Consider the following 113677-nt stretch of genomic DNA (forward strand, 5'->3'; position numbering starts at 1 on the left):
GCGACGAGCTGCCGCTCAAAAGGTGAGAACAGACAGCTTCACGCAAGGCCCGTCATCTAGTGTCCACACCATAGGCAATACGGGGATTTTGATATGAGTCTTTACGGAACGATGCGGACCGGGGTGTCGGGAATGAACGCCCAGGCGAACCTCCTGGGGACCGTATCCGACAACATCGCCAATTCGAGCACGGTCGGCTACAAGAAGTCGTCGACGCAGTTTTCATCGATGATCCTGCCGTCGTCGAACGGCTCCTACAATTCGGGCGGCGTGAACACCACGGTTCGCTACTCGATCAACGATCAGGGATCGTTCTCCTACACGACCTCCTCGACCGATCTTGCCATCAATGGCGAGGGCTTCTTCATCGTCAAGGGCAGCGATGGCGCAGACTACCTGACGCGCGCCGGCAATTTCGAGATCCAGGACAACGGCTCGCTGCAGAACGCGGCCGGCTTCACGCTGATGGGCTATCCCTATTCCTCGACCGAAGATCCGACGATCGTCATCAACGGCTTCGAAGGCCTGACCGAGATCAACGTCGCCGCCGGCGGACTGAAGTCCACCCCCTCGAGCGCAGGCTCCGTCTCCGGCAACCTGCCGGGCAATGAAGCGGTTGGCTACACGAAGAAATCCTCGCTCGTCGCCTATGACTCGCAGGGCAATTCCAGAACCCTCGACCTCGTCTACACCAAGGCCTCGGAAAACTCCTGGACGCTCGACATCCAGTATAACGGCATCTCGGTGACCGGCCAGGTGCCATCCGGATCGACGACGGCGGCCGTTACCGGCAATCTCTATGCCGCGGCTGCCACGGGGGCGACCTATTCCACCAAGTCGGTTGCCTATGACAGCGCGGGCGCTGCCCATACGCTGAACTACAACTACACCAAGACGGCAGCCGGCTGGGACCTGGAAGTGCTTGACGGTACGACGTCGATCGGCACCTCGTCGCTCACCTTCGACGCCGCCGGCGTGCTGACCAGCGCCGCCACCATGACGACGACGGCAAACGGCCTGCTCGGTGCGCTCACCGTCAGCCTGAGCGGTCTGGCGAGCGGCACCGGTGTCTCCTCCGTCATCGGCTCCTCCAACGGCAACGGCACCGGCTACGAGCTTTCGTTCAACAGCACCGGCCAGTTGCTGAGCCCGACCACCGTAACCACGACGAGCCAGTCGATCGCCGGCGCAACGCTGAGTGGGCTCACCATCGATGTGGCAAACATTTCGCAGAAGGGCGCCGACTACTCGATCACCGGCAATATCAACGGCCAGGGCGCAAGCTCGGTCGACAAGATCGAGATCGGCAAGGATGGCATCGTCTCCATTCTCTACAAGAACGGGCAGTCCATTCCCTCATACCGCATTGCCATGGCCATGGTGCAGAGCCCCAACAACCTCAATCCGGCGGCCGGCAATGTCTACACGCAGAGCAATGATTCCGGCGTGATCGTCATGGGCTATGCCGGCAGCAGCGGCTACGGCGAGATCCTGTCGGGGGCACTGGAAGATTCCAACGTCGATATCGGCGAGGAACTGACCGAGATGATCCAGGCCCAGCGTAACTACACGGCCAATTCCAAGGTCTTCCAGACCGGTTCCGAACTTCTGGAAACGCTGGTCAACCTCAAGAGGTAATCGCGCGTAACGTCTGAAAAAGGTTAGTCACATGTCGCTTTCCACCGCATTGTCCACCGCGCAGTCGATCTTCAACAACACCGGGACGCAAACCTCGGTGACGTCGACGAACATTTCCAATGCGCAGAACGCCAATTATGTCCGGCGCTCTGCAGTCTTGGTTACTGCCGGCAATGGCGCGCTCGTGGCCGGCACCGAGCGGTCGCAGAACCAGACGCTGCTGCGCCAGACCATCGCAAGCACCTCGCTTGCGAGCGGTCAGTCGACGCTGCTGTCGGGCCTGGAGGAAATTCGCGGCCTGCTCGGCAATAACGACTATGACACCTCGCCGAGCGCCAGGCTTTCCAAGCTTCTGTCCAACCTCGATGCCTATTCGGCAAAGCCGAACGAGGCAACGCTTGCCTCGACGGCCGTCTCGTCCGCCCAGGATGTGGCCGACACGCTGAACAATGCCTCCAAGGAAGTACAGGCGATCCGCACCCGCGCGGACTCGCAGATCAAGAGCCAGGTCGACACGCTGAACGGCCTGCTCAAGCAGTTCGAGTCCGCCAATACCGACGTGATGCGGGCAACCGTATCGAACGCCGATCCCAGCAACGCGCTCGACACACGCGAAACCCTGCTGAAGCAGATTTCGGAAATCGTCGGCATCTCCACCGTGTCGCGTCCCGGCGGCGATGTGGCCATCTATACCACCGACGGCACGACGCTCTTCGAGAAGGTCCCGCGCACGGTTTCCTTCGCGGCCACCGCCACCTATACCGCCGGCACCACAGGCAACGCGATCTATATCGATGGCGTCGCGATGAAGGCCGGCACCGGCTCCGATACCGATGCAGACGGTTCGTTGCAGGCGCTGTTGCAGATCCGCGACGACATCGCGCCGACCTTCCAGAGCCAGCTCGATGAAGTGGCGCGCGGCCTGATCGTCGCCTTTGCCGAAACCGGCCCGAACGGGACGCTGGCCGCCAAGGCCGGCCTGTTCACCAATGGCGTCGATGACAGCGTGCCGGCCTCCGGCACTCTGGTTCCGGGGCTTGCCGGCAGCATTTCCATCAATGCCGCCGTCAAGGCCAGCCCGCAGCTTTTGCGCGACGGCGGCATGAATGGCGCAAGCTATGTGGTCAACACGCAAGGGGCCGCCGGCTTCTCCACGCTTCTCGACAGCTATTCCCAGGCGCTGCAGACGCCGCAACCCTTCGATCCCGCAAGCGGTCTAGACGGCAGTCTCGACGTCATGTCCTTTGCCTCGGACTCCACCGGCTGGCTCGAAAGCCTGCGCAGCAGCGCATCCTCGGCCGACGAAAGCAAGAGCGCCATGAAGACGCGCGCCCTGCAGGCCTATTCCAGCGAAACGGCCGTCAGCCTCGACGAGGAGCTGTCGCTGCTGCTCGATATCGAACAATCCTACAAGGCCGCCACCAAGCTCGTCAGCACCATTGACGAGATGATGAAAGCCCTTCTGGCGGTGGGAGGCTGATCATGAAGACGTCTTTCAGCTCAAGCGTTTCCATCCAGACAAGCCTTCGCCAGGCCATGTCCAAGGCGCAATCCGATCTGGTCAAGGCCAACGAAGAGGTGACGACCGGCGTGCATGCCGACATGGGCGTGGCGCTCGGCGGAAGCACCTCGCGCAGCATCGATCTCAGCCGCGACGTGATGCGCATCGAAGGTCAGCTCACCACGAACTCCATTGCCGAGCAGCGCCTGAACTCGTCGGAGGAAGCGCTGTCGAAGATGGCCGATGTCAGCCAGAAAGTGCTCGACTCGCTGGCCGCACTCACCAACAGCACCTCGACGCTCGGTGACGCGCGCGCCACGATCACCAGCGCCATGGACACGTTTACCGATATGGCCAACACGTCGGTGACCGGTGAATACCTGTTTTCCGGCACCAATACCGATGTGAAGCCGCTCACCTCCTATACCGCGGCCGGATCGCCCTTCCAGGCGGCGGTCGATACGGAGCTGAACTTCTACATGTCCAGCAACGGCATTGCGTCAGTCAACACCATGACGCCGGCGCAGATGCAAGGTTTCCTCACCGATTTGCAAAGCAAGTTCGACGGCACCACGACACTGACCGATCCGCCCCATACGGGCATGGGCGGTCAGGACTTCTGGTCGAGCTTCGTGTCGGATGCGAGCGACACCAACATGACGACGCGCATCAGCTCGACGGAAGTGGTGGCCACCTCGACCAATGCCAACAGCACCGGTTTTCGCAACTTCATGTTTGCCTCCGTCGTGTCCAGCAAGTTCCTGACGGAGCAAATGCCGGAAAACGTGCGCAGCGTCGTGGTGGATAAATCCACCGCCGCCATCGGCAAGGCGATTTCCGGCATCAACAGCCAGCGCTCCGATATCGGCCTGTCCTCCCAGCGCGTCAAGCAGGCGGACGATACGCTCGAAGCGCAGAAAACCATCATCGAAACGCATCTGAACTCGCTTCAGGGCATCGATGCCTATGAAGCATCCACCCGCGTGACCTCGCTGCAGGCGCTTCTCGAAGCCGCCTACACGCTGACCTCGCGAATTCAGAAATTGAGCCTTGTGAACTTCCTCTGATGAACGGGGGAGGTTGGTGAAAATGAAGGATACATGAATGTACCAGTTTTCATATGCCGAGGTCATGGAGGACGACGTCGCCGACGCCAAGTCCCGTGAGCGGCAGGCCCTCGAAAGGTCGATCGACCTGATGAAAGCGGCGCGTGATGCGCCGCCGCACGGACGCCAGACGATCGAGGCGCTTTTCTATACGCGGCGCGTCTGGATCAGGTTCATCGAGGACCTGCGCCAGCCGGAGAACGAACTGAATGTCGAACTCCGGGCCAATCTGATCTCCATTGCCCTCTGGATCCTCAAGGAATGCGAACGCATCAGGCGCCGCCAGTCCGACAACTTCCAGGGCATCATCGACGTGACAACCATCATCAGGGATGGACTTAAATGAAAAGTACACTGCGCATCTCGCTGAAATCCGGCGAACGAATCTTCATCAACGGCGCTGTTCTGCGGGTGGACCGCAAGGTCGCGCTGGAGTTTCTCAACGACGTCACCTTCCTGCTGGAAAACCACGTTCTCCAGCTCGAAGACGCCACCACGCCGCTGCGTCAGCTTTACTTCATCGCGCAGATGATGCTGATCAACCCGGAAGGCAAGGAACAGTCGCTGGCGATGTTCCGCAAGTCGATCACCATGCTGATCTCCTGCTTCCACGATGATGAGGTTCTGGCCGAACTGAAGCGCGTCGATGCCATGGTGGCCAGCGGCCGCGCCTTCGATGCCCTGAAGGCCATCCGCGGCCTCTATGCCATCGAAGACCGCATCCTCAACAGCCAGGAAATGACGCCGGCGACGGTCGAGCAGATCCGCCGGGAGATCGCACCATGGCGGTAGACGCAGTCACCACCAACACCACCACGACGACGACTGCGGCCTCCAACCCCTGGTCCAATGCCGGCGCGTCTTCGAGTGACAAGAACAAGGCCGATCTCAACTATGACAGCTTCCTGAAGCTGCTCATTGCCCAGATGAAGAACCAGGACCCCACCAGCCCGATGGATGCGTCCCAGCAGATCTCGCAGCTGGCGTCGTTTTCGCAGGTGGAGCAGAGCATTCAGACGAACACGCATCTGAAGAGCATGCTGCAGGCCGAGGCGCTCACCCGCGCCGGCGATCTGGTCGGCAAGTATGTCAAGAGCGCCGACGACACCGTGACCGGCAAGATCAAGGAAGCGCAGGTCTATTCGGACGGTCTCATCGCCGTCACCGAAAGCGGCGACAAGGTGCTCATGCAGGCCGGCGTCATCCTGTCGAACGGCCCGATCACCGACACGGAATCCTCGACGTCGGGCGGTTCGAGCGATACAAGCAAGTGATCACTCGTCCCCGATTCCATCGGGCCTGAATCAGTCAGGGAAGGAATGGCTCAATGAATGAAGCCGATGCGCTTGAAATCATGCAGGCGGCGATGAGGACGGTCCTCATCGCCTCCGGCCCCGCGGTTCTGGCGGCCATGGTCGTCGGCGTCGCCATCGCCTTTCTCCAGGCGCTGACCCAGATCCAGGAAATGACCCTCACCTTCGTGCCGAAGATCGTTGCCATTCTCCTCGCCGTCGGCCTGTCGGCGCCGTTCATCGGCAGCCAGATCTATCTGTTCTCGCAGCTCGTCTTTTCCCGCGTGCAATCGGGTTTCTGACCCGGCGCGCTCTGTTTTCCTGCGCCATGCCGTCTCCTGCGTGATCAGCCATCCTCGCGCAAGCTTCGTTCTTTAGGGTTGCGATGAGCTGGCGTAACCCTCGTTGCGCCGCCTTCTCATGAAGAGACGGAACCCATGGCGCAACCACCCTCACTCTCTATTCCCAAGGTCGCCCCGAACGGCCGGGATATCGGCTTTGCCCTTGGCATCATTGCCATCCTGTGCATCCTGTTCCTGCCGATCCCAACCTTCCTCATCGACATGGGACTGGCGTTCTCCATCGCCTTTTCGGTGCTGATCCTGATGGTGGCGCTGTGGATCGAGCGGCCGCTGGATTTCTCGTCCTTCCCGACCATTCTTCTGATTTCGACGATGATCCGCCTGTCGCTCAATATCGCGACGACCCGCGTCATCCTCAGCCATGGACATGAAGGTCACAATGCCGCCGGCGGCGTGATTTCGGGCTTTGCCTCGCTGGTGATGTCCGGCGACTTCCTGATCGGGGTCATCGTCTTCATGATCCTGGTGACGGTCAACTTCATCGTCATTACCAAGGGTGCGACGCGTATTGCCGAAGTTGGCGCGCGCTTTACCCTCGATGGCATTCCCGGCAAGCAGATGTCGATCGATGCGGACCTGTCGGCCGGCATCATCGACGAGAAGGAGGCGCAGCGCCGCCGCCGCGAGCTGGAAGAGGAAAGCATGTTCTTCGGTGCCATGGATGGTGCCTCCAAGTTCGTGCGCGGCGATGCGATCGCCGGCCTCCTCATCACCGCCATCAACGTGTTTGGCGGCATCATCATCGGCTATTTCCGCCACGGCATGGAGATCGGCCAGGCCGCCGACGTCTTTGTCAAGCTGTCGGTCGGCGATGGTATCGTCTCGCAGATCCCCGCCCTTGTCGTCTCCCTTGCGGCCGGCCTCCTCGTCTCGCGCGGCGGCACGGCCGGCACTGCCGACAAGGCCGTCATCGACCAGCTCGGCGGCTATCCGCGCGCGCTCTCGCTTGCGGCCTCTCTGATGGGCATCCTGGCGCTCGTTCCCGGCCTGCCGTTCCTGCCATTCGTCACGCTCGGCGGCATCATGGCGTTTGGCGCCTGGATCGTGCCGCGTCGCCTTGAGGCGGAAAACAAGCAGCGCCGCGACACGGAAGAAAAGAAGGTCATCCAGACGAAGGAAGCAGAGAAGGATTCCGTCAAGTCGATGCTGAAGACCGCCGAGATCGAGCTGGCGCTCGGCAAGCAGGTCTCGACGCGGCTTCTCGGCGCGCACCAGGAACTGGCCTTCCGCGTGGGCAAGATGCGCAAGAAGTTTGCCACGCAGTATGGGTTCGTCGTGCCCGAGATCAAGGTTGCCGACGACATCTCGATCCCGGAAAAATCCTACCAGATCCGCATCCACGGCACGACGATCGCCTCCAATTCGCTGCGCGTCGGCGATGTGCTTGTCGTGACCGGTTCCGGGCGCAAGCCGAGCATTCCCGGCGACGAGATCCGCGAACCCGCCTTCGGCATGCCGGCGGTCTCCATCCTCGAAGCCTTTGCCGACGATCTGAAGCGCGAAGGCTTCCACCCGATCGACAATGTCTCGGTCGTGCTGACGCATCTTTCGGAAGTCATCCGCAACAACCTGCCGCAGCTTCTGTCCTACAAGGACGTCAAGGTGCTGATCGACCGGATGGATCCGGAATACAAGAAGCTGGCGGACGAGATCTGCTCCTCGCACATGTCCTATTCCGGCCTGCAGGCCGTGCTGAAACTGCTGCTGGCCGAGCGCGTCTCCATCCGCAACCTGCATCTGATCCTGGAAGCGGTGGCGGAACTTGCGCCGCATGTGAGGAAGACCGAACAGATCGTCGAGCATGTGCGCGTGCGCATGGCCCAGCAGCTCTGCGGCGACCTGGCTGACAACGGCGTCCTGCGCGTGCTGCGCCTCGGCAGCAAGTGGGACCTTCTGTTCCACCAGGCGCTGAAGCGCGATCCCAAGGGCGAGGTGGTGGAATTTGACATCGATCCGCGCGCGCTCGAGGAGTTCAGCGAGCAGGCCGCCAAGGTTATCCGTGAATTCATGGACCGCGGCCTGCCTTTCGTGCTTGTCACCTCGCCCGAAACACGGTCCTATGTGCGCATGATCATCGAACGCCTGTTCTCGACGCTTCCCGTGCTGTCGCATGTGGAACTCGCCAAGGGGCTCGACATCAAGATATTGGGCTCGATTTCATGATTACAGACCCGCAGGGGATCATGCTGGCGCTTTTCCTGGCTTTCTGCCGGATGGGCGGCTGCATTCTGACCCTGCCGGGTTTTTCGAGCGCCCGCCTGCCGACCAATATCCGCCTGATGGTGGCGATTGCCGTGTCGATGGCCATCCTTCCCGTCATCTGGGACAGCGTCTATCCGAATGCCTCGGCACCGCCCGCCACCTATATCGGCCTCATCGCGTCCGAAACGCTGGTCGGCGTGATGTATGGCATGATCGCGCGCGTCTATGTGCTGGGCCTGCAATATGCCGGCGCGATCCTCGGCATGTCGATCGGTTTTACCGCACCCGGCGGCCATGACATCCTTGAGGATACGTCGGAATCCTCGGTCACCAGCCTCCTTACCTTTTCCGGGCTGATGCTGCTGTTCATCATGGATTTCCATCACATGGTGTTTCACGCGCTGATCGATTCCTACAAGGCAACGCCGGTTGGCGCGCTGGTCGAGCCGCAGAAGATGCTGATCACGCTCACCGACACGCTGCGGGCCTCGACCTCGATCATGCTGCGCCTCGTCAGCCCCTTCCTGATCTACGGCCTGCTGTTCAACGTGGCGATCGGCCTCGTCAACAAGCTTGCGCCGCAGATCCCGGTTTACTTCATCTCGACGCCCTATCTGATCACCGGCGGCATTTTCATGCTGTATCTGGCCATCGCCGCGATGATGCGGCAGTTTTCCGACGGATTCCCCGCGGTCTTCAACTCCTTCTGAGGCAGGCATGGCAGGCGGCGGACAACCAAGATCCAGGAAGCTCAAACGGCTCGTTGCCGTGCAACGGCATCTTGAAAAGATGGCCGAAGGCGAACTGGCCGCAACCAGCGTGCAGCGCGTCGAAGTCGGCCAGCAGATGGATCTGGTCATCGAGGCCATCGGCTCGATGACGCCGCTGCACATGCAGTTCTCGCGCAATTATTCCGAACGTTTCGGCCGGCTGATGATCAAGGACAAGCAGCTTGCCGGCGTGCAGCAGGTGCTGGAGGCGCGCGTCATCCGCGAGCGCACCAAGGGCGACCGGCTGGAGGAGCACATGAAGGATGCGCGCATGGACGAAGACCGGGAGCGCGACGACAACGCCATCTACGATCTTCTGGAAATGACCCTTTTGCCCGGCAAGGCAAAGCCGTTCTGACATTGTGTCCGATTCGCGCGGCCGTCGGCCGGTAATCGTTGCCCTCGCCGGACTTTTGCGGGCATTTTTTGCGCGCCCTGCCACCGGGACTGTAAAGGCGATGTCTGCGCTGCGGCTAAAAATATCTATTGAAATCAAGGAGTAATGCCCGGCTTAAGTCAGGGCTGTCGATTGGGGCCGCAGCTTTTTGCGAAGGTGCCGCCACGCCAGCCTGCAGCAAGCTTCGATCCGCATAGTGGCGCCATTCAGATGAAAGGAAGCTCACGTGGCGATCTCTCCTCCCAGTGACCTCGTGCTCGACGTGCTGCGCGCCGCAGACCCGAGCGATGTTCAGGCGGCCCAGGCAAAACTGATGGCAAGCCGCGCGGCCTTTGCCGCCAAAAGCGTTGCCTCTGCCGTGCCGGGCTTTGGCCTTGCCATGGATCTGCTTGACGGACCGGAAAGCAAGGCGAATGTCCATCGTGCCGATGTGAAGGCGAAGTCCGCCGAAATGCCCGAGGAATACCGCAAATTCGAGGCCTCGGTCCTGCAGACCTTCGTCAACTCGATGATGCCGAGCGACAGCGAACAGGTCTACGGCAAGGGCTCGGCAGGCGATTTCTGGAAAAGCATGATGTCGGAGCAGATCGCCAACCAGATCTCCAAGAGTGGCGGCGTCGGCATTGCCGAACAGGTCTATTCGCAGGCGCTGCAGAAGGCCCGCAGCGAAGGTCAGGTCAATGCCAAGACCGATGAGAATGATCGCAGCCGGACGCTCTCCATGATCAACGACTTTGAACGTAAGGTATTCGACCTTGCACCGGCAGAACGGGGCGAGGCGTGACAATGCAGCATAGCGGAAGCGAAAACATGGAAGTGATCTCCAACGATTATCGTATCAAGACGGTGCTTGGCCGGCTGGAGATGATCGTCGACAACGAGAATGAACGGATCGGCAAGGATCCGCAGTTCGACCTCAAGGTCTCGAACGCGCACAAGAGCCGCTGCCTCTATGAGCTGACGATGCTGTTTCGCAGCACGAGCCCGCAGGAACTGGCCGTCAACCATATCGAGCAGATGCATGCGCTGAAGGTGAAGCTGGCGCTGAATGCCCGGCGGGTGGAAGCCCATCTGAACGCCGTGCGCACCGTCGCCGACCTTCTGAAGAACGCCGTGCGCGACGCCGATGGCGACGGCACCTATACCCAAGAACAATTCTACTACAGCGAAACCTGATGATTAAGCTCGTTATCACCGGTCTGTGGGTCTGTGCCGTGTCATTGGGCGCGGTCTATTTCTCCGTGAAAATGTCGGCCCCGCCGCCGCCGGTGGATGAGCAGCAATTGATGAAGGACAAGTCCGAACTGGTGAAGGGCGAGGTGATCAACGTGCCCGTCCTCGCCAACGGCGCCGTGCAGGGCTATTTCATCACTCGCATCTCCTTTCTCATGGACAAGGCGAAGGTGAAGGGCCTGCATCTGCCCATGACCGAAATGATGACCGACGAGCTGTTCACGCTTCTGGTCGGCAATCGCATGGTGGACCTGTCGGATACCAAGGCGTTTGATCTGGAAAGCTTCAAGACCAGCATCAAGACCAACCTCAACAAGAAGCTGGGGGAGGAGTATGTGCTCGAGCCTCTGGTCGAGCAGATCGATTACCTCTCCAAGGACGATATCCGCGCCAATGCCGATCGCCCGCAGGGCAAGCAGGTGGCGCCGACCAAGATCGTCGAAGGTGTGGCACCGGTTGCGGCGCCCAAGAGCGGCCACTGATTTTGGGCGCGTTGCAGGCGAAGATCCTGCGTTCAGCCTCGCCTTAACGAAAGTCGAATCCGACCGTTCGGATTCGACGTGTTTGCTTAAATGCAGTTTTAGTGCTGCCTGATATTGCTGCTGCCAGTCAGCAACGAATGTCAGGTGCTTCATGCCGCGTCAACTTCATGCCTGGGACCATCTCTCCGGTCTGCCTTTCGAGTCCACGCAAACTCGAAAAGATAGTTCCAGCGTCCGGACAAGCGGCCTTGCCCGCGAGCGCCTGCCGCATTCCCCCCACCTCCTGGGGCTTGCCTTTGCGGCCCAGTCGTGGGGCGAAACGCTTCTGGTGCTCGATGCGGCAGCCCGCGCCCGCGGCAATAGCCGCACCGTCGGCTTCCTCACGCTTGCAGGTCTTTGCCGCGCGATGATCGATCCTGCCGCCCGCGACGCCGGGTCGGCGCGCATGCTTCTGCCGGCCGATGGCACGGTGGCCGCGATGCTGTCGCTTGCCACCCGCCGCCCGGTCGATACCTTCGGGCCGGCCGAGGTCGTCTCCTCGCTCCTGACCTTCATGGAACCCCGCCGCATCCTGCTTGCCGGCGCAAAACCGCGGCGCCTGGAGGCGACGCGTCGCTTTATCCGTGCCCATGCGCCGTGGCATGAGGTCAGCATGGCCCGGACGAAGGAGCTTGCCGGCTGGTGCCCTGAGACCGCTTTCGGTTCGCCGGATCCGGCAACCGGTGCCGATCTTCTTCTCGTCGACGGTGCGGGCTATGGGGCGGAACGCCGGATGGCGCGCAATCCGGACCTGCGCCCCCACGGGCTCATCCTTCTGTGCGGTGATCTGTTTGGCGCCTGCGCCCGGCGATAGCCGGCGCCGGCCAGCCGGCCGGCCGCTCCCCTTCCTCTTCTTCCCGCCGCTGCGGACCTGCGCCTGAAACGGCGCCAGGCACCATCTCCTCCTGTCGCCCAAAAGACGTGTCCATGCCCTTGCAATCGCCGTTTTGACAGCATAGGGCGTTTGGCGAACGAGCCCGCCGGGCTTGGCCTGCCGGCTCTGGCCGCAGGGGCCTGCGGCAGGCGTCGACCCGGACCCTTTGAGGAGACATGCGCGTGGCGAAGATCATCGATGGAAAACAGTCGGCAGCAGCCGTCACCGATCTCGTGACCCAGGCGGCGGCAAAGCTTGAGGCGGAGGTGGGTGTGAAGCCCGGTCTTGCCGTCGTCATCGTCGGCGATGATCCGGCAAGCCATGCCTATGTCGGCGCCAAGGGGCGCATGGCAAAGCAGTGCGGTTTCCATTCCATGCAGTTCACGCTCACCGAGGACACCACGCAGGAGGAGCTTGAGCAGCTTGTGGCCAAGCTCAATGCCGATCCTGCCGTGCATGGCATTCTGGTGCAGCTGCCTCTGCCGGGCCACCTCAAATCCGAGCCGGTCATCCAGTCCATCCGCCCGGAAAAGGATGTCGATGGCCTGAACGTCGTCAATGCCGGCAAGGTGGCGAGCGGCGATCTCTCAAGCGGGCTGATTTCCTGCACCCCGGCTGGCGCCATGATTCTGGTGCGCAACCAGCACGGCGAGGATCTGTCCGGCCTCAACGCCGTCGTGATCGGCCGCTCCAACCTCTTCGGCAAGCCGATGGGCCTGCTGCTGCTCGCCGCCAATGCCACCGTTACCATGGCGCATTCGCGCACGAAGGATCTCGCCGCCGTCTGCCGGAATGCCGATATTCTGGTGGCGGCCGTTGGACGTGCCCGGATGGTGAAGGCCGATTGGGTGAAGCCCGGCGCCACCGTCATCGATGTCGGCATCAACCGCGTCGATGCGCCGGAAAAGGGCGAAGGCAAGACACGCCTCGTCGGCGATGTCGCCTTTGACGAAGCCCTCGATGTTGCTGGCGCCATCACGCCGGTGCCGGGCGGTGTCGGGCCGATGACGATCGCCATGCTGATGGCCAATACCGTGATTGCCGCGTGCCGCGCGCTTGGCCGTCCCGTCCCGACCTTCTAAAGGCGGTTGCCGGGTCGTCACTGCCGCCTCAATTTCTGGGCCGCGTGCCTCATGCTGCGTTTCACGGAGTGCGGGGCGCGGGCCCGGTCGAGGCGCGCACCACCAGTTCCGCCGTCCACAATTCGGCAATCGGCATGTCGGCATCCGGATCGGCCACGGCCGTGATCAGCCGCTCGGCAATGCGCCGGCCGGCATCGCGCAGCGATGAGCCGGTCGTGGTGAGCGGCACGATGAAATTTTCCGGCTTCAGCAGCATCAGGTCGTCGTCATGGGCGATCAGGGAAATGTCGCGCCCGAGCACCAGTCCCGCCTGGTTGATGGCGCGCACGGCCCCGAGCGCCAGAACGGTGCTGGCACAGAGCACCGCCGTCGGGCGCACCTCGCCGCGCAGGATCGTCTCCATCTGGCGGTAGCCGCTGGCATCGGTCATCAGCGTGTTGCTGATGGCAGAAGGAGAAAGCCTCAATCCGCGCGCGGCCAGCGCCTTTTCCACTCCGATCTGGCGGCGGATGGCGAAATCGAGGTCTGCCGGCCCGTTGATCAGCGCAAAGCGGCGATGGCCGAGATCCAGCAGAAGCTCGGTTGCCTCGCGAAAGGCCCGCTCGTTGTCCACATCCACGTAAGGGTAATCTTCGGCAAGGCCGAGCGAGCGGCCATGGACGATGAACGGTGTCGGCAGCGATTTCGCCATGGCGATGCGGCTGTCGCGCGGGCGCATATAGGCCAGATAATAGGCATCCACGCTGCCGCTCGAGACGAGGCCGCGAATCGCCTGCTCCTCCTCGTCCGGCTGGGAGGGCATGATGACGAAATGGAATTCGTGGGCCAGGCATTCATCCGCAAGGCCGCGCTGGAATTCGGCAAAATGGATGTCGGCCGACTGTTCCGACGCAATCGGCATGATGAGGCCGATGGAGCCGGCCTTGCCGGTGGCAAGCCGTCGCGCGGCGCGGTTGGGCCGGTAACCGGTCTCCTGAGCCGCCTTCAGCACGCGAAGCCGTGTCTGGGCATTCACCTCCGGATATCCGTTGAGGGCACGGCTGATCGTCGTCTGCGACAGGCCGAGCAATTCAGACAATTGTTTGAGGTTCACGACCCTTTAATTCTCCGTCCCAGGCGGCTGTCTCCCGCAAGCCGCGCTCAAAGCGCTTCGGACTGTATCAGTGCATCTATTTGGCGGAAACGCAAAACTGGACTTTTCTCACCTTTGCGCCAACTCCATACACAATTTGCGTATCTGATAGACATTTGAAAAACCCCCTTGACTTCGGGGCTGTGGCCATGGCTTCCTGCCACTCAAAGCGCTTTGGAGGCGTTTGGAAGGATCCGGGCAGGAAGACGATTCAATCGAAAAGGGAGGATTCCGACGTGAAATCAATATTACTGGCAGGCGTTGCTGTATTTTCGCTGGCTTTTACATCCGCTGTCGCTGCAGACTTGAAGTTTGCGCCGGGTAAGGACGCGAAGTTCAACTGGAAAAGCTATGAAGATTTTAAGGCCGCCCATGCCGACATCAAGGGGCAGGCACTGACCATCTTCGGTCCCTGGCGCGGCGACGACGAAATCCTGTTCAAGAGCGTGCTGGCCTATTTCAACGATGTGACCGGCGCCAATGCACAGTATTCCTCCTCGGAAAACTACGAGCAGCAGATCGTCATCGACACGCAGGCCGGATCGGCGCCCAATATCGCCATCCTGCCGCAGCCGGGCCTCCTGCAGGATCTGGCCTCCAAGGGTCTCCTTGCGCCGCTGAAGGCCGGCACGGCCGACTGGGTGAAGACCAATTACGGCGCCGGCGACAGCTGGGTGAAGCTTGGCACCTATAAGGGCAAGGACGGCAAGGACGCCTTCTTCGCCTTCCCCTACAAGGCCGACTTGAAGTCGCTCGTCTGGTACGTGCCGGAAAACTTCGAGGAAGCCGGCTACAAGGTGCCGAAGACGATGGAGGACCTGTTCAAGCTCTCCGACCAGATCGTCAAGGATGGCGGCACGCCCTGGTGCATCGGGCTCGGTTCGGGCGGTGCCACCGGCTGGCCGGCCACCGACTGGGTGGAAGACCTGATGCTGCGCATGAACACCGGCGACACCTATGACAAATGGGTCTCGAACGAGCTGAAGTTCAACGACCCGAAGGTCGTGAGCGTCATCGAGGAGTTCGGCAAGTTTGCCAAGAACGAGAAATACGTGTCGGGCGGCGTGGCCGCGGTTGCCTCGACCGACTTCCGCGACAGCCCGAAGGGCCTCTTCGGCATTCCGCCGAAATGCTACCTGCACCACCAGGCTTCCTTCATCCCGACCTTCTTCCCCGAAGGCACCAAGCTCGGCACAGATGCCGATTTCTTCTACATGCCGACCTATGCCTCCAAGCCTGAGCTTGGCACGCCGGTTCTGGGTGCCGGCACACTGGTGGCCATTACCAAGGATTCGCCGGCCGCCCAGGCCTTTGTCGAATTCCTGAAGACGCCGATCGCCCATGAAGTGTGGATGGCCCAGTCCGGCTTCCTCACTCCTTACAAGGGCGTGAATGTCGAGGCCTATGCCAATGATGCGCTGAAGAAGCAGGGCGAGATCCTCTCCACCGCCACCACCTTCCGCTTCGACGGATCCGACCTGATGCCCGGCAAGATCGGCGCAGGCGCCTTCTGGACCGGCATGGTCGATTTCGTCGGCGGCGAATCCGGCGAGCAGGTGGGCACCGACATCCAGAAGGCCTGGGACGGCCTGAAGTAACCGCCATCAAAGGCGCCGCCGTTCGAAAGGAACGGCGGCGTGCCTTGCCTGAAAACAATCAAGCGGCATCAAGCCGGGTCCAGGGCAGGACCGTCGAGGAGGGAACATGGCATCGCAGATCGTCTCGGCTGTCGGCGTAATGATCGTCGGCGTCTTTGCCTGCGCATTCTATTACTGGCTGTCCGACAAGCTGTTGAACCTTGCCCTGCCGGTGCGCGATGGCGATGTCACCCAGGCCTCGCGCAATCTCAACCGCCGCGCCACGGTGCGCCCCTGGCTGTTTCTCGGCCCGGCGCTGCTGCTGCTGGCCGTCTATCTCGTCTATCCGGTCATCGCCACCTTCATCCTGTCCTTCTATGATCGCTCCGGCGTCAATTTTGTCGGCTTTGCCAATTACCGCTGGGCCTTCTTCGATGACGGTTTCCGCCAGTCGATCTTCAACAACATCCTCTGGCTTGCGGTGGTGCCCGCCGCTTGCACCTTCTTCGGCCTTGTCATCGCGGTGCTGACGGACCGCATCTGGTGGGGCAATATCGCCAAAAGCATCGTCTTCATGCCGATGGCCATCTCGTTTGTCGGCGCCTCGGTCATCTGGAAATTCATCTATGAATATCGCGGTGCGGGGCAGACGCAGATCGGGCTCCTCAATGCCATCGTCACCTTTTTCGGCGGTGATCCGGAAGTGTGGATCGCCATGCCCTTCTGGAACAATTTCTTCCTGATGGTGATCCTCATCTGGATCCAGACCGGTTTTGCCATGGTGATCCTGTCGGCGGCGCTGCGCGGCATTCCGGAGGAAACCATCGAGGCGGCCGTCATCGATGGCGCCAATGGCTGGCAGATCTTCTGGAAGATCATGGTGCCGCAGATCTGGGGCACGATCGCCGTCGTCTGGACCACCATCACCATTCTCGTCTTGAAGGTCTTCGACATCGTGCTGACCATGACCAATGGCCAGTGGAACACGATGGTGCTTGCCAACCTGATGTTCGACTGGATGTTCCGCGGCGGTGGCGACAGCGGCCGAAGTGCCGTCATCGCCCTCATCATCATGGCAGCCGTCACGCCGATCATGGTGTGGAACATCCGCCAGGCCAACCGCGAGCAGGGAGGTCACTGAGATGGCAAGCATCGCAACCCGCATCCGTCGCGTCGGCCTTCCGCGCCTCATCGTTCATCTCTCGGTTCTCATCATCGCCATCCTCTGGCTGGTGCCGACGCTCGGCATCCTGGTTACCTCCGTGCGCCAGAAGGACCAGATCACCACGTCCGGCTGGTGGACGGCCTTCAGCAGTTCGACGCAGACCAGCGCCGGGCGGCTCGGCGATCCGTCGACCGCACGCCAGGAAGGGGCCAATTACGTCATCACCGGCTCCGTCTTCGAAGGCGGGCAGGGGGGAACGGTCAGAGCTTTCGGCGTGCGCGTGCAGGAGCCTTCCGCCTTTCCGGCTGATAAGCCGGCCGACCTCGGCGATGGCGAGACGCTCACCGTCAAGCTCGATGGCAGTTATGTCTACTCAAAGAACGCGCCGTTCGAGGGATCGCGCGGCAAGCGCATCTATCTCTCGGTTGCGACACCGCCGGCCTTTACCTTCGACAATTATCGCACGGTGGTGAATGCGGAAGGCCTTGGCCAGTCCTTCATCAACTCGCTGACGGTGACGATCCCGGCGACGATCATCCCGATCCTGATTGCCGCCTTTGCCGCTTACGCGCTCTCCTGGATGCATTTTCCCGGCCGCACGCTGATCATTGCGCTGGTCGTCGGCCTCATCGTCGTGCCGCTGCAGATGTCGCTCATTCCGCTGCTGCGGCTCTATAACGAGGTCGGCAGTTTCTTCGGCACCTCCTCGAAGACCTATGCCGGCATCTGGCTTGCCCATACGGCCTTCGGCATGCCGCTCGCCGTCTATCTGCTGCGCAATTACATCGCCGGCCTGCCGAAGGAAATCATCGAAAGCGCCCGCGTCGACGGCGCGTCGGATTTCGAGATTTTTGTGAAGATCGTGCTACCGCTGTCTTTTCCGGCGCTGGCTTCCTTTGCCATCTTCCAGTTTCTCTGGGTGTGGAACGACCTTCTGATCGCCATCGTGTTCTTAGGGACCGGGCGCGACCAGCTGGTGCTGACGGGCAGCCTGAATGCCCTCCTGGGCTCGCGCGGGGGCAACTGGGAAATCCTCACGGCCTCGGCCTTCATTACCATTATCGTGCCGCTTTTGGTGTTTTTCGCTCTTCAACGCTATCTGGTGCGCGGTCTTCTGGCGGGTTCCGTCAAGGGCGGCTGAGCACTTCTCTTTCAAGGTTATATTGCAATGACTGCACTTTCCCAGACGATCGAAACGCCGGATACCGATTGGTGGCGCGGCGCGGTCATCTATCAGATCTATCCGCGCTCCTACCAGGATTCCAACGGCGATGGCGTCGGCGACCTGAAGGGGATTACCGCGCGCCTGCCACATATTGCAGCGCTCGGTGCCGATGCGATCTGGATCTCGCCCTTCTTCCCGTCGCCGATGAAGGACTTTGGCTATGACGTCTCCAATTATGCAGACGTCGATCCGATGTTCGGCACGCTGTCGGAATTCGACGCGCTGATTGCCGAGGCCCATCGCCTGAAGATCAAGGTGATGATCGACCTCGTCATCTCCCACAGTTCCGACCAGCATGCCTGGTTCATCGAAAGTCGCTCCAGCCGCTTCAACCCGAAGGCGGATTGGTATGTGTGGGCAGACGCCAAGCCGGATGGCACGCCGCCCAACAACTGGCTGTCGATCTTCGGCGGCTCGGCCTGGGCCTGGGATCCCACGCGCATGCAGTACTACCTGCACAACTTCCTGACCTCGCAGCCGGACATGAACCTGCACAATGCCGAGGTTCAGGACGCGCTGCTGGATGTGGTGCGCTTCTGGCTGAAGCGCGGCGTCGACGGTTTCCGCCTCGACACGATCAACTTCTACTTCCACGACAAGGAGTTGCGCGACAACCCGGCGCTGGCGCCGGAGCGGCGCAATGCGTCGACGGCTCCGGCCGTCAATCCGTATAATTTCCAGGAACACATCTACGACAAGAACCGCCCGGAAAACCTCGAATTCCTGAAGCGCTTCCGCGCCGTGCTGAACGAGTTTCCGGCGATTGCCGCCGTCGGCGAAGTGGGCGACAGCCAGCGCGGGCTGGAAATCGTCGGCGAATACACGTCCGGCGGCGACAAGATGCAGATGTGCTACGCCTTCGAATTCCTGGCGCCGGACATGCTGACGGCCGAACGGGTGGCCGAAGTGCAGCATGCCTTTGCCGCTGCGGCGCCCGAGGGCTGGGCCTGCTGGGCTTTTTCCAACCATGACGTCGTGCGCCATGTCAGCCGCTGGGGCGCCGACGTGCATGACCGCGATGCCTTTGCCAAGCTGCTTGCCGCCATTCTTCTGACGCAGCGCGGTTCCGTCTGCATCTATCAGGGCGAGGAACTGGGTCTTACCGAGGCCGATATCGCCTATGGCGACCTGCAGGATCCTTACGGCATCCAGTTCTGGCCGGAATTCAAGGGCCGCGATGGCTGCCGCACGCCGATGGTGTGGGACGATCATGCGGTGCTGGCCGGCTTTTCCAGCGCCGAAAAGCCGTGGCTGCCGATCCCGGTCGAGCACCAGATCCGCGCCGTCAACGTGCAGCAGGGCGATCAGTCCTCGGTTCTGGAACAGTATCGCCGCTTCCTCGCCTTCCGTCGCCAGCATCCGGCCTTTGCCAAGGGCGAGATCCGCTTCCTGCCGGTCCATGGCAATCTGCTTGGCTATGAGCGCAGCCTCGGCAACGAGACGGTGCTCTGCCTCTTCAACATGAGCGCCGAGCCGGTCGCGGCCGACCTTCCGGAGGGCGAATGGACCGTGCTGGAGGGCCATGGATTCGACAGCGTGGCCGAGGCCAACACCATAAACCTGCCGGCCTGGGGCGCCTTCTTCGCCCGCCGCGGCTGACACCAAGAAAAAGGGGAGAGACACATGGCCGGACTGGTTCTGAAGGATGTTCGCAAGGCCTATGGGCAGGTGAAGGTGCTGCACGGCATCGATCTCACCATCGCCCAGGGCGAATTCATCGTCTTTGTCGGACCGTCCGGCTGTGGAAAATCCACGCTGCTGCGCATGATCGCAGGCCTTGAGGAGATCACCTCCGGCGACATGCTGATCGATGGCCAGAAGGTCAACGAGGTGCCGCCCTCCAAGCGCGGCATCGCCATGGTCTTCCAGTCCTATGCGCTCTATCCGCACATGACGGTCTACGACAACATGGCGTTCGGCATGCGCATCGCCAAGGAAAGCAGCAAGGAGATCGACCGGCGCGTGCGCGCCGCCGCCGAGATCCTGCAGCTCACGCAATATCTGGAGCGCCTGCCGAAGGCGCTGTCGGGCGGCCAGCGCCAGCGCGTGGCCATCGGGCGCGCCATCTGCCGCGATCCGAAGGTGTTTCTCTTCGACGAGCCGCTGTCCAACCTTGATGCGGCGCTGCGCGTCGCCACCCGCATCGAGATCGCCAAGCTCAACGAGAGCATGCCCGACACCACGATGATCTATGTCACGCACGATCAGGTGGAGGCGATGACGCTGGCGGACCGGATCGTGGTTCTGTCTGCCGGCCGCATCGAACAGGTCGGTGCTCCGCTTGAACTCTATGAGCGGCCGAAAAACCTCTTCGTTGCAAAATTCATCGGCTCGCCGGCCATGAACATCATCCCGGCGACCATCCGGGAGACCGGCGAAAAGACCGGCATCGAGCTTCGTGGCGGCACCACCGTCTCGGTGCCGGTGGCAACGGCCTCATCGGAAAAGGGCAAGGCCGCAAGTTTCGGCATCCGCCCGGAAGACCTGACGGTGACGACCGGCGACGCCTATCTCTTCGAAGGAAAAGTTGCGATCGTGGAAGCGCTCGGCGAAGTGACGCTTCTCTACATCGACGGTCTTTCGGACGAAGAGCCGATCATTGCCAAGATCCCCGGCATCTTCAAGGCGGAGAAAGGTTCCGTGCTGCGCTTTACCGCGACAGAGGACAAGATGCATCTCTTCGATGCCGACGGCCAGACCTATCGCCGCTGACAGCCTGTCCGATAATCTCCTTCGGCGGGCTGCAAATGGCGCTTTCTCCGCTTCCGGTGCTGACGTCCGGAGAGGCTGCGCTCTGGCTGTGAGGGCTATCAAATCGATCGTATCTGACAGGGTCGCGGATTCTGAAGCTATTCTTCATACGCTCTATTAAGCTTCCGGTTCTAAGCTCATCGCGTCCAGAAAGTTCATGTCCGAGGCCGCGATGACCGTTCACCCGAAAAACTACCTCAAACGGGAAGAGTCCTTCATGTATGACCGCGAGACGCGGTTTCGCATGGAAGACACGATGAACGCCGCACGCATCGAATATACCGAAAAGCACGTCATGCACATGGCGTCGCGCCGCTGCGACGTGGTGCGCATCTCCATGAGCGGCGCCGTGTTGGCGCTTCTGACGCAGTACAATTTGCCCAACGAGTTCGTGCTGGATATCCCCGACGCCCGCATCATGAAAGTGGGCTGCATCCTCATGCGCACCAACACCAACAACACGATCGATGTCCGTTTCCTGCGCCTGCTGACGCAGAAGGAACTCGACCGCATCTTTATCTTCTCCACGCATCCGGCGCATCGCGACAAGAAGCTGGATGTGCGGAGCTGGTGAGGGGGCAGATCGGTTGACGTGGCTGCAGATGGATTTGAGCGCAGCACATTTCTCCAAGTTCATGCGCAGCCAGGGTTAAATCTGTTGCCAGCCTTAGCGTCCCCATTCTGACTCAGGCTTTGGAGCCTAACACCGCCTCGGGGATGCAGGCCGCGCCCGCCCAGCCGGTCATTTCGTCGGTTGCGACCGCGCGGAAAGTTTGTTGCCGTCGGGATCACGAAGATAGGCGACGAATGCGCCGTTGGGACGCTCGTTGGGTGGGCTCTCGATCGAGGTGCCGCCATGCATGACGCCGGCGTCGTGCCAGGCAAGGACATGGGCCGGGCTTTGTGCTGCGATACCGATCGTTCCGCCGTTTGCCGCCGTTGCCGGCTTGCCGTCGATGGGCTTGGTGATCATCAAGCGGCCGCCCTCGTGGAGATAGATCAGCCTGCCGCGGGCATCCATTTCGCCGGACTTGCCGCCCAAGGCCACGAAGGTGGCGTCGTAGAAGGCCCTGGATTTTTCCAGGTCGTTGCTGCCGATCATGACATGGGTGAACATGCGTCATCTCCTTGGCGACACCGCTGGTGCCGTTTCGACGGAACTCGACCGGCCGTCGTCGACAGCCGGTCCCTGCAGCCTCGTGCCGGTTGGTCTTGCGACCCGTCACGCGTCCTGTCGTTCCTCGAGGATCACCCGAAAAACACGCTCGCGCCGGCATCGGCCGGTCCCACATGGCGACGGAAGGGGGCGAAGAGTTCGCGGCCCATGCCAAACTCGTTGTCGTCCAGATTGACGTCGGCCAGCGGGCGGGCGGCAAATTCGGCGGCGTCGACGAGGATTTCCAGCGTGCCGTTCACCGCGTCGAGGCGCACGATGTCACCGTCCTTGATCTTTGCGATCGCGCCGCCGTCGCAGGCTTCCGGCGTCACATGGATGGCGGCCGGCACCTTGCCCGATGCGCCGGACATGCGCCCGTCGGTGACGAGGGCCACCTTGAAGCCGCGATCCTGCAGCACGCCGAGCGGCGGGGTGAGGCGGTGAAGTTCCGGCATGCCGTTTGCCTTCGGACCCTGGAAGCGCACGACGGCGACGAAATCCCGGTTCAGCTCGCCGCGCTTGAAGGCGTCCTGCAGCTCCTGCTGGCCGTTGAAGACGATGGCGGGGGCCTCGATGACGTGGCGCTCCGGCTTGACGGCCGAAATCTTGATCACCGCCTTGCCGAGATTGCCGTGCAGCATCTTCAGCCCGCCATTGGACTGGAACGGCTTGTCGATGGTCGACAGCACTTTTGGATCGCCGCTGACCTCCGGGCTCTTTTCGCGCACTACGGCGCCCTTTTCGTCGAGCTTTGCCTCAACCGTATAGGCTTCCAGCCCTTGCCCGAACACAGTGCGCACATCGTCATGCACAAGGCCGGTTTTCAGGAGCTGCTTGATCAAAAAGCCCATGCCGCCGGCCGCGTGAAAATGGTTCACGTCGGCAAGGCCGTTCGGATAGACGCGGGCAAGCAGCGGCACTACATCCGACAGTTCGGAAATGTCCTGCCACGTCAGGTGGATGCCGGCGGCGCGCGCCATGGCGACCAGATGCAGCGTGTGGTTGGTCGAGCCGCCGGTGGCGTGCAGGCCGACGACGCCGTTGACGATGGAGCGCTCGTCGATCATCTCGCCGGCGGGGGTGAATTCGTTGCCGAGCGCTGTGATGGCCAATGCGCGCTTCACGGCTTCCTTGGTGAGTGCCTCGCGAAGCGGCGTGCCGGGATTGACGAAGGAGGCGCCGGGCATGTGGAAGCCCATGATCTCCATCAGCATCTGGTTGGAATTGGCCGTGCCGTAGAAGGTGCAGGTGCCGGGGCCGTGGTAGGATTTGGATTCAGCTTCCAGCAGTTCGGCGCGGCCGACCTTGCCTTCGGCGTAGAGCTGGCGGATGCGGGATTTTTCGTCGTTCGGAAGCCCCGTCGTCATCGGGCCTGCCGGAATGAAGATGGCGGGCAGGTGGCCGAAGGTCAGCGCTGCAATGACGAGGCCGGGCACGATCTTGTCGCAGATGCCGAGATAGACGGCGGAATCGAACATGTTGTGGGAAAGGCCGATGCCGGCTGCCATGGCAATCGCATCGCGCGAAAACAGCGACAGCTCCATGCCCGGCTGGCCTTGTGTGACGCCATCGCACATGGCCGGCACGCCGCCGGCCACCTGCGCCACGCCGCCGGCTTCGCGCGCAGCATCGCGGATGATCTGCGGAAAGAGCTCATAGGGCTGGTGGGCGGACAGCATGTCGTTATAGGCGGTGATGATGCCGAGATTGGGAACGACGTCGCCGGCGAGCGCGTCCTTCTCGGCGGGGGAACAGACGGCAAAACCATGGGCGAGGTTGCCGCAGGAGAGGGTGGAGCGGTGAACGCCCTTCGAAATCGCCTTCTGCACGCGGCCGAGATAGGCCTCGCGGTGCGGCTTGGATCGCTCGACTATGCGGGCGGTGATCGCTTCGATGCTCGAATGGGCAGCCATGGCCAATCTCCATAAATCGACGCGGCGGGCCGGGAGTGCCCGCCGGTTTTAAAGGTTTGCGTTGCAACCGGCGCCGCAGGCTGCAGCGCCGGTGCGGGCTCCGCTCAGGGGGCCCAGTAGATTTCGAGGTCGGATTGCGCCCGGTTCAGCACGGCGCGGATCGGCATGTCCAGCTCGTCTGAACCACTTTGCGCACGCGCCAGAACCTCCTTCTTCTGCTCGCCTTCGATATGCAGAATGAGAAGGCGCGCATCGGAAAGGCTTGTGAAGGTAAAGGTCAGGCGTTCTTCGCCGGCACCATCGGCATCCATGGTCATCACGCCGCGCGGCGTGTCTGCCGCAATGGCACGTTCCAGATGGTTGCCGCCCGGGAAGAACGAGGCGGTGTGCCCATCGGTTCCCATGCCGAGGATCGCCACATCGAAGGGATTGCCGATATCGGCCGTGCGGTCCGTGGCAATGGCGGCGGCCTGTAGGGCAGACGCCACGTCGGCATAGAGCGGAAGGAAGATCGCCGCTGCCGCCTTGTCCTTCAGAAGGTGGGTCGTAACCAGCAGATGGTTGGACCGCGGATTGTCCGCCGGCACGAAACGCTCGTCCACCAGCGTTACCGTCACCCGGTCCCAGGCGATATCGCGCGAAGACAGCGCCTCGAAGAAGCGCTTGGGCGTGGAGCCGCCGGAGACGGCCAGCGAGGCGGAGCCGCGCGCGGCAATCGCCTGCGACAACGCCATCGAGACGTCGATCGCCAGTTGCGCAGCCAGCGCCTCGGCATCGGCGAAGCTATGAAGATGTGCGCTCATCGGCATCAACCCTCGTGCCAGGTGCGGCCGTCACGCTCAATGAGCGCAATCGCCTGGCTCGGACCCCAGGTGCCGGCAGTATAGCCCTGCGCCAGCTGGCCGGTGGCTTCCCAGGCTTTGAGGATCGGATCCACCCATTTCCACGCCGCTTCCACTTCGTCGCGGCGCATGAACAGCGTCTGGTTGGAGCGGATGACGTCCATCAGCAGGCGCTCGTAGGCATCGGGATTGCGCACGTTGAAGGCGGCGGCAAAGCTCATGTCGAGCGAAACGTTGCGCAGGCGCATGCCGCCCGGGCCGGGGTCCTTGATCATCAGCGACTGCTTGACGCCTTCATCCGGCTGCAGGCGGATGATCAGCTGGTTGGCCGAAATGCGGCCGGCCGCGGGATCGAAGATGTTGTGCGGGATCGGCTTGAAGGTGATGACGATTTCCGACATGCGGCTGGCGAGCCGCTTGCCGGTGCGGATGTAGAAGGGAACGCCCGCCCAGCGCCAGTTGTTGATCTCCGCCTTGATGGCGACAAAGGTCTCCGTGTTGGAGACGCCGCCTTCCAGCTCTTCCAGATAGCCCTTGACCGGGCCGCCGGCAGACGCACCGGCGCGGTACTGGCCGCGCACCGTCATCAGTTCGGCATTGGCCGCGGTGATCGGCTTCAGCGCGCGCAGCACCTTCAGCTTTTCGTCGCGCACGGCCTCCGAATCCATCGAGGACGGCACTTCCATGGCAACAAGGCAGAGAAGCTGAAGGATGTGGTTCTGCACCATGTCGCGCAGGGCGCCGGCGGTATCGTAATAGCCGGCGCGGCCCTCAAGGCCGACGGATTCGGCCACCGTGATCTGCACGTGGTCGATATACTGCGCATTCCACAGGGGCTCGTAGAGCGCATTGGCAAAGCGCAGCGCCATCAGGTTCTGCACGGTTTCCTTGCCGAGATAGTGGTCGATTCGGAAGATCTGTTCTTCCTTGAACGCCTTGGCGATATTGTCGTTGAGGTCGAGGGCGGAAGCAAGGTCGCGGCCGATCGGCTTTTCCACCACGATGCGGGTGGACTTGGTGATCAGCTTGTGATCGCGGATCTTTTCGGAAATCGCCCCGAAAATCGCCGGCGAGACGGCGAGATAGAAGGCCCGCACGCGGTCCTTGCCGTCGTCCAGCAGCTTTTTCAGCACATCCCAGCCGGTATCGGACTTGGCATCCACCGACACATAGAACAGGCGGGCCAGGAACTTTGCGACTTCCGCATCGTCATATTCGCCTTCCTTCAGGAATTCCTTCAGCGCGTCCTTGGCAAAGGTGCGAAACTCCTCATGCGTCAGCGCACTGCGCGAGGCGCCGATGATGCGGGTCGGTTCGGTAAACTGGCCTTCGATCTGGCGATGGTAGAGGGCCGGAAGGAGCTTGCGCTCAGCAAGGTCGCCGGTGCCGCCGAAGACGACATAGTCAAAGGGTTCCACGGGGATGATCTGGCTGCTCATGCCTTGCACTTTCCAAGTCTCGAGGTTGTGGATTTCATAATCTAATCGATTTAAAAATGCCAGCCCGCTTCTGTGATTTTGTCGCGGGCGTAGCCGTTTCAGCTTTGGTTGCGTGGCGCCCCGTCACGGGGTGAAGGGCAGGGTGGCCACTTTATCCTGTCGGCCTGCATTCCATTTGATCCTTGTGCCGGCCCTTTGTCGGTGACGGCCTCAAAATCTGTCCCGAAGCGCAAACCAGGTCAGCGCCAGAAACAGAAGGGGGCCGCGCAATCGCTGTCCGCCGGGAAAGGGCGGAACCTGAAGGTCGGTCAAAAGATCCAGTTCGCTGGAATTGCCGGCCACCACGTCAGCATACATCTTACCCGCATAGTTTGACAGCATGACGCCATGGCCGGAATATCCCGCGATAGAGGTGACGCCCGGCATCACCTCGCGCGCAAACGGCTTTCGCGTCAGCGTAATGCCGACCGAACCGCCCCAGGCATGGCTGATGTCGATGTCCTTCAGATCCGGATAAAGCTCGGCGATCTGCTTGCGGATATGCCGGGAAATGTCACGCGGGCTGTCGGCGGTATAGGCCTCGCGCCCGCCAAACAGCAGGCGCCCGTCCTTGCTTTTGCGGAAATAACGCACGACGAAGCGGCTATCGGCCACGGCCTCGTTGCCGGGGATGACCTTTGGAAACGCATCGAGCGGCACGGTTGCGGCAATGAAGGAGCGGATCGGCATGACATGGGCTGCCGTCTCGCGTTCCAGATTGCCGATATAGGCATTGGTGGCAATCAGCACACGGTCGGCGGTGATGCGGCCTGACGGCGTCTCGATCAGCGTCTTGCCGCCGTTTTGCGTGATGCTCAGCGCCCTCGTCATCTCGCAGATCCGCGCTCCGGCTTGCGCTGCTGCCCGCGCCAGCCCCACCAGCAGCTTCAGCGGGTGGATATGGCCGGTGCCGGTATCGCGCACGCCGTAATGATAGGCCGAGGAGCCGAGCCGGGCCGCCGTCTCCTCGCGGTCCATGAATTTGACGTGCGGATAATCGTAACGGGTCGCCAGAATGTCAGCGGAGCGCCGATAGGCATCCTCATGGCCCTTCTTGTGCGAGACATTCATCTGGCCGGACTGAAAATCCATGTCGATGCCATGGGTTTCGGCAAAATCGAGAAGATAGCGCTTGGCATTCTCCGCCAGATCGAACAAGGCGCGGGAGCGTTCATAGCCGAGTTCCGGCTCAAGCTCGTCCGGCCAGGCGCGTTGCCCGCTTCCAAGCTGCCCGCCATTGCGCCCGGAGGCGCCGTCGCCGAAGCGGCCCCCTTCGATGAGGAGAACGTCGACGCCGCGCTTGGCAAGGTTATAGGCCGCCTGCAGGCCGGTGAAGCCGCCGCCGATGATGGCGACATCCGCGCGGGTCGAACCGTCGAGCGCCGCATAGGCCGGGCGTTCGACAATCGTGTCCTGATACCAGGAGAGGCCGGGTGCGATCGGGCTTTGCCATGTGTCGCGCATGCTGTTCTCAGTGCCGTTCATGCGGCCACCTTACACGTTGAGCAGCAGGAATTCACGCTCCCAGGGGCTGATCACCTGCATGAAGGTTTCAAACTCCCCGCGCTTGACGCCCGCATAGATGCCGATGAACTCGCGCCCGAAGACCTCTTCGAAGGCCGGTTCGCCTTCCAAAAGGGCGACGGCTTCCAGAAGTCCGCGCGGCAGTTCGATGGAGCCTTCGTTGGCCGTATCATAGGTCGGCTCGGTCGGCTCGATCTCGCGCATGATGCCGAGCAGGCCGCAGCCGAGCGAGGCGGCAAGCGCCAGATAGGGGTTGGCATCGGAGCTGGGCAGGCGGTTTTCGACGCGCCGCGCCGCCGCGTCCGAAATCGGCACGCGAAACGCCGTGGTGCGGTTGTCATAGCCCCAGGCATTATTGACCGGGCAGGCCATGTCCGGCGTCAGCCGCCGGTAGGAATTGACGTAGGGTGCCAGCATTGCCAGCGCGCTCGGCACGTATTTCTGCATGCCGCCGATGAAGTGGAAGAAGGCGCGCGAGGGAGAGCCATCCTCGTTGGAGAAGATGTTGCGGCCCGTCTTGGTGTCCACCACCGACTGGTGGATGTGCATAGCAGAACCCGGCTGGCCCTGCATCGGCTTTGCCATGAAGGTGGCATAGATGCCGTGCTTCAGGGCTGCCTCGCGAATGGTGCGCTTGAACAGGAAGACCTGATCGGCGAGCTGCACCGGATCGCCGTGGCGCAGGTTGATCTCCAGCTGCGCCGGGCCTTCCTCGTGGATCAGCGTGTCGATCTCCAGACCCTGCTTTTCCGAAAAATGATAGATGTCGTCGATCAGTTCGTCGAACTCGTTGATGCCGGCAATCGAATAGCCCTGACCGCCCGAGATCGCCCGGCCGGAACGGCCTTTCGGCGGATGCAGCGGATAATCCGGATCCTCGTTGATCGCGACCAGATAGAATTCGATCTCGGGTGCAACGACCGCCTTCCAGCCCCTGTCCGCATAAAGCTGCATGACGTTTTTCAGCACATTGCGCGGGGTATAGGGTACCGCCTCGCCCTCGGTGCCGACGATATCGCAGATCACCTGCGCCGTCGGATCGCTTTCCCAGGGCACGACCGAAAGGGTGGAAAGATCCGGCACGAGCTTGATGTCGCTGTCGCGGGAATCGTAGCGGAAGTTTGCCGTCTCGTCCGGATATTCGCCGGAAATCGTGTGGCGATAGAGCGCCGACGGCAGGGCGAGCGAGGTGTTGGAGGTGAATTTCGAGGTCGGCATCATCTTGCCGCGCGGAACGCCGGCCAGATCCGGCGTGATGCATTCGACGTCCTCGATACCGCGTGCCTTCAGCCATGCGGCGGCCTCTCGCCAGTTCTCCACGCCCCGCAGCGAGGTGAGGGTGGGATGGGCTGCGGCAGCCTTGCGCACGCTTCCGGGTGCTGGGGCAGACGGCTTTTTCTTGGGCGGCATAGGTCACCGTTTCTCGTTGACGATACCCCTATCATAGCGGGAACACGCCAATTGGCGAGGGGGGATAGCACTTGGCACCAATTGACATTGCCGCCTTGATGCCAAAGAGGAAGGGGGATTGTCAGGCAGGGGCAGGCGCGGTGAAACGCAAATATGATGTGGTGGTGCTCGGCGCTGGTGCGGCCGGCATGATGTGCGCGCTGCGCACCGGTGGCCTTGGCCGCTCCGTGCTCGTGCTCGACCATGCCAAGGCACCGGGCGAAAAGATCCGCATTTCCGGCGGCGGCCGCTGCAATTTCACCAACCTGCATGCAGGCCCTGCCAATTACATTTCCACCAACCGACATTTCGCCAAATCGGCCCTTGCCCGCTATACGCCGCGCGATTTCCTGGCGCTTGTCGAAAAGCACCGCATTTCCTGGCACGAAAAGACGCTCGGCCAGTTGTTCTGCAATGACAGCGCCCGCGACATCGTGCGCCTTCTGCTCGATGAAATGCGCGCGGCAAACGTGACACTGGAGCTGCAGCAGACGCTTGGCGGGGTCGAAAAGACCGAAAGCGGCTTTCGCATCCTTGTCGATGGCTCAACGGTGGAGGCGGCGGCACTTGTGGTGGCAACCGGCGGGAAATCCATCCCGAAAATGGGGGCGACCGGCCTTGCCTATCGCATCGCCGAGCAATTCGGCCTGCCGCTTGTCGAGACACGGCCGGGGCTTGTGCCGCTGACGCTTGATCCGCTGCTGTTGCAGAAGCTGTCCACGCTCTCCGGTGTCTCGGTGGAGGCGGAGGTCCGCCACGGCAAGACTGCCTTTCGCGAGGCACTGCTTTTTACCCATCGGGGCCTCAGCGGTCCCGCGATCCTGCAGATTTCCTCCTACTGGCGCGAAGGCGAGGAGGTGCAGTTGCGGCTGGAGCCCGACATCGACGTGCTGGAGCGGCTGAAGGCGGCGCGCAAGGCCAATGGCCGCCAGGCGCTGCAGACGGCGCTCGGCGACATCCTGCCGCGACGTCTGGCGCAGTTTTTTGCAGATGAGATGAACCTTTCCGGCGCCATGGCCGACCAGTCGGATCGCCAGCTGTCGGCGGTTGCCTCAGCCGTGCAGGCCTGGGTGTTGAAGCCGGCCGGGTCGGAAGGCTATCGCACGGCCGAAGTCACGATCGGCGGTATCGATACGGCGGCGCTCGATTCGCGCACCATGCAGGCAAAGGCCGTTCCCGGCCTCTATTTCATCGGCGAATGCGTCGATGTCACCGGCTGGCTCGGCGGCTATAATTTCCAGTGGGCCTGGGCGTCCGGTCATGTCTGCGGCGAGGCGCTGGGCGGGGTCTGATGACCCGGCCCTAACACGGTTTTGCGCGTGTCGGGCACCTCATATTCATATAGTCGAAAATACAACCCTAAGATTTGAATACGATTCTTCAGCAATTCTTTAATCGCCACTGGCAAAACAGGATAGACCCTCGGATTTGAGGGCATTCCTTATTCTGATCCGAATATTTCAGAGGTTTTCTCATGGTCGTCGATCGGCTGCTTGCGCGCTTCAAGATCCAGACAAAGGTTGTCGCGTTCATCGTCCCCTTTGTGCTCAGTATCTCGGCCGTGGGGCTGTCGGGCCTCTATGCGTCCAGTCTTCTGCAGACGCGCATGGACATGTCCAACACGGTCATGCAGTCGCTGAGTGGCTTCAAGCAGGTCTATTCCGGCATGAGCACCTTTCTGAAGCGCCCGAGCGAGGAGAGCCGCGTGGCGCTCACCACGCAGATCTCGGCCCAGGCGGATCTTCTGAAGGCGGTGCGCAGCAGCGCCCAAAGCGACGATGGCAACAGCGAGATCGACGGGGCCATCAGCGGCACGGACGCCATCAGCGCTGAGATCGATCAGTCATGGTCGCGCTACCAGGATGAACTGGCCGTGCGCGCCGGCATCGACCAGGACCTGGAGGCGATCGCCAAGCATCAGGCGGATATCCTGACCTATGCGGTCGGTACCCGCGATAATCTGGCGCAGGACGAAGCGAAAGCCAAGGCCCTGCTGCGTGATGCGGAAAAGCTGGTGCGCGGGGCAGGCGTGCTGGCCAAACTGGTCGCCGATCTGAACGCCGAGGTCACGCCGGAACGGAAAATGGCGGTCGTCAAGGCCCAGATCGGCGCACTGACGGCTGCCGTCTCGCAGATCACCGCCGTCCTTCCGCTCGATCAGAAGGTGCTGGCCGATGATCTCACCGGTGGTGTGCAGCAGTTGGCGCAGCAGCTGGAAACCGGTGTCGTCGACGACACGACGATCACGGCCGTGGAGCGCGCGATCAATCTCATGCGCCCGGCTTCCATCCGCCTGCAGGGTGCGGCAACCGTGAAGTCTCGTCAGGCAACGGAAGTGTTCGGCGCGCTCGATCAGCCGATTGCTGCGGCAACGAATTTTCTGAATGCCGCCCGCCAGGTTCTGGATGCCGTCAAGGTGCTGGAACTGAAGACGATCCGCTATGTGGCGGCACCGGACGCCGGCAGGCTGAACGAGCTTCAGGGCGCGCTGATGTCGCTCGATGTCTCGGCCGGCACGATGGAGAGCGACAAGAGCTTCCCGCAGGAGGCCCGCAGCCGTGCTGCCGCCATCCTGCCGATCATCGTTACGCTCGAAAACCGGTCCACCGCGCTTCTCGATCTGTCGAAGAAGCGGCTCGACGCATTTTCCGCCGCCGAGCAGGACATCGACCGGATCTGGAACAACCTGACGCAGTTTGCCGGCCACCAGCGCGATGCGGCCGGCGCCGAGCGCGAAAAGGCCAACCAGATTTCCGCGGGCGCCATGGCACTCGGCATCCTGGTGGCAATCTGTGCCGGCATCGGCCTTGTCCTGACCTTCAAGGGGCCGATCCTGCAGATTGCCGCGGCCATGCGCCGGCTGGCGTCCGGCGATCTCGACACCGATATCGCCGGCGAAGCCCGCCATGACGAGATCGGAGACATGGCGCGTGCGCTCGGCATCTTCAAGGAAAATGCCCGCGAGAAGGTGCGCATCGAGGCGCAGGCGGAAGAGGAGCGTGGCGCGGCCGAGGCCGAGCGGGTCCGCAACGAGGAGGAGAAGCAGGCGATCGACCGGCAGATCCAGTTTGCCGTCTCAACGCTTGCCCAGGGTCTCGAGCGATTGGCCGCCGGCGATGTCTCGACCACCATCGACACGCCCTTTGTCGGTCGCCTCGAACAGTTGCGGACCGATTTCAACCGGTCGATGACGCATCTCCAGGACACGATTTCGCTGATCAAGGGCAATGTGGTGGCCATCCAGAGCAATGTTCGCCAGATGGCGCAATCGACCGACGACCTGTCGCGGCGCACCGAAACCCAGGCGGCATCGCTCGAAGAGACGGCTGCGGCCGTGAGCGAGGTGACGGTGAATGTGCGTGCGGCGGCCGACAAGGCGCGTGAAGCCAACACCATCGTTGGTGATACCCGTCGCAGCGCCGATGGATCGCTGGTGGTGGTCGGCAATGCCGTTTCGGCCATGCAGCGCATCGAAGGGGCCTCGCAGAAGATCTCCCAGATCACCGAGGTGATCGATTCCATCGCCTTCCAGACCAATCTTCTGGCGCTGAATGCCGGCGTCGAGGCCGCGCGAGCCGGCGATGCCGGCAAGGGCTTTGCGGTGGTTGCCCAGGAAGTGCGCGAGCTTGCCCAGCGCTGCGCAAGTGCCGCCAAGGAGATCAAGAGCCTGATCACCGTTTCGGCCGAAGAGGTCGCCACCGGTTCGCACCTGGTGAAACAGACCGGCGAGGCGCTGGCGGCCATGGGGCAGCAGATTTCCAGCATCAGCCGTCATGTCGAGGATATCGCCACGGCGTCACGCGACCAGTCCTCGGCGCTTCACGAGGTGAACGGCGCCGTTGGCCAGATGGACCAGCTGACCCAGCAGAACGCCGCCATGGTGGAGGAAACCAGCGCCGCAAGCCGCCAGCTGGCCGAAGAAGCAGACCAGCTGGTCACCCTGCTTGAAGAGTTTCAGGTCGATCGGCCGCAAGCAGCGGGCATGCAGCCGGTGCTGAGCGCCGCCTGAGCGGTCTCACCGCGTCTGATGTGTGCCAGGAAGCCGGTCGCGTTGCCGGCTCCTTTACCACGACGCGACCGTGCTTTCAGTTTCATGCAAGGATCGAGTGTTTTATTCAAGACTTCTTAAGTGACCTGCCGCATCCTTTGAAACAACGAACCGGTTCTCGAAGCACTTAAGGTGGAAGAGCCGGTGCGGGTGACGGGATGTTGTCGCAGCCATGGCGTGTCTTTCTGCCGGCCGTGCCGCAATGCGTCCACAGTTCTGGCGGATGAAAGACCGTCGCGCCTGTCTGTCGTTTCGCGATGGAAAAACCTGTTTTTGGGGATCGTACCATGCATAAGAACCGCGCGCGTGCCATTGCCATTGCCGAAGCCCGCAACAAGGCCAGCCTTGCGCTGAGCCTGTTTGCACTTGCCGTTTGCGCCACGGCAGCCTTCCTGTCGCTGCCCGGCATCTTCTGATCAGTCGGCGTCTCCCTTCAGGGGGGGCATCGGGTTTCGCAAGCGTTTGCCGCAACAGCATGCGCGCGCATCGGATTGCGACGTGGGGTAGGATGGAGCCTGGTCTTTCGCGTTATATTTGACGAAGCGCAAATTCAGTTCTCCTTTACTTAAACGGGTTATTCTTCCTGAACCGAGTTATCGGTCGGTTTCACGAAGGGGCCCGCCTTATGTCCAAATTTTTCCCCGCGTCTGTCACGTCGCGCATTCTTGTTCTGTGTCTTTCGCTCGTGGTGGTGGCCGTTGCTGCCGTCGCCGGCATGACCTATGCCTATCTGCGCTCCGACATCCTGCAGAAGACGGCGGTCGATGCCCGCGCGGCGATGCGCGCCATGGCCACTCTCTATGACGTGTCGGTGGAAGGATCCGAGATCCAGCTGACCGATGGAACGGTGACGGGTGTGCGCCAGCAGGGGCCGCTGCAATTGCCGGACCACACGCTGGTCGACCGCACCGCCCAGACCATTTCCGGTGTCGCCACCGTCTTCCAGAAACAGGGCAGTGATTTCACCCGCATTTCCACCAATGTGAAGAACGAGAAGGGCGAGCGCGCGATCGGCACGAAGCTTGCGGCAGACCATCCGGCGCAGGCCTATCTGGCGCGCGGCGAGGCCTATTACGGACCCGCCGTGCTGTTTGGCCGCAACTTCATCACCGGCTATTTCCCGGTGAAGGATGCGGCGGGCGCCGTCACCGGCGTGCTTTTCATCGGCATTCCGCTTGAAGTCTATTTTGCGCAGATCGCCTCATCCGGCGAAGTGATGGTGGTCACGGGTCTGATTGCGATTGCCGTGGTCGGTCTGGTGGGCCTGCTGATGATCCGCCGGCTGGTGCAGCCGCTGACGGTGCTCACCGGCACGGTTCTGAAGATCGCCGCCGGCGAGGATGTTGCGGTTCCCTATGCCGACCGGCCCAACGAATTCGGCAATATTGCCCGCGCGCTCGACATCTTCCGCAGCAATGCCCGCGAAAAGCAGGCAACGGAGGAACGCGCCGCGCGCGAGCGCGCCGCAGCCGATCAGGATCGCCGCCGCAACGACAAGGAAAAGCAGGAGACGGACCAGCAGATCGATCTGGCTGTCTCGGAACTCGCCGTTGCGCTTACGCGCCTGTCGCAGGGCGATCTGTCGCGCCTTATCGATACGCCGTTTTCCGGCCGTCTCGAGCAGCTGCGGATCGATTTCAACAGCTCCATCGCCAATCTTCGCGACACGATGAGCCGCATCCGCCACAGCACGCTGTCGATCCAGAAGGGCACGGCGGAACTCAGCGCCTCGTCCGACGATCTGGCGCGCCGGACGGAGACGCAGGCCGCCTCGCTGGAGGAAACCGCAGCGGCCGTCGATGAAATCACGGTGACGGTCACCAATTCGGCCGCCCGTGCCCGTGAGGCAGACCAGGCGGTTTCCACCACGCGCAAGACCGCCGACAGTTCCTCCACCGTTGTCTCCAGCGCCGTGGATGCCATGGGCCGCATCGAGGAGGCCTCGCAGAAGATCGAGCTGATCATCGAGGTGATCGACGACATCGCCTTCCAGACCAATCTTCTGGCGCTCAATGCCGGCATAGAGGCGGCCCGCGCCGGTGAGGCCGGCAAGGGCTTTGCGGTGGTGGCGCAGGAAGTGCGCGAACTTGCGCAACGTTCGGCAAGTGCTGCCCGCGAAATCAAGGATCTGATCAACCAGTCGAGCGACGAGGTGCGCAACGGGTCCGAACTGGTGCAGCAGGCCGGCAAGGTTCTGGCTGCCATCAGCGAACAGATTTCCGGCGCCAGCCGCCATGTGGAATCGATTGCCACCGCAAGCCAGGACCAGTCCTTGGCGTTGAAGGAAATCAACGGCACCGTCAACAAGATGGATCAGCTGACCCAGCAGAACGGTGCGATGGTGGCTGAAACCAGCCAGGCCAGCGCCAGACTTGCCACCGAGGCAGAGGTGCTGATGCAACTGGTCGAACAGTTCCGCATCGATATGGGGCAGGGCGCGCGGCGGGCGGCGTGAGATCATCGCACGACCGTTGAAGAAGGGTGGCATCCGCCGTGCCACCCTTTTTCCATCTGCGCCACGGATGGGCATGGCGTCGGTAGAACTCGTCCTCCGTCTGGGGGCGGGCAGAAGCCACTTTGGCAAGGCTAAGGAGACCGATGAGGTCGTGCATGGATCACTCCTTCCTGAAAAGTGATCCCTTTCTAGCGGTCATGCGGTGGTTTCCGAACCGACGGAAAACGGCTATGCTTTTCACCCATGAAAAACATCAGCTGGGATAGTTACGCACTTTTTCTGCATGTCGCGCGCGGCGGCGGCCTGTCGGGAGCTTCTGCCGCAACAGGTCTCAGCCCGGCGACACTTGGTCGTCGCATGCTGGATCTGGAAGCAGAGATTGGCCGTGCGCTTTTCATCCGTAGTCGTACGGGATACCGCTTGACGGCGGATGGCGAAATGCTGCTCTCCCAGTGCCAGGAGATGGAGGGAACCGCGCGGCGCATTGCCGGGTGGAGCACGGACGACACCGGCAAGCCACTCATCCGCCTTGCATGCGGCACCTGGATGGCCTGGCATCTGATGCGTCATTGGGGCCGGCTCTGTGGCCCGCTCGACCGGTTTCGTCTGGATATCTTCATCGCGGAACGACGCGCCAGCCTCGCCTACCGGGAAAGCGATATCGGCCTGCGATCGTTCGAACCTGAAGAGACCTATCTTGCAACGGCAAGGCTCGGGCATGTCGCCTATGCCGCATACCGCGCGCGCCATGTCGCGCCATCCGCCGACGAAGGATGGATTGCCGTCGGGCAGGACGACGCGATTTCGGCCTATCTGCTGTATCCGCATGAGCGGCATGCGAAGCGGATCGCCGTTCTGGTCAACCGACCGCGCTCCTTGCTGGATCTGGCCAACGCCGGCGCGGGCATTGCGGTGTTGCCCTGCTTTGTCGGCGATCAGGTGCCGGACCTCGTTCGGGTCGGCGAGCCGATCGACGCGCTTCGCCAGGGCCAGTGGATCGTCATGAACAATGAGGACCGCCACCGGCGCGACATCCGCCTGGTCGTCGACCGGATGACCGCGCTTGTAAGAGACGGGGAAAAGCTGTTCAGCGGGATGCTGGCGCAACCTTAGGCCGCGGCGGGTCGGGGACCTTCGATCCGCCGCGGCTGGCGCTCGACCTCACCGTGGCGACGCCACGATGACCGGGATCATCAGGTCGCCCCAATTGCCCTCGCCGCCGTGGTGGCGGGCGGAGCGGACGAGTTCGACGGAAACGCCCGCCTCGACCGCCTTCATCACGGCATGGTTCAGCCGGTGCAGGTCATTGGCCAGCATGCGGATGGCCGACTGCTGTTCGCTGGTCATGGTGGTCGATTGTTCTTCGGCGCGTTCCTTGACGCGGGTCTGGACGTTCATGGCATTTCTCCTCTTGGTTTCAGGGGTTCTTGATGGGTGCAGACTGGGGTAACTGCCCGTGGGGTAGGGCTATTGCAGTTGAAACAAGGCCCTCTCTGCCCTGGCGGGCATCTCCCCCACGAGGGGGGAGAAACGACGCGGCAGCAAGCGTCCATTCTGCAAAACGAGCGCGGCCGGGCTAAGCCCTCCCCCTTGTGGGGAGGGTTTGGGAGGGGCCTTTCTGAGGTCTCGACCTCATTCCGCCGCCGGGCGGAACTGGTCGTGCTCGGTCGATTCCCCCATAGCCGTGGTGGAGGAAAGGCCGCCGGAAATGGCGACCGACACGGCATCGAAATAGCCGGTGCCCACCTCGCGCTGGTGCTTGGTCGCCGTATAGCCGTTGATCTCGGCGGCAAATTCGGCTTCCTGCAGCTCCGAATAGGCGGCCATCTGGCGGTCCTTGTAGCCGCGCGCCAGTTCGAACATGCCAAAGTTCAACTGGTGGAAGCCGGCAAGCGTGATGAACTGGAACTTGTAGCCCATGGCGCCGAGCTCGCGCTGGAACTTGGCGATGGTCGCATCGTCCAGGTTCTTCTTCCAGTTGAACGAGGGCGAGCAGTTATAGGCGAGCTTCTTGCCTGGATGCACCCTGTGGACGCCCTCGGCAAACTTGCGCGCCTGTTCCAGGTCGGGCTTGGAGGTCTCGCACCAGATGAGATCGCAATAGGGCGCATAGGCGACCGCGCGGGCAATGCAGGGTTCCAGCCCGTTCTTCACCTGATAGAAGCCCTCGACCGTGCGACCCTTGCCGTAATCGACAAACGGCTGGTCGCGCTCGTCGATGTCCGAGGTCAGAAGCTTTGCCGCTTCCGCATCAGTGCGGGCAATGACCAGCGTCGGCGTGCCCATGACGTCGGCGGCGAGACGGGCGGCCGTCAGGTTGCGGATATGCGCCGCCGTCGGGATCAGCACCTTGCCGCCGAGATGGCCGCATTTCTTTTCCGATGCCAGCTGGTCCTCGTAATGCACGCCGGCAGCCCCCGCCTCGATGAAGGCCTTCATGATCTCGAAGGCATTGAGGGGCCCGCCGAAACCGGCCTCGGCATCGGCCACGATCGGGGCAAACCAGGTGTCGACGGAAAGACCTCCGCCTTCCGAGGTCTCGATCTGGTCGGCGCGCTGCAGCGTTTTGTTGATGCGCTTGGCCAGTTCCGGTGCGGCATTGGCCGGATAGAGCGACTGGTCGGGATACATGGCGGACGCCGTATTGGCGTCTGCAGCCACCTGCCAGCCGGAGAGGTAGATGGCTTTCAGCCCGGCGCGGACCATCTGCATGGCCTGGTTGCCGGAGAGAGCGCCGAGCGCATTGACGAAATCCTCGCTCTCGAGCAGCTGCCAGAGCCGGTTCGCCCCCATCTCCGCCAGCGTGTGCTTGATCGCCACCGAGCCGCGCAGGCGCGTCACATCGGCCGGCAGATAGGGACGGGCAATGCCGTCGTAGCGACCCTTGGGGGCGGACGGAACGAGATTGTAAAAGTCTGTCATGATGCTCTCTCCCTGAACTGGCGGCCGCGCTTGCAATCAGCGATCCGGCCTTGATGCCTGAGACAGAATTTACCCTGCACTGCGGTAAGTCGCCAGAAGATAAGCATTTCCAGCTCAGGGAAAGAGGTTAGGTTGTCTTGCTTTTGACGGCGACCTCTGTGAAGATGTAAAAGTTGTCACAGCCGCTTCGGGCGAACCTTTGTCAAAGGATGTCACATGGCCGAACGCAAGATCTTTGCCGGGCCGCGCGTGCGGCGGGTGCGGCTAACCCTCGGGCTCACCCAGACGGCCATGGCCGACGGGCTCGGTATCTCGCCCTCCTATCTGAACCTCATCGAGCGCAACCAGCGGCCGCTCACCGTCCAGCTGCTGCTGCGGCTGGCCGCCGTCTACAAGGTGGATCTTGACCAGTTGCAGGGCGATGGCGGCGGTCTTGCCGGTCAGTTGCGCGAGGTGTTTGCCGATCCGCTGCTGTCGGGAGAAATCCCCGGTGACCAGGAACTGATCGAGATGGCGGAAGGGGCGCCGAATGCGGCTCTCGGCGTCATCAAGCTGTTTCGCGCCTACAAGGAGCAGGCAGGGCGCCTGTCGGATCTGGCCGATCTTCTGGCGCGCGAGGGGCATGAGACCTCGCTTGGCCGCACCCATCTGCCGATGGACGAGGTGCGCCAGATGCTGGAGAGGCGCCCCTTCGTCTTTGCCCGCATCGATCAGGCCGCCGAAGCCTTCATGGCGACGCTTGCGTCCGGCGACGATCTCACCGGCGCGCTGAAGACGTATCTGCGCGCCACCCACGGTATCGTGGTGCGTCAGCTTCCCGTCCATGTGATGCCGACCTTGCGCCGCCGCTATGACCGCCATTCGATGCGGCTGTTTCTCTCCGAGCGGCTGTCGGTGTTTGACCGGACCCGCGAGATCGCCCAGGAAGTGGCGCTTCTGGCGTTGAAGGACGAGATCGCGCTGGAGCTTGAGGAACTTCCCCTGTCGAGCGGGGAGGCGCGGCGGATCGCCCGTTTCGAGCTGGCGCGCTACGGCGCCCATGCGCTGATGATGCCGTTTTCGACCTTTCTCGCCACCGCAGAGCGCTGCCGCTACGATATCGAGCTTCTGGCCGCGCGTTTCGATGTTTCCTTCGAGCAGGCGGCGCACCGGCTGGTCACCCTGCACCGGACGGGACATGCGGTGCCGGCCTTCTTCCTGATGGAGGCCGATCATGCCGGCAACGTTCTGCGTCGTGCCGGCGCGCAGGGGTTTCCGAAGGCGCGTTTCGGTGGCCTCTGCCCGAAGCTTGGCCTGCATGCCGCCTTCTCGCAGCCGGGGCAGGTGCTGGTGGAGCGCGTCGAGATGCCCGACGGCCATGCCTTCCTCACTGTCTGCCGCACCATCGAGGGGCCGCAGGGCGGGTTTGGCGAAAGGTTGCGCCGGACAGCCCTGCTCGTCGGCTGCGAGATGTCCTTTGCCGGTGATACCGTCTATGGCCCGGCGGCAGAGCTTCCGGCCGCCCTGGTGGCGGCCGGCACGGCCTGCAGGCTCTGCGAGCGGCAGGGCTGTCTGTCGCGCGCCGAGCCGCCGGTCACCCGCCCGCTCGGGCTCGACGAGATGGTGACCGGCCTCAGCGCCTTTGATTTTCAATGAGGTGCCACACGGTTGGCGCTCTTTTGTGCAGCGCCGCACATTTCCGCTTGTCGGCCGTTCGTTTCCTTCCTACTCTCGCAACAAAACACATAATCATCTCCGGGTGACGGGCCCCACGCGCGTGCATCGGGATGGAGCGGGAACAGGAGAATCTCATGCGCTTGAACACGATGTCGCTCGTTGCCTTCGCCACTGTCGCGCTTGCCGCGACCTCTGCTCTTTCGCAGGAGCGCGTGGTGCATGTGTACAACTGGTCCGATTATATCGACGACACCATCCTCACCGATTTCACCAAGGAAACCGGCATCAAGGTCGTCTACGACGTGTTCGACAGCAATGAGCTGGTGGAAACCAAGCTTCTGGCCGGCGGTTCCGGCTATGATGTCGTGGTGCCGACTGGGCCGTTCCTCGCCCGCCAGATCCAGGCCGGCGTGTTCCAGAAGCTCGACAAGTCGAAGCTGCCGAACCTTGTCAATCTCTGGCCGCTGGTATCGGAGCGGCTGGCGAAATACGATCCCGGCAACCAGTTCGCCGTCAACTACATGTGGGGCACGACCGGCATCGGCTATAACGTCGCCAAGGTGAAGGCGGCGCTCGGCGATGTGCCGATCGACAGCTGGGACGTGCTGTTCAAGCCGGAAAATGCCAAGAAGCTGAAAAGCTGCGGCATCAACATTCTCGATGCCTCGGACGAGACCTTTGCCATTGCCATGAACTATCTCGGCAAGAACCCGGACAGCAAGGCCACCGCCGACCTGCAGGCGGGCGCCAAGGTCTACAAGGACATCCGCCCGAGCGTGAAGACCTTCAATTCCTCCGCCTATATCGAGGAACTGGCCAATGGCGACAGCTGCATCACCATCGGCTGGTCCGGCGATATCCTGCAGGCGAAGAAGCGTGCGAAAGACGCCAACAATGGCGTCGAGATCAAGTATGTCATCCCCAAGGAAGGCACCTATATGTGGTTCGACAATCTGGCGATCCCCGCGGATGCCAAGAATGTCGATGAAGCCCATGCCTTCATCAACTACCTGATGAAGCCGGAGGTCATCGCCAAGGCCTCCAACTTCGTCCAGTATGCCAATGGCAACCTGCCCGCCCAGAAGCTGATGGATGAGGAGGTGGTGAAGAACCCTTCCGTCTATCCGGACGAGGCGACGCTTGCCAAGCTGTTCACCATCTCGCCCTACGATCCCAAGGCCCAGCGCGTCATCAACCGCGAATGGACTGCGATCAAGACCGGAAAATAAGCCGGCGCGCCGCTGATAGCTTGATACCTGCCGGTGGCGGTTGCGCCACCGGGTCTTGACGAGACGGCTCGGTGAACGGAGTGGGGTGGGCATGGCAAAATCTCTCGGACCGGTAAAACGCAAATTCTCGCCCTGGACCGATCCGGGCGCCGTGCCCTTCATCCGGTTCGAAAACATCACCAAGCGCTACGGCGATTTCGTCGCCGTCAACAATCTGACGCTCGACATCTATGAACGGGAATTCTTCTCCCTGCTCGGTCCTTCCGGCTGTGGCAAGACCACGCTGATGCGCATGCTGGCGGGCTTCGAGGAGCCGAGCGAGGGGCGCATCCTGCTGCAGGGCAAGGATCTGTCCGGCGTGCCGCCCTATCGGCGCCCGACCAACATGATGTTCCAGAGCTACGCGCTCTTCCCGCACATGACGGTGGAGAAGAACATCGCCTTTGGCCTTCAGCAGGATGGCCTTTCGAAACCGGATATTGCAGCCCGCGTCGAGGAAATGCTGAAGCTGGTGAAGCTCGAAAGCTTTGCACGGCGCAAGCCCGCGCAGCTGTCGGGCGGCCAGCGCCAGCGCGTGGCGCTCGCCCGCTCGCTCGCCAAGCGCCCCAAGGTGCTGCTGCTGGATGAACCTCTGGGCGCGCTTGATCGCAAGCTGCGCGAGGAAACCCAGTTCGAGCTGATGGACATCCAGCACACGCTGGGGCTGACCTTCCTCATCGTGACGCATGATCAGGAAGAGGCCATGACCGTGTCGGACCGCATTGCGGTCATGGACAAGGGCGTCATCATGCAGGTGGCAACGCCGGCGGAAATCTACGAGGCGCCGAATAGTCGCTATGTGGCCGATTTCATCGGCGACATCAATATTCTGGAATGTGCGGTGACCGGCAATGCCGGCGACTGCCTGCGCGACGGCCATCCGCCGGTCGTGCGGCTGGTGAGCAACGGCCTCGACATCGCGGTGGAGCAGGAATGCCCGGTGACGGCCGGCGACAAGGTGGGCTTTGCCATGCGGCCGGAAAAGGTGCGCATCTCGCTCGACAAGCCTGCCGACACAACGGTCAACACGGTCCATGGCGAAGTCTGGGACATCGGTTACCTCGGGGATTTCTCCGTCTTCCTGGTCAAGCTCGAGGATGGCCGGATCTTGCGCGCGGCGCAGGCGAACGTGTCGCGTCTGGTCGATCGGCCGATCACCTTTGGAGACAGTGTGTGGCTCACCTGGCCGCTCGATGCGGGCCTGGTGCTGACGCGGTAGCGGGGAGGGGCGACATGGCCGAGACCGGAGCAACCGCGCACACCAATCCGCTGCGCTGGCTGGTGGTTGCAATTCCCTATCTGTGGCTCTTCCTGTTCTTTGCCGCACCCTTCTTCATCATCTTCAAGATCTCGCTGTCCGACACGGCAATCGCCATGCCGCCCTATACGCCGACCTTCGAGGGGTTCGGCGCCATCGGGGATTTCTTCTCGCAGCTGGATTTCGAAAACTACGGCTTCCTCGGCGAGGATCCGCTCTATATCAACGCCTATCTGTCGTCGCTGCGCATCGCGCTCATCTCGACGCTTCTTCTCCTTCTGGTCGGCTATCCGATGGCGCTGGCCATGGCGCGGGCGCAGGCCAGCATTCGCCCGACGCTGATGATGATGGTGATCCTGCCGTTCTGGACCTCCTTCCTCATCCGCGTCTATGCCTGGATCGGCATCCTGAAGCCGGAGGGGTTGCTGACGCTTCTGTTCCAGACCATCGGATTGATGGGGCCGGACGATCAGGTGACCATCTTCCGCACGGATTATGCGGTCTTCATCGGCATCGTCTATTCCTATCTGCCCTTCATGGTGCTGCCGCTCTATGCGGCGCTCGAAAAGATGGACGGCACGCTCTTGGAGGCGGCAAGCGATCTCGGCTGCCCGCCGTGGAAAGCCTTCTGGAAGATCACCTTTCCACTGTCGCTTCCGGGCGTCATTGCCGGCGCCCTCATCTGCTTCATCCCGATCACCGGCGAATTCGTCATCCCCGATCTTCTCGGCGGTGCCGAAACGCTGATGATCGGCAAGACGCTCTGGACGGAATTCTTCGGCAATCGGGACTGGCCGCTTGCCTCGGCGGTTGCGGTGCTGCTGCTGCTGGCGCTCGTCGTTCCCATCGTCATCTTCCAGAACCAGCAGCAGAAGGTGGGCTGAGCCATGAAACCGCAGCGCTTCGACGCCACCATCCTCACCCTCTGCTTTGCCTTTCTCTATATCCCGATCATCATTCTCGTCGTCTATTCCTTCAATGCCTCGCGGCTGGTGACCGTCTGGGGCGGCTTCTCGCTGCACTGGTATCAGGTGATGTGGTCGAACGAGGGGCTGATGGATGCGGCCTGGGTGACGGCGCGCGTCGGCGTGCTGAGCGCCACCTTCGGCACGATCCTCGGCACGCTTGCGGCGCTGACATTGACGCGCTTTCCGCGGTTTCCCGGCCGTGTCGCCTTTACCGGCATGGTCTATGCGCCGCTTGTGATGCCGGAAGTGATCACCGGTCTTTCGATGCTGCTTTTGTTCGTGGCGATGAACATCGACCGCGGCTTCTGGACCGTGACCATTGCCCACACGACCTTTACCATGTGTTATGTGGCGATCGTCGTGCAGTCGCGGCTCATCACCTTCGACCGTAGCCTGGAAGAGGCAGCCCAGGATCTCGGCTGCCCGCCGGTCAAGACCTTCTTTGCTATCACGCTGCCGCTCATCCTGCCCGCCATCGTCTCCGGCTGGATGCTGGCCTTTACCCTGTCGCTGGATGATCTCGTCATCGCAAGCTTCACCACGGGACCGGGGGCGACGACGCTGCCGATCAAGATCTACAGCCAGGTGCGTCTTGGGGTAACGCCCGAAATCAATGCCATCTGCACCATTCTGATCGGGCTGGTCACATTCGGCGTCATCATCACGTCGATCACCACCAAGCGCGCCGAGATGCGCCGCATCCGCGACGAGCACGTGGCCATTCGCGGCATCAGTTGACCGCTGGTCTCACCGCACGGCAAAACGCCGGCCCCGCGCAGGAGGCCGGCGTCTTCAGGGACAAGGTCCGATCCGGTCAGTGACGGCGAAGATCGGCTTCCGCTGCCGTTTCGCCCACCTGCATTGCGCGGGTAAGCGGCACCAGCTGCCAGAGCGCCGACAGGCCGACGAGAACATAGACGATGGTGGCAAGCGTCGTGTCCTGGCCCCCGAAAATCGTCGCCACCAGATCGAGATCGGCAATGCCGACCAGCAATCAGTTGATGCCGCCGACGATGATGAGAAGCAGGGTGATGATATTAAGCGCGCGCATGGGATCTCCTTCAGGGCTGGGCTGGTGATCGAACAGGCGGTGCACGGCTTTGTTCCGCAGAAGTTGTGCGGCGGCTGAATTTATACCCGTTGTGGTGCCGATCAGGGGCCGATGGCCGGCTTTGGTGCGCTCGGCGCCGGCCAGAGCACCGGATTTGGCCAGGCGCCGCCGATGAACACGGTGCGGGGCTCGTCGGGCTCAGTCGCATCGAGAATGGTGGCCGCCAGAGACAGGCTTTTCGTCTCATAGGGCACGACGCCCGACAGGCGCAGCGAATAGGGAGTGCCGGATAGCACCGCCTCCTGCAGTTCGGCGCTGCCGGAGGCAAGCTCTGCCGAAAGAACCAGGCTGTCGAAGCTGGTCGATCCCCCCGTGGTGCGGTTCAGCGCAAAATAGCTGGACCCGGTGGCAAGCCGGCGAAGGCTTGCAAGATCAAGCCCCGTGACCTGTCCGGCACCGGTGGAGAGCCGAACGGTGCCGGTCAGATCTGCCGGCCGCGCTTGTGCCAGCGGCTTTCCGAGCCGCAGATCCAGATCGACGGAGCCTGTCGCGGCAAGGACCGGTCCGGTGAGTGAAAGGCTGTGCGCCAGCGCCTCGAAATCGACCTTGCGGGCGGACATGAGGATGCGCGTCGAGGGCTGGGGTTGCACCTGCATGCGGATCTGGCCCGTCAGGCTGCCGTTCAGGAGGTCGCTGTCGAGAATTTCGATCTCGGCGCGTCCCGTATCCGACAGGATGCTGACGGCGCTGTTGGCCAAGGTCAGGCTGCCGAGTCTGGCCGTCTTTGCCGAAAAGCGCACGTCAAAGCCAAGCTGCCGTTCAAACGGCAGCTCCTTCTGCGTCACCTGACTGCCACTTGCCTCGCGGTCGTCGGAGATCGCCTGGACGAGGGCACCCAGATCGACGGTATCGAAGGCCAGCGTGCCCGTCACGCGCGGGGCGGCCGTGGCACCTTGCATGCTGAGGTCCATGACGCCGGTTCCCCAGGTGCCATTTGCCTCGATCGACAGGCGATCGAAGCGCAGCACCTGGTTCAGCGTCACCAGCCTCGCCGAGAGCGTCAGGTCGCGCAGCCCGTCGGCGGTGTGCACAGGCAGGTTGGCCCAGGTAACGACATCGCTGACGCTTGGGATCGACAGCTCCAGATCGCCGGAAAAGAAAGCGTAGCGTGTGAGGTCCGCCCGCCCGGCGAACCGGCCGGAGAAAAGCGTCGACTTGATGGTGGCATCGATATCGGTTCCGCGCCCGCCAAGCAGCAGCAGCGGCTGCGAGGAGGACAGATGCAGCTCGAGCGCCTTGCCGCGAATGGTGGCGGCCATCTGCATCTCCGCCGCCGATGACAGCTTTGGCCAGTCGATCGTGCCGTTGATGTCCTCGATCGAGAGATGCTTGCCCTCTGGACCGTTGATCGACAATCGGCCAGCCGTAATCGTCACGTCACCCATCACGGTGTCGCCGGCATCGGCAAGCGCGGTGTCGGTGGCCGTGGCTTGCTGCGGGTCGATCGCCTGGCGCACTGCCGTGCTCAGAATGCCGTCGCTGCTCCAGTCGAGCTTGCCCGAGGCATCGGCGGTCATGGTGATATCCGGCGCGGTCAGATTGAAGTCCTGAAACACCGGCTGACCACGCAGGGCCTGCAGAACGCTGAAACCGGCCGAAAGCCTGGCGATGCGACCAAGGACCGGTGCGTCCGGCCGGCTCTCCTGCCGGATGGTGAGGCCGGTGAGCGTCACGACCGGGCGGGGAAAGAATTCAAGCTCCGGCGTGCCTTCGATCGTCACGTCATGGCCGAGCCAGTTTTCCACGGCATCTTCCATGCTTTCGCGCACAAGCGTCGAGGAAACCAGGATGGGGGCTGCAAGCCGGAACAGCATGGTAAGCGCCAGAAGGCCGGCGCTGGTATAGAGCGCCATGCGGGCCAGTTTTTTGCGCGGCGTCATTCTTCTCATGCGAATTTCGCGATCGTGGCTGCAGACAACAGACAGGGAAGCGGCCGGTCATCCTGTCTTGACCGGCCGGCATGCCGCTTCGTTAGCGGAAATGCCCGCGCCATGCAAACCGGCGCTCAAGGGGTGCTCGAGGGCACCGGTGAAACCGCCTCAAACCAGCCATGGCGGCTCTTTATCCTGCAATGCAACATGATATACCTTGCGCACCGGGATGGAGGTTCAGACGACATGACACATGAAATGCCCTTGTGGACGCCTTCGGAGGCGCGCAAAGCAGAGGCACCGCTTTCCAAATTCATGGCCTGGTGTGCAAAGACGTATCAGCGGACGTTTTCCAATACCGATGCGCTTCACGCCTGGTCGATCGAAGAGCGCGGGGATTTCTGGACGGCGGTCTGGGATTTCTGCGGGGTGAAGGGCGAGCGCGGCGCAACGAGCCTCATCCATGGCGACGACATGCTGGCCGCCCGCTTCTTTCCGGAGGCGAGACTGAATTTCGCCGAGAACCTATTGACCCGTAGCGGCACCGACGATGCGCTGATCTTTCGTGGCGAAGACAAGGTGGCCTATCGCTGGAGCTGGGATGAGCTTGCAGCGACTGTATCGCGCCTGCAGCAGGCTTATCTCGCGCTGGGCATCAAGCCGGGCGACCGCATCGCGGCGATGATGCCGAACCTTCCAGAAACCATTGCCTGCATGCTGGCCGCCGCCTCCATCGGGGCGATCTGGTCGTCGTGCTCGCCCGATTTCGGCCGGCAGGGCGTGCTTGATCGCTTTGGCCAGATCGAGCCGAAGCTGTTCATCGCCTGCGACGGCTACTGGTACAACGGCAAGCGGCAGGATGTCGCCGACAAGGTGCGCGACGTGGCGGGCGAATTGAAGGTGCCGGTGGTGATCGTGCCCTATGCCGGTGACGCTGCGGCCCTTGCGGCTTCGCTTGGCGACGGCCGGACGTTTGCCGAGTTTATGGCGCCCCATGCGCCGGCCCCCATTGTCTACACGCCGCTGCCGTTTTCGCATCCGCTCTATATCCTGTTTTCCTCCGGCACGACCGGTGTGCCCAAATGCATCGTGCATTCGGCCGGCGGCACGCTTTTGCAGCACCTGAAGGAAATCGTCCTGCATTGCGGCGTGACACCGGGCGACCGTTTGTTCTATTTCACCACCTGCGGTTGGATGATGTGGAACTGGCTCGCCTCCGGGCTTGCCGCCGGCGCCACGCTCTGCCTTTTCGACGGCTCGCCCTTTGCGCCGGATGGCAAGGTGCTGTTCGATTATGCCGAGGCCGAAAAATTCGCGGTCTTCGGCACCTCGGCCAAGTTCATCGATGCCGTGCGCAAGGCCGACATCGAGCCTAAGAAAACGCATGACCTGTCGTCGCTGCGGCTTATCACCTCCACCGGCTCGCCGCTGTCACCGGAAGGCTTCTCCTTCGTCTACGAGGGCATCAAGGCGGATGTGCATCTCGCTTCCATTTCCGGCGGCACGGATATCGTCTCCTGCTTCGTGCTCGGCAATCCGCTGAAGCCGGTCTGGCGCGGCGAGATCCAGGGTCCGGGGCTCGGCCTTGCGGTCGATGTGTGGAACGATGACGGTCAGCCGGTGCGCGGCGAAAAAGGCGAGCTCGTCTGCACCAAGGCCTTTCCCTCGATGCCGATCATGTTCTGGAACGATCCCGACCAGAAAAAGTACAAGGCGGCCTATTTCGAGCGCTTCGACAATATCTGGTGCCACGGCGATTTTGCCGAATGGACGCCGCATAGCGGGCTTATCATCCATGGCCGTTCGGATGCGACACTGAACCCCGGCGGCGTGCGCATCGGCACGGCGGAAATCTACAACCAGGTGGAGCAGATGCCGCAGGTGCTGGAAGCCCTGTGCATCGGCCAGGATTGGGATGATGACGTGCGCGTCGTGCTGTTCGTGCGGCTGGCAGACGGCGTCGTGCTCGATGACGCGCTGGTAAGCGCCATCAAGACCCGCATCCGCACCGGCTGCACGCCGCGCCATGTCCCGGCAAAGGTTCTCGCCGTCACGGATATTCCGCGCACGAAATCCGGCAAGATCGTCGAGCTTGCGGTGCGCGAAGTGGTACACGGCCGGCCGGTGAAGAACCGCGAGGCGCTCGCCAATCCGGAAGCGCTGGAACTCTTTGCCGGGCTTGCCGAACTGCAGGCTTGAGGTGGCTCCAGACGCACATCCAGCTTTCTTCCGTCATGCTCGGGCTTGTCCCGAGCATCTGCAACCTTCTGATTTTATTGGTATTTGTAGATCCTCGGCACAAGGCCGAGGATGACGTCGCGACAGGAGACAGCTTTGTCCTCAAACCGGAGGCAGCGTTGGCTGCCTCTCTTTTCGACGGCCCGTTCGTCCGTCGCGCGTCAACCATCAGCCATGAGGTCGTCGAAGCTCAGTTGGCCAGTACCCGCGGCGAGGGGAAGGTGACCTCGACCAGCGTGCCTTCGTTCGGTGCCGAGTGGATGGCGAAGGCGGCGCGGTTGGCGTCCACCATGGCCTTGGTCAGCGGCAGTCCAAGGCCCGTGCCATCACCGCGCTTGCGTGCCGCGCCGGCGACCTGCCGGAAGGGCTTCATCGCCAGTTCGAGTTCCGCACGCGTCATGCCGATGCCGGTATCGCGGATGCGCAGCACCACATTGCCGTTCGCCTCATAGGCGGTCGACACGACGATCTGGCCGCCGGACGGGGTGAAGCGGATGGCGTTCGCCAGGATGTTGAGCACGATCTGCTTGATCGAGCGCAGGTCGGCGACCACCGGCGGCACCGCATGCGACAGTGCCGTGCGGATGATGACGCGCTGGCCGTTTGCCTGCGGCTGCACCAGAGACACCGCTTCCGCCACCGTTTCATTCAGCCCGACGGCAGCGAAATCCAGCTCCATCTCGCCGGCTTCGATCTTGGAAATGTCGAGGAGATCGTTGACGATATCCAGTACATGCCGGCCCGACCGGCCGATATCATTGGCATATTCGACATAGCGCTGGTGGCCGATCGGTCCCAGCCGCTCGGTCGCCATCATGTCGGCAAAACCGATGATGGCGTTAAGCGGCGTGCGGATCTCGTGGCTGACATGCGCCAGAAAATCGCTCTTGTGGGCATTGGCCGTTTCGGCGGCGCGCTTGGCGTTGCGCAGTTCTTCCTCGGTGCGCTTCCACTGGGTGATGTCGCGGATGACGGCGCAGTAGCCGTTGGACGAGGTGAGGTGGCCAATGGTCATGAACAGCGGCAGAAAACCGCCGGAGGCTTCCCGGCCGATGACCTCGCGCCCGTCGTTGAGGAGGCTTGCCACGCCATGGCCGGCAAGGCCTGCCAGGTAATCCAGCACGGATTTCTGGCTTTCATGGGCAAACAGCATGACGAAGGGTTTGCCCGCCGTTTCCTCATTGTCATAGTTGAAGAGGGCGCTGGCTGCCCGGTTCATCGAGCGGATATCGCCTTCGCTGCCAAGGAGGACCACGCCATCGGTTGCCGTATCGAGAATGGCGCGCAATTCGTCCACCTCGACTGCCATGCGCGACAGTTTTTCAGCCTGGCGCGCATGCTCGTCCGGTTCGGCAGGCGCTACTTCGTCAGCCTCTGCCGTATCCGGTGCCGCGGCAGGGTCGTTGACCGGCATCAGCGCGAGAATGAGCGCCGTTGCGCCATCCCAGCGCACCGATTGCAGGCGTGCGGTGACCGGCACGATGCTGTCATCGGCGCGCACCACCACCATGCCGCCGGCATCCGAGGTCTTGTCTTCCAGTTCCTGCGTTTGCAGCAGGGCGTCGAGCCCGCCAACTTCCGCCAGGGCATCGAGCGTTTCATAGCCGGTGAGGCGCAGAAACTCCGGATTGGCGTGGATCAGCCGCTCGCCGCTGTGGACGAGGAGCGCAACCGGCATCTGGTCAACCACGTCGGGGGACAGTTCCGGACGCTGGCGAAGCGGCATGGCCTGCGCATAGGCTTCGGCAAGCGAAATACGCTCCTCACCCTCAACGTCGCGGGCATTTTCTGCATCATGGGTTTCAGGGGCAGCGTCATCCACATCGGCAGCAACGGGCGGGGCTTCGTGGTCTTCCGCGTCGCTTTCCTCCGGAAGGACGTCCTGCGACACCGCGTCATCCGGCGTCTGCGCGAAGGCGTCCTGATCGTCCTGCGGGGCGTCCGGCAGAGTGGCTTCCTGCTGCGTTTCAACCGGATCTGCGTCTTCGGCGACCGGCTCACTCGCCAGTTCGGCAGACAAGGCGTCGTCAAAAAGACCCTCCGTCTCGTCGGCGGGCTCGCTCAGGACCGGCTCAGCCGTGTCATCGTCAGCGGACAGATCGGTGGCTGAATCTGCTTCGGTGGACGGGTCTGCGGCGGACTGCGCCGGGGTCGCGTCTTCGGCGGCGTTCGTGCCGTGATCGTCCGGTTCGCCAAAGGGGGCGGCATCGTCCTCCGTTGCGGTTGCGGCAGCACGCTGCGGCTCTCCCGCCGGTTCCTCGTTCTGGCGAAACACTTCCAGGCGGCGGGCGATCTCGCGGAAGGCGGCCTGCTCGACGGGTGTCAGGCCCTCGCGGGCGCCGGGGCGGCGCTCTTCGAGACGGATGACCTTTTCGGAATAGCGCGGAGTGGTTTCCACCAGCCGAAGCGCCGGCTTTTCATGCGTCGGCCACAGAAGCGGCATCGACGTGGGCTCGTCGGCCGATGCGGTGTCGCCTGCGTCTTTAAGGGTTTCGGGGGCGAGGGGCTGGTCCGGCGTGTCGGCGTCCGGCGCGTTCGGCTCTGCTGTTTCGGCGCCTGCAGTGTCATCAATGCCTTCTGCGGGCTCCGCATCAGTTTCGGCCGGTGCGGCTACGGTCAGGGCGTCCGCCATGCCGGTCTCTGCGGCGGTGTCTTCTGCGTCTGCGATGCCCGCATCATCCGCGGCATAGGCTTCGGTTTCCGAGCCTTCCGCGATGTCGGCATCATCCTCGACAACGTCTGTCAGGTCCGTATCGTCCGGCGCGAGCGTCAGGCCGAGCGCCAGCGGATCTTCCTCGACATCGGAAATGCGCACGATGCCGAAACCGCGGAAACCGTCGAATTCGCGGGTGCGGGTATAGGTCGGCAGGGCCGCAAGATCGATCGGCACGCAGAGCGACGTGCCCTCCACCGGCCAAAAGATCGTCTTGCCGGACCAAGTGTCGCGGCGCTGCAGAAGCTCGCCGATCTTGCCTTCCGGATCGAGGTTGAACAGGGCGGCGACATCGGTAAAGGCCAGTCCCACCACTTCGGCCGCATGGGGGCCGACGGTTGCGGCAAGTTCCGGCGAAATCTCGCAGAAAATCCCCTGCGCATCGATCTTCCAGACAAAACGCGTGGCACGCGCCTCGTGCGGAAAGCGGAAGCCGGAGACGGGCGGTTCAGCCGCCGTGGCCGCGACCGGCTGTTCATCTTCTGGCTCGACGGCAGCCTGGGCAGGGGCTGCGTCTTCCGGTGGCTTGACAAGAGCCGATGTCTCGGGGGTAGACGTCTCAAGGGCCGGAATCTCGATGGCGACGGTGGAGGTGGCAGGGGCCTCGGCCAGGGCCTCCTCTTCCTGTGCCGGCACGGCATCTTCGCTGTCCTCGACAGGATCGGCCACAACCGTCCCGGCCGTCTCGTCGGGCAGCGGCAGATCGGCTGGCTCGCCAGAGGCAAGCGGATCGATGACGCGTTCTTCCGGCAGAGGCGCTGCTGGCCTTTCCTCGAAGGCAATTGCCGGCTCCGGCGCGTCAGCCTCCACGATCAGCAGCAGGTTCAGCACCGGATCATCGGAGAGCCGCGCGATGGCTGCGGGAAGATAGCCGGCGCCGGTCGGCACCGGACGCTTGACCAGCCGGTCGCGATCGTGCGCGGCAAGCGTCACCAGCATGCGCGCGGTATGGGGGGTGAGGTTCACCGTGCCGAAATCGGGCGAGGAGGAAATCACATGGCCATCGCCGTCAAGCACCGCCACATGGGTGTTGGGCTCATCAAAACCTTCCAGCATCTGGCGCGCGCATTCGGCCGGCTGCGGCGCCTCGGCCGCGGCCGGGACGGCAAGAAGTACGGCGGTTTCCCCATCGGCCAGCGCAATCAGTTCGCACAGCGCTTGCACCGCCAGACGCTCGAAACCTGCCGTCATGCGCATCATGAAGCTGCGCTGATCGCCGGTTGCCTGCAGCTGGCGCGCGGTTGCCTGCGCCTGGCGCAGTGTCAGGTCCAGCCGCGGCGGCCCCTGGTCGATGAGGTCGTAGATGACGTCCTTGCCAAACAGCTGCGCCCCGCGGCCATTGGCCCACAGCACGTCTTTCATGTCGCGCGTGAACAGCACCACAGCCTTGCCCGCGGCAAAGTGATCGCGCACCCTTGGATGCGCGGCGATGTCTATGAAGGGATATTGCACAGCAGACATGGCGGGCCTTGCACTCGGTGCCGTCTTCATCAAGCCGGCGCTACGTTAACACATTGTTAGTAACTTCGAAGCCCCGCCGGGTCCACATTCTGGCCGAGGAAACGCAGAACACGGTTAATCAGGAAAAGTTCATGTTGCAGCGCACAAACATATTGCAACGCACCATAACTTTGGCTATATTGACAGTCATGAGGTCGCCCATAGCGGGTGCCGGGATGGAACAAGGACGCTGGACATGGCATACAAGACTGATGACGTATTTTCCTTCGCTGCCTTCGACCCGACGCGGTTGACGGAAAACCTGCGTGACTTCGCCGAGAAGGGCACCACGCAGTCGCGTGAAGCCTTCACCAAGCTGAAGGCCGCCGCCGAGGAAGCCACCAAGACGGTGGAATCGACGCTGCACACGGCCCAGGCCGGTTCCGTCGAGCTTGGCCTGAAGGCCATCGATGCCATTCGCACCAATGCCGAACTGTCGCTGACGCATCTGGAAGCGCTGATTGGCGTCAAGTCGGTTGCCGAACTCATCGAGCTGCAGACCGGCTTCGTGCGCAAGCAGGCTGAAGTGACGGTTGAACAGGCAAAGGCCCTGCAGGAAACCGCCCGCAAGATCGCCGAAGACGTCACCAAGCCCGGCAAGGACGCCGCCGAAAAGGCTCTGTCCAGCTTCAAGGCTGCCTGATTTTCCTTGGCAATTCTTCCGGAAAGGTCGGGTCATCCCGGCCTTTTTCGTATCGGGGTGAAACTCGGGGCTTGCAAAAAAAATGCAATGCTTCTATGTCACGCCCCAGACACGGCCGACCAAGGTTGGCAACGTGGCGTGCGGTTGTAGCTCAGTTGGTTAGAGCGCAGGTTTGTGGCACCTGAGGTCGGAGGTTCGAGACCCCCCAACCGTACCATTCTTCCACAGTGTCTTCTTTCGTTTCCCTTGCCGGCGTTACTTGATTTCTTTCAGGCCGGAAAAATATCTCACACAAAAATCTGTCTTTCCGCGCCCACCGCCTCCTGCAGAAATGCGATCACGGTGCGGATCCTTGCGATGTCGCGCAGGCTTTCGTGGGTGCTGGTCCAATAGGCGCGGCGGATGCGGATGTCGGGGAGGATGCGGGCGAGTTCCGGCACCGGGCGGGCGATGTAATCGTGCAGGATGCCGATGCCGGCGCCGGTGCGCACTGCTTCCGTCTGGCCGATGGCGCTTGAAATTTCAAAGCCGGCATCCCAGTCGCGCATCACCTCTCCGGTAAAATTCAGCTGCGGCGAAAAGATCAGGTCGTCGACATAGCCGATGCGCGGGTGAAGCCGCAGTTGATCCAGGCTTTTTGGTTCGCCGTTCTGGGCGAGGTACTGGCGCGAGGCATAAAGGCCGAGCGTGTAATCGGTGAGTTTTGAGGAAACGAGCCGCCCTTGGCTTGGCCGCTCCACGGTAATGGCGATATCAGCCTCGCGCTGCGACAGCGAAAACGAGCGCGGCACCGGCACCAGTTGGATGCGCAGGTTCGGGTGGCGCCTGATCAGCGTGCCGAGACGCGGCGCCAGAAACGAAACGCCAAAGCCATCCGGTGCGCCAATGCGAACGGTGCCTTCAATGGGCGCATTCACTTCGCCGGTGCGCGCCTGCGCCGCCAGCATTTCCGCCTCGATGCGTTCGGCGGATGCGAGAAAGGCATGGCCTTCCGCCGTCAGTTCGCAGCCGCTCGGCCGGCGGATCAGAAGCCGCGTGCGCAGCGCATCCTCCAGCGCATTGATGCGCCGCCCAAGTGTGGCATGGTTGAGGCCAAGCCGCCGCGAGGCCGACAGGAGCTGGCCCTCGCGCGCGACCGCCAGAAAGATGCGCACATTGTCCCAGTCCATCAGGCTGTCCTCGCGGGTGGCGTCTGCCCCTCACCCTTTTTCGCCCGCGGAAGAGGGGCGGCAGGCGGATGAGGTCAGGTGCATTAATTTCTGCACAATGGATGCGTAAATCATCGCGTTGAATTGTGCAAATTAAAGCGCATACTGGGTGCCATAACACAGACGGAGGATCATCCATGTATCAGGTAGGCCATTTCATTGGCGGCAAGCATGTGCCCGGCACGTCCGGCCGCAGCCAGCCGATCTATAACCCGGCAACCGGCGAGGTTCAGGGGGAAGTGTCGCTGGCAAGCGCCGAGGAACTGAATGCCGCTGTCGAAAACGCCAAGGCGGCGCAGGCCAAGTGGGCGGCCACCAATCCGCAGCGCCGCGCCCGCGTCTTCATGAAGTTCGTGGCGCTTTTGAACGACAACATGGACAGCCTGGCCGAAATCCTCTCGCGCGAGCATGGCAAGACCATCGAAGACGCCAAGGGCGATATCGTGCGCGGTCTGGAAGTCTGCGAATTCGTCATCGGCATCCCGCATCTGTCGAAGAGCGAGTTCACCGAAGGCGCCGGCCCCAATATCGACATGTATTCGATCCGCCAGCCGGTCGGCATCGGCGCAGGCATCACGCCGTTCAATTTCCCGGGCATGATCCCGATGTGGATGTTTGCGCCGGCGATTGCCTGCGGCAATGCCTTCATCCTGAAGCCGTCCGAGCGCGATCCGTCCGTTCCGATCCGTCTTGCCGAACTGATGATCGAGGCAGGGCTCCCGGCCGGCATTCTCAACGTCATCAACGGCGACAAGGCGGCCGTCGATGGCATCCTGACGCATCCGGACATCTCCGCCGTCTCCTTCGTCGGCTCGACCCCGATTGCCCGTTACGTCTATGGCACGGCTGCCATGAACGGCAAGCGCGCCCAGTGCTTCGGCGGCGCCAAGAACCACATGATCATCATGCCCGATGCCGATCTCGACCAGGCCGCCCAGGCGCTGATGGGCGCCGGCTACGGGTCTGCCGGCGAACGCTGCATGGCGATCTCGGTTGCCGTTCCGGTCGGCGAGGAAACCGCAAACCGCCTTATCGAAAAGCTCACCCCCATGGTGGAGAGCCTGCGCATCGGCCCCTACACGGATGACAAGGCAGACATGGGCCCGGTCGTCACCAAGGAAGCCCAGGCGCGCATCAAGGCGCTCATCGATTCGGGCGTCGAAGCCGGCGCAAAGCTCGTCGTCGATGGCCGCGATTTCAAGCTGCAGGGCTATGAGAACGGCTATTTCGTCGGCGGCTGCCTGTTCGACCACGTGACGCCGGACATGGATATCTACAAGACCGAAATTTTCGGGCCCGTGCTCTCCGTCGTGCGGGCTAAGAATTATGAAGAAGCCCTCGAACTGCCGATGAAGCACGAATATGGCAATGGCGTTGCGATCTACACCCGCGACGGCGATGCCGCCCGCGATTTCGCAAGCCGCATCAATATCGGCATGGTCGGCGTCAACGTGCCGATTCCGGTTCCGCTCGCCTACCACTCCTTCGGCGGCTGGAAGTCGTCGTCCTTCGGCGATCTCAACCAGCATGGCACCGATTCCATCAAGTTCTGGACGCGCACGAAAACGGTCACCTCGCGCTGGCCGTCGGGAATCAAGGACGGCGCCGAATTCGTCATGCCGACGATGAAGTGAATTTTTTAAAGCCACTTGCCGAATGAGAAAGGGCGCCCGTCGAGGCGCCCTTTTTGCTGCAGGCCCTATCCCGAAGGCCGAATCCGGGATTTCGCAGGCGGTTCATTCCCCCGTTCGGGAAAAGTGGATAGACTGGGTAAAATTTACAAATTTGGAATTGTTCAAAAGTGGCGAAGGCCTTATATATTGGCTTAAGGCACCAAGGAGAACGGCATGCGTTTGACGAAACAGACCAATTATGCAGTGCGCATGTTGATGTATTGCGCAGCCAATGACGGTCATTTGAGCCGCATCCCCGAGATCGCCCGCGCCTATGGCGTCTCTGAACTGTTCCTGTTCAAGATCCTTCAGCCGCTCACCAAAGCAGGCCTTGTCGAAACCCTGCGCGGCCGCAATGGCGGTGTGCGCCTCGGCCGCCCGGCCGACAAGATCAGCCTGTTCGACGTGGTGAAGGTCACGGAAGACAGCTTTGCCATGGCCGAATGTTTTGAAGATGGCGCGGTCGAATGTCCGCTTGTCGACAGTTGCGGCCTGAACGCGGCGCTGCGCAAGGCACTCAATGCCTTCTTCGACGTGCTTGCCGGTTATTCGATCGATGATCTTGTGAAGGCGCGCCCGCAGATCAACTTCCTGCTGGGTCTGGATCTTGCGCCGCCCGTCGGCGCGGCGGTGGCTCCCGCCGCCTGACCCGGCACCGGTCAAAGCGCTCCGAGGGGGCGCTTTTTTTTGGGCCGATGCCAGGGTTTTCTGGCAAGGCGGAACTTTCTTGGTAAAAGGCACCGTCCGATCGACCGGCCGTTTCTCGTAAAGCCCTTTTTTGCTTATGATATCTTCTGACGATTTTATTCCCTTTGCCTGGACGCTGGTACTTGGCGCGCTTGGCGCCATTGTTGCCGGCACACTTGGTCTTCCGGCCCCCTTTCTCATCGGCCCGGCGCTGTTCGTGACGATCGGAAGCCTGAGCGGCCGAAGGTTGTTGGTGCCGCTTGCGCTGCGCAATGCCTGTTTTGTCGTGGTCGGCATGTCGATGGGGGCGGGGGTAACGCCGGAGGTCGTGACGGCGGCGGCCGCATGGCCGGCCAGTTTCGCCATGGTCATCGTCATCTCCATCGTGCTGCTCCTGTCGGCGCAGGCGCTGCTGCGCCGGGTCTTTCACTATGACCGCATGACGGCGCTTCTGGCGGCCTGCCCGGGTCACCTGAGTTACGTGCTGAGCCTTGCGGCCGATACGCGCGGGGATCTGGCCAGCATCGGCATCATCCAGAGCGTGCGCGTGCTGGCGCTGACGCTTTTGGTGCCGCTGATCGTCGAGTTGTCGGGCGCCTCGGGCGCGGGCGCTGTCGTTCTGCCGCAGGCCATGGGGCTTGCGCCCCTTGTTGTCCTTGGCGTTCTCGCCGGCGTCTGCGGCCTGATTTTTCTGAGGCTGAAGGTGCCGGCGGCGCTTCTGGTCGGCGGCATGGCCGTGTCGATCCTTGCGCATCTTTCAGGCCTGGTGACCGGCACGATCCCGCAATGGCTGCAGATCCCGGTCTATGTGCTTCTCGGCAGCATGATCGGCACGCGCTTTTCCGGCGTCCGCCTGGCGGAGTTGAAGACCGCCTTCGTGGCGGGCCTGTCGGTCACCGTGGTCGTCGGCCTGATCTCGGCGGTCACCGCTGCCGGCATAGCGCATCTCCTCGATGTGCCTCTCGGCGCAGCCCTGATCGCCTTTGCGCCGGGCGGCCTGGAAACCATGGCCGCCATGGCGGTGATCATGCATGCCGATCCGGCCTATGTCGGCACGCATCATATCCTCAGACTGCTGTTTCTCTCGGTGCTGATGCCCTTCATGCTGTCCAGGTTCAGGTCACTATAAATTATCACCCCTGATATTGCGGAGGGCGTTTGCCCCGATTTTCCGCTTATTTCGATTGATCTAAATTAGGGCATGAAGTAATTAGTTAATGTCTCGGAGAGAAGAAACAAGGATTGAGATTCTATAGCAGAGTTTATATAAACAATGCTGTTCTGTCTCCAATCTGGATGCGGTTTATATCGTTCCTTCGTGGCGGCGTTGTTTTCTGTGGGTTGCTTCATCTAAGATGTGTTGTTTCATCATGTTTTTGGGTGGGCGAACATCTACGTCCAGATCCTTTGTCGAGGATCTGCGCTGCCCGAAGTGAACCGTTTCCTCTTTTGATCCGGAATGGCAGTCGATGCCGGTGGTCCATGCCGCCTTGTTTGGGCAGGCAAAAGATCGCCTTTATCGCGCCGCTTGCGGGTAGAGCAGAGACTAGATCGGGACATGCAGGAAGGGTGCACTATAAAATTAAAACCCTTCAGGTTGCGTTCAGCAAACCGATCAATAAAGGGGCCAACGAACAGTAGAGATAAAAAACTGTATCGTTTGAAGAAAGACAAGCCAGGCAGATCATCGGCTGAGGAAGGCTGGATGGTCCCGAAGCAACAGGGCGCGCACGGCACAGACTGCCGGAAGGTCCGCGCTGAATTAGGGGGAAATACGCATGGACGGTTTGAGGTTTGATATGCCAGATGCCAAGCAGGCTTCCGCTCGTCCGGTCTTGCGCCGGATTCCAAAGCAGGAGCGCAGCCGGGACCGCATCGATGAAATCCTGAAGGTGGCCATGGATCTCATCGGCCAGAAGGGCATCGATGCCGTGACGATGAAGGAAATCGCCGCCCTTTCCGGCGGGCCGATTGCCTCCGTCTATCAGTATTTCCCCAACAAGTCGGCGATCATTGCGATGCTTTACGATCGCTACATCGCCAATGTGACGCAGTTCATGACGCTGGGGCTGAGCGATGTGCGCGGCCCGGATGACATCTGTCGCGCTACCGATGCCATGATCGATCTGTACAATCTCTATGTGCAGGGCAATCCGCAGATCCAGGACCTGATCAATGCCATCCAGGCCGACAAGATGTTGGGGGATATGGATCTGACCGAATCCCGCAGGCTTGCGGACCTGTTTGCCGATGCGACCGACCAGTACATTCCCGAGGCGCTGCGGGCGCAGTATCGTCGCACCACATTCATGATGTGCAACCTGACGGTAAGCGCCGTGCGCATGGCGCTGAAGGCGCAGCCGGAAGAGGCCAAGGAAATCATCGCAGCCTTCAAGCTGTCGACCCGGGCGCAGGTCAGCCTCTTCCTTGATGGCAGCTACGCCTCGCATTGAGGCACTTTCTGCGGTCGATGCATCGTAAGGCCCGAAGCTAGGCATCGCGAGAGCGTGGCCGCCGACAAGGCTCACCACATAAAAATCCAGGAATTGATGGTCGCCGCGGCGGACGACCGTCAAGCCTGATGCGCGGCCGGCATAACCCCGGTCCGGCCGCGCAATCCCTTGCCCGGCCGGTGCATGGCGCACCCGTGCGGGTGCCCGATACAGACAACAGACATGATTTCCAGGAATTGACGGTCGCCGCGGCGGACGGTCGTCAAGCCTGATGCGCGGCCGGCAGAACCCCGGCCGGCCGCGCAATCCCTTGCCCGGCCGGTGCACAGTCGCACCCCTGCCGGTGCCTGATGCAGACAAAAGAATTCCTCCCGGGAATTGACGGTCGCCGCGGCGGACGGCCGTCAAGCTTCATGCGCGACCGGCTACCACCCCAGCCGGTCGCGCATTCCATACCACCAGGCCCCGAGCACGGTGAGCGGCACGCGGAATCGCAGCCCGCCGGGGAAGGGAAGGTTGGGCAGCGAACTCCACACATCGTAGCGCTCGGCATGGCCGGCCACCGCTTCGCCGAGGATCTTTCCCAGAAGATGCGTCGTCGTCACCCCATGGCCGCTGTCGCCATGGGAGAAGTAGAGGTTGGGGCGCAGCTGTCCGATATGGGGAATGCGTGTCAGCGTCAGCGCGAAATTGCCGCTCCAGGCATAGTCGATGCGCACGCCCGCCAACTCCGGAAAGGTTTTCAGCATGTTCGGCCGGATGACGGCGGTGATGTCCTTCGGATCGCGTCCGCCATAGCCGATGCCGCCGCCATAGAGAATGCGGTTGTCGGCCGTGCGGCGATAGTAGTCGAGAATGTAATTGGCATCTTCCACGCAGTAGTTTGCCGGAAGCAGCGCTTGCGCCAGACCCGCCTCCAGCGGCTCGGTCGTCAGCACCTGGCTGGAGACCGGCATCATGCGGCCGCTGATCTCCGGCAGCTGCGGCGGAAGATAGGCATTGCCGCAGACCAGGACATAGCGGGCCCGGACCGCGCCCTTCTCCGTCACGACCCGATAGGGTGTGCCTTCCTCCAGCCGGATCACGCGCGAGCGCTCGAAAATCTGCCCGCCCAGACGTTCCACGGCGCCAGCCTCTCCGAGCACCAGGTTGAGCGGATGGATATGGCCGCCGAGCCGGTCGATCATGCCGCCGGCATAGCGGCCGGTCTTTACGTAGCGGCCAACCTCCTGTGCCGACACCATTTCGAGGCCCGGATGGCCATGACGCTCCCAGTCGGCCTTGTGCGCTTCCATGGCGCGCATCTGCTTGTCGGTAAAGGCGGCAAAGAAGCCGCCATCCACGAGGTCGCAGTCGATGGCGTATTTCTCCACGCGCGCGCGGATGATCGCGGCACCTTCCAGCGACATCTCGCCGAGCCGTGTCGCCTTGTCCTTGCCGTAGCGGGTGGCAATCGTCTGCAGGTCGCGGCTGTAGCCGTTGACGATCTGGCCGCCATTGCGTCCGGAGGCGCCAAAACCGATGCGTTCGGCCTCCAGCACGACCACTCTATAGCCGCGCTCGGCCAGTTCAAGCGCTGCCGAGATGCCGGAGAAGCCCGCGCCGATGATGCAGACATCGGCCTCCGTCTCACCCTGAAGCATCGGGCGCACCCGCCTGTCGCGGGCGCTTGCCGCATACCAGGAGGGCGCATGGCCGGGATTGTCCGTTAAGCCCCGCACTGCCTCAGGCATGGACGTCTCTCCTCAGATCGCAAATCGTTCCGGCCGGTAGGGGCGGGTATCCAGGAACGGCGTCTCGCCGCAGATCTGTTCGGCGATCACCCGTCCCGTCACCGGGCCAAGCGTCAGGCCGTGATGGGCGTGGCCAAAGGCAAACCACAGCCCCTTGTGACGCGGCGCCTTGCCGATCACCGGCATCATGTCGGGCGTGCAGGGGCGGGCGCCCATCCAGGGCTCGTTGTCCAGCCGCTCGCCAAGCGGAAAGATGGTGCGGGCGACAGCTTCGGCGCGGCCGAGCTGCACCGGCGTCTTCGGGGCGTCGCGCAGCGCAAATTCAGCCCCCGTCGTCAGGCGGATGCCCTTGTCCATGGGAGCGAGGAAATAGCCGCGCTCGGCATCCATGGTCCAGCCGTTCAGCACCTTGTTGTCGGTGGTGCCGTAATGCATGTGATAGCCGCGCTTCACGCCGACGAGGAACTGATAGCCCAGCGGCTTTGTCGCCGTGTCGGACCAGGGGCCGAGCGCAATCACCACGTCCTTGCCTTCGACGGGACCGTCATCGGTTGAAACCTTCCAGCCCGTGGCGGTCTGGGCAAGGCTTGTCGCATCGCCCTTGACGAAGCGGCCGCCGAGACTTTCGAACAGCTTGACATAGGCCAGCGTCAAGGCGTGCGGATCGGTGACCGACCAGGGATCGACCCAGGTCAGCGCGCCGACGAAATCGGAGCTTAGATGCGGTTCCTTGGCGGCGAGGTCTGCGGCATCCAGCACCTTGAAGTCGAGATTGTATTCGCGCTTCAGCCGCTCGGCCTCGGCAACCTCGCTATCCTGCTTGGCGCGCGTGCGAAAGGCCTGCGTCCAGCCGTCCTTGCGGATGAGATGCTGCGCGCCGGAGGCTTCGATCAGCGCATCATGTTCTGAAACGGAGTGCTCTATCAGGGGCGCATAGGCGCGCGCGATCACCTGATGGCGGCTCAGATTGGAATGCCACCAGTACCGGCCGAGAAACTTTGCAACGGCTGGAAGGGCGGACAGATCGTAGCGCACGTCGATGCGGTTGTTGAGCGCCACCTTCAGGATCATGCCGAGCTGCTGGGGGAAGGCGTAGGGCACGACGCCCTCGCGCTGGATCAGCCCGGCATTGCCGAAGGAGGTTTCCTCGCCGGGGCCGCGCCTGTCGACCAGCACCACGGATTTTCCCCGTTGTGCCAGATGGAGCGCTGTCGAAACCCCGATGATCCCCGCGCCCAGAACGATTGCATCCGCTGCCATGACTTGCCTTCACTGTGTGCCTGAATTCGACCGAACATGCCCCTCGTGCGCAAGCGGCGCAAATGAAAAGTACAAGCTGTACACATTCTCTCAGGCGCTCTCGCAAGCGCTGCGAAAGCCTGCGCCGCTATGCGGTTGAGATTGCGGCCGCCGCGCCGCGCGCATCCATCCGTCCTGGGGAGACGCCCGTGAGCTTTCGTGACTATGACCTGATAATCGTCGGTGCCGGCTTTTTCGGTGCCACCATCGCCGAGCGCACGGCAAGCGAACTGGGCAAGCGGGTGCTGATCATCGACCGCCGCCACCATATTGGTGGCAATGCCTATAGCGAAAACGATCGTGAAACCGGGATAGAGGTGCACAAGTATGGCGCCCACCTGTTCCATACACCCAACAAGACCGTGTGGGATTATCTCAACCGTTTCACCCGCTTCACCGATTATCGCCACCGCGTGTTCACCTCGCACAAGAACCAGATCTATTCGATGCCGATCAATCTCGGCACGATCTGCCAGTTCTTCGGCCGGCATCTTGATCCGGCTGAGGCGCGGGCGCTGATTGCCGAGCAGGCCGCCGAGCTTGGCGACCGGGCGCCGCAGAATCTCGAGGAAAAGGCGATCTCGCTGATCGGTCGGCCGCTCTACGAGGCCTTCATCCGCGGCTATACCGCCAAGCAGTGGCAGACCGACCCGCGCGATCTGCCCGAATCCATCATCACCCGGCTTCCGGTGCGCTACAATTTCGACAACCGCTATTTCAACGACGCTTACGAAGGCCTGCCGGTCGATGGCTATACGGCGATCTTTGAGCGCATGCTGTCTAATCCGCTGATCGATATCCGCCTCAACACCGATTATTTTGCCGTGAAGGGCGAAATCCCCAAGGGCAAGCCGGTGGTCTATACCGGCCCGATCGACCGCTATTTCGACTACCGCGCCGGCGAACTCAAATGGCGCACCATCGATTTCGAGGAAGAGGTGGTCAGCACCGGCGATTTTCAGGGCACGGCCGTGATGAACTATGCCGATGAGGACGTGCCGTTCACGCGCATTCTGGAGTTTCGCCATTTCAACCCGGAGCGGGCCTATCAGAGCGAAAAATCGGTGATCGTGCGCGAATATTCGCGCTCCGCCACCCGCGCCGACGAGCCCTATTATCCGATCGATACCATGCAGGACAAGCTGACCTACCTTGCCTACCGCAACCTCGCCGAACAGGAAAAGGATGTGGTTTTTGGCGGGCGGCTTGGCACCTATCGCTATCTCGACATGCACCAGGCGATCGGGGCGGCCCTCAAGAGCTTCGAGGCTGACATCCTGCCGCGCTTCTTTGCGTCGGAACGGGCAGCGATCGCCGGCTGACGGCATCGGCTGGCGCCGCCGCTTTTCCGGATCGGCCGGCGGCGCCCAGTTGGCAGGGAACATCCCCACATCCGTCTTGTTGGGCTGACGAAACCAACTTGAAGGAGAGACATGTTTTATACCGACGGCAAGCTGCAGTATCCGGTCCGCGTCGACAAGCCCGATCCCCTGTTTGCGCGTGCGCTTCAGCAGGCTATCGGCGACGTGGAAGGGCAAATCCGCGTGGCAATGCAGTATTTCTTCCAAGCCTGCGGCGCGCGCGGCAATCCCAAATTCCGCGACATGCTGATGAACACGGCAACCGAAGAGCTTGGCCATATCGAAATGCTGGCAACGGCTGTTGCGCTCAATCTGGAAGGCGCACCGCTGTCAGAGAAGGAAGCCGTGGCGCAGGATCCGGTCTCCAGCATGGCGCTTGGCGAGAAGCCGAACCTTGGCACGGCCAAGCCCAACAGCGGTGCTCAGTCCGAACAGATGTAACGGCGGACGCGATCGCAGATGCGCCGAAGCCGGACGTGCCCCGACACATCCGGCTTCGGCTTCTTTATTCTATTCTCGTTGAGGTGATCGCATGAAACGAAGCTGGATTATCTTGGTGGCGGTGGTCGCTCTTGTCGCCCTGTTTTTTCTCACCTCCCGCCCGTTTACCCAAAGCGGCGATGAGCCGGGACAACCGAGCCCGCATGCCATTACGCAGTAAAGGCGGGGGGCATCCGGATCGTCTTATTTTTCAGGAAGACTCAGGAGGGCTTGAACGCCCGTCAGCCGAGTTGCTCGGCAAGATGCGCGCGGGCGCGGTTGACGCGGCTCTTGATCGTGCCGACCGGGCAGCCGCAGCGTTCGGCCGCCACTTCATAGCTCTCGCCCTGGATCAGGATGATGTCCACCGCATCGCGATAGTGTTGCGGAAGGTCGAGCAGGGCGCGGTGAAATTCGCGCGCGCGCACGGCCCATTCCTGCGGCGCATTGACGGTCGGGCGGGCAGAGGCGCAGTCATCCATGCCGATCACCTCACGCTTGGCAAGGCCGAACTTCGTGCAGAACGTATTGCGCAGGATGGTGAAGAGCCAGGATTTGAGGCTGGTGCCCTCCTGGAACTTGTCCAGATTGGCAAGCGCCCGCATCAGGGTCTCCTGCACAAGGTCATCGACATTGGTCGGGCTCCGGTCAAGGCGTCGAGCAAATGCCTTCAGCGCCGGGATCAGTTCGATCATTTCGGCACGGATGCGGGCCTGTGCGGCTTCTGCGTAGTCCACGTCGTTTGAAGACAGGCGCGCAGCACCAAGATGGGCCAGTGCAGGATCGATGAACATATGCGGCTTCCTTCTACCCTCAATCGAGGACAATCCGAGGCTTGCGTCTTGGTTCCTTCCCTTTCCGTCAAACTGATAATTTATCAGCAAAATGCCGGGTGAAACTGCATGGCCGGGCCGGTGCCTTCGCGGGAAACCCTGTCATTCGACTGTCAGACAGAGGTTCTAAGACATTTGACCAGGTGTTGCACGCCTGTGCGGGAAGTCTTCGGTTGACCGGCATCCATGATGTTGGCGGCCTCCACTGTGACGAGTGAACGGAATGAAAAACGGCAGAGGCCCTCGCATGCGTTTCGTCAGTGCCGAGCAAGTGGCGCGGCGGGCCGGTGTGTCGCGTTCGGCCGTTTCGCGCACCTTCACGCCCGGCGCCAGCGTGTCCCCTGCGACGCGCGAAAAGGTGATGCAGGCGGCCCAGGAACTCGGCTACCATGTCAACGATCTGGCGCGCGGCGTCCTCAACAACCAAAGCCGGCTGGTGGGCATCGTTGCGACGCGCCCGGAAGTGGGTTTTCGCGCCCATCTCACGGCAGCGCTGTCCAAGGTGCTGATAAAGCGCGGCAATCTGCCGATCCTCATCAACACAGGGCAGACGGAAGAGGAACTGGTGGCGGCGCAGAAAATGCTGATCGGTCACCGCGCCGAAGCCACCATCATTCTCTCGGGATCGCCACCGGCGAGCTTCTTCGAGCTTGCCCGGCGCAATGGCCAGCCGGTGGTGATGATCGGCCGCTCGGAGCCCGATGCCGACCATGTGCGGGCGGGAAATTCCGAGGCGTCGCAGCAGGCAGCCCTTGCCTTCCTTAAGGCCGGACGGCGGCGTTTCGCCTTTGCCGGCTCCCATTCCGCAACGCCGGCCATTCTGGAGCGGGAAACCGCCTTCGTTGCCGCGGTCGAAGCGGCCGGATTTACGGTGCGCGTCGCGCGCGGTCGCGATTCCGATTACGACAGCGGCGTCGTGGCGGCACGCCAGCTGATGGCGGATAGAGAGGACCTGCCGGATGCGGTGTTCTGCGCCAACGATCTCATCGCCTTTGGACTGATGGATGTGATGCGGCTGGAGGCAGGCCTTGCCGTGCCCGATGATCTGGCGGTGATCGGCTTTGACGATGTGCCGGAGGCCGCCTGGCTCAACTACCGCCTCACCACCTTTCGTCAGGATCCGGATGTCATGGCGAGACGGGCGGTCGACCTGCTCGAGCGGCGGCTGGCAAACCCCGACGCAGAACCGGATGTGGAGCGGGTCATCCCCCTCATCGTCTATCGCGACAGTTTTCGCGGCAAGACGTGACGCCGGATTGCGGGGCGGGCTTTGCCGGCAGGGCGGATCCGCGGCTTGATCGCTACCCATTGGAGATTTGAACGGTTTTGCGGGAACGGCCGACGCTCGCCGGTGTTGAGGGGATGGAAGGAGACATCCCATGCACCGTTTGATCCTCACCACAGTCTTAAGCCTTGGCCTGTCTGCCGGCGCATTGGCCACCGGACCGGCACTTGCCCAGGAGGGCAGCCCGGCCCCGTCTGCCGAAAAATGCACCCTGCCGCCGGCACAGCAGGGTCAGCCATCCGCAGAGACCGGGCGCAGCGGGCAGGGCAGGGCACCTGACCTTGCCGATTGCAACGGCGTCCTGAAGGCGCCGCCCCTTGGGGACCAGGGGCTTGTCGAACCGGCCCCGTCGGTCGGTGAAACGCCGGTAATACGGCCCGGCGATCTGCCGGGCGCAACACAGGCGCCGAACGCAGGCTCCGGCGGCTGATCAGAGGCGCTGCCCGCAGGATTTTTGCGACGCTCGCAATGAGGCACGCCCACAGGACAGGGGCGGGGCGGATCAGTCCTGGCTTTGCCTGGGAGAAACATGCCGATCCCGTAGCGGGCTCGTAGCGGGCGAGTGTCGGCGCCAAACCAAAAAGGCCGCCGCCCGAAGGGGCGCGGCCTTTTTCTGGAAAGCAGCAGAACGCGTGAGCCTACTTCTTGGAAGCGGCCTTGCGGGGTTTTGCGGCCTTCGGCGCGTCTTCCACCGTCTCTTCCGCTTCCTTGGCGAGGCGTGCCTGCTTCAGGCGTTCGGTCTTCTTGTCGCGTGCGACCGATTCCGCGTCGATGATCGCGCGGGCGGTGTGGTCGGTGGTTTCGGCCTTTTCACGGGCAGAGACCTTGCCGGGCTTGAAGAAAACGTCTTTCGTGGCAGTCATCTTGGCTCCTCTCGCAAAGGGGTGAGGGACGGTACGGAGCGAAATTTAGCGACGGCCGCGGACGGCAACCTTCTTGGGCATGGGCAGCAGGCCTTCGCGCTGCATCTTCTTGCGCGCCAGCTTGCGCTGCCGACGAATGGCTTCCGACTTTTCGCGGGCGCGCTTTTCCGACGGCTTTTCATAGGCGCTGCGCGCCTTCATTTCGCGAAAGACACCTTCGCGCTGCAACTTCTTCTTCAGCACCCGAAGTGCCTGGTCTACGTTGTTGTCTCTTACCAGAACCTGCAAAACATCTCCTTTTGCACGGCCGCTAAGGCCATTATGTGCATCTTGTGGTGGTTACTTGCCGATCTTCATCGAGGCGGGATTGAGCCACGAATTGCCCTTTGCGGGCGAGACGGCCTTCTCTTGCATTGCAGAGCGTGTCGACTTTTCAGGATCGATATCGCTCTCGATGATCCGACGGTCGAACGTTTCGTTCTCGAACCGGATCCGGTATTGCGCATGTCCATAGGCAGAGGGCATGACAGCCGATATGCGGCAAATGTCCGTCCGCTCCTGCCTCGAGCCTGCTGCCGCCTTCAAGACAATCATGTCTCCGACGGAATAAGTCGGTCTGCTCATCGCGCATCTCCCGACGTGCTCGCGTAAAACAAAAAGGCCGGGCGTTAACCCGACCTCCTCAAGTCACTCAGCCGATTAACCGCCAGTACATCCGTGGTCGGCTAGGGCGAATGACAATATCAAGCCGCCTGCAGGTTGTCGGCCGAGCTCTTGCCCGAGCGCTTGTCCTGGACGATGTCGTAACGGATCTTCTGGCCATCGGCCAGGCCGCGCAGGCCAGAGCGCTCAACGGCAGAGATGTGGACGAAAACGTCCGCGCCGCCGTTGTCAGGCTGAATGAAGCCGAAGCCCTTGGTGCTGTTAAACCACTTTACGGTACCAGTGTTCATGACGATCTCCTTTGTCAATCGCAAGTTATCCCGACGCGAAACCCGCCGGGCTGATCGATATTTTGAAAGGAAATCGACAGAGCGCCTTAGCTCTCGGACAAAGTCACAACCAAGTTCGATGACGACAATGTATGCTAATTTCCGGAAATGGCAACAGATTTCGCGAAATAAAATTTCTTGCGGTGCAAAAGATCGCGTTGCCGCGGCCGCCTATCCCTTTGAAATTCGAGGTTTTGCAGCGCGTTTTCGGGTGCGGTCCCAAAAGGTCGCACCGTGCCGGATTGGGTGCGGACTACAACCTGAGCGTTAAGAAGGCAAGGGTCCAGAGAGGCAATTTCGCCATCAACGAAGCTTGTCATATAACTTTGGCGCAATGTATGATAGATAATCTTGACGCCGGATGCTCCATGCCCCTTTATGCCCAGAGCCTGTGGGTGGTGCGTGCATCGCGCGTTGCCAGAACCGAATCGCGACAATCAGCCCTTGCATGCAGGGCAGCCGGCAGGCCATTGTTCCATCATCCGGCGGCCCTGTCTGTCGATCAGTTAAATATCACGGCGAAAACGCCGAAGGAGGCTCCATGACCATTCACCAGAACCTGATTGCCGGCGAGTGGGTCGGCAGTGAGGCATCGGAAAACATCAACCCGTCCGACACCAAGGATGTTGTCGGCCTTTATGCACAGGCGACGGCAGAGGATGCCAAGGCCGCCATCGAGGCGGCGCAGGCAGCATTCCCGGCCTGGTCGCGCTCGGGCATTCTGGAGCGCCACGCCATCCTCAAGAAGACGGCGGACGAGATCCTGGCGCGCAAGGACGAGCTTGGCCGTCTGCTCGCTCGCGAAGAGGGCAAGACGCTCGCTGAAGGCATCGGCGAGACCATCCGCGCCGCGCAGATCTTTGATTTCTTTGCCGGCGAAGCGCTGCGCCTGACCGGCGAAATGGTGCCCTCCGCCCGTCCCAATATCGGCGTCGAAATCACCCGCGAGCCGCTCGGCGTCATCGGCATCATCACGCCGTGGAATTTTCCGATCGCCATCCCCGCCTGGAAGATCGCCCCGGCGCTCTGCTACGGCAATACGGTGGTGTTCAAGCCGGCCGATCTGGTGCCGGGCTGCTCATGGGCCATCGTCGATATCCTGCACCGCGCCGGTCTGCCGAAGGGCGTGCTGAACCTCGTGATGGGCCGTGGCTCCGTCGTTGGCCAGGTGATCCTCGACAGCCCGAAGGTCAACGGCATTACCTTCACCGGCTCCACCGGTACCGGCAAGCGTGTGGCGCTCGCCTCCGTCGAGCATAACCGCAAGTTCCAGTTGGAAATGGGCGGCAAGAACCCGATGGTGGTGCTCGATGACGCCGACCTGACGGTTGCCGTCGAAGCCGCGGCCAATTCCGGCTTCTTCTCCACCGGCCAGCGTTGCACGGCATCGTCGCGCCTGATCGTCACGGAAGGCATCCATGATCGCTTCGTGGCAGCGCTGACGGAAAAGCTGCAGTCGCTCACCATCGACAACGCCCTGAAGGCCGGCACGCATATCGGCCCGGTCGTGGATGAAAAGCAGCTCAAGCAGGATACCGATTACATCGAGATCGGCCAGCAGGAAGGCGCAAAGCTTGCCTTCGGCGGCAAGATCCTGGAGCGCGAAACCCCCGGCTTCTATCTTCAGCCGGCGCTGTTTACCGAAGCCACCAACCAGATGCGTATTTCGCGCGAGGAAATCTTCGGACCTGTTGCCGCCGTCATCCGTGTCAAGGATTATGAAGAGGCGCTTGCCACGGCCAATGACACGCCCTTCGGCCTGTCTGCCGGTATCGCGACCACCAGCCTGAAGCACGCCACCCACTTCAAGCGCAATTCGGAAGCTGGCATGGTCATGGTCAACCTGCCGACGGCGGGCGTCGATTTCCACGTGCCCTTCGGTGGTCGCAAGGCCTCGTCCTTCGGCTCGCGCGAACAGGGCAAGTATGCCGCCGAATTCTTCACCGTGGTGAAGACGGCCTATACGCTGGCCTGATCGCCACGACATCAGAGAGAATGCGGGCCGGCGGGGATCCTCTCTCCGCCGGCTTTTTGTTTGGGCTTATCGTGTGTCAGCGCTTGCCCGCTCCGCCCGCCTGTGAAACCTTGCAGGCGGGGTGAGGAGGAAATGTCCCGCATGATCGAACTGCTTGGTACTCAGCTTACGGATCCATTCCGGATCGGATTGATTTTCTTTCTGCTCGTCACGGCCGTGCGAACACGCCACAGCATGGGCATGCGCGCACCGCTTGCCATGGGGGTGGTCTTCGTTGCCATTCTGCTGCCGCTCACCACGGAAGCCGGCGCTGTTGGCGCCACTCGGCTTTCGGCGGTGCTGTCGGGCATCCTCGCCAATGCCGTCATCCTTGCCGTCTTTCTGGCCGGCTGGACCCTTTGGGAACGGCGCAGCCGCTAGAGCATTTCCAGGAAAAGTGTGAAACGGTTTTCCGTCCGGAAATGCGTTAAAACAAAATGCTCCAAGGCGGCGTTGCAGCATCGCGCTCTTCTGTAACGTACGCTTCCTTGACCGGACCGGTTGCTCCGTTGGCCCGGACCTTCTTCCGTGAATCCGTGAAATAAGTATCAGCAGGATTTTGGGCGCGCGAGGTCGCACGCTTGCCAAACGGAAACAGGCTGGCGGGGGGCCAGCCTGTCTGTTCTGCGCAATGTCATAGGAAGCCGGTCGAGGGACCGGCTTCGCTGTGGATCATTTCACGTCGTCCGCAAAGATGTCCTTCTTGTGGGTATTGCCCGGCACCAGCAGCGCGCCGATGACAACCGTCGCGCCGGCGATGATGATCGGATACCACAGGCCGCCATAGACGTTGCCGGTCTGGGCCGAGATGGCGAAGGCGGTGGCCGGCATCAGACCACCGAACCAGCCATTGCCGATGTGATACGGCAGCGACAGGCCCGAATAGCGGATGCGGGTGGGGAAGAGTTCCACCAGCATGGCGGCAATGGGCGCATAGACCATCGTCACCAGCAGGATGAGGTAGGTGAGGATCAGCACGACCCCGAGTTTCTGGCCGGTGAAGATGTCGAAGAAGTTCGAGGCGCGGATGACCGTCGTGTTCTTGTCAGCGACCAGCGGATAGCCGGCAGCTGTCAGCGCGTCATTGACCGACTTGGTGAAGGCGGCAGGCGTTGCCTTGGCGGCATCGCCGGCCAGTTTGCTCACGTCATAGGACGGGATAACCGTCTCGCCGATCTTGATCTGTGCCGTCGTGACAGCCGGATCCTGAACGGAGGTATAGTTCACCGAAGAGCGCGCAAGGGTGGACTTGGCGATGTCGCAGGACGAGGTGAACTTGGCGGTGCCGACCGGGTTGAACTGGAACGAGCAATCGCCAGGAGCCGAGGTTACGGTGATGGCCGTCTGCTGGGCCGCATGCAGCGCCGGGTTCGCCGTCTCCGTCAGGAGCGGGAAGACGAACTTGTAGGTGAGCGCGGCAATCAGGCAGCCGGCAAGGATGATCGGCTTGCGGCCGATCTTGTCCGACAGCGACCCGAAGAACAGGAAGCCGCCGGTGCCGAGGATCAGCGACCAGGCCACCATGACGTTGGCGGTGAAGCTGTCGACCTTGATGACGTTCTGCAGGAAGAACAGGGCGTAGAACTGGCCGGAATACCAGACGACCGCCTGGCCTGCGACAAGCCCGAAGAGCGCGATGAGGGCGAACTTGCCGTTCTTCCAGGTGCCGAAGGCTTCGCGCAGCGGTGCCTTGGAGGCCGCCCCCTCTTCCTTCATCTTCTTGAAGGCGGGCGATTCGTTCATCTGCATGCGGATATAGAGCGAGACCAGCAGAAGCAGGATCGAGCCCAGGAAGGGAACGCGCCAGCCCCAGAGGTCGAAGGCCTTGATCATCTTGGCCGTTCCGTCCGGGTTCATCACGGCGGCACCGGCGGCATCGAGGACAGCGGTCGGGGCCCAGTTGGCGTTCACATAGCTCTGAACGCCGAGGATGACGATCAGCGACAGCAGAAGCCCAAGCGTTGCCGTGGTCTGGATGAAGGCGGTGAAATAGCCGCGCTGGTTGGCCGGTGCGTGCTCGGCCACATAGACCGCGGCACCGCCATATTCCCCGCCGAGCGCCAGGCCCTGCAGCATGCGAAGCGCAATCAGGATGATCGGTGCGGCGGCACCCCAGCTGTTATAGCCAGGCAGCAGGCCGACCAGGAAGGTCGACAGGCCCATGATGAGAATGGTCATCAGGAAGGTGTATTTGCGTCCGACGACGTCGCCCAGCGCGCCGAAGACGAGGGCGCCGAACGGGCGCACGATAAATCCTGCCGCAAAGGCAAGAAGGGCAAAGACGTTACGAGTGGCTTCCGGGAAGGCGGTGAAATACTGCGCGCCGATAATGGCGGCAAGCGAGCCGTAAAGATAGAAGTCGTACCATTCAAAGATGGTGCCGGCGGAAGAGGCCATGATGACCTTCTTCTCCTCGCCTGTCATGGGCCGCGAACGGTCGCGGGCACTCATTTCTACTGCTGCCATGTATGCCTCCTCCTGGCTTTCCAGCCTCCCGGCTGGCCAAATCCACTCAAATTTCCCCCGCGGACGGCCACCTCTCAGACCGCTGGCGGCTCCCGTTCCGGTCCTCACCCGGGCGAAAGATGCAAAACGGTATCGCCCAAGCGATCCGCCCCTCCTTGGCCCCGCCGACAGAAAGGTCGGCGGTGGCTCTTTCGCATCTGCCCCCGACGAAGGGGACGGACAGGAAGACATCCTATTTAACACAACCCAAATATGCCGATCAGAACGACTTTGGTCTAAGGGGTGATCGGGACGCCGCCTTATCCACAGACGCCTTGCGAAGGCGGAGCAATGCAGCCTGCTGCCGGCGTTGAACGGCCGGTGCTAAGCGTGGAAGGGCAGGCGGGCGTCCTGCGGTCCGTAAGCGGAAAGATGCCGTTCCTTGGCTGCCCGCGAGAGCCCCTGCGCTTGGCCTTGTCACCGCTTGGCGATATGACTGTATCGGGCGCCGGTTCGATGTGTGCGTCCCGGTGGCAAAAGAGCATGAGTGACGGGAACAGGTTGATGGATAACAGACGATATTATGCAAACATGGGTGGCCTGCCGGGGCAGACCGAGCTTTTGTCCAGCAAGGCCGTGTTCACGACGGCCTATGCCGTCATTCCCCGCCGCGTGATGACCGATATCGTCACCAGCCTCCTGCCGCACTGGACCGACAGCCGCGCCTGGATCATTGCCCGCCCGATGACCGGTTTTTCCGAGACATTCGCGCAGTATATCGTGGAAGTGGCGCCTGGCGGCGGCAGCGCCCAGCCGGAGCCCAATGCCAAGGCGCAGGCGGCCATTTTCGTTGTCGAGGGTGAATTCACCATCACCCTTGACGGGACGCCGCATGCGTTGCGGGAAGGCTCCTTTGCCTATCTGCCGGCAGGCTCCGCATGGACGATCAAAAATGGCTCGCAGGCGCCGGCAAAATTCCACTGGGTGCGCAAGGCATTCCAGGCGGTTGAAGGCCTGGAACGGCCGCCTGCAATCTTTTCCCATGAGAGCGAGCATGAGATTGCCCATATGCCGGATACCAATGGCGCCTGGGGCACGACCCGCTTCATCGATCCGTCCGATATCCGCTATGACATGCACCTGAATATCGTCACGTTTGAACCCGGCGGCACCATTCCCTTCATGGAAACCCATGTGATGGAGCACGGCCTCTATGTGCTGGAAGGGAAGGCTGTCTACCGGCTGAATTCCGACTGGGTGGAGGTGGAAGCCGGCGACTTCATGTGGCTTCGCGCCTTCTGCCCGCAGGCCTGCTATGCCAGTGGACCGGGCCGCTTTCGCTACCTCCTCTACAAGGACGTCAACCGTCACGTGGATCTTTGGTAAAGGGCTACTGACCGCCAGCGGCATGGTCGAAGGCAGGATTTTCAGGGTCAGGATTCAGAGATGTCCGGCTCCTACTTGATCGGACGGGGATCGCCCCAATGTGCGGAGATGCAGCCACCCCCTGGTGCTCAACGCGACGAGGCGTTATTCGGCGATGAAAATCTTGTCGGCACCGGGGATCTTCAAGAGAGCCTCCAGGCGTTCCGGTGAAACCAGGGGCAACTGCGTCTTCAACATGTCCGCAAGGGCCGGGGGCAGGTCGGAAAGCTGCGCAAATGCAGTGCCGGGCTGCGCATAATTGAGGATGGTCCGGATGTCGGCCTCGGCATGGCCATGCGCCAGATCAAGGACGGCGCTGGAAACGCGCTTCCACTGCGCCATGCGCGCCGTGATAGCGGGCATTTCCGACGGCGCGTAGCTTTGCGAATATCCGAGCAGCATCGCCTGCTCGGTTGCCGGACGCCCGAGAAACCAGCGGACAAATGCAAGCCGGGCCCAGAGAAAACCGTTCGTCGGTTCGCATTGCAGACCCTTGACCGACACGTCATCGATCCGCCGCAGCTTTTCGAGCCAGGCCTCGCGGTTTTCGCTCGGGGTAATTTTGTCTGCCTGCCACGTCAAAAGATCAACGAGGGCGATGATGCCATCGTGATTACACGACGCAACGATTGCGTCAGATCTCCTCAGAGCGTCATCAACAGCGGGGGCCGACAGGGGTTCCCCCGCATAAGCGAGCCTTCTCAGTTGCAGCAGATCCCGATATTCTGCTGCCATCGGCAAAAATCGCATCTGCGAATAGTTCACCGCCGCCAATGCCGCGAGCAAAGCCGCGGCGATGACTGGCTCACGTTTCATGATCGACATAGTAGGAGCTGTAACGCGAGCTGTAATAATCGGACGAGCCGTATTCGCGGTACAGCTTGAGCTTCTGCACGTCGACCTTGTTGAGGACAACGCCGAGCGTCCGTTCAGCAATCTGGTGTTCCGTCACCAGTGTCTGCTTGACCACCTTGCGAGAAACCGCACCCCATTCTACCACCATGATGAAACCGTCCACACGGCCAGCGATAGAACGCGCGTCAACGACAGGTGCAAGCGGTGGCAAGTCAAGGACGACGTAATCATATTCAGCCGAAACACGGGTGAGCAGTTGGTGCATCTGGGGAGATGCCAGCAGTTCGGAGGAGTGTGTGATGCGACGCTTCACGACCACTGGAAGGAAATCGAGACCTGACGTCGCATCATGCAGCAAAAGCGAGGTGTAAGGCACGCCTTCCGTCAAAACCTGGATAAGCCCTGCCTGCGCATGTTGCCCAATTGCACGGGTGGCGCCCGGATTGCGCAAATCGGCGTCGATAAGCAGGGTGCGCCCGCTCTTTGCCAGAACCTGCGCCAGATTAAGGGCGATCGTCGACTTGCCTTCGCCAGGCAGGGTGGACACCAAACCGACGATCTTGCTCGACTTTGTAATGTTCAAGTCGATTGCGATCTTGCAGCTTCGCAGCGTTTCGGAAAAGGAAGACAGCGGATAGTTGATCGAGAAGTTCGATACACTGCTCCGGAAGTGAATATCCTTTTCACCCGGCGCCGCTACAGCGGTATCAGTCTTCTTGGCGATCTGCGGCGTCGCACCGAGATATTCGACACCCAGGACATCACGCACTTGGTCACCGGTGCGAAAGAAGCGATCACGAAATTCCCGGAAGGCCGCGATACCGCACCCTAAAATCAATCCAAACACCAAAGATATCGCTAGGACGAGAGGCCTGCGAGGACTGCTCGGCACACCGGGCCCGACAGCATTCGAAATGACGCGTGCCTCCGTAACGGGGAATGACTGCTGTTGTACCGCTTCCTGATAGCGCTGAAGAAATGTCTGATAGAGATTCTTGTAGGCCTCGGCCGAGCGCTCCAGTTCACGCAACTGAACCTGTGTTTCACTTGCTGCGACACTGACACCCGTCGCCTTGCGCACGCCCTCGGTGATGTTGCGTTCCCGGGAGCGGGCTACTTCCAGCTCACTCTGATAGCTTTCCGCAATCCGCTTCAACTCATCAAACATCAGTCGGTTATATTCCGACATCTCCTGGCGAAGGCGTACAGCCTGCACATGATCCGGTCCAAGTCGCTTAGAGATCTCGGACTCCAGTTTGGATGCGTTCAAAAATTTTTGGCGCAACGTATTGATGACGGAACTGTCAAGGGCATCGGTGACGATCGCATCCGTCTGACCGCTTGCCAATATCTCCTGAATACGGTCGTAGCGTGCCTGTGCGCGCGCAGTATCTGCCCGGGCAACAATAAGCGCGCTGTTCAACTCGGTCAGTTGCTGATCGGAAACAAGTCCGTTGCCTGCCGTCACAAGCCCATTGGCCGCTCTGAATTTCTGTACGGCGAGGTCGGAAGCGAGCGATTGCTGACGCAATTCCTCTATTCTATCCTGAAGCCATTCACCGGCACGTCGGGTTGCCTGATATTTTGCATCGAGCTTATCGTTAATGTAAGACTCTGCAACAGCATTGGCGACCGCTGCGGCCATGCCCGGCGACGGCGATGTGAAGTCGATTTCAAGAACGTACGCTCGGCCAACGCGCTGGATGGCCAGCCCACCCTGAAGGCGTGCAAGAGCAGACCGACGAAACGCTTCTTCAGGGTCAATAAGTTCGCCAGTTTCTCTTGATATCAGGCCAATAGAGGCAAGTAAACTCCTGATACTGGAGTTAATGGTGGCGAGAAATGACCCGCCGGAAGCCATGAACTCGGGATTATTTTGCAGCTTCAAACGGTCGACCGTGGCGAGGCCAATCGTGTCGGATTTTAAAAGCTCGACCTGGCTTAGTACAGATGCCTCGTCATCTAAGACGCCGCCGATCGTTGAAAGCTGCTGGACAACCTCGCTGTTGCCACGGTCAATCAGAACGCTGGTCGACGCCGTAAAAAGGGGGACGGCGGTGAGAAGGTAGGACGTCCCAATCGCCAATGCAAATACGACTGCCGCGGCAACAACAATCCATTGTCGCCGGGCAATCGCCAAAAGCTGGTCAATATTGATCTCGTGCGCAACCGGTTCACCCTGGCCTGCATCTGGGTTGGTGACAAAAACAGGGTGTTGGTTCACCGGGTCATCCTAATCGTAGAATCGTTGAGATATCAGCCGTTCGCGGTAGGGCTAACAGAGGTGCCGCCCCCGCCATTGTTGTTATTGCCACTTCCCGAGGACGTTCCTCCGTCGGAGCCGGAGAAAGTGCCCGATCCGCTACTGGTGGAAGTCGAATTTGTTGCAGTGGCGCCGCCACCTGTTGTGCCTGTGATGCCACCGTCTCCGCCGGTTACACCTGTTAGTTCCCCTGTGCCCGCGCCAATGACTCCAGTCGGTTCGCCGCCAAACGCCGGAGTTTCAGCTGTGCGGACGCCTGAGTTGGCGTTCAGGCGTTTCGCTGCCTCTGCCAGTTGATTGCTGGAGGAAATAGCCACCTGAATCTGGGCGGCGGCCAGCTGATTCTGCGTGGCGGCCAGAGCCGCTGCTGCAAGATTTGCTCCTCTGACCATTGCGTCTGCCTGAGCCGTGTCTGCGGTCTGTCCCGCAGCCTGAAGGGCAGTCAGTGCCTCGGTCAGCTTACCCTCTGCCGTTGCCGCAAGCAGAAGCGAAGCCACGAAAGTGGAAAGCTCCCCTGCAGGCGTGGTGAGAAGACTTTGTGGATTGGCAAGAAAGGCAGCAAGCTGCTCAGACGATGCGGCAACGACGGCCGTAGTTGATGGAGAAGGTGGCGGAGCGCCTGCGTTTCCGCCGTTAGCCGTCGGCCCCGGCGCCTGGTCGGCGGGCAGAGTTTGAGCCGCAACCTGCCCGGCCAACAACAGTGCCAATCCGGAAACGATGATCTGAGATTTTTTAAGCATAGTGCCCATATGAGCAATCCTCTTCAAGCTTCCAGCGCGCTGATGCCGAACACATCATCACGTCTGGCTGGTCGATTGACCGAATTCAGTTTTTCGGCCGAAACCGAGGTGCCTATTACTGGTTGCGAATAGTGTCGCGTGTATTTGCCACGTTATTGACCGAAGATGTGGCCGAATTCAAGATTGTCAGGAACTTTGTCAACTCAACAGCGTCCGATGTAGAAACGTATAGCACATCTTTGTTCTGCATGGGGAATTTCTGCACCGCAAAGAAGCCGGACGGATCTCTAAGGTTTGCGCGGAAGATCACGGGTACAGTTTCAGACTTGAAACGAGACGTGTCAACGCCAAGGTTTGCCAGGAAGCTTTTGCTCTCGTTGCGATACAGAAGAACTGCCCGCGGCTCTGCTTTGTCGTCGAGAAGACCGCCCGCTTTCGCCAGTGCGTCGCCCAGCGTCAGGTCGGAATCTTCAAAGTCAAAACTGCCGCTCAGGCCCGTCACGCCGAATGCCAAATACGTTCGCTTGTCACGGCGGACGATGATGGTGTCACCTGGCTGAACATAAATGTTTTCTGCAGAATTCCGCGCCAATGTATTATATGCGGCAGTTGCCTGCTTTCCGCGACGCTGAAGCGTGATCGTGGTCTCCGCAGCGGCAGCGCTGAGGCCTCCAGCCTCGGAGATCACGTCAAGGATACGCTCGCCAGAAGGGCTGAGCGTGATCTTCTTCGGCGAATTGACATCGCCCAGAACCGCGGCTTCCATCGAGTGACTTTGACTTACGGAGACCACAACCTGGGGCTCGATGGCGCGGTTGGCCAAGCGGCTGGCGATTTCAATTTGCAGATCACTGACCGTTTTACCAGCGGCGCGCACGGAGCCTGCGTAAGGAACGCTGAGATTGCCCTGGCGATCAACGGTTTGACTCGGCAAGGTGATATAGTTTCCGGGCCGCGCGCCTGCGTCGGCTGGAATGAACAAGCCGCCGGCCTGCGCTTCAAACACCGACACCTGCACGACGTCGCCCACGCCGAGGACGATGTCCGGGATGCCATCACGCGTTGCGCCAAATCCCTTGCTCAAACTGCCTTCAGGAGCCGTTGATATGTGGCTGAGAACTGCGCTGTTGATGTCAACCAGCGCATAATCAATGCCAACCTTCTGGTCGCCGGTGCCCACCGTTACGGCGGCGCCAGAACCGACAACATGCTGATCCGGCCCGGACCGGGGCAGGGAGGTGCATCCTGCCAGAAGACCCGCTACCGCGATTGCTAAAATTCGATTTGTCATCATCCCCAATCGTCCCGCCACATCATTGAGAGGTTGTTCATACTGAATATCGGATAACCTTTGAGCGCCAGATTTTTTTATTGCGACGCACTATTTTATAGAAAACTTGAATACGGTTGTAGCAAATAAACCACAAAATTTGGTTAATTTTTTATTCTGACCATGGTTCTGCGCCCGTATGCGACCGTTAGGCAAAGACCTAGAAATAAAACCCACCATGTCGAAAAGCCGGGAATCTGGACCGAAAAGTCCGTTGCTGAATGGATCAAGACAAGAACGGTGGCACACGCGGCGGCAGCAACTATAGAGCGCTTTTTTCGGCGGCGTCGCAGTCCAACTCCGACCGCTCTTGCAAGCATAGCAATGAAAAACCCAGTTATCACGACAAATGGTAAACCCAGAGCCAGAAGCCCATCAAGATAGAAGTTGTGGGCCATTGGCCAATAGCCGTTAAGTCCACAGGCTGCGTCTCGATAGGCGGGGAATAAGACTGGAAAGGCGCCTGCTCCAGCGCCGACCAGCAGATGATCTCTGGTGGCCGCAAGGATGCCGGGTATGACGCAGACGCGTCCGTCATCCAGCCCCTGGACTTGCGCACGAAGCATCACGCGCCCGGCAAAGAAACCGACGACCACAATCGCGACAACGGCAAAGGCTGCCGCTTTAAGCAGTTGCTGGACAGATAAGCCTGTCCAGGCTTGTGAAATACCTGTCGACTGGTTGCCGTCAGTGCGGAAGAACACACTGAATGCGATCTGACCCATCAATGCAACCGTTGTCGCGAGAACGCCTCCGCGTGATTGTGTAAGCACAACAGCTGTGAGCGTCACGAGACAGAGCAGAAGCCAGCCGGCAGCTTCAAGCGGCGTCCAGCCGTCGCGCCGATAAAACAGATCGCTACCGGGGATAAGGCGCACGCGTAGGCCCTTGAGCTGGCAGATCATCGCCACCAGCGTCACGCCGTAGAACGTCGCCGCCGTGTTTCGGTTTACAAACGGTGCCGTCAGAGAGCCGAGATAATATTGTTTGTCTGTCAGCATCAAGGCTCTTGGGAATGCGATGAACTGGAGGATGGCGAAGGCCGCCATCAGGCCTCCTGCCACGCAGAACACGCGCAGCGCGCGTTCAATTTCTGTGTCCCGCCGAAAGAGGATCAGGACTGATAGGAGAGTGATCGCAGGGAGGCTTATCGGGCCGAGGGCGGCCAATGTGTCGGCCGGTGCAGGGGAAATGAACTCGGGTGAGGCAATACCTATATCCTGGAGAACCCGCCAGGCTGCATTTCCGGTCATGCCAGCCGGCAGCGGCATGGCCTGCATGATTGTCCAGGCCGCCACAAAAAGCCAGATGCACAAGATGCCGAGGAAGACGTTGCGCGTGGCCGGTGGAACGCCAAGCGTAAGATATCCGAGCATCAGCGAGACAGACATCAGCAATGTGCTGATACTGATCGCTTCCGGGTAAACTGCGCCATGGGAGAGATACACCACACAGAGTGCAGATACAAAAAATGCTATAGCGACATTGCGCGACCATTTCGCGGCAATGCTGTCTTCCTGGCGCTCAGAAGATGCGGCTGCAAGTTTATGTGGGGCATGCGCGTTTTGCCGAGCAGTCAAAACCGCCTCCGTTGTTCGTGGCAGGCCAGTCCCTACTCGAGGCGGCATCCACAAGTCTGGTAACACAACACATTACTTGTAAAAAGATGGAAACTGCCCAGCCCCCTTGTTTCTGAGGATGGCGTTCCATCGGTGTGGCCGCTGTTTGCTCATGACAAAAATGCAGGCGCTTAAAATTTGAGAGATTGACTTAAGCGCCCATCATTTTCGACCCGCTAGAACGAAAGCACAGGACTTGGCGCTACCGGCTTCGTCCACGTGCAACGGGATCGGCGATGAAGAATTTTATGCTTGCAGCCTTTGCTGCCGCCATGTTTGTCAGCAATGTTTCCCCCTCTTTCGCTGTGGGGCCCGCCGGTATGGCAGCCCCGGCGCCGCGGCAAAACGCGCATATTGTCTCGGCAAAGCCGACGCTTGCGCCCTATGCATTCGTCGCCTTCTGCGTGGCGCACGGTGAAGAATGCCGGGAGGAGGCAGAGCCTCGCAAGCTGGTCCTCACGCCTCTCTTGATGCGGGAATTGTTCAACGTCAATCTGCAGGTCAATCGGGAGATTACACCTCAAAGCGATGCGCCCGGACAGGATGAGTGGACCCTCAACGTGTCTCGCGGTGACTGCGAGGATTACGTTCTGACAAAGCGCAGCAGGCTGGCGAAGCTCGGATGGCCTGTCAACAAGCTGCGCGTTGCTGTCGCCATGACGCCGAACAGAGTTGGCCATGCGGTGCTCGTGGTCAGTGCAGAATCGGGAGATCTCGTGCTGGACAACCGCACCAATGAGATCCGCAACTGGCGCGATACCGACCTTGTCTGGCTGAAAATTCAGTCTGACTCAAATCCTCTTTTTTGGAATGACCTGCAGCGCACGAAATGAACAAGACCTTGTGGCGTTCGCCTTGCAATCTCGCTTGCAACAATCGGGCGATGCTGGCCGATCGGATGTAAAACACTCGGCAATCGACCGTGGGAGACATTCGCTTGCCTGTTTGTGATGAAGGTTTGACTTGACCATCGGCAAATGCTGATACACGTGAAGAGCACGCATGGTGTCTCCGATCGAATGACCAGTTGATATGTCTGATGGCAGCGTCCAAGAAGCTTCGAGATCTCCACCGCGGCCTCCGAAACGGTTGGGTCTTGCGCTCTGGCTGGGGTTGGTGACGAGTGTCACAATGGCCGTCGTTATGCTTGCCAATGACGGGAGAAACCTCAAGCTGGTGATGCACAGGATCGGAATCGAATATCCGACCCGCCCCTCTGATCCCGCAAGGCAAGAGATGCTGCAGACCATGCCTGCACCATTGAGATCCTGGCCCCTGGGTCTGCCCGCCGATGACAGGCGCGACCCGATGATCGATTTTCACCTGCCCGAGCAACTGTGCCTGAGCCTTGCCGTTGCAGATCAGGATCCGCCGGAGTTTTCCACCGAAAGCGGAGGTACATGGCAATGCGTGATGTACTGGGCTCTGTCGCGGGAGGCAGATGCGCCCTCGGTCTTCATCCAGATCCGGGGCAATGATGAGGGCGAGATCACGGCGTGGCGTGCCAAACTGAGTAAGGGACAGTCGGACGGTACAGCCATTGCACACCAGAGCCTGGAGATCTTGAGGAAGGCGCTGCAGCCCCTCGGCATGGACGAAGAACTGTTTTCCATGCTTGGAGAAAAAATCGATGGCTGGCAGGAATTTTATTATTATATGGGAAACCAGCGGCTGAGCTTTCGCCCTGAATTTAGTGATCCGAGCCGCTTCAATCTCCTGGCACAACGGCGCAGATTGCCTGCATTCGTCCCCTTGCCTGTCTCCGTTGTCCGCCATCGCCAAGACCAGGGCGAGACCTTGCGGGGCGCCGTTGATCCTAAGAAAAGCGTCAAGGGACCCCGTCCTTGATGGGCGCAAGAGAAGTACCACCTTTAGGATGGACCGCTACGCGATGTCCTTCGGATACAGCTTTGCAGAAATGACATGGCATGGCTTGCCAAAGCCAAGCATAATGCTGCCAAACTGGGCAGTGAGAGAATGCGCAAGAGAGAACTGATTTCTGTTCGAACAGCAGGTGGCATTTGAATTTCGTTCGCAAAATGGTGGACTGGATGAATGGGCGGGGAGAAGCGGCACGGCCGGCCGATCTGCGTCCTCGCATTGATCTCGGGCACAAGTCACCGGGCTACGCGATTTACGCCATTGGCGACGTGCACGGCTGCCTGAAGGAATTGCTGGAGGCGGAAGCGCGCATTGCGGCCGATATGGCAGCCAGCAACCTGCCGGGGCTTGTCGTGTTGCTCGGCGACTATGTCGACCGCGGCCCGGACTCCTCGGCGGTTTTGAGCCATCTGGCCAAGCCCAGCGCAGCCGGGCTGCGCCGGCTGGCCCTTTGCGGCAACCATGATGACATGTTCTTGAAATTCATCGAGGATCCGCGTTCCGTGCTGACCTGGCTTGATTTCGGCGGACGTGAAACGCTGATGTCCTATGGCATCGATATCGAGAATCTCCAGAAACGCGACAAGGTCGACGTGGTGGCGCTGAAGAGGCTCCTGGACGAGACAGTCCCGGCTGCCCATATCGACTTTCTGCGCAATATGCCAAGTGCGCTTCGGCTTGGCGAACATCTGTTCGTGCATGCGGGCGTCAGGCCCGGTCTTCCCCTCGAGGAGCAAAGCGAGGAGGATTTACTGTGGATCCGCGAGCCGTTTATTTCGCGCGGACCGCAGTTGCCGATGATCGTGGTACACGGTCACACGCCCGTACAAGAGCCCGATATCGGCCCTGGCCGCATCGGCATTGATACCTGCGCCTATGCAACAGGTCGGCTGACGGTTCTCAAGCTGTTCCAGGGTGAAACAAGCCTGATCGGCTAGCTTTTTCGGGCCAGTGTCGATGTGACCCGGATCGTCCAACGTGTGAGGGCGTTGCGGCGCCGCGCTTGCAAGCGCGACGCCGCCGAAGCATCAATCGGCTTTGCCGACACCATGGTAGGTAAAACCGTGGGCTTCCACCTCCGGCGCCCGGTAGACATTGCGCAGGTCAACGAAGACCGGAGCTGCCATGGACGATTTCAGGCGGGAAAGATCAAGCGCGCGGAACTGGTTCCATTCCGTGACCAGCACGACGGCGGAGGCGCCTTCTGCGGCCTGATAGGGTCCCGAGGCAAACTCGATATTGATCAGCTGGCGGGCGTTTTCCATGCCTTCTGGATCAAAACCCGAAACGATGGCACCGGAATCCTGCAGGGTCTGGGCAATGGCAATGGCCGGGCTGTCGCGCATGTCGTCCGTGTTCGGCTTGAAGGTCAGGCCGAGGAGCGCGATCTTCTTGCCGCGCACATCGCCGCCCAGCGCGGCGATGACACGCCGGCCCATGGCGCGCTTGCGATTGTCGTTGATGGCAATTGTGGTTTCGATCAGGCGAACGGGGCTGTCATGGTCCTGCGCCGTCTTGACGAGCGCCAGGGTGTCCTTCGGGAAGCATGAGCCGCCATAGCCCGGGCCCGCATGCAAGAACTTTGCGCCAATGCGCCCATCCAGACCGATGCCGCGCGACACATCCTGCACATCGGCGCCCACCCTTTCGCAAAGATCGGCGATCTCGTTGATGAAGGTGATCTTCATGGCAAGGAAGGCGTTTGCCGCATACTTGATCAGTTCAGACGTGCGCCGCCCGGTAAAGACCAGGGGTGACTGGTTGAGGTAAAGCGGGCGATAGACTTCCGTCATCACCGCGCGGGCACGATCGTCCGACAGGCCGATCACGATCCGGTCAGGACGCTTGAAGTCATCGATGGCGGCACCTTCGCGCAGGAATTCCGGGTTGGAGACCACGGCAAAATCCGCGTCCGGATTGGTTTCGCGAATGATGCGCTCCACCTCGTCACCGGTGCCAACCGGAACGGTGGACTTGGTCACGACAACCGTAAAACCCTTGATAGACTGGGCAATTTCAGCGGCTGCTGCATAGACATAGCTCAAGTCGGCATGGCCGTCGCCACGTCGCGAGGGTGTTCCAACCGCAATGAATACGACGTCGGCGGCTTCGACCGCTGGGCCGAGATCGGTCGTGAAGGACAGCCGTCCGGCGGCCTTGTTATTGCCGACGAGGAGATCGAGGCCAGGCTCATAGATCGGCATCACACCCTTGTTCAGGGCGGTGATCTTTTCCTCGGCCTTGTCGACGCAGACGACCTCATGGCCGAAGTCTGCAAAACAGGCGCCCGAAACAAGGCCCACGTAACCGGAACCAACCATGACTATTCGCATATACTATTCCTCATCAAGACGGATTTCCCCAAACTGTCGCGGCTATCCCTCAGGCCGCTGGCCAACATTCAGGCTCAATTGCAGGTGATTGCCGATGCAGTCTTCGTCCCCGATTATCAGACTTATGTGCTAGCGTCCGAATTCATCCTCGATCCGCACGATGTCATCCTCGCCAAGATAAGAGCCGCTCTGGACCTCGACCATTTCGAGAAGGATCTTGCCGGGATTGTGAAGCCGGTGCAGTTCACCTTGTGGTATATAGATGGATTCGTTTTCGCGCAAAAGCTTGACCTCGCTACCCACGGTCACTTCGGCGACCCCCTTCACACAGACCCAATGTTCTGCCCGATGATGATGACGTTGCAGCGACAGTTTCTTGCCCGGCAAGACGAACAGGCGCTTCACCTGAAAGCGGTCGCCCTGGAGCAGGGACGTGTAGCCCCCCCAGGGACGGTAGGATGTCGGATGGGTTTCCGTCAAGCTGCTGGTTGCCGCGGCGGCCGCCAGATGCTTGACCAGCTTGCCGACCTCCTGGCTGTCTTCCAGACGGCCGACATAAACCGCATCTTCGCTGGCAATGATGGCAACATCTTTCAGGCCCTGGACCGCGAGATGGCTGGAGCGCGAGATCACCAGCGAATTTTCCGTGTTGATCACCGTCGCATTGCCGAGCACCACATTGCCGCCTTCGTCCTTTTCGCCGAGCTTCCAGACAGCATCCCAGCTTCCAAGATCCGACCATGCAAAGCTTGACGGCACGACGGCCGCATTGGTGGTTTTTTCCATGACGGCATAGTCGATGGAGATGTCCGGGCTTGCGGCAAAGCTTTTGGGGTCGAGGCGGATGAAATCCAGGTCGCGATGCGCCTTCTCGACAGCGGCCAGCGCCTGCTCCAGAACGCCGGGCGCAAATTCCTTCAACTCGCCAAGGAGAAGATCGACCCGGCACATGAAGATGCCGGAATTCCAGTAGAAGCCGCCGGCGGCAAGCATCTGCTCGGCCTTGTCCAGGGGCGGCTTTTCCACGAACCGCTTGACGGCACGGGCGCCTGTTTCCAGCATTTCCCCGGCTTCGATATAGCCGTATCCGGTGGCAGGTTCGGTCGGTGTGATGCCGAAGGTGACGACCTTGCCAGAGAGGGCCGTGCGATGCGCCAACCGAATGGCTTCCAGGTAGGCCTCGCCCGCGTCGATCTCGTGGTCGGAGGCCAGCAGTTGCAGGACGGCTTCCGTGCCGAACCGTTCGCCGAGAAATGCGCAGGCTGCGGCAATGGCGGGCGCCGTATTGCGCGCCACCGGCTCCAAGAGGATGCCGGACAGGTCAAGCCCCACTTCGCGCGCCTGTTCGGCGACCAGAAAACGAAAATCCTGATTGGTGATGACCACCGGTGCTTCGTAGATCGTGCGGTCGGCCACGCGCTCCAGCGTCAGCTGGAAAAGCGTACGCTCCCCGGTCACCTTGATGAATTGCTTCGGAGCGCTGGACCGGGAAAGGGGCCACAGCCGCGTGCCCTTTCCGCCAGCCATGATGACGGGAATGATTTTCTGGCTCATGTCGGTCTCCGGCCATGCGAGGGGAAAGTTGACCCGGCCGGACGGCCAGATCGCGGGAGGCGGCAAAATTGGCCTATCGGGGTAGACACTGCAAGCCCTAGTCGCCGCCTTGAAATTGGAAATTGACGCCAGCGCCCGGCGCTTGTGCGCACGCGCGGCCCCGCCTGGAGGCGACAATATCGCTTGCGTACGCGATATCGATCCCCGACCATCATGTCGGGGGGATTTGTACCATCAGCGTGGGACATGGCCGACGCCTTGTGCGCTTCAGAAACCTTGGCCGCCGGTCAATTCCGAGCGCATGGTGCCGATAATGATCTTGAGGTCGAGCCACATGGAAAAATTTTCGACGTAATAAAGGTCGCAGGCAATGCGGGCTCGCGCCTTGGAGGGGCGATCGGTCGGACCCCGCAGGCCGCGCATCTGTGCAAGGCCTGTGATGCCGGGCTTCATGAGATGGCGGCGATGATATTCGCGCACCAGTTCCTCATAGGGCATGCCGGCCGCCAGCATGCCGATGGCATGGCAACGAGGGCCCACAAGTGACATTTCGCCCTTCAGAACGTTCAGCAATTGCGGGAGCTCGTCAATGTTCGTGCGCCGAATAATCCGTCCGATCCGCGTGACGCGCGGATCGTCTTTTACCGTTTGAGCAATGCCAGTCGGGTCGCCGCGATCGGTATACATGGAGCGAAACTTGTACACGCGGATCGGCTTACAGCCCTGACCCCAGCGCGTCTGGGTAAAGAGGACCGGCCCCTTGCTCTCAAGGCGAATGATCAGCGCTACCAAGAGCAGCAGCGGAGCCAAGACGATGAGGGCCGCCAGAGACGCTGAAATATCAAGCCATCTTTTCATAGCCAAATGAAGCGCCCGATTGGCGGGCGACCTGCTTTCGAAGCGACCTTCGAAGGCCGCATCCCCCGGCAGAGACCAGAGCGAAGGCACGTGATCAAAGCCCACAAGAGCATCGTCCTTGTGCATATCAGTCGCCGCCACTGAAACACCCCACTCAATATTGAAAAGGAAATAAACTTCGGATTTCAATACTTCATATTCCGGATCCTATTCAGTGTCACCAATTAATTTAAGGTCTCGTAAAACATGTTTTCCAGCAAGAGGAAATGTGTGGCAATTTCGGTACAGCGATTTACATGGCGTGTGCGGTGCAGCGAAATAAAAGTTGCGGACGGGCAGGTTGCAACGAATCTTGAATTTCACCCAGGATCTGCGCGAGGATCAGGCCGGCCGGCGGGGAGCGAAATCTTTGCCTCGCCGACGGGCGAGGCGGGAGCGCGTGCCGCGTGCTGGCGGGTGAAGAGACAAAGGCCGGCCCTCTTTTTGCCACGGGACTGGATCAATCGTGGACCATATGCGTTGAAGGACCGATGCCGTCGGAGGTTCATGAACCATCCGGGGGCCAAGAACAAAGGAATTGGAGTACAGGGATGAAAAATACTGTTGCCGTAGCATTGGCTGCCGTCACCATCATGCAGGGGGCAGGAGCCGCGTTCGCTGCTGACGCCATCCGCTACCGCGATCGCGCGCCGGAGTATAGCGAAGGCGAGCGCGGTGGCGTTCGGATCGGTTATCTCGATTGCGCCATCGAAGGCGGTGTCGGTTATGTGCTGGGCTCTGCCAAGGCCGCAACGTGCTCGTTTACCTCGACCATGGGCGGAGAGCCGGTCGAGCAGTATACCGGCACGATCCGCAAAATGGGCGTCGATCTCGGCTTTACCACCAAGAGCCGCCTGATCTGGGCAGTGTTTGCGCCGACGGCCGGCTATCATCCCGGCTCGCTTGCCGGCCTTTACCAGGGGATCTCCGCGGAAGCGACCGTCGTCGCTGGCGTCGGCGCCAATGTTCTGGTCGGCGGCACGTCCGGCTCGATCCATCTGCAGACGGTGAGCGTCACCGGCCAGCTCGGCCTGAACGTCGCTGCAACCGGTACTTCGGTCACGCTGACCCCGGCCTCCTGAGCAAGGTCGTATCCGCGGCCTTACTTTATATAATAAGAGATATAGACGGCAGGCAGAGCACGGCCTGCCGTTTTTCGTATCCGCTGCCTGCTGCGTGTCGCTTGAAGTAGTTTGAAGAGGTCGCTCTTCAGCGCCGGCTTTCCCGCCTGCACCAGTTCGCCGCCTGTTCGATGCCGCCGAGCGGAAACATGTGGATGCGCTCGATGAGGCTTTCAGGATTAATCCGCTTGTAGCGGTCGAGGGCGGCCACCAGGTCGGTCGGCTCGTAGGGCACGAGCAGGCGGGTGACGTCCAGCGCGCGTTTCTGCAGGATTTTCAGCGAAGGCCCGACGCCACAGGAGATCGCATATTTGATCAGCGTCTGGATCTTGGCGGGTCCTGCGATCCCGACATGAATCGGCAGCGTCACGCCCAGCGCTGCAATGCGTTCAGCCCACGAAATCACGCTTGCCGCATCGAAGGCAAATTGCGTGGTGATCGCGATGCGCGCATCAGTGCGCTCGCCATAGGCCTGCTTGGCAAGCAGGGCAGCATCGATGCCGGCGGTCGAGCCGTCGCCGTCGATGTCGCGATTGCCCTCCGGATGCCCGGCCACATGCAGGTCGGTAAACCCCATGGCGTCGAAGAGGCCGGTTTCGATCAGGTCGAGTGAACTGGTCAGGTTGCCGCGTGGGCTGGAATTGCCGCCGGCCAGAAGCAGGGCCTGGCGGACATCGGCCTCGTGGCGATAGCGCAGGAGAAGGTCTTCCAATTCCGCCCGGTTCGACAGCGAGCGGGCCGGGATGTGCGGCATCACCGGAAAGCCTTCGCGGTTCAGCCTCCGGGCGGTTGCCACCATGTCCTCTGCCGGCGTGCCATCGATATGGGCGATGTAGATGCGGGTGCCGTGCGGCAGAAGCGCGCGAAAATCGGTGATCTTGGCGGCCGTGCGCGGCATGACCTCGATCGACCAGTGATCCAGGAGGTGCGGCGCCCGGCTTTGCCCCTCCGACCCGGCACCGTCCTGCTGGTTGATGTGCATATCCATCCTCATCCTCCATGGCTCCCGGACAAAATGTATACATGAAATTTGAAGGCGGTAAATCTGGATCTCGTGCCATTGCCTAAAATGGCCGATCCTGCGGTCCATTTCGACGTTCGCACGTGGTTCTCTGCTGCCGATGAGGAAAGTGATGTATTCATGACTTGCGGTCTCTGCCGGCTTCTGTCAGTCTCAGCCTTGGAGGAAGGGTGCTGAGGCATCCGTTTTCGAAAGGTCGGCTCCCCGAAAAGGGTGTGCCGCTTTGCATGCATAGTGTCTTGGGAGGGACGTTTATGAATGCGTTTGGGAGGCGCTGTGCGCCGCTGCGTATCGTGAGGCGAGAGGCCGCCTGCGGGGTTTTCCCATGAGCGAGCCATGTTTCGATGTCGCGCATCTGGGTCATGTCGAGCTTTATAGCGATCGTTTCGAGGAAAGCCTCGCCTTTTTCACCCAGGTCTATGGCCTGACGGCGACATTTTCGGATGAAAGCACCGCCTATCTCAGGGCCTTCGACGATTACGAGTTTCACACGCTGAAGCTTACCCGCCACCACACCACCGGCATCGGTCATGTCGCCTATCGCACGACGTCGAAGGAAGCACTCGATCGGCGCGTCAAGGTGATCGAGGCCATGGGGTGCGGTATCGGCTGGGTCGAGGGCGACGAGGGCCATGGCCGCGCCTACCGGTTCCGCGATCCGGACAACCATATCTTCGAGCTTTACTGGGATACGCGCGTCTATGAGGCGCCGCCCGCCGAAAAACCGGCGCTGAAGAACATCGCCCAGCGTTATCACGGCCGCGGTGCCTCGCCGCGCCGGCTCGATCACCTCAACCTTCTGGCAAGCGATGTCCGCCAGATCCGGGATTTCATGGTGGAGGCGCTTGGCAGCCGGGTGACGGAGCAGATCCTTCTCGACAATGGCCGGTTGGGCGGCTGCTGGTTCACCGTCAACAACAAGACCTATGACATTGCCTATTCGGAAGACCATACAGGCGCGACCGGCCGCTTCCACCACGTCACCTATGCCGTCGACCAGCGCGAGGACATTTTGCGCGCCGCCGACATCTTTCTGGAAAACGGCGTCCATATCGAGACAGGACCGCACAAGCACGCCATCCAGGGCACCTTCTTTCTCTATGTCTGGGAGCCCGCCGGCAACCGGGTGGAGCTGGCCAATGCCGGGGCGCGCCTCATCCTGCGGCCGGACTGGCCGACCGTCACCTGGACGGAGACCGAGCGCAAGAAAGGTCAGGCCTGGGGCCTGAAGACCATCGAAACCTTTCATACGCACGGGACGCCGCCCGTTGCGCCTGTTCAGAAAGCCAAGGAGTAGATCCATGACGAAAACCGCTTTGGTCATCAGTGCCCATTCGGCCGATTTCGTCTGGCGCTGCGGCGGCGCGATCGCGCTGCATGCGCAGAAAGGCTATGCCGTCACCGTTGTCTGCCTGTCCTATGGCGAGCGCGGCGAAAGCGCCAAACTCTGGAAGCTGCCGGATATGGACCTGGAAAAGGTGAAGGCCGCGCGCCGCACCGAGGCTGAAAATGCCGCCCGGGCGCTCGATGTCCACGACATCCAGTTCTTCGATCTCGGCGATTATCCGCTGGTCGTGGATCGGGACGCGCGCGACCGGCTGGTGGACGTGATCCGCGCCGTAGAGCCGGACTTCATGCTCTCCCACTCGAAATGGGACCCCTACAATACCGACCACATGTATGCGACGCAGGTGGCGCTGGAAGCCCGCATGATTGCGCAGGCCTGGGGCCACAAGCCGGGCGGAAAGGTGCTGGGGGCACCGCAGCTTTATCTGTTCGAGCCGCACCAGACCGAGCAGATGGAATGGAAGCCGGATGTCTTCCTGGATATTTCGCCGGTCTGGGAGAAGAAATGGGCGGCCATCCAGTGCATGGAGGGCCAGGAACATCTCTGGCATTATTATAAGAACGTCGCGGAAAACCGCGCCAACCATTTCATGCGCAATTCCGGCGGTCAGTCGGGCGGGCGCAAGGCAAGCCATGCGGAAGGCTTCCAGTCGGTCTTTCCACGCACGGTGGACGAACTCTGATGGCCGTCGTCGTCCAGAATATTTTCCGCGCCGATCCCGCCGTCATCGAAAGGCTTGCCGGTGCCGGCGTGGCCACGGTGCATGAGGCGCAAGGGCGAACCGGCTTGCTGCAAAGCCATCTGCGGCCCATCCAGCAGGGTGCCCGCATTGCCGGCAGCGCGGTGACGATTTCCGCGCCGCCCGGCGATAACTGGATGCTGCATGTGGCCATTGAGCAGGTGCGGCCGGGCGACATTCTGGTGCTGTCGCCGACCAGTCCCTGCGAGGACGGCTATTTCGGCGATCTGCTGGCCACCTCCGCGCAGGCGCGTGGCTGCCGGGGGCTTATCATCGAGGCCGGCGTGCGCGATGTGGCGGATCTGCGGGCCATGGGCTTTTACGTCTGGTCAAAGGCTGTCTTTGCGCAAGGCACGGTGAAGGAGACGCTGGGATCGGTCAATGTGCCGATCGTCTGCGGCGGCGCGCGGATCGAGGCAGGCGATGTGATCGTCGCCGATGATGACGGGATCTGTGTCGTCCCCTCGGCAAAGGCGGCCGAGGTGGCCGACAAGGCGGACGCCCGCATTGCGCTCGAAGAGGCCAAGCGGGTGCGCCTTGCCGCCGGCGAACTCGGCCTCGATATCTATGCCATGCGCGCGCGGCTGGCGGAGAAGGGGCTCAAATATGTCTGAGCCCACAGGCTTGCCACCGGTTGCTGCGGCCGAGAGGGCAGGGGCGCTGGCAGACGGCGTGCGGTGCATGTGGATGCGCGGCGGCACCTCCAAGGGCGGCTATTTCGTCGCTGAAGACCTTCCGGCAGACCGCGACGGTTTTCTGTTGCGCGCCCTCGGCTCTCCCGATCCGCGCCAGATCGACGGCATGGGCGGCGCCGATCCGCTCACTTCCAAGGTCGCGGTCGTCAGGCGCTCGCCGCGGCCGGATGCGGATGTCGACTATCTCTTCCTGCAGGTCTTCGTCGATCAGCCGATCGTCAGCGACGGCCAGAACTGTGGTAACATTTTAGCGGGGGTCGGGCCGTTTGCGATCGAGCGCGGACTGGTGGCGGCCGGGGAGGGGGAAACGCCGGTGCGGATCTTCATGGAGAACACCGGCCAGATTGCCATCGCCCGTGTCCCGACGCCGGGTGGTCGCGTCACGTATCGCGGCGAGGCGCGCATTGATGGCGTGCCGGGCACGGCCGCTGCCATTCCGATTACCTTTGCCCATACGGCAGGCTCCAGCTGTGGCGCGCTTTTGCCCACAGGCCATGCAGTGGATGTGATCGAGGGCATTGCCTGCACGCTGATCGACAACGGCATGCCCTGCGTGGTCATGAACGCCGCCGATCTCGATCTGTCGAGTGCGGAAACGCCCGAGGCTCTGGAAGCCGATGCGGGCCTGCGGGCACGGCTCGAAGCCATCCGCCTGAAGGCCGGACCGCTGATGAACCTCGGGGATGTGGCCAGAAAATCAGTGCCGAAGATGACGATGGTCTCGGCGGCAAAAAACGGCGGGGCGATTTCGACGCGCACCTTCATCCCGCATCGCTGCCATGATGCCATCGGCGTGCTCGGAGCCGTCAGTGTCGCGACGGCCTGCCTTCTGCCCGACGGTCCGGCCCAGGCGCTCGCCCGGCTGCCCGAAGGGGAGGCAAAGCTCATCTCGGTGGAGCATCCAACCGGTGAGATGAGCGTGCTGGTGACGCTTGAAAACGGCCTGGTGCGGGATGCGGCCGTGCTGCGCACGGCGCGAAAACTGTTCGACGGGTGGATTTTTGCATGAGGCACGGCGGCAAGCGCCGTCTGTGCGACGGGGAGATCAATGAGCGCCTATATCCTGACCTTGCGCTGCGATAACCGCAGCGGCATCGTGGCCGCCGTGGCGGCAAGGCTTGCCAGCCATGGCGGCGATATCACAGAAGCGCACCAGTTCGATGATCCGGAAACCGGGCTGTTCTTCATGCGGGTAGCGTTCCGGCTGGAGGCGGGGCCGGATGTGGTGCGCTCAGCCTTGGCCGAAGAGATCGAGCGCTTTGGCCTGGAGATCACGCTGCGACCGGCTGGGCAGAAGCGCAAGGTGCTGCTGCTCGTCTCGAAATTCGATCATTGCCTCGGCGACCTGCTCTACCGGGCGCGCATCGGGGAACTGCCGCTGGAGCCGGTCGCCATTGTCGGCAATCATCCGCGCGAGGCGCTGAACCTGACGCTGATCGGCGCCATTCCCTATCACCATCTGCCGGTCACGCGGGACAACAAGCCGCAGCAGGAGGCCGCCATCCGCGATCTGGTGGAGGAAACCGGGGCGGAGCTTGTGGTTCTCGCGCGCTACATGCAGATCCTGTCGGACGAGTTTTCCGCCTGGCTTGCCGGCCGCTGCATCAATATCCACCACAGTTTCCTGCCGGGTTTCAAGGGCGCAAAACCCTATCATCAGGCGCATGCGCGCGGGGTGAAGATGATCGGCGCCACGGCCCATTATGTCACCGGCGATCTCGATGAAGGGCCGATCATCTGCCAGGATGTCGAGCCCGTCAGCCATGCCGACACGCCGGACGACCTCGTGCGCAAGGGCCGCGACATCGAGCGGCGCGTGCTGGCCCGCGCCGTCACCTTCCATCTGGAGGATCGCGTGCTGATCAACCGGCACAAGACGGTGGTGTTTGCGAAATAGGAGGAGGGGCCATGCGGATCGGATTTCTCGGCTATGGCGAGGCGGCCTGCGCCTTTCACGAGGGCCTTGCGCGTCCGGGCCTTGCCGTTTGCGCCCATGACCGGCTGCTTTGCGGCGAGGCGGGGGACGCGATGCGCGCCACCATGCGCCGGCAGGGCGCAGAGATTGCCGAGACTGTGGCGGAGCTCGCCTACTGCGACTGGATCTTCAGCGCGGTGACGGCCGACCAGAGTTATGCAGCCGTTGAGGCGCTTGCGCCTGCCTTGCGCCAGGGGCAGGTGGTGATCGACATCAATTCGGTATCGCCGGAGCGCAAGCAGCAGACGGCAGCACTGGTGACGGCAAAGAGCGCCGAGTATCTCGACATGGCGGTGATGGCGCCCGTCTACCCGAAGAAGCATGCAACGCCGGTGCTGATTGCCGGGCCGATGGCCGGCGCCCTTCTGGAACCGCTCACGGCGCTTGGCTTTTCGGCCGAGATTGCCGGCGAGGCCGTCGGGGCTGCCACCGCCATCAAGATGGTGCGCTCGCTGTTCGTCAAGGGTCTGGAGGCGATCACCGTCGAGGCGCTTCTGGCCGCCGAGGCGTCGGGCTGCTTCGAGGCGGTTTATGCCTCGCTGTCGGCTTCCTTTCCCGGTCTCGGCTGGCCGGAATTTGCCCACTACCAGCTGGAACGCACGCTGCGCCATGGACATCGGCGCGCTGCCGAAATGGAGGAAAGTGCAGCGACCCTGTTTCAACTTCACCTCGCAGGCGGTCTCGCCAAGGCGATTGCCGACGTGCAGCGGCAGATGGGAGATTGCGGGCCGCAGCAGCAGGGGGAGGATCTTCGCGCCAAGCTGAAGGCGGTGCTGGTCCGTCGCGGTGTCTAGGCGGCAGCACCCGTAGCAGGCTCGCGGCGTGTATACATCGTTGCCCGCAGCAGTCGCTACGGCCGCCACGAAGTGCGGCATCATGTGCACGCCTTCGTCTGGTTGTCTTTGCATTTTTACCCGTGGTATGAATACAGGCGGCAGCGTCTGTGGGCGCTGCGTCGGGGGCAAGAGACATGGGCACGAAACAGGTGGAAGCGGCAACGCATGGCCGACGCGCGGTGATCGAGCTGCGCGAGCGCATCCTGAGCGGCGAGATTGCCGGTGGCACGCGCCTGTTTGAAGTGCCGCTTGCCGAGCTTCTGGAAATCTCCCGCACGCCTGTGCGCGAGGCGCTGTCGCGGCTGGCCGAAGAAGGGCTGCTCGACCGGTTGCCGAGCGGCGGCTTCATCGTGCGCCGTTTTGGCCTTGCCGACGTGGTGGATTCCATTGAGGTGCGCGGCGTCATCGAAGGCATGGCGGCGCGCCTTGCGGCCGAACGGGGCGTGGCGCCGCACCTGCTCGCCGAAATCAAGGAGACGCTGGCCCAACTGGATGCCTGTTTCGGCGAGCGCATCGACGATGTGAACTTCGACGCCTATGCCGACCTGAACGCCGTTTTTCACCGCCAGATGGCCTCTCTTGCCGGCAGTGACGTCATCCGGCGCGAGGTGGAGCGGGCAAGTGCACTGCCCTTTGCCTCGCCCTCCGCCTTTCTGCCCAACCGCTCCGACATCGCGGCCTTCCGCCGCTCGCTGCGAACTGCACAGGAGCAGCACCGCGCGCTGATCCGTGCCGTCGAGCAGCGCGAGGGCGCGCGGGCCGATGCCATTGCCCGCGAGCATGCCCGCACCGCCCGCAACAATCTGGAATACATCCTCCATGAAGATCCCTCGCTGTTCGACAAGGTGAAGGTGCTGGCGCTCGTCCAGAACTGAGGCCTGCCGGCGCCCGCTTTGCGCCGGTCTCCGGATCTTTGCTTTGCCGCAGATTTTCTTCAAAACCGTCCGCGTGCCCTGATCCAGCCCCGGCGGGAAGGGCGCCGGTGCGCGCCGGCAAAACTTGCTTCTCCCTGAAGTTTGGGCTTGCAAATTTCCGGCAGGCGTCGTTCTGTGTATACATAGACGTCGTGGCAATGGGAGGAGACCCTGATATGACATCGAGCTTGAGCACTGTGCTGGCGGGTTCGCGCAATGCAGTAGACCTGCTGCGCAATTCAAGAACCGGCATGTATGTATACCCGGTGGTGACGCCGGAATTTTCCAACTGGCGCAGCGAGCAAGCCGCCTGGCGCAATTCCGCCGTGCTGTTTGATCAGTCGCACCACATGGACGAACTGATCGTCGAGGGGCCGGATGCGGAGAAGTTTCTGAGCTATCACGGCATCAATGCCTTTTCGAACTTCGGCCTCAACCGTGCCAAGCATTTCGTGCCGGTCACCCCGAACGGCCATGTCATCGGCGACCACATCATCTTTCGCGAGCGCGAGGACAAGTTCATCCTCGTCGGGCGCGCGCCGACATCCAACTGGCTGATGTTCTGCGCCGCTTACGGGCAATGGAACGTGCGCATCAAGCACGATCCGCGTTCGCCGTCGCGCCCGGAGGGCGAGCGGGTTCTGCGCACCCATTACCGCTACCAGATCCAGGGCCCGGATGCGCCGAAGATCTTTGAAAAGATGAATGGCGGCCCGGTCCAGGAGATCAAGTTCTTCCATGTCGACTGGATCAATGTCGGCTCCAAGAAGGTGCAGGCGCTGCGCCATGGCATGTCCGGCGCGCCGGGTCTCGAAATCTGGGGGCCTTACGAGGATAAGGCCTATATCCTGTCCTGCATTCTGGAGGCGGCCAAGGATGCCGGCGTCGATCTCGTGCGTTGCGGCAGCCGCGCCTATTCCACCAATACGCTGGAAAGCGGCTGGATCCCGTCGCCGCTGCCGGGCATCTATACCGGCGACGGCATGCTCGCTGCCTATCGCGACTGGCTGGGCGCCGACAGCTACGAGGCCATGGGCTCGATCGGCGGCAGCTTCGTCTCCGACAATATCGAGGACTATTACGTCAACCCGTTCGAGCTTGGCTACGACTTCTACATCGGCTGGAAGAAGGACGATTTCATCGGCAAGGCGGCGCTGGAAAAGATGAAGGGCGCCAACAACCGCAAGAAGGTGACCTTCGAGTGGAACGCCGAAGACGTGGTGGAGGTGATCGCCTCGGCCTTCCGGCCGGGTGAGGACCATTACAAGTGGATCGATTTCCCGCAGCCCAACTACGCTTCTTCCAGCGCAGACCTCATCCTGCGCGACGGCAAGCGAGTGGGTATGTCTATGTTCAACGGCTATTCCTACAACGAGCGCTGCATGCTCTCGCTCGGGGTGGTCGATGCCGATGTGAAGGAAGGTGAAATCCTGACGCTCGTCTGGGGCGAACCCGATGGCGGCACCGCAAAGACCTCGGCCGAGCCGCACAAGCAGGCGCAGATCCGCGTGCGCGTCTCGCCCACCCCTTACGCCGCGCAGGCCCGCGAAAGCTATGCCGACAGCTGGCGCACCAAGCGGGCCATCTGATCGGCAGCCAAACCGCATCCACAGACGGCGCCCACGCGGCGCCGTTTTCGCGTTTCGGACCCTTCTGCCTTGCTGGGCATCGCACCCCCGCCGGTCAAACCGTCCGGCCACCGCTCGCCGAGAAGTGCCCGTCACCCATTGACAGGCGCTTTGTTCCTCCCGATAGGGTCAGGCCGACATGACAGGAGTGGATCAATGACCGAACCGTCCATAGCAGACGCCACGAACCGCATTTATGAATCGCTCCAGGCGGACAATGCCGATATCGACACGCACATCGCCCTTCTCAAGGCAGCGCTGGCGCGGGAAGGGTTGAAAGAGGCGACGTTTGATCCGGCACGGCTGGTCCAGAACAACCGGTCGGGGCGCAAGCGGATGCAGGCCTATTTTCGCCAGCGCGGCGTCACGGTGAAATTCTCCGAGCAGTAACGCCTTCTGCGGCGGCTGACGGGATCTACGGGGCCCGCCGCCGCAACCGGTCTCATCCGGTCAACAGGTCGTTGACCTTCTGGGCAAGGTCATCGATGGCAAAGGGCTTGGTGATCATCTCCATGCCGGGTGCCAGAAAGTCGGCGCGCGAGGCAGCGGTTGCCGCATATCCCGTAATGAACAGCACCTTGAGGCCCGGGCGGGCGGCAATCGCCATTTCGGCGAGCTGGCGCCCGTTGATGCCGGGAAGTCCGACATCCGAGACCATCAGGTCGATCTGGCCTTTCCCCTCGATGGCGGGAAGCGCCATCAAGCCGTCCGTTGCCTCGATCACCCGGTAGCCGAGTTCCTTCAGCACATTGACGACAAGCATGCGGACGGAATCATCGTCTTCGACGACAAGCACCGTCTGGCCTTCCCCGCGTGGTGGCACGAAGTCCGCCGTGATGGCGCTCGTGCGGTCGATGGCCCCTTCGGTGCTGCCCGGCAGATAGAGCTTGACCGTCGTGCCGAGGCCGACCTGGCTGTAGATCCGCACATGGCCGCCCGACTGCTGGGCGAAACCGTAGATCATCGACAGGCCAAGACCGGTGCCCTGGCCGATGGGTTTGGTCGTGAAGAAGGGATCGAAGGCTTTGCTGATGGTTGCCTGCGACATGCCGATGCCGGTATCGCTCACCGCCACCACCACGTAGCTTCCCGGCTGCAGCGTCTCGCCGCGGGCAAGATCGGTTTCCGAAAGCACGACATTGGCGGTCTCGATGGTCAGCTGGCCGCCATTGGGCATGGCGTCGCGTGCATTGATCACGAGGTTAAGGATCGCGCTTTCGAGCTGGTTGGCGTCGGTCACCGCTTTCCAGGTTGCCGCATTAGGATTGATTACTAGTTCGACCTGTTCTCCCAGCGTGCGGCGGAACAGGTCTTCCATCGAGCCCAACAGTTGCATGATGTCGACAGGCTGGCGATCCAGTGACTGGCGGCGGGAAAAGGCGAGAAGCCGGTGGGTGAGCCCGGCGGCCCGTTGCGCAGAGGAGGTTGCCGCATCGATGAACTTGTCGAGATCATCCGTCCGCCCGGCGGCAATGCGGCGCTTGATGAGGGCAAGTGCGCCGATGACGCCAGTCAGCATATTGTTGAAATCATGCGCGATGCCACCGGTGAGCTGACCGACGGCTTCCATCTTCTGGGCCTGCCGCAACTGCGCCTCGGTCGCCTCCAGAATGGCCTGCTGCTGTTTTTCCACCGTCACGTCGCGGCCGTAGGCATAGACCCGGTCCTCTTCCCGCGAGGTCATCCAGGAGACGATCCTCGGCGAGCCGTCCTGATGGGTAAGCCTCACCTCAAGCGCCGTATGCGTGGTCTCGGCCGCCCGACGGAAATCGGCTCGGACGGCCTCGCGATCCTCAGGCCAGACCACGTCGAGCACCCGCTTCCCCACGACATCCTCGGGTGCATGGCCCAAAATGTCGCGCCAGGCGGGGCTGACATCGCGAAACACGCCGTTGATATCGATGACGACCAGAAGGTCGCGGGAGTTCTTCCAGACGCGGTTGCGTTCGCGCAGGCTTTCGCGCGCGATCTCCGCGAGTTCTTCATTGGCCTTGCGCAGGCTCTCCTGCGTCTGCTTGGCTTCGGTAATGTCGAAGATCACGCCGACATAACGGCGACCGCTGGAATCGATATCGTCGACATATTCGCCCCGCCGCGCCAGCCAGCGTTCCTCCCCGTCATCGGCGCGACGGACGCGGAATTCGATTTCCTGCTCGTTCTGCGGACCATCGGGATCGCTGAGGTCGATCATCGGCTCGTCTTGCGGATGAATGAGACCGTTGAGGGTGCGCACCGGCAGCGCCTTCGTCGGGTGCAGGCCGAACAGCCGGCAGAACTGCTCCGACACGCTGATGGTGCCGTAACCGACAATATGCTCGAACGTGCCGATGCCGCCTGCGGACTGGGCAATGCGCAACTGCTCATCGATGCGCTTCTGCTCGGTAATGTCGACCAGCATGCCGACGAACTTGACCGGCTCGTCCTCGGCATTGCGGATCGCGCGGCCCGTGGCATGCACCCAGCGGTACCCGCCATCGCTGCGAAGCAGCCTGTAGTCCTTGGAAAACACCTCCGAGCCCGCAAGAATGCCGGCAACCGCCACCTTCAGGCGGCGCAGGTCGTCCGGATGGACCGAGGCAAAGAACTGCGCCGTGGGAACACCCTTAGCAAGCGCCACCGGATCCTGGTTGGTGATCGCTGCAAACCGTGCATCGGCAACCAGGCGCCTGGCGGCGATATCCCATTCCCATCCGCAGGTCGCCCCCGCCGCGTCGAGCGTCAACTGAAGCCGCCGTTGCGCGACCTCCAGTTCCGCACGAACCCTGGCCAGATCGCCCGCAAGGTCATTGGCTGGTTCAGTCATCTGCGACATCGAGCCTCGTCATTCGGTTTCCGTCATCACGCGGTCGATGAAATCGGCGATGAGGCGCTTGAGCTTTTCCAGCGACGGCAGGTCCATGATCATGGCGACATAGCCACGAATGTCACGGTCGCGCACGGTGAAATTGATGTAGAGGAAAAGCACGAAGCTCTCCTCGCTGCTCGTGGCAAGAGCGTCGAACAGATGCGCACTGTCGCCCCGGCGCACGTCCGGAAGCGACATCTGCAGGGTATGCTGCAGCATGTTCGCCATCGAGCCCAGGCAGCCGTTCAGGATGACATTGCCGGTTTCGGCCAGCGCCTCGTCTTCCATGTCGAGAAGGTCGTTTTCGCCCATGTCCTCGCCGACAATGGCGCGAACGAGGGACAGGCCGTTGCTCTGGGGAAAGATCAGCAGCGCACGGCCGGAAAACGGACCTTCGAACTGCTGCTGCACGGCGATCAGGGACTCGCTCTCCCTTTGACCGATCAGCGATGCGGCCGACCGGCGGGTGACGATCTCGACCGCCGGCACCGACAGGATGACTTCGCGGTTGACCATCTTGCGCAGGCTGGCCGCCGCGCGGCTGACGCCGATATTGACGAGTTCCGTCAGCGCATCGCGCTCAAGCTCGTCGAGGTCCATGCTGTTCGTCGTCATGCTCCGGCCTTTTTCAGCCGGAGCGCAGCGCCGGAAATGAAGCCGCTCAGCGCCTCCTGGGTGACGGGCTTGGCGACGAACGTGGCGTTCAGCGCGCGCACTCGCGCGATGATTTCGTCCTGCACATTGGCGGTGATCACCGCAATCGGCATGTGCGGATGCTCTGCACGAAGTTCGGATGCCAGTTGCAGGCCATCCTTTTCGGGCATGTTGAAGTCAAGGATCGCCACATCGATCTTCTGGCGGCCGACCACGGACAGGGCATCGGCGGCACTGGCCGCCTCGACCCGGACCCAGTCCGGCTGAAGCGCGGTGATCGCCTTTCCTGTCACGATGCGTGCCAGCTTGCTGTCGTCCACGACCAGGACTGTAACGCTCATTCTCTGCCCCGATTCTTCATTGCGAAGGGTCCCTCGTGAAATTCATACCATACATTTTTCGGTGACGGATGTTCCATCACGGAATGCCTCTTAATGAGGGCGCGTTAAGAACCTGGTGACTGCCGAAATGACCGCATCCGGCAGCAGAGGCGGTGGGGCCGGCCCCGTGATCGGCGGCCGGAATATCATCAATGCCTGCCAGAGCGCCGTGTGAATGGAGGTGGCCGCCCGAAGGTCCACCTCTAGGTCCGGCCGGCTCGTCAGGTACTCGACAAGCGTATCGGCTTCTTCGACGCCACAGGATCCGGAAAGCCTCACGGTGTTTTGCTTGAGGGTTACCGTCATCCGATCAACTCCTCCAGATCGAGTACCAGGAGAACCTTGCCGTCTCCCAAAAGCGTCGTGCCGGCGATCCCCGGGACCGCCTGAAGCAGGCCGGTGAGGGGACGCGTCAGCGTTTGTGCACGCTCGGCGATCGCATCGACGGCAATGCCCACGTCATCGTCTCCCGCCCGCACGATCAGCACCTTCAAATCCTCAGCATCCGTGTCGCGCGCCGGCAGCCGCAACAGGTCGGCCAGAAACAGCAGCGGTATCGTGCGGTCGCGCAGCACGAAGGCCTTGCCGGCCCGAACCGGCTGGATGGAATTGGCGGCAAGCTTGTGGGTCTCGATGACATCCGCCATGGAAATGCCGTAGCGCTCGCCGCCCACCTCGATCACCAGAAGCGGCGTCATGGCAAAGCTCACGGGCAGTTTCAGGGTAAAAGTCGTGCCTGCCCCTTGCGTACTCTGCATCTCGACCGTCCCGCCGAGCCTCTCGATGGACCGGCGCACGACATCCAGCCCGACGCCGCGGCCGGAGAGATCCGAGACGGCGGAGGCCGTCGAAAAGCCCGGCGCAAAGACGAACTGCAGCGCGTCCCGGTGCGAAAGAGCAGCCGCGTCCTGTGCGCTGATCAGGCCGCGCTCGACCGCCGCCTGGCGCACCCGTGCTGCATCCATGCCGCGGCCATCGTCGGCGATGTCGATCTCGATCCGGTCGCCGCGCTGGCGCGCCTGAAGATGGATGCGCCCCCGGGCCGGCTTGGAGGCCTGCTTGCGCACGTCTTCGGGCTCGATGCCATGATCGAGGCTGTTGCGCACGATGTGCAGCAGCGGCTCGAACAGGCTCTCCACAATGTCACGGTCCGCTTCTACGGTTTCCCCTTCGATGACGAGGTCGATCGCCTTGCCAAGTTTCGCCGATGTCTCGCGCACGAGCTTGGGGAAGCGGCGAAAGCTGTGTTCGAGCGGGATCATGCGGGCCTGGGTGACGGCACCGTAGAGTGCGCCGACAAGCCGTTCGATCTCCTGGTGGCTGGCATGGATGCGCCGGGCAAGGCTTGCATTGCCGCTCTCGCGGGCATCCTGCGCCAGCGGCACGAGGCTGTTTTTCGCCGTGACCAGTTCACCGGCAATTTCGATCAACGTGTCGATGCGGCTCGATTCCACCCGCATCGTGGTGGACGCCCGCTCCGGCAGGCGCGCCGGTGTCGTGTCGGGTGCGGCCGCTTCTGCGGCAGGGTCTGCCAGTGTCACCAGCGTCACCTGATCCGGAATGAGCCGCAAGGCCGCCTCCACCGCAGAAAGCGGCCCGCCGCAGAGCGCCTCGATGACCAGATTGCAGCGAAACGGATCGTAGTGCCCGGTCTCTGGCGGCGGGGTTTTCAGCGACAACTCGACGTGCCGCAGGTCCGGCAGCCGGGAGATGGTTGCGAGAGGATCGTCACCGTTGAAGAAGCATTCAGGATGCGGCTCGTAGCGGATGGCGACGAGCGATCCGCCACGGTCGTCCGGGGGCAACTGCTCCAGGAGCCGGAGCGCCCAATCCGATGCGACGGCCGGCGCGGTAGCCGGCGCGACGGTCAGCGCCCCGGCAGGGCCATCCTGAGGTTGCCCAGTGAGGTCGCGGGTCAGGAGGCCGAAGAGGCGCGAAGCCTGCTTCTCCTGCACCTCGGACAGCCGCCCCGTTTCTGCAATGCCGTCGATACACTCCTCCACCCATTCGATCACCGCCAGAAGCGGGTCGATCAGCGCCACGTCCACGGCTATATCGCCGGCGCGGGCCTTCGACAGCAGGTCTTCGGCCTGGTGCAGAACGTCCTGCATGGGACCAAGCTCGAACAGGCCGACCGAGCCCTTCAGCGTATGCATGGCGCGGAACGCACTTTCCAGCCGCTCGCGATTGCCGGGATCGGCCTCCAGCGCCAGTAGATCGCCCGAGGCCTGCTCAACCAGTTCGCGCGCCTCCACGGCGAATTGTTCGATCAGTTCATCCATTCAGGTGTCCTTCGCCTCCCGGTAGACAATGGCGTCGGGAAAACGCACAGGCTCAAAGCTTTGCGAAATGCGGGTCATCGATTCCGTGTGCCCGAGGCAGATATAGCCGCCGGGGTTGAGAAGCGCATGCAGATTGCGGGCTGCGGCCTCGCGCGCGGCCTCGTCGAAATAGATAAGCAGGTTGCGGCAGAAGATCACGTCGAAACGGCCAAGCGCCGTCAGACTCTGTCGATCCACGATATTGCCCTTCAGGAAGATGACCGATTCCCGCAGGTCCTGGATGAGGCGTTGTTGCTGGTCCTGCTCCGGCTCGAAATAGCGCGCGAGGAGATCAGGCGGCAGCCTGGAGAGCGACCTTGGCCCGAAATAGCCCTCAACCGCCTGACGAAGGACGGCGGTATCGATGTCGGAGCCCACGATTTCAATGTGATAGGCATCGACAAGCGGCCAGTTTTCGAGCAGCCAGATCGCAATCGAATACGGTTCTTCCCCGCTCGCACAGGGCATCGACCAGATGCGGATACGGTCGCCGGGCTGCTTTAAGCGAATGATGTCCGGCAGGATCGAGTTGCTGAGACAGGAAAGCTGATGCAGTTCCCGATAGAAATAGGTCTCGTTCACCGTAAAACTGTTGATCAGCCGCTCGATCTCGGCCGGGTCGCTGCGCAGGATCGAAAGATAGCTGCTGACCGACTGGATCTGCCGCTGCCGCATCAGGTCGGCAATCCGGCGCTCGATATAGTAGCGCTTGGTTTCCCCGAACACCATGCCGCTTCTGCTGTAGACGATGGCGCAGATCTCTTCGAGATCGGCCGCCAGAAGCGGTTCGATGCGATCGTCCTTCGGGTCGGTAGATGCGCTTCCCATCAGGACACCCTGTCCATCAGGCATTGGCTGATCTGATCGAGCGGCTTTATGTCGGTCGCACCCTCCCGTGCCACCAGATCGCCGGGCATGCCCCAGACGACAGCAGTCTCCTGCGCTTCGGCAATCGTATGGCCGCCGGCGGCATGGAGGTCCGCCATGGCTGCGGCGCCGTCATTGCCCATGCCCGTCATCAACACGCCGACGAGGTTCGAGGCGGGCACATGCTTCATGGCCGAGCGCACCATCCGCTCGACGCTTGGATGCCACAGATGCGCCGGGTCAGTGGGTGCCGGCATTGCAACCAGCGTGCCGGCCTGGGTCGAGATCAGGATATCTGCATCTCCCCTCGCGATATAGACATGGCCGCGCTCAAGCCTTGTCGGCTGCGTCACTTCACGGACCGTGAGGGCGCAGATCGTGTCGAGGCGCCGTGCCAGCGGACCGGTGAAGGAGGCCGGCATGTGCTGGGCGACAATGATCGGCAGGTCGAAATCGGCGGGCAGGGGGCTCAGCACCGCATCGAGCGCCGGCGGTCCGCCCGTCGAGGTGCCGATCAGGACCAGGCCTTGCCGCAGGCCATCGCGGCGGCGGCTGGGGGCTGCGGCCACAGGGCGTGCGGGTGCCGCTGCCCGGCCGGAGGAACCGGTGCGCGCCAAGCGCAGGCGCTCGGTCAGCCGCAGGCTTCGGCGGATCCGCGACCGGGCCGCCTGGCGAACCTTTTCCACCAGCGGCGGCGCAAGCTCATCGATCCCCAGCGAAATCGCGCCCGCGGGCTTTGCAATGAAATCGATGGCGCCCATTTCGAGAGCGGCGAGCGTTTCCCGCGCACCGTCCTCCGTCAGCGACGAGACCATCACGACCGGGCAGGGATGCTCGATCATGATCCGGTCGAGACAGGTCAATCCGTCCATCTGCGGCATGTGGATATCGAGTGTCACCACATCGGGCCTGAAGCTCGGCATGATTTTCAGCGCCTCGGCGCCGTCGCGGGCAAGCGCGATCTCGAAATCGTCCTCTGTGGCGAAAATCTGGCCGAGAAGTTTGCGCATCAGGGCGGAATCGTCAACGATGAGAAGCCGGATCACGGGCTGACCACCACCCGGTTATCCGCAGCGACAGCGGCAACAATGTCGTGCTCGGCTCTCGTCAGCAGTTCCTGCGGATCGACCAGCAGGATTATCCGGCCTTCATCCTTCATGGTGGCGATGCGATCGAAGACATCCGTATCATCCGGGGCAAAGCCGGGCGCCGTCCACAGCGCATCCGCCGCAATGGCTTTCACCTCGGAAACGCCATCGACGACAAGCCCCGCCTGCAAGGCACCCACGGTGACGACGAGGGCGCGGGCCTTTGTAGAGGTTGCGGCAGCCGGTGTCACAAAGCGCGTTCGCTGGTCGATCAGCGGGACTGCCTTTCCGTGCAGGCTGATCACCCCCATGAGAAAGGCGGGGGCGCCGGGGATGCGCGTCATCTCGTCCGGCACGCCGATCACTTCATCGACCGCGGCAACGGGAAGTCCGTAGTTTTCCGTGCCGAGCCGGAAAATCAGGAACGGCTCGTCAGCGCGTTCGGCCTCAGGCTCCGCCTCCATTGGTTTTTCTGCCGCAGTCCGGCTGACGGCGTCTGCTACCGCCTGATGACCGAAGAGCTTGTCCGGCGACAGGATGGACATCAGCCCTGCATCGCCCGCCAGCCGGCCGATGGCATCGATCCGGGCGTCGCCGTCGCCTCTTTGCAGTACGGCCGGAACAGGATCGATGGCCTGTTCGGGCAGGCGGTGAATGGCGTCTATCTTACCCACGACAAGCCCGACCAGCGTGGCCTCATGCTCGACCACGACGATGTGCCTGCGCTCATCATCGGACCGCAACCGATCAAGCCCCATGAGGAGCGAGAGCGCCACCAGCGGCAGAACGCGGTCTCGCAGCCGGATCACGCCGATGAGAGCCTCTGCCGCATCCGGCACGACGGTCACGTTGCCGTCGAAGGTCAAGACTTCGCGAATGCAGGCAAGGGGCAGGCCGAGACGCTGGCCGGCGACCCGGAACGACAGGAAAGTCTTCAACGCGGCGCGTGTCTGCCCGTCCTCACCGGCCTGCGGCCCCGACGAGCGCTTGACGGGCGCGCGTCGCTCCACCTTGAAGGCAGCCTCGACAAGCCGGTCCAGGTTCTCGAGGGGTTCGGCCGTGACATCCGCCGAAAGCTGCCGCACGGTCTCGACAAGAAGCCCAACCGGTCCGCCATGGTCATAGACGATGATCCGGGCATCCGCCCCCGTCGTGCCGTCACTGCCGTGCAACAGCCGGTTCATCGAAAGGAGAGGAACCGGCCGGCCGCGCAGGTTGACGATCCCCAAAAGAGCCGCCGGGCCATGCGGTACCCGGGTGACAGGCGGCACGCGAATGACTTCCAGCACCCGGCCGGCATCGATCGCGTGGCCTTGCCCTGCAACCTCAAAGACAAGCCGCCTTTGCCCGCCCGCCTCGGCGGATGTGCCATCCATGGCGTCAGCTTCCCGCCATCTGGAGTTCGTCTGCCAGCGAGGCGATTTCCTCGACGGCTGCGGCAAGATCTTCTGCCCCGCGCGACTGTTGCAGCGCGGCTGTGGCCGCCTGCCTTGCGGCTGCACTCGCCTGAAGCGCGACCGATGCGATCTGCTCGGTACCGCCCTGGACTTCTCTTGCGGAAATCAGAATGGATTGCGCCGCCTCCAGAATGGCGGCAAAGCCATCCACCATGCCATCAACATCGTCTTCGGCCGATGCAAGCCGATCCGCGATGAGCTGGCTTTTGGCCTGTTCGGCGTCGGACGCTGCAATAATGGCTTCCAGTTCCCGCTGCACGGTGACGATCTGCAGCTGGATCAGCCGGACGATGTCCTTGATGCCGTCGATATTGTCGGCTGCATCCTGAGCGAGCTTGCGGATATCGGTGGACACGATGGCAAAGCCGCGTCCAGCCGTGCCAGCCCGCGCCGCCTCCACCGAGCCGCTCACCGCCAGCATGTTGGTCTGAACGGCGACCAGCACGATGCGGTCGACGGTGCGTTCGATCCTGAAGCCGATGTCGCCCAGCGCATTGAGGTCGGCCAGAGCCTGGCGCATTTCTGCCGTGGCCCCGGAAATGCCGGAGGCAAGGCTGGCGAGGCCGGCTTTGTTGCGGGAAAGCAGCAGCTTGATCTCTGCCCCGCGCCGGCTTGCCTGCTGCGCACTCACCTCGGTGCGGGAAGCACTGGCCTTGATCTGCGTCATGGCAGCATTTGCCTGCTCGGTGGCAGACGCCTGCGCCTCGGCGCCGCGGCTGATCTGCTCGACTGCAATCAGAATTTCGCCGGCAGCGCCCGATAGTTCCTGAACGGTGGCGGAGAGCTCTTCTGCGGCCGCACTCATCTCCTGCGAACGCGCCGCATGGGCGTCATCATTCAACAGCTCGTCAGCCATGGCGGCAAGCGCCTGCGCGGTCTGCTGGCTTTCCTCCAGCGCCACGCTCTGCTGTTCGACGGCCCGTTGCGCCTGCGCGGCTGCGGCAGACTGCTGCTCGGCGGCGGCGGCGACGGTTTCTGCACCCTTTTGCGCCTCGCGCGTCGCCACGTCCGCTTCAACCGCGGCAATCAGGATTGTCTGGCTATCCTGCGAGAGGTCTGAAAGGCCGAGACGGATGGCCTCCAGATCCGCGACCATATTGCGGCCGAGAGCTGTCTGCTCCCGCGCGGTCTGCGCTGCCGACCGGATCCGTTCGGCAATCCGGCCGACGCCCTCGACAATGGTTTCGGCATGCCGGTTGACGTCGCGCGAGCTGCGCTCGGCAATCTCGGCGAGCGCCCGCACCTCGTCGGCCACCACGGCAAAGCCGCGCCCCTCGTCGCCGGCACGGGCGGCCTCGATGGCGGCATTGAGCGCCAGAAGATTGGTGCGATCGGAAATGTCGGCGACAGCCACGGTCGTTGCGCCAATCGTTTCGGCTTGCACCTGCAGCTTTTCGATGAGGGACACCGAAGCGATCTGCCGCGATGCGTTCGTTTCGATGGCAAGGATCGCACCGTCGATCTGGGCGGCCGCTTCCAGCATGCCAGTCTGCACCTGACCCGTCTGGTTTCGTGCGGTTTCGGCCTGTGTGCGCGTTTCGGTAAAGCGGGCGGCAAGGTGAGTGGTTGCCGAAAGGGATTCATGCACGGCGCCGGCCGCCTCCTCCGCTCCGCTTGCGATCTGCTCCAGGGCCCGGCGAAGCTGTTCGGCCGCGGATGCCGCCTCCGCAACGCCGGTTGACAGCTCCTCGGTGGCCGCACCGAGGCGTTCGGCCGCCTTCTGCTGGCGCATACGCGACCGATCCCTCGACCGGCGCAAGGCCGCCGCCTTGTCTGCACCGGCCGGAGCGGGCGTGATGGTGGCAGCTTCGCCTTTGGCAATGGCCGCCTTTGCGCCCAGTTGGGAGGTCTTTACCAGTGCCATGGAATGTCCATTATCTCGATGGGCCGAAAGGAAAGCACGCAAGGCAGCGCTTGGCAGGTGCAAGGCTTGGAATGTGTCTCACGGTTATGGCCCAAGCTTCAGCGCGAGACAATTGTCGCGGGACCTCATTGCAGGACGAGATCGCGCAAATGGTTCACGACATGGCCAACTTCATAGGGCTTTGACAGGAAAGGGACTTTGACCGGCAAGTCGTTCTTCGGGATCTTCAGGTAACCGGACGTCAGGAGAAGGGCGACATGGGGATGGGAGCGGTGCACCCGATGCGCAAGCTTCAACCCGTCCATCGAACCGGGCATGTCGATATCGGTAAAAATCGCCGTGATCTCCGGATGCGCTTCCAGCACGGTCAAGGCTTCGTCCGCAGTGCAGGCTTCGGCCACACGGAAGCCGGCATCTTCCAGTTCGTCCACGAGGCTGAGGCGTATCAGCACCTCATCCTCTACGACGAGAACGAACAGGGGTTTTGAGGTCATTGAAACGATATCCGATCGCAGGTTGCCGGCCGCAGCGCACATGAACGTGCAGAGGCCGCCATGGTTCCGTCAGAGAAAAGAATTTTTTTGGTGTGGGTTTCTTCGCCCATCTGCAATGCGGCATGCATTGCCGCATCGTTCACACGGGTCATTCGGCGGGCAGTGGTGCGTTTCAGATGTCGGGGAAATCGACGTCTGTTGCGGCAACGTTGTTGATCAGGTTGGTGAAGAAGTTTTCCGCCACGACAGCGACGATCTCGATGACCTGAGCATCGGTAAAGCCAACGCCTCGAACGGCATCGATATCGGCGTTTGACACCTTGCCGCGTGTTTCTGCGACCTTCCTGGCAAAAGCCACTGCTGCCGCGGCTTTCGGCTCTTCCGACGTGCCCTGCCTTGCCCTTTCGATCTCTTCCCGGCTGAGCTTGGAGAACGTGTAGCCGGTAAATGTGTGGGCGGCATTGCAGTATTCGCAGCCGTTGACCGCGGCAACTGCGAGCGCGATCCGTTCGCGGGTCTTGACGTCAAGCGCCTTGCTCAGCCCCTGGTTCAGGCCGGCATGCGCACCGATGACGGCGGGACTGTTCGACAGCACACGGAAAAAGTTCGGGACACTGCCGAGCTTTGCCTTGATCGCGTTGAGTGTCGGCTGGGATGCCTCGGGAGCCAGCTGAGGCTCGGGAATGGAAATGCGTGACATGGTCTTTCCTTTCTGGTTTCGGTTTCAGGGATTGTTTCTAAGACGGGGATGCCGGGGCAGGGTGCCGCCGCTTGCGGCGGCACCCTTGTGTCAGGCGCCGACGGGGATCGGGTTGTCGACGATGCTTTGGTTGAACGCCTGGAACAGCGCGTGTTCCTGGGCGCCGGGATTATCGCGCAGCGGCCGGATGGCATCGACGATCACCTCCGGATCATCGGTCGCAAGTGCCGCGAGCGTCTGTTCGATGAACTGCGGCAGCGGCATAGCGCGCGGATCGCCGCTCTTGTAGATGAGATCCGTATCCACCCAGGGCGGAGCGATTTCCTGCACCCTGACGCGGGTGTCTCGCAGCTGGAAGCGCTGCGACAAGGCGTAGGAATGAAGGGCTGCCTTGGTGGCGGAATAGATCGCGTTGCCGGCAATCGGCACGAAAGCCAGAACGCTGCTCGTGTAAAGAATGGTCGCTTCCGGCTGCGACTTCAGATGTTCGATGAAGGCGGACGTGACACGAAGCGGACCGAGCAGGTTCGTCGTGATCAGATCTTGTGCCGCAGCGTCGTCGATCGGGCCGGAGACATCGTCGAAGGGCATGAAGCCAGCATTGTTGAACACCACGTTGAGCGCTGGATAGGTGTCGATCAGGTGGCACGCAGCCGCCTGGATGCTGTCCGGATCGGTCACGTCGAGCTCTATCGATGCCATGCCGGGGTTGGCTTCCGTGACCTCCTTCAGCAAGGCGGTCCGCCGGCCTGCAATGATGACCTGGTTTCCAAGCTTGTGAAATGCTTCAGCCATGCCGCGGCCGATGCCGCTGGTGCCGCCGGTGATGAAGATGGTGTTACCCGTGAGTTTCATGGCAATTGTCCTTTTACGAAATGGGAGGAGCAGGAAATTCAGATCGTGGTCTTGAAGCGAGGCGCTGCCTGCGTTGCAGACAGTTGCGGGCCGAGCGCCCGCCGCGCGGCTTCAAAGGCCTGCCACAGCTCCACATCCCTCAGCGCGGGGATCGTGGTGGTTTCGCGCTGATCCAGTCCTGCAAGGGCGGCATCGACCATATCGTCCGCCTGCATCACGATCTCGGAGGGCAAATGCTCGACCGGCAGGCCGCCAAGCGCCCAGAAGTCGGTGCGGGTGGCGCCGGGCAGGACGGCCTGCGCGCGGATGCCTTTGTCGGCGAGCTCATGGTTCAGCGAGGTGGTGAAGGCCTGCACGAAGGCTTTCGTGCCGCCATAGACGCCGTTCAGCAATTCCGGAGCAACCGCCACGATCGATGAGATATTGATGATGGTGCCGCCGCCGCGCGCGACGAAACCCGGCACCGCCGCATAGGTGAGCCGCATCACGGCGGTAACGTTGAGGCGCACCATCGCATCCATCCGCTCGACATCGCTTTCGAGCAAGGTCGTATGGGTGCCGATGCCGGCATTGTTGACGAGCATGGTGATGCTCGCATCCTCGCGCAGTGTCTTCTCCACGCGGGCCAGATCGACCGGGTTTCCGAGGTCGGCGGCAAGCACGTCCACGGCGCGTCCGGTCTTGTCCGAAATCGCGGAGGCGAGTGCCTGCAGCTTGTCCGTGTTGCGGGCAACGAGCGTGAGATCGTAGCCGCGGGCGGCAAGGCGATCGGCATAGATCGCGCCGATGCCGGTCGAGGCGCCAGTGATAAGGGCAGTTCCCAAAGTGGCCATGCGTTTGATCCTTTTGAAGAAGGAGAGCGTCAATCGCTCCCGACGCGAATGTTATGGACGAAGAGCTTCGCGTCCGATATGACGTATAAAATACGTTTTCAGGACACGAAGGCAGAGACGGCATGCCGCATATTTCCATGGTGCTCACACCCGGTTTTCAGTTCCTGGCGCTTGGCGTGCAGGCGGCCTTTGAACTGGCCAATGCGGTGAGGAAGGACAGCTATTACACCCTGTCTATTGCCTCGGTCGGCGGTGGCCCCGTTGTCTCCTCGAGCGGCTTTGCCGTGCCGACCACCAAACTTTCCGATCTGGACACGGTCGATACGCTGCTGCTTCTGGCGGGACTGGTTCCACCTCCGCAGCAGGATGAGGCAACGCTTGACACCCTGCGCGCGACGGCACGGCAGGCGCGGCGCGTTGCCGGTCTGTGCACTGGCTCGTTCCTGCTCGGGCAAATGGGACTTCTCGACGGGCGACGGGCGACCACGCACTGGTCCTACGCCCGGCAGATGCGCGAGACCTTTCCCAATGTGCGGGTCGAGGAGGATCGCATTTTCATCAACGAGGGTTCCGTGTGGACATCGGCAGGACTGACGGCCGGCCTCGATCTCGCCGTCGCCTTGATCGAGAAGGATCTCGGCCGAGACGTGGCGAGTGCGATTGCCCGGCGCCTGGTGATGCATCATCGCCGCGCCGGCGGCCAATCCCAGCATTCGGAACTGCTTGAACTTGCGCCGAGCAGCGACCGGATCCAGAAGGCCTTGATTCATGCCAAAGCGCATCTTTCCAATCCTCTGACTGTGGATGAACTGGCAGACGTGGCCGCCCTCTCGCCCCGGCAGTTCAGCCGCGCCTTCCGCGCCGAAACGGGGCAGACGCCTGCGAAAGCTGTGGAGCAGATCAGGCTCGATGCGGCGCGTCTGATGATCGAGGAAACACGGCACTCCTTCGACCAGATCGCGCAACAGGCGGGCTTCA

99 protein-coding genes, 1 tRNA gene and 1 pseudogene (1 of these 101 only partly in view) are annotated in these 113677 nt (G+C 61.8%); 59 read left to right on the forward strand and 42 right to left on the reverse strand.

What is annotated here, in order from left to right; translation table 11 throughout:
- Positions 1 to 93: 93 nt before the first annotated feature.
- The 15 genes from ACEXP3_RS17755 to folD all read left to right on the forward strand — a co-directional run bounded on the left by ACEXP3_RS17755 (position 94) and on the right by folD (position 12978).
- Positions 94 to 1638 (forward strand): flagellar hook protein FlgE, encoded by a 1545-nt coding sequence (locus tag ACEXP3_RS17755; protein ID WP_348635446.1) that lies wholly within the window; start codon positions 94 to 96, stop codon positions 1636 to 1638.
- Between the two features lie 31 nt (positions 1639 to 1669).
- A complete protein-coding gene (flgK, locus tag ACEXP3_RS17760) occupies positions 1670 to 3118 on the forward strand; it encodes a flagellar hook-associated protein FlgK (RefSeq protein WP_377298453.1) in 1449 nt (482 codons plus the stop codon).
- Between the two features lie 2 nt (positions 3119 to 3120).
- Positions 3121 to 4206, forward strand: a complete 1086-nt coding sequence (locus ACEXP3_RS17765) for a flagellar hook-associated family protein (RefSeq protein WP_377298454.1) — start codon at positions 3121 to 3123, stop codon at positions 4204 to 4206.
- Between the two features lie 37 nt (positions 4207 to 4243).
- On the forward strand, positions 4244 to 4591 hold the full coding sequence (flaF, locus tag ACEXP3_RS17770; RefSeq protein WP_210103549.1) for a flagellar biosynthesis regulator FlaF: 348 nt from the start codon (positions 4244 to 4246) through the stop codon (positions 4589 to 4591).
- On the forward strand, positions 4588 to 5037 hold the full coding sequence (gene flbT / locus ACEXP3_RS17775) for a flagellar biosynthesis repressor FlbT (protein WP_210103548.1): 450 nt from the start codon (positions 4588 to 4590) through the stop codon (positions 5035 to 5037). The genes flaF and flbT overlap by 4 nt, the downstream gene beginning before the upstream one ends.
- Positions 5028 to 5519, forward strand: coding sequence for a flagellar hook assembly protein FlgD (gene flgD / locus ACEXP3_RS17780; RefSeq protein ID WP_210103547.1), 492 nt, complete (start codon positions 5028 to 5030; stop codon positions 5517 to 5519). The genes flbT and flgD overlap by 10 nt, the downstream gene beginning before the upstream one ends.
- A gap of 53 nt (positions 5520 to 5572) precedes the next feature.
- Positions 5573 to 5839, forward strand: coding sequence for a flagellar biosynthesis protein FliQ (gene fliQ / locus ACEXP3_RS17785; RefSeq protein ID WP_210103546.1), 267 nt, complete (start codon positions 5573 to 5575; stop codon positions 5837 to 5839).
- Positions 5840 to 5974: 135 nt separating this feature from the next.
- Entirely contained in the window at positions 5975 to 8062 is a 2088-nt protein-coding gene (flhA, locus tag ACEXP3_RS17790) for a flagellar biosynthesis protein FlhA (protein ID WP_210103545.1), read from the forward strand.
- Positions 8059 to 8811 (forward strand): flagellar biosynthetic protein FliR, encoded by a 753-nt coding sequence (gene fliR, locus ACEXP3_RS17795; protein ID WP_210103544.1) that lies wholly within the window; start codon positions 8059 to 8061, stop codon positions 8809 to 8811. Before flhA ends, fliR begins: the two co-directional genes overlap by 4 nt.
- A gap of 7 nt (positions 8812 to 8818) precedes the next feature.
- Positions 8819 to 9229 (forward strand): hypothetical protein, encoded by a 411-nt coding sequence (locus ACEXP3_RS17800; protein WP_210103543.1) that lies wholly within the window; start codon positions 8819 to 8821, stop codon positions 9227 to 9229.
- Positions 9230 to 9494: 265 nt separating this feature from the next.
- A complete protein-coding gene (locus tag ACEXP3_RS17805; protein ID WP_210103542.1) occupies positions 9495 to 10052 on the forward strand; it encodes a rod-binding protein in 558 nt (185 codons plus the stop codon).
- A 26-nt stretch (positions 10053 to 10078) separates the two neighbouring features.
- Positions 10079 to 10444 carry a hypothetical protein gene (locus ACEXP3_RS17810; protein ID WP_210104143.1) on the forward strand — a complete coding sequence of 122 codons (366 nt, stop codon included), beginning with the start codon at positions 10079 to 10081 and terminating at the stop codon, positions 10442 to 10444.
- Positions 10444 to 10983 (forward strand): hypothetical protein, encoded by a 540-nt coding sequence (locus tag ACEXP3_RS17815; protein ID WP_210103541.1) that lies wholly within the window; start codon positions 10444 to 10446, stop codon positions 10981 to 10983. Before ACEXP3_RS17810 ends, ACEXP3_RS17815 begins: the two co-directional genes overlap by 1 nt.
- A gap of 151 nt (positions 10984 to 11134) precedes the next feature.
- Complete coding sequence (locus ACEXP3_RS17820) at positions 11135 to 11836, forward strand: WecB/TagA/CpsF family glycosyltransferase (RefSeq protein ID WP_377298455.1); 702 nt, start codon at positions 11135 to 11137, stop codon at positions 11834 to 11836.
- A gap of 242 nt (positions 11837 to 12078) precedes the next feature.
- Entirely contained in the window at positions 12079 to 12978 is a 900-nt protein-coding gene (gene folD / locus ACEXP3_RS17825) for a bifunctional methylenetetrahydrofolate dehydrogenase/methenyltetrahydrofolate cyclohydrolase FolD (RefSeq protein WP_377298456.1), read from the forward strand.
- Between the two features lie 61 nt (positions 12979 to 13039).
- Here the strand turns inward: folD and ACEXP3_RS17830 are convergent, their stop codons facing one another.
- Positions 13040 to 14071: a LacI family DNA-binding transcriptional regulator gene (locus ACEXP3_RS17830; RefSeq protein WP_377298457.1), complete on the reverse strand. Its 1032-nt coding sequence runs from the start codon at positions 14069 to 14071 to the stop codon at positions 13040 to 13042.
- A 275-nt stretch (positions 14072 to 14346) separates the two neighbouring features.
- Here ACEXP3_RS17830 and ACEXP3_RS17835 point away from each other — a divergent pair, with 275 nt between their 5' ends.
- The 6 genes from ACEXP3_RS17835 to ACEXP3_RS17860 all read left to right on the forward strand — a co-directional run bounded on the left by ACEXP3_RS17835 (position 14347) and on the right by ACEXP3_RS17860 (position 21402).
- Positions 14347 to 15708 carry an ABC transporter substrate-binding protein gene (locus ACEXP3_RS17835; RefSeq protein ID WP_377298458.1) on the forward strand — a complete coding sequence of 454 codons (1362 nt, stop codon included), beginning with the start codon at positions 14347 to 14349 and terminating at the stop codon, positions 15706 to 15708.
- 106 nt (positions 15709 to 15814) lie between these two features.
- The gene (locus tag ACEXP3_RS17840; protein WP_377298459.1) at positions 15815 to 16828 is read left to right on the forward strand and encodes a carbohydrate ABC transporter permease; all 1014 of its coding nucleotides are present in this window, start codon (positions 15815 to 15817) and stop codon (positions 16826 to 16828) included.
- A gap of 1 nt (position 16829) precedes the next feature.
- A complete protein-coding gene (locus ACEXP3_RS17845; protein ID WP_377298460.1) occupies positions 16830 to 17993 on the forward strand; it encodes a carbohydrate ABC transporter permease in 1164 nt (387 codons plus the stop codon).
- 27 nt (positions 17994 to 18020) lie between these two features.
- Positions 18021 to 19676 carry a beta-galactosidase BglA gene (gene bglA / locus ACEXP3_RS17850; RefSeq protein WP_377298461.1) on the forward strand — a complete coding sequence of 552 codons (1656 nt, stop codon included), beginning with the start codon at positions 18021 to 18023 and terminating at the stop codon, positions 19674 to 19676.
- A 24-nt stretch (positions 19677 to 19700) separates the two neighbouring features.
- Positions 19701 to 20789, forward strand: coding sequence for an ABC transporter ATP-binding protein (locus tag ACEXP3_RS17855; RefSeq protein WP_377298462.1), 1089 nt, complete (start codon positions 19701 to 19703; stop codon positions 20787 to 20789).
- A 256-nt stretch (positions 20790 to 21045) separates the two neighbouring features.
- The gene (locus tag ACEXP3_RS17860; protein ID WP_210104142.1) at positions 21046 to 21402 is read left to right on the forward strand and encodes a hypothetical protein; all 357 of its coding nucleotides are present in this window, start codon (positions 21046 to 21048) and stop codon (positions 21400 to 21402) included.
- 168 nt (positions 21403 to 21570) lie between these two features.
- Here ACEXP3_RS17860 and ACEXP3_RS17865 read toward each other — a convergent pair whose 3' ends face one another.
- The 6 genes from ACEXP3_RS17865 to ACEXP3_RS17890 form a co-directional block, all read right to left on the reverse strand.
- Entirely contained in the window at positions 21571 to 21945 is a 375-nt protein-coding gene (locus tag ACEXP3_RS17865; protein ID WP_377298463.1) for a VOC family protein, read from the reverse strand.
- Positions 21946 to 22076: 131 nt separating this feature from the next.
- Positions 22077 to 23897 carry a phosphogluconate dehydratase gene (gene edd / locus ACEXP3_RS17870; protein ID WP_377298464.1) on the reverse strand — a complete coding sequence of 607 codons (1821 nt, stop codon included), beginning with the start codon at positions 23895 to 23897 and terminating at the stop codon, positions 22077 to 22079.
- Positions 23898 to 24001: 104 nt separating this feature from the next.
- Positions 24002 to 24700, reverse strand: coding sequence for a 6-phosphogluconolactonase (pgl, locus tag ACEXP3_RS17875; RefSeq protein ID WP_377298465.1), 699 nt, complete (start codon positions 24698 to 24700; stop codon positions 24002 to 24004).
- A 5-nt stretch (positions 24701 to 24705) separates the two neighbouring features.
- Positions 24706 to 26178 carry a glucose-6-phosphate dehydrogenase gene (gene zwf, locus ACEXP3_RS17880; protein WP_377298466.1) on the reverse strand — a complete coding sequence of 491 codons (1473 nt, stop codon included), beginning with the start codon at positions 26176 to 26178 and terminating at the stop codon, positions 24706 to 24708.
- 210 nt (positions 26179 to 26388) lie between these two features.
- Positions 26389 to 27702, reverse strand: a complete 1314-nt coding sequence (locus ACEXP3_RS17885) for an NAD(P)/FAD-dependent oxidoreductase (protein WP_377298467.1) — start codon at positions 27700 to 27702, stop codon at positions 26389 to 26391.
- Positions 27703 to 27711: 9 nt separating this feature from the next.
- On the reverse strand, positions 27712 to 29151 hold the full coding sequence (locus ACEXP3_RS17890) for a glutamine synthetase family protein (protein WP_210103526.1): 1440 nt from the start codon (positions 29149 to 29151) through the stop codon (positions 27712 to 27714).
- A 98-nt stretch (positions 29152 to 29249) separates the two neighbouring features.
- On the opposite strand from ACEXP3_RS17890, the gene ACEXP3_RS17895 reads away from it, so the two are divergent.
- From ACEXP3_RS17895 to ACEXP3_RS17915, 5 genes are all read left to right on the forward strand, one after another.
- The gene (locus tag ACEXP3_RS17895; protein WP_377298527.1) at positions 29250 to 30482 is read left to right on the forward strand and encodes a BaiN/RdsA family NAD(P)/FAD-dependent oxidoreductase; all 1233 of its coding nucleotides are present in this window, start codon (positions 29250 to 29252) and stop codon (positions 30480 to 30482) included.
- Between the two features lie 182 nt (positions 30483 to 30664).
- The gene (locus ACEXP3_RS17900) at positions 30665 to 33199 is read left to right on the forward strand and encodes a methyl-accepting chemotaxis protein (RefSeq protein ID WP_377298468.1); all 2535 of its coding nucleotides are present in this window, start codon (positions 30665 to 30667) and stop codon (positions 33197 to 33199) included.
- Between the two features lie 326 nt (positions 33200 to 33525).
- Positions 33526 to 33654, forward strand: coding sequence for a hypothetical protein (locus tag ACEXP3_RS17905; RefSeq protein WP_281067713.1), 129 nt, complete (start codon positions 33526 to 33528; stop codon positions 33652 to 33654).
- A gap of 209 nt (positions 33655 to 33863) precedes the next feature.
- Positions 33864 to 35693: a methyl-accepting chemotaxis protein gene (locus ACEXP3_RS17910; RefSeq protein ID WP_377298469.1), complete on the forward strand. Its 1830-nt coding sequence runs from the start codon at positions 33864 to 33866 to the stop codon at positions 35691 to 35693.
- Positions 35694 to 35936: 243 nt separating this feature from the next.
- The gene (locus ACEXP3_RS17915) at positions 35937 to 36806 is read left to right on the forward strand and encodes a LysR family transcriptional regulator (RefSeq protein WP_377298470.1); all 870 of its coding nucleotides are present in this window, start codon (positions 35937 to 35939) and stop codon (positions 36804 to 36806) included.
- Positions 36807 to 36854: 48 nt separating this feature from the next.
- Here the strand turns inward: ACEXP3_RS17915 and ACEXP3_RS17920 are convergent, their stop codons facing one another.
- Both ACEXP3_RS17920 and aceA read right to left on the reverse strand, forming a co-directional pair.
- Positions 36855 to 37091: an SMc00767 family acetate metabolism repressor gene (locus ACEXP3_RS17920; RefSeq protein WP_210103521.1), complete on the reverse strand. Its 237-nt coding sequence runs from the start codon at positions 37089 to 37091 to the stop codon at positions 36855 to 36857.
- Positions 37092 to 37325: 234 nt separating this feature from the next.
- Complete coding sequence (gene aceA / locus ACEXP3_RS17925; protein WP_377298471.1) at positions 37326 to 38615, reverse strand: isocitrate lyase; 1290 nt, start codon at positions 38613 to 38615, stop codon at positions 37326 to 37328.
- A gap of 216 nt (positions 38616 to 38831) precedes the next feature.
- On the opposite strand from aceA, the gene ACEXP3_RS17930 reads away from it, so the two are divergent.
- The 5 genes from ACEXP3_RS17930 to ACEXP3_RS17950 all read left to right on the forward strand — a co-directional run bounded on the left by ACEXP3_RS17930 (position 38832) and on the right by ACEXP3_RS17950 (position 44503).
- Complete coding sequence (locus tag ACEXP3_RS17930; RefSeq protein WP_377298472.1) at positions 38832 to 40250, forward strand: helix-turn-helix domain-containing protein; 1419 nt, start codon at positions 38832 to 38834, stop codon at positions 40248 to 40250.
- Positions 40251 to 40405: 155 nt separating this feature from the next.
- Complete coding sequence (locus ACEXP3_RS17935) at positions 40406 to 41500, forward strand: polyamine ABC transporter substrate-binding protein (protein ID WP_210103518.1); 1095 nt, start codon at positions 40406 to 40408, stop codon at positions 41498 to 41500.
- 91 nt (positions 41501 to 41591) lie between these two features.
- A complete protein-coding gene (locus ACEXP3_RS17940) occupies positions 41592 to 42758 on the forward strand; it encodes an ABC transporter ATP-binding protein (protein WP_377298473.1) in 1167 nt (388 codons plus the stop codon).
- A 14-nt stretch (positions 42759 to 42772) separates the two neighbouring features.
- On the forward strand, positions 42773 to 43681 hold the full coding sequence (locus tag ACEXP3_RS17945; RefSeq protein WP_377298474.1) for an ABC transporter permease subunit: 909 nt from the start codon (positions 42773 to 42775) through the stop codon (positions 43679 to 43681).
- A 3-nt stretch (positions 43682 to 43684) separates the two neighbouring features.
- Positions 43685 to 44503, forward strand: a complete 819-nt coding sequence (locus ACEXP3_RS17950) for an ABC transporter permease (protein WP_210103515.1) — start codon at positions 43685 to 43687, stop codon at positions 44501 to 44503.
- Positions 44504 to 44579: 76 nt separating this feature from the next.
- Here ACEXP3_RS17950 and ACEXP3_RS17955 read toward each other — a convergent pair whose 3' ends face one another.
- Positions 44580 to 44759, reverse strand: a complete 180-nt coding sequence (locus tag ACEXP3_RS17955) for a DUF378 domain-containing protein (protein ID WP_377298475.1) — start codon at positions 44757 to 44759, stop codon at positions 44580 to 44582.
- A gap of 158 nt (positions 44760 to 44917) precedes the next feature.
- The gene (locus ACEXP3_RS17960) at positions 44918 to 46756 is read right to left on the reverse strand and encodes an AsmA family protein (protein ID WP_377298476.1); all 1839 of its coding nucleotides are present in this window, start codon (positions 46754 to 46756) and stop codon (positions 44918 to 44920) included.
- Positions 46757 to 46993: 237 nt separating this feature from the next.
- Here ACEXP3_RS17960 and ACEXP3_RS17965 point away from each other — a divergent pair, with 237 nt between their 5' ends.
- Positions 46994 to 48946, forward strand: coding sequence for an acetoacetate--CoA ligase (locus ACEXP3_RS17965; RefSeq protein ID WP_377298477.1), 1953 nt, complete (start codon positions 46994 to 46996; stop codon positions 48944 to 48946).
- Positions 48947 to 49175: 229 nt separating this feature from the next.
- Here ACEXP3_RS17965 and ACEXP3_RS17970 read toward each other — a convergent pair whose 3' ends face one another.
- The gene (locus ACEXP3_RS17970; RefSeq protein WP_377298478.1) at positions 49176 to 53159 is read right to left on the reverse strand and encodes an ATP-binding protein; all 3984 of its coding nucleotides are present in this window, start codon (positions 53157 to 53159) and stop codon (positions 49176 to 49178) included.
- A 235-nt stretch (positions 53160 to 53394) separates the two neighbouring features.
- Here ACEXP3_RS17970 and ACEXP3_RS17975 point away from each other — a divergent pair, with 235 nt between their 5' ends.
- Positions 53395 to 53841 carry a phasin gene (locus ACEXP3_RS17975; protein ID WP_377298479.1) on the forward strand — a complete coding sequence of 149 codons (447 nt, stop codon included), beginning with the start codon at positions 53395 to 53397 and terminating at the stop codon, positions 53839 to 53841.
- 140 nt (positions 53842 to 53981) lie between these two features.
- Positions 53982 to 54058, forward strand: a tRNA-His gene (locus ACEXP3_RS17980).
- A gap of 70 nt (positions 54059 to 54128) precedes the next feature.
- On the opposite strand, the gene ACEXP3_RS17985 is transcribed toward ACEXP3_RS17980, so the two are convergent.
- Entirely contained in the window at positions 54129 to 55010 is an 882-nt protein-coding gene (locus ACEXP3_RS17985; RefSeq protein ID WP_377298480.1) for a LysR family transcriptional regulator, read from the reverse strand.
- 176 nt (positions 55011 to 55186) lie between these two features.
- Here ACEXP3_RS17985 and ACEXP3_RS17990 point away from each other — a divergent pair, with 176 nt between their 5' ends.
- The 4 genes from ACEXP3_RS17990 (at position 55187) to ACEXP3_RS18005 (ending at position 59862) form a co-directional block, all read left to right on the forward strand.
- Positions 55187 to 56683: a CoA-acylating methylmalonate-semialdehyde dehydrogenase gene (locus tag ACEXP3_RS17990; protein ID WP_210103508.1), complete on the forward strand. Its 1497-nt coding sequence runs from the start codon at positions 55187 to 55189 to the stop codon at positions 56681 to 56683.
- 213 nt (positions 56684 to 56896) lie between these two features.
- Complete coding sequence (rirA, locus tag ACEXP3_RS17995; RefSeq protein WP_210103507.1) at positions 56897 to 57370, forward strand: iron-responsive transcriptional regulator RirA; 474 nt, start codon at positions 56897 to 56899, stop codon at positions 57368 to 57370.
- 136 nt (positions 57371 to 57506) lie between these two features.
- Positions 57507 to 58538 (forward strand): AbrB family transcriptional regulator, encoded by a 1032-nt coding sequence (locus tag ACEXP3_RS18000; RefSeq protein WP_210103506.1) that lies wholly within the window; start codon positions 57507 to 57509, stop codon positions 58536 to 58538.
- A gap of 670 nt (positions 58539 to 59208) precedes the next feature.
- Positions 59209 to 59862, forward strand: a complete 654-nt coding sequence (locus ACEXP3_RS18005; protein ID WP_377298481.1) for a TetR/AcrR family transcriptional regulator — start codon at positions 59209 to 59211, stop codon at positions 59860 to 59862.
- A gap of 425 nt (positions 59863 to 60287) precedes the next feature.
- Here the strand turns inward: ACEXP3_RS18005 and ACEXP3_RS18010 are convergent, their stop codons facing one another.
- A complete protein-coding gene (locus ACEXP3_RS18010) occupies positions 60288 to 61595 on the reverse strand; it encodes an NAD(P)/FAD-dependent oxidoreductase (RefSeq protein WP_377298482.1) in 1308 nt (435 codons plus the stop codon).
- Positions 61596 to 61607: 12 nt separating this feature from the next.
- Positions 61608 to 62855, reverse strand: coding sequence for an NAD(P)/FAD-dependent oxidoreductase (locus tag ACEXP3_RS18015; protein ID WP_377298483.1), 1248 nt, complete (start codon positions 62853 to 62855; stop codon positions 61608 to 61610).
- Between the two features lie 188 nt (positions 62856 to 63043).
- Between ACEXP3_RS18015 and glf the strand changes: the two genes are divergently transcribed.
- Positions 63044 to 64216: a UDP-galactopyranose mutase gene (gene glf, locus ACEXP3_RS18020; RefSeq protein ID WP_377298484.1), complete on the forward strand. Its 1173-nt coding sequence runs from the start codon at positions 63044 to 63046 to the stop codon at positions 64214 to 64216.
- Positions 64217 to 64327: 111 nt separating this feature from the next.
- A pseudogene (locus tag ACEXP3_RS18025) lies at positions 64328 to 64636 on the forward strand (manganese catalase family protein); the annotation flags it as partial.
- 341 nt (positions 64637 to 64977) lie between these two features.
- Here ACEXP3_RS18025 and ACEXP3_RS18030 read toward each other — a convergent pair.
- A complete protein-coding gene (locus ACEXP3_RS18030; protein ID WP_210103501.1) occupies positions 64978 to 65529 on the reverse strand; it encodes a sigma-70 family RNA polymerase sigma factor in 552 nt (183 codons plus the stop codon).
- A 286-nt stretch (positions 65530 to 65815) separates the two neighbouring features.
- Between ACEXP3_RS18030 and ACEXP3_RS18035 the strand changes: the two genes are divergently transcribed.
- Entirely contained in the window at positions 65816 to 66817 is a 1002-nt protein-coding gene (locus tag ACEXP3_RS18035) for a LacI family DNA-binding transcriptional regulator (RefSeq protein WP_377298485.1), read from the forward strand.
- 130 nt (positions 66818 to 66947) lie between these two features.
- Positions 66948 to 67283 carry a hypothetical protein gene (locus ACEXP3_RS18040; RefSeq protein WP_377298486.1) on the forward strand — a complete coding sequence of 112 codons (336 nt, stop codon included), beginning with the start codon at positions 66948 to 66950 and terminating at the stop codon, positions 67281 to 67283.
- Between the two features lie 208 nt (positions 67284 to 67491).
- Here the strand turns inward: ACEXP3_RS18040 and ACEXP3_RS18045 are convergent, their stop codons facing one another.
- From ACEXP3_RS18045 to ACEXP3_RS18060, 4 genes are all read right to left on the reverse strand, one after another.
- Complete coding sequence (locus ACEXP3_RS18045; RefSeq protein WP_210103498.1) at positions 67492 to 67716, reverse strand: hypothetical protein; 225 nt, start codon at positions 67714 to 67716, stop codon at positions 67492 to 67494.
- Positions 67717 to 67761: 45 nt separating this feature from the next.
- A complete protein-coding gene (gene rpsU, locus ACEXP3_RS18050) occupies positions 67762 to 68004 on the reverse strand; it encodes a 30S ribosomal protein S21 (RefSeq protein WP_210103497.1) in 243 nt (80 codons plus the stop codon).
- 51 nt (positions 68005 to 68055) lie between these two features.
- Positions 68056 to 68340: a cold-shock protein gene (locus ACEXP3_RS18055; RefSeq protein WP_210103496.1), complete on the reverse strand. Its 285-nt coding sequence runs from the start codon at positions 68338 to 68340 to the stop codon at positions 68056 to 68058.
- A 119-nt stretch (positions 68341 to 68459) separates the two neighbouring features.
- On the reverse strand, positions 68460 to 68669 hold the full coding sequence (locus ACEXP3_RS18060; protein WP_210103495.1) for a cold-shock protein: 210 nt from the start codon (positions 68667 to 68669) through the stop codon (positions 68460 to 68462).
- A 580-nt stretch (positions 68670 to 69249) separates the two neighbouring features.
- Between ACEXP3_RS18060 and ACEXP3_RS18065 the strand changes: the two genes are divergently transcribed.
- A complete protein-coding gene (locus ACEXP3_RS18065; RefSeq protein WP_210103494.1) occupies positions 69250 to 70683 on the forward strand; it encodes an aldehyde dehydrogenase family protein in 1434 nt (477 codons plus the stop codon).
- A gap of 141 nt (positions 70684 to 70824) precedes the next feature.
- Complete coding sequence (locus ACEXP3_RS18070; protein WP_210103493.1) at positions 70825 to 71103, forward strand: hypothetical protein; 279 nt, start codon at positions 70825 to 70827, stop codon at positions 71101 to 71103.
- 291 nt (positions 71104 to 71394) lie between these two features.
- On the opposite strand, the gene ACEXP3_RS18075 is transcribed toward ACEXP3_RS18070, so the two are convergent.
- The gene (locus tag ACEXP3_RS18075) at positions 71395 to 73188 is read right to left on the reverse strand and encodes an MFS transporter (protein ID WP_377298487.1); all 1794 of its coding nucleotides are present in this window, start codon (positions 73186 to 73188) and stop codon (positions 71395 to 71397) included.
- Positions 73189 to 73731: 543 nt separating this feature from the next.
- On the opposite strand from ACEXP3_RS18075, the gene ACEXP3_RS18080 reads away from it, so the two are divergent.
- Positions 73732 to 74553 carry a bifunctional allantoicase/(S)-ureidoglycine aminohydrolase gene (locus ACEXP3_RS18080; protein ID WP_377298488.1) on the forward strand — a complete coding sequence of 274 codons (822 nt, stop codon included), beginning with the start codon at positions 73732 to 73734 and terminating at the stop codon, positions 74551 to 74553.
- A gap of 144 nt (positions 74554 to 74697) precedes the next feature.
- On the opposite strand, the gene ACEXP3_RS18085 is transcribed toward ACEXP3_RS18080, so the two are convergent.
- The 5 genes from ACEXP3_RS18085 to ACEXP3_RS18105 all read right to left on the reverse strand — a co-directional run bounded on the left by ACEXP3_RS18085 (position 74698) and on the right by ACEXP3_RS18105 (position 81360).
- The gene (locus tag ACEXP3_RS18085) at positions 74698 to 75417 is read right to left on the reverse strand and encodes a hypothetical protein (RefSeq protein WP_377298489.1); all 720 of its coding nucleotides are present in this window, start codon (positions 75415 to 75417) and stop codon (positions 74698 to 74700) included.
- On the reverse strand, positions 75398 to 77671 hold the full coding sequence (locus ACEXP3_RS18090; protein WP_377298490.1) for a GNVR domain-containing protein: 2274 nt from the start codon (positions 77669 to 77671) through the stop codon (positions 75398 to 75400). The genes ACEXP3_RS18085 and ACEXP3_RS18090 overlap by 20 nt, the downstream gene beginning before the upstream one ends.
- A 32-nt stretch (positions 77672 to 77703) precedes the next feature.
- Positions 77704 to 78459: a hypothetical protein gene (locus ACEXP3_RS18095; protein ID WP_377298491.1), complete on the reverse strand. Its 756-nt coding sequence runs from the start codon at positions 78457 to 78459 to the stop codon at positions 77704 to 77706.
- 106 nt (positions 78460 to 78565) lie between these two features.
- Positions 78566 to 79744 carry a polysaccharide biosynthesis/export family protein gene (locus ACEXP3_RS18100; protein ID WP_377298492.1) on the reverse strand — a complete coding sequence of 393 codons (1179 nt, stop codon included), beginning with the start codon at positions 79742 to 79744 and terminating at the stop codon, positions 78566 to 78568.
- 140 nt (positions 79745 to 79884) lie between these two features.
- Entirely contained in the window at positions 79885 to 81360 is a 1476-nt protein-coding gene (locus ACEXP3_RS18105) for an O-antigen ligase family protein (RefSeq protein ID WP_377298493.1), read from the reverse strand.
- 275 nt (positions 81361 to 81635) lie between these two features.
- On the opposite strand from ACEXP3_RS18105, the gene ACEXP3_RS18110 reads away from it, so the two are divergent.
- The 3 genes from ACEXP3_RS18110 to ACEXP3_RS18120 all read left to right on the forward strand — a co-directional run bounded on the left by ACEXP3_RS18110 (position 81636) and on the right by ACEXP3_RS18120 (position 84218).
- Entirely contained in the window at positions 81636 to 82232 is a 597-nt protein-coding gene (locus tag ACEXP3_RS18110; RefSeq protein WP_377298494.1) for a transglutaminase-like cysteine peptidase, read from the forward strand.
- A 199-nt stretch (positions 82233 to 82431) separates the two neighbouring features.
- A complete protein-coding gene (locus ACEXP3_RS18115) occupies positions 82432 to 83247 on the forward strand; it encodes a DUF6030 family protein (RefSeq protein WP_377298495.1) in 816 nt (271 codons plus the stop codon).
- Between the two features lie 173 nt (positions 83248 to 83420).
- The gene (locus ACEXP3_RS18120) at positions 83421 to 84218 is read left to right on the forward strand and encodes a metallophosphoesterase family protein (protein ID WP_377298496.1); all 798 of its coding nucleotides are present in this window, start codon (positions 83421 to 83423) and stop codon (positions 84216 to 84218) included.
- Positions 84219 to 84308: 90 nt separating this feature from the next.
- On the opposite strand, the gene ACEXP3_RS18125 is transcribed toward ACEXP3_RS18120, so the two are convergent.
- The 3 genes from ACEXP3_RS18125 to ACEXP3_RS18135 all read right to left on the reverse strand — a co-directional run bounded on the left by ACEXP3_RS18125 (position 84309) and on the right by ACEXP3_RS18135 (position 88214).
- Positions 84309 to 85613, reverse strand: a complete 1305-nt coding sequence (locus ACEXP3_RS18125; protein ID WP_377298497.1) for a UDP-glucose dehydrogenase family protein — start codon at positions 85611 to 85613, stop codon at positions 84309 to 84311.
- 129 nt (positions 85614 to 85742) lie between these two features.
- Positions 85743 to 87167 (reverse strand): mannose-1-phosphate guanylyltransferase/mannose-6-phosphate isomerase, encoded by a 1425-nt coding sequence (locus ACEXP3_RS18130; protein ID WP_377298498.1) that lies wholly within the window; start codon positions 87165 to 87167, stop codon positions 85743 to 85745.
- Positions 87168 to 87434: 267 nt separating this feature from the next.
- Positions 87435 to 88214 (reverse strand): sugar transferase, encoded by a 780-nt coding sequence (locus ACEXP3_RS18135; protein ID WP_377298499.1) that lies wholly within the window; start codon positions 88212 to 88214, stop codon positions 87435 to 87437.
- 401 nt (positions 88215 to 88615) lie between these two features.
- Here ACEXP3_RS18135 and ACEXP3_RS18140 point away from each other — a divergent pair, with 401 nt between their 5' ends.
- Positions 88616 to 89146: a DUF992 domain-containing protein gene (locus ACEXP3_RS18140; protein WP_377298500.1), complete on the forward strand. Its 531-nt coding sequence runs from the start codon at positions 88616 to 88618 to the stop codon at positions 89144 to 89146.
- A 127-nt stretch (positions 89147 to 89273) separates the two neighbouring features.
- On the opposite strand, the gene ACEXP3_RS18145 is transcribed toward ACEXP3_RS18140, so the two are convergent.
- Entirely contained in the window at positions 89274 to 90173 is a 900-nt protein-coding gene (locus ACEXP3_RS18145; RefSeq protein WP_377298501.1) for a methylenetetrahydrofolate reductase, read from the reverse strand.
- A gap of 358 nt (positions 90174 to 90531) precedes the next feature.
- Here ACEXP3_RS18145 and ACEXP3_RS18150 point away from each other — a divergent pair, with 358 nt between their 5' ends.
- From ACEXP3_RS18150 to ACEXP3_RS18190, 9 genes are all read left to right on the forward strand, one after another.
- Positions 90532 to 91503, forward strand: coding sequence for a VOC family protein (locus tag ACEXP3_RS18150; RefSeq protein ID WP_377298502.1), 972 nt, complete (start codon positions 90532 to 90534; stop codon positions 91501 to 91503).
- Between the two features lie 4 nt (positions 91504 to 91507).
- On the forward strand, positions 91508 to 92236 hold the full coding sequence (locus tag ACEXP3_RS18155) for a PIG-L deacetylase family protein (RefSeq protein WP_377298503.1): 729 nt from the start codon (positions 91508 to 91510) through the stop codon (positions 92234 to 92236).
- Positions 92236 to 92907: a 4-carboxy-4-hydroxy-2-oxoadipate aldolase/oxaloacetate decarboxylase gene (locus ACEXP3_RS18160; RefSeq protein ID WP_377298504.1), complete on the forward strand. Its 672-nt coding sequence runs from the start codon at positions 92236 to 92238 to the stop codon at positions 92905 to 92907. Before ACEXP3_RS18155 ends, ACEXP3_RS18160 begins: the two co-directional genes overlap by 1 nt.
- Positions 92900 to 93997: a 4-oxalomesaconate tautomerase gene (locus ACEXP3_RS18165; protein ID WP_377298505.1), complete on the forward strand. Its 1098-nt coding sequence runs from the start codon at positions 92900 to 92902 to the stop codon at positions 93995 to 93997. The genes ACEXP3_RS18160 and ACEXP3_RS18165 overlap by 8 nt, the downstream gene beginning before the upstream one ends.
- 39 nt (positions 93998 to 94036) lie before the next feature.
- Positions 94037 to 94885, forward strand: a complete 849-nt coding sequence (gene purU, locus ACEXP3_RS18170; protein ID WP_377298506.1) for a formyltetrahydrofolate deformylase — start codon at positions 94037 to 94039, stop codon at positions 94883 to 94885.
- An 11-nt stretch (positions 94886 to 94896) separates the two neighbouring features.
- Positions 94897 to 95757 (forward strand): NAD(P)-dependent oxidoreductase, encoded by an 861-nt coding sequence (locus tag ACEXP3_RS18175; RefSeq protein WP_377298507.1) that lies wholly within the window; start codon positions 94897 to 94899, stop codon positions 95755 to 95757.
- Between the two features lie 176 nt (positions 95758 to 95933).
- On the forward strand, positions 95934 to 96674 hold the full coding sequence (locus ACEXP3_RS18180) for a GntR family transcriptional regulator (protein WP_210103478.1): 741 nt from the start codon (positions 95934 to 95936) through the stop codon (positions 96672 to 96674).
- Between the two features lie 215 nt (positions 96675 to 96889).
- A complete protein-coding gene (gene ligM, locus ACEXP3_RS18185; RefSeq protein ID WP_377298508.1) occupies positions 96890 to 98302 on the forward strand; it encodes a vanillate/3-O-methylgallate O-demethylase in 1413 nt (470 codons plus the stop codon).
- A 195-nt stretch (positions 98303 to 98497) separates the two neighbouring features.
- Complete coding sequence (locus ACEXP3_RS18190; protein WP_377298509.1) at positions 98498 to 98731, forward strand: hypothetical protein; 234 nt, start codon at positions 98498 to 98500, stop codon at positions 98729 to 98731.
- Positions 98732 to 98783: 52 nt separating this feature from the next.
- On the opposite strand, the gene ACEXP3_RS18195 is transcribed toward ACEXP3_RS18190, so the two are convergent.
- The 12 genes from ACEXP3_RS18195 to ACEXP3_RS18250 form a co-directional block, all read right to left on the reverse strand.
- Complete coding sequence (locus ACEXP3_RS18195) at positions 98784 to 101153, reverse strand: PAS domain-containing protein (protein ID WP_377298510.1); 2370 nt, start codon at positions 101151 to 101153, stop codon at positions 98784 to 98786.
- A 9-nt stretch (positions 101154 to 101162) separates the two neighbouring features.
- Complete coding sequence (locus ACEXP3_RS18200) at positions 101163 to 101801, reverse strand: chemotaxis protein CheX (protein ID WP_377298511.1); 639 nt, start codon at positions 101799 to 101801, stop codon at positions 101163 to 101165.
- On the reverse strand, positions 101798 to 102181 hold the full coding sequence (locus tag ACEXP3_RS18205) for a response regulator transcription factor (RefSeq protein ID WP_377298512.1): 384 nt from the start codon (positions 102179 to 102181) through the stop codon (positions 101798 to 101800). The genes ACEXP3_RS18200 and ACEXP3_RS18205 overlap by 4 nt, the downstream gene beginning before the upstream one ends.
- 341 nt (positions 102182 to 102522) lie before the next feature.
- On the reverse strand, positions 102523 to 104502 hold the full coding sequence (locus ACEXP3_RS18210) for a chemotaxis protein CheA (protein WP_377298513.1): 1980 nt from the start codon (positions 104500 to 104502) through the stop codon (positions 102523 to 102525).
- Entirely contained in the window at positions 104503 to 105369 is an 867-nt protein-coding gene (locus tag ACEXP3_RS18215) for a CheR family methyltransferase (protein WP_377298514.1), read from the reverse strand.
- Positions 105369 to 106454, reverse strand: a complete 1086-nt coding sequence (gene cheB, locus ACEXP3_RS18220) for a chemotaxis-specific protein-glutamate methyltransferase CheB (protein WP_377298515.1) — start codon at positions 106452 to 106454, stop codon at positions 105369 to 105371. The genes ACEXP3_RS18215 and cheB overlap by 1 nt, the downstream gene beginning before the upstream one ends.
- Positions 106451 to 107872 (reverse strand): chemotaxis protein CheW, encoded by a 1422-nt coding sequence (locus ACEXP3_RS18225; RefSeq protein ID WP_377298516.1) that lies wholly within the window; start codon positions 107870 to 107872, stop codon positions 106451 to 106453. The genes cheB and ACEXP3_RS18225 overlap by 4 nt, the downstream gene beginning before the upstream one ends.
- A 4-nt stretch (positions 107873 to 107876) precedes the next feature.
- Positions 107877 to 109817, reverse strand: coding sequence for a methyl-accepting chemotaxis protein (locus ACEXP3_RS18230; protein ID WP_377298517.1), 1941 nt, complete (start codon positions 109815 to 109817; stop codon positions 107877 to 107879).
- A 125-nt stretch (positions 109818 to 109942) separates the two neighbouring features.
- Positions 109943 to 110311, reverse strand: a complete 369-nt coding sequence (locus ACEXP3_RS18235; protein WP_377298518.1) for a response regulator — start codon at positions 110309 to 110311, stop codon at positions 109943 to 109945.
- Between the two features lie 172 nt (positions 110312 to 110483).
- The gene (locus ACEXP3_RS18240; protein WP_377298519.1) at positions 110484 to 111011 is read right to left on the reverse strand and encodes a carboxymuconolactone decarboxylase family protein; all 528 of its coding nucleotides are present in this window, start codon (positions 111009 to 111011) and stop codon (positions 110484 to 110486) included.
- Between the two features lie 90 nt (positions 111012 to 111101).
- Positions 111102 to 111866, reverse strand: coding sequence for an SDR family oxidoreductase (locus ACEXP3_RS18245; protein WP_377298520.1), 765 nt, complete (start codon positions 111864 to 111866; stop codon positions 111102 to 111104).
- 38 nt (positions 111867 to 111904) lie between these two features.
- Complete coding sequence (locus ACEXP3_RS18250; RefSeq protein WP_377298521.1) at positions 111905 to 112699, reverse strand: SDR family NAD(P)-dependent oxidoreductase; 795 nt, start codon at positions 112697 to 112699, stop codon at positions 111905 to 111907.
- A 122-nt stretch (positions 112700 to 112821) separates the two neighbouring features.
- Here ACEXP3_RS18250 and ACEXP3_RS18255 point away from each other — a divergent pair, with 122 nt between their 5' ends.
- Positions 112822 to 113677 carry the 5' portion of a GlxA family transcriptional regulator gene (locus tag ACEXP3_RS18255; protein WP_377298522.1) on the forward strand. 86 nt of this gene lie beyond the right edge of the window, so 856 of the gene's 942 nt are visible here — the first part of the coding sequence; its start codon is at positions 112822 to 112824; the stop codon falls past the right edge of the window.

Origin of the sequence: Neorhizobium fuzhouense, from assembly GCF_042611105.1 — a bacterium.
Classification (GTDB): domain Bacteria; phylum Pseudomonadota; class Alphaproteobacteria; order Rhizobiales; family Rhizobiaceae; genus Neorhizobium; species Neorhizobium galegae_A.

What these genes read in the sequence shown, in the direction of transcription:
- purU (WP_377298506.1), top strand. Translation starts at nt 94,037, where the DNA reads ATGAGCGCCTATATCCTGACCTTGCGCTGCGATAACCGCAGCGGCATC.
- ACEXP3_RS18000 (WP_210103506.1), top strand. Translation starts at nt 57,507, where the DNA reads ATGATATCTTCTGACGATTTTATTCCCTTTGCCTGGACGCTGGTACTT.
- ACEXP3_RS18010 (WP_377298482.1), bottom strand. Translation starts at nt 61,595, where the DNA reads ATGCCTGAGGCAGTGCGGGGCTTAACGGACAATCCCGGCCATGCGCCC.
- ACEXP3_RS18240 (WP_377298519.1), bottom strand. Translation starts at nt 111,011, where the DNA reads ATGTCACGCATTTCCATTCCCGAGCCTCAGCTGGCTCCCGAGGCATCC.
- ACEXP3_RS18100 (WP_377298492.1), bottom strand. Translation starts at nt 79,744, where the DNA reads ATGATGACAAATCGAATTTTAGCAATCGCGGTAGCGGGTCTTCTGGCA.
- ACEXP3_RS18015 (WP_377298483.1), bottom strand. Translation starts at nt 62,855, where the DNA reads ATGGCAGCGGATGCAATCGTTCTGGGCGCGGGGATCATCGGGGTTTCG.
- fliQ (WP_210103546.1), top strand. Translation starts at nt 5,573, where the DNA reads ATGAATGAAGCCGATGCGCTTGAAATCATGCAGGCGGCGATGAGGACG.
- ACEXP3_RS18095 (WP_377298491.1), bottom strand. Translation starts at nt 78,459, where the DNA reads ATGGGCACTATGCTTAAAAAATCTCAGATCATCGTTTCCGGATTGGCA.
- ACEXP3_RS18250 (WP_377298521.1), bottom strand. Translation starts at nt 112,699, where the DNA reads ATGGCCACTTTGGGAACTGCCCTTATCACTGGCGCCTCGACCGGCATC.
- zwf (WP_377298466.1), bottom strand. Translation starts at nt 26,178, where the DNA reads ATGAGCAGCCAGATCATCCCCGTGGAACCCTTTGACTATGTCGTCTTC.
- ACEXP3_RS17815 (WP_210103541.1), top strand. Translation starts at nt 10,444, where the DNA reads ATGATTAAGCTCGTTATCACCGGTCTGTGGGTCTGTGCCGTGTCATTG.
- ACEXP3_RS17945 (WP_377298474.1), top strand. Translation starts at nt 42,773, where the DNA reads ATGGCCGAGACCGGAGCAACCGCGCACACCAATCCGCTGCGCTGGCTG.
- flgK (WP_377298453.1), top strand. Translation starts at nt 1,670, where the DNA reads ATGTCGCTTTCCACCGCATTGTCCACCGCGCAGTCGATCTTCAACAAC.
- ACEXP3_RS17985 (WP_377298480.1), bottom strand. Translation starts at nt 55,010, where the DNA reads ATGGACTGGGACAATGTGCGCATCTTTCTGGCGGTCGCGCGCGAGGGC.
- ACEXP3_RS18110 (WP_377298494.1), top strand. Translation starts at nt 81,636, where the DNA reads ATGAAGAATTTTATGCTTGCAGCCTTTGCTGCCGCCATGTTTGTCAGC.
- ACEXP3_RS17910 (WP_377298469.1), top strand. Translation starts at nt 33,864, where the DNA reads ATGTCCAAATTTTTCCCCGCGTCTGTCACGTCGCGCATTCTTGTTCTG.
- ACEXP3_RS18065 (WP_210103494.1), top strand. Translation starts at nt 69,250, where the DNA reads ATGACCATTCACCAGAACCTGATTGCCGGCGAGTGGGTCGGCAGTGAG.
- ACEXP3_RS18075 (WP_377298487.1), bottom strand. Translation starts at nt 73,188, where the DNA reads ATGGCAGCAGTAGAAATGAGTGCCCGCGACCGTTCGCGGCCCATGACA.
- ACEXP3_RS17900 (WP_377298468.1), top strand. Translation starts at nt 30,665, where the DNA reads ATGGTCGTCGATCGGCTGCTTGCGCGCTTCAAGATCCAGACAAAGGTT.
- ACEXP3_RS18115 (WP_377298495.1), top strand. Translation starts at nt 82,432, where the DNA reads ATGTCTGATGGCAGCGTCCAAGAAGCTTCGAGATCTCCACCGCGGCCT.
- ACEXP3_RS17930 (WP_377298472.1), top strand. Translation starts at nt 38,832, where the DNA reads ATGGCCGAACGCAAGATCTTTGCCGGGCCGCGCGTGCGGCGGGTGCGG.
- ACEXP3_RS17990 (WP_210103508.1), top strand. Translation starts at nt 55,187, where the DNA reads ATGTATCAGGTAGGCCATTTCATTGGCGGCAAGCATGTGCCCGGCACG.
- ACEXP3_RS18035 (WP_377298485.1), top strand. Translation starts at nt 65,816, where the DNA reads ATGCGTTTCGTCAGTGCCGAGCAAGTGGCGCGGCGGGCCGGTGTGTCG.
- ACEXP3_RS18245 (WP_377298520.1), bottom strand. Translation starts at nt 111,866, where the DNA reads ATGAAACTCACGGGTAACACCATCTTCATCACCGGCGGCACCAGCGGC.
- ACEXP3_RS18145 (WP_377298501.1), bottom strand. Translation starts at nt 90,173, where the DNA reads ATGGATATGCACATCAACCAGCAGGACGGTGCCGGGTCGGAGGGGCAA.
- ACEXP3_RS17820 (WP_377298455.1), top strand. Translation starts at nt 11,135, where the DNA reads ATGCCGCGTCAACTTCATGCCTGGGACCATCTCTCCGGTCTGCCTTTC.
- ACEXP3_RS18125 (WP_377298497.1), bottom strand. Translation starts at nt 85,613, where the DNA reads ATGCGAATAGTCATGGTTGGTTCCGGTTACGTGGGCCTTGTTTCGGGC.
- aceA (WP_377298471.1), bottom strand. Translation starts at nt 38,615, where the DNA reads ATGACAGACTTTTACAATCTCGTTCCGTCCGCCCCCAAGGGTCGCTAC.
- ACEXP3_RS17800 (WP_210103543.1), top strand. Translation starts at nt 8,819, where the DNA reads ATGGCAGGCGGCGGACAACCAAGATCCAGGAAGCTCAAACGGCTCGTT.
- ligM (WP_377298508.1), top strand. Translation starts at nt 96,890, where the DNA reads ATGACATCGAGCTTGAGCACTGTGCTGGCGGGTTCGCGCAATGCAGTA.
- ACEXP3_RS17890 (WP_210103526.1), bottom strand. Translation starts at nt 29,151, where the DNA reads ATGCCGCCCAAGAAAAAGCCGTCTGCCCCAGCACCCGGAAGCGTGCGC.
- ACEXP3_RS17905 (WP_281067713.1), top strand. Translation starts at nt 33,526, where the DNA reads ATGCATAAGAACCGCGCGCGTGCCATTGCCATTGCCGAAGCCCGCAAC.
- pgl (WP_377298465.1), bottom strand. Translation starts at nt 24,700, where the DNA reads ATGAGCGCACATCTTCATAGCTTCGCCGATGCCGAGGCGCTGGCTGCG.
- rirA (WP_210103507.1), top strand. Translation starts at nt 56,897, where the DNA reads ATGCGTTTGACGAAACAGACCAATTATGCAGTGCGCATGTTGATGTAT.
- ACEXP3_RS18045 (WP_210103498.1), bottom strand. Translation starts at nt 67,716, where the DNA reads ATGACTGCCACGAAAGACGTTTTCTTCAAGCCCGGCAAGGTCTCTGCC.
- ACEXP3_RS18030 (WP_210103501.1), bottom strand. Translation starts at nt 65,529, where the DNA reads ATGTTCATCGATCCTGCACTGGCCCATCTTGGTGCTGCGCGCCTGTCT.
- ACEXP3_RS17865 (WP_377298463.1), bottom strand. Translation starts at nt 21,945, where the DNA reads ATGTTCACCCATGTCATGATCGGCAGCAACGACCTGGAAAAATCCAGG.
- ACEXP3_RS18215 (WP_377298514.1), bottom strand. Translation starts at nt 105,369, where the DNA reads ATGGGAAGCGCATCTACCGACCCGAAGGACGATCGCATCGAACCGCTT.
- bglA (WP_377298461.1), top strand. Translation starts at nt 18,021, where the DNA reads ATGACTGCACTTTCCCAGACGATCGAAACGCCGGATACCGATTGGTGG.
- ACEXP3_RS17885 (WP_377298467.1), bottom strand. Translation starts at nt 27,702, where the DNA reads ATGAACGGCACTGAGAACAGCATGCGCGACACATGGCAAAGCCCGATC.
- ACEXP3_RS17855 (WP_377298462.1), top strand. Translation starts at nt 19,701, where the DNA reads ATGGCCGGACTGGTTCTGAAGGATGTTCGCAAGGCCTATGGGCAGGTG.
- ACEXP3_RS17940 (WP_377298473.1), top strand. Translation starts at nt 41,592, where the DNA reads ATGGCAAAATCTCTCGGACCGGTAAAACGCAAATTCTCGCCCTGGACC.
- ACEXP3_RS17950 (WP_210103515.1), top strand. Translation starts at nt 43,685, where the DNA reads ATGAAACCGCAGCGCTTCGACGCCACCATCCTCACCCTCTGCTTTGCC.
- ACEXP3_RS18155 (WP_377298503.1), top strand. Translation starts at nt 91,508, where the DNA reads ATGACGAAAACCGCTTTGGTCATCAGTGCCCATTCGGCCGATTTCGTC.
- ACEXP3_RS18190 (WP_377298509.1), top strand. Translation starts at nt 98,498, where the DNA reads ATGACCGAACCGTCCATAGCAGACGCCACGAACCGCATTTATGAATCG.
- ACEXP3_RS18130 (WP_377298498.1), bottom strand. Translation starts at nt 87,167, where the DNA reads ATGAGCCAGAAAATCATTCCCGTCATCATGGCTGGCGGAAAGGGCACG.
- ACEXP3_RS18235 (WP_377298518.1), bottom strand. Translation starts at nt 110,311, where the DNA reads ATGACCTCAAAACCCCTGTTCGTTCTCGTCGTAGAGGATGAGGTGCTG.
- ACEXP3_RS17970 (WP_377298478.1), bottom strand. Translation starts at nt 53,159, where the DNA reads ATGTCTGCTGTGCAATATCCCTTCATAGACATCGCCGCGCATCCAAGG.
- ACEXP3_RS18195 (WP_377298510.1), bottom strand. Translation starts at nt 101,153, where the DNA reads ATGTCGCAGATGACTGAACCAGCCAATGACCTTGCGGGCGATCTGGCC.
- ACEXP3_RS18225 (WP_377298516.1), bottom strand. Translation starts at nt 107,872, where the DNA reads ATGGATGGCACATCCGCCGAGGCGGGCGGGCAAAGGCGGCTTGTCTTT.
- ACEXP3_RS18150 (WP_377298502.1), top strand. Translation starts at nt 90,532, where the DNA reads ATGAGCGAGCCATGTTTCGATGTCGCGCATCTGGGTCATGTCGAGCTT.
- ACEXP3_RS17960 (WP_377298476.1), bottom strand. Translation starts at nt 46,756, where the DNA reads ATGACGCCGCGCAAAAAACTGGCCCGCATGGCGCTCTATACCAGCGCC.
- edd (WP_377298464.1), bottom strand. Translation starts at nt 23,897, where the DNA reads ATGGCTGCCCATTCGAGCATCGAAGCGATCACCGCCCGCATAGTCGAG.
- ACEXP3_RS18165 (WP_377298505.1), top strand. Translation starts at nt 92,900, where the DNA reads ATGTCTGAGCCCACAGGCTTGCCACCGGTTGCTGCGGCCGAGAGGGCA.
- ACEXP3_RS17845 (WP_377298460.1), top strand. Translation starts at nt 16,830, where the DNA reads ATGGCAAGCATCGCAACCCGCATCCGTCGCGTCGGCCTTCCGCGCCTC.
- ACEXP3_RS18040 (WP_377298486.1), top strand. Translation starts at nt 66,948, where the DNA reads ATGCACCGTTTGATCCTCACCACAGTCTTAAGCCTTGGCCTGTCTGCC.
- ACEXP3_RS18180 (WP_210103478.1), top strand. Translation starts at nt 95,934, where the DNA reads ATGGGCACGAAACAGGTGGAAGCGGCAACGCATGGCCGACGCGCGGTG.
- ACEXP3_RS18005 (WP_377298481.1), top strand. Translation starts at nt 59,209, where the DNA reads ATGCCAGATGCCAAGCAGGCTTCCGCTCGTCCGGTCTTGCGCCGGATT.
- flaF (WP_210103549.1), top strand. Translation starts at nt 4,244, where the DNA reads ATGTACCAGTTTTCATATGCCGAGGTCATGGAGGACGACGTCGCCGAC.
- ACEXP3_RS17965 (WP_377298477.1), top strand. Translation starts at nt 46,994, where the DNA reads ATGACACATGAAATGCCCTTGTGGACGCCTTCGGAGGCGCGCAAAGCA.
- ACEXP3_RS18055 (WP_210103496.1), bottom strand. Translation starts at nt 68,340, where the DNA reads ATGAGCAGACCGACTTATTCCGTCGGAGACATGATTGTCTTGAAGGCG.
- ACEXP3_RS17920 (WP_210103521.1), bottom strand. Translation starts at nt 37,091, where the DNA reads ATGAACGTCCAGACCCGCGTCAAGGAACGCGCCGAAGAACAATCGACC.
- ACEXP3_RS17860 (WP_210104142.1), top strand. Translation starts at nt 21,046, where the DNA reads ATGTATGACCGCGAGACGCGGTTTCGCATGGAAGACACGATGAACGCC.
- ACEXP3_RS18140 (WP_377298500.1), top strand. Translation starts at nt 88,616, where the DNA reads ATGAAAAATACTGTTGCCGTAGCATTGGCTGCCGTCACCATCATGCAG.
- ACEXP3_RS18160 (WP_377298504.1), top strand. Translation starts at nt 92,236, where the DNA reads ATGGCCGTCGTCGTCCAGAATATTTTCCGCGCCGATCCCGCCGTCATC.
- ACEXP3_RS17755 (WP_348635446.1), top strand. Translation starts at nt 94, where the DNA reads ATGAGTCTTTACGGAACGATGCGGACCGGGGTGTCGGGAATGAACGCC.
- ACEXP3_RS18070 (WP_210103493.1), top strand. Translation starts at nt 70,825, where the DNA reads ATGATCGAACTGCTTGGTACTCAGCTTACGGATCCATTCCGGATCGGA.
- ACEXP3_RS17810 (WP_210104143.1), top strand. Translation starts at nt 10,079, where the DNA reads ATGGAAGTGATCTCCAACGATTATCGTATCAAGACGGTGCTTGGCCGG.
- ACEXP3_RS17895 (WP_377298527.1), top strand. Translation starts at nt 29,250, where the DNA reads ATGCCAAAGAGGAAGGGGGATTGTCAGGCAGGGGCAGGCGCGGTGAAA.
- ACEXP3_RS18230 (WP_377298517.1), bottom strand. Translation starts at nt 109,817, where the DNA reads ATGGCACTGGTAAAGACCTCCCAACTGGGCGCAAAGGCGGCCATTGCC.
- ACEXP3_RS18210 (WP_377298513.1), bottom strand. Translation starts at nt 104,502, where the DNA reads ATGGATGAACTGATCGAACAATTCGCCGTGGAGGCGCGCGAACTGGTT.
- flbT (WP_210103548.1), top strand. Translation starts at nt 4,588, where the DNA reads ATGAAAAGTACACTGCGCATCTCGCTGAAATCCGGCGAACGAATCTTC.
- ACEXP3_RS18205 (WP_377298512.1), bottom strand. Translation starts at nt 102,181, where the DNA reads ATGAGCGTTACAGTCCTGGTCGTGGACGACAGCAAGCTGGCACGCATC.
- ACEXP3_RS17840 (WP_377298459.1), top strand. Translation starts at nt 15,815, where the DNA reads ATGGCATCGCAGATCGTCTCGGCTGTCGGCGTAATGATCGTCGGCGTC.
- ACEXP3_RS18085 (WP_377298489.1), bottom strand. Translation starts at nt 75,417, where the DNA reads ATGTCGATCATGAAACGTGAGCCAGTCATCGCCGCGGCTTTGCTCGCG.
- flgD (WP_210103547.1), top strand. Translation starts at nt 5,028, where the DNA reads ATGGCGGTAGACGCAGTCACCACCAACACCACCACGACGACGACTGCG.
- fliR (WP_210103544.1), top strand. Translation starts at nt 8,059, where the DNA reads ATGATTACAGACCCGCAGGGGATCATGCTGGCGCTTTTCCTGGCTTTC.
- ACEXP3_RS17765 (WP_377298454.1), top strand. Translation starts at nt 3,121, where the DNA reads ATGAAGACGTCTTTCAGCTCAAGCGTTTCCATCCAGACAAGCCTTCGC.
- ACEXP3_RS18060 (WP_210103495.1), bottom strand. Translation starts at nt 68,669, where the DNA reads ATGAACACTGGTACCGTAAAGTGGTTTAACAGCACCAAGGGCTTCGGC.
- flhA (WP_210103545.1), top strand. Translation starts at nt 5,975, where the DNA reads ATGGCGCAACCACCCTCACTCTCTATTCCCAAGGTCGCCCCGAACGGC.
- ACEXP3_RS17915 (WP_377298470.1), top strand. Translation starts at nt 35,937, where the DNA reads ATGAAAAACATCAGCTGGGATAGTTACGCACTTTTTCTGCATGTCGCG.
- ACEXP3_RS17935 (WP_210103518.1), top strand. Translation starts at nt 40,406, where the DNA reads ATGCGCTTGAACACGATGTCGCTCGTTGCCTTCGCCACTGTCGCGCTT.
- ACEXP3_RS17975 (WP_377298479.1), top strand. Translation starts at nt 53,395, where the DNA reads ATGGCATACAAGACTGATGACGTATTTTCCTTCGCTGCCTTCGACCCG.
- ACEXP3_RS18080 (WP_377298488.1), top strand. Translation starts at nt 73,732, where the DNA reads ATGGATAACAGACGATATTATGCAAACATGGGTGGCCTGCCGGGGCAG.
- ACEXP3_RS18200 (WP_377298511.1), bottom strand. Translation starts at nt 101,801, where the DNA reads ATGACGACGAACAGCATGGACCTCGACGAGCTTGAGCGCGATGCGCTG.
- ACEXP3_RS18175 (WP_377298507.1), top strand. Translation starts at nt 94,897, where the DNA reads ATGCGGATCGGATTTCTCGGCTATGGCGAGGCGGCCTGCGCCTTTCAC.